Origin of the sequence: Flavobacterium sediminilitoris (genome assembly GCF_023008245.1) — a bacterium.
GTDB classification, from domain to species: Bacteria; Bacteroidota; Bacteroidia; order Flavobacteriales; family Flavobacteriaceae; genus Flavobacterium; species Flavobacterium sediminilitoris.
The window spans coordinates 1960831-2076173 of record NZ_CP090145.1; the positions used below are offsets into that span (position 1 = coordinate 1960831).

At 30.6% G+C, this 115343-nt stretch carries 89 protein-coding genes, 4 tRNA genes and 1 pseudogene (2 of these 94 only partly in view); 55 read left to right on the forward strand and 39 right to left on the reverse strand.

Annotated elements, in window-relative coordinates; all coding sequences use genetic code 11:
• Positions 1–879: the 5' portion of a hypothetical protein gene (locus LXD69_RS08845; protein WP_246914639.1), read on the reverse strand. The gene continues 666 nt to the left of window position 1, outside the view; only the first 879 of its 1545 coding nucleotides appear in the window; it begins with the start codon at positions 877–879; its stop codon lies off the left edge, out of view.
• A 156-nt stretch (positions 880–1035) separates the two neighbouring features.
• Between LXD69_RS08845 and LXD69_RS08850 the strand changes: the two genes are divergently transcribed.
• The 5 genes from LXD69_RS08850 to LXD69_RS08870 all read left to right on the forward strand — a co-directional run bounded on the left by LXD69_RS08850 (position 1036) and on the right by LXD69_RS08870 (position 8209).
• A complete protein-coding gene (locus tag LXD69_RS08850) occupies positions 1036–2202 on the forward strand; it encodes a 2-isopropylmalate synthase (RefSeq protein WP_246914641.1) in 1167 nt (388 codons plus the stop codon).
• 6 nt (positions 2203–2208) lie between these two features.
• Entirely contained in the window at positions 2209–3594 is a 1386-nt protein-coding gene (gene leuC / locus LXD69_RS08855; protein WP_246914643.1) for a 3-isopropylmalate dehydratase large subunit, read from the forward strand.
• Positions 3595–4197 carry a 3-isopropylmalate dehydratase small subunit gene (gene leuD, locus LXD69_RS08860; RefSeq protein WP_246914646.1) on the forward strand — a complete coding sequence of 201 codons (603 nt, stop codon included), beginning with the start codon at positions 3595–3597 and terminating at the stop codon, positions 4195–4197. It abuts the gene before it with no gap.
• Between the two features lie 13 nt (positions 4198–4210).
• Complete coding sequence (gene leuB, locus LXD69_RS08865; protein ID WP_045967617.1) at positions 4211–5332, forward strand: 3-isopropylmalate dehydrogenase; 1122 nt, start codon at positions 4211–4213, stop codon at positions 5330–5332.
• Between the two features lie 93 nt (positions 5333–5425).
• On the forward strand, positions 5426–8209 hold the full coding sequence (locus LXD69_RS08870; protein ID WP_246914648.1) for an outer membrane beta-barrel protein: 2784 nt from the start codon (positions 5426–5428) through the stop codon (positions 8207–8209).
• A gap of 276 nt (positions 8210–8485) precedes the next feature.
• Here LXD69_RS08870 and LXD69_RS08875 read toward each other — a convergent pair whose 3' ends face one another.
• From LXD69_RS08875 to LXD69_RS08895, 5 genes are read right to left on the reverse strand one after another with little or no spacing between them, the layout of a single operon-like run.
• Positions 8486–9298, reverse strand: a complete 813-nt coding sequence (locus LXD69_RS08875; RefSeq protein ID WP_394799728.1) for a TPM domain-containing protein — start codon at positions 9296–9298, stop codon at positions 8486–8488.
• Positions 9298–9735: a TPM domain-containing protein gene (locus LXD69_RS08880; RefSeq protein WP_246914654.1), complete on the reverse strand. Its 438-nt coding sequence runs from the start codon at positions 9733–9735 to the stop codon at positions 9298–9300. The genes LXD69_RS08875 and LXD69_RS08880 overlap by 1 nt, the downstream gene beginning before the upstream one ends.
• Entirely contained in the window at positions 9735–10334 is a 600-nt protein-coding gene (locus tag LXD69_RS08885; RefSeq protein WP_045967620.1) for a LemA family protein, read from the reverse strand. Before LXD69_RS08885 ends, LXD69_RS08880 begins: the two co-directional genes overlap by 1 nt.
• An 11-nt stretch (positions 10335–10345) precedes the next feature.
• Positions 10346–10675, reverse strand: coding sequence for a MerR family transcriptional regulator (locus tag LXD69_RS08890; RefSeq protein WP_045967621.1), 330 nt, complete (start codon positions 10673–10675; stop codon positions 10346–10348).
• Entirely contained in the window at positions 10675–11652 is a 978-nt protein-coding gene (locus LXD69_RS08895) for a M23 family metallopeptidase (RefSeq protein ID WP_045967622.1), read from the reverse strand. Before LXD69_RS08895 ends, LXD69_RS08890 begins: the two co-directional genes overlap by 1 nt.
• A gap of 285 nt (positions 11653–11937) precedes the next feature.
• Here LXD69_RS08895 and alaS point away from each other — a divergent pair, with 285 nt between their 5' ends.
• Positions 11938–14550: an alanine--tRNA ligase gene (gene alaS / locus LXD69_RS08900; RefSeq protein WP_246914657.1), complete on the forward strand. Its 2613-nt coding sequence runs from the start codon at positions 11938–11940 to the stop codon at positions 14548–14550.
• A 255-nt stretch (positions 14551–14805) separates the two neighbouring features.
• Here the strand turns inward: alaS and LXD69_RS08905 are convergent, their stop codons facing one another.
• The 3 genes from LXD69_RS08905 to LXD69_RS08915 form a co-directional block, all read right to left on the reverse strand.
• Positions 14806–15741 carry a ketopantoate reductase family protein gene (locus LXD69_RS08905; RefSeq protein WP_246914660.1) on the reverse strand — a complete coding sequence of 312 codons (936 nt, stop codon included), beginning with the start codon at positions 15739–15741 and terminating at the stop codon, positions 14806–14808.
• A gap of 75 nt (positions 15742–15816) precedes the next feature.
• On the reverse strand, positions 15817–16398 hold the full coding sequence (locus LXD69_RS08910; protein ID WP_045967627.1) for a Crp/Fnr family transcriptional regulator: 582 nt from the start codon (positions 16396–16398) through the stop codon (positions 15817–15819).
• 11 nt (positions 16399–16409) lie between these two features.
• Complete coding sequence (locus LXD69_RS08915; protein WP_045967629.1) at positions 16410–17018, reverse strand: MarC family protein; 609 nt, start codon at positions 17016–17018, stop codon at positions 16410–16412.
• Positions 17019–17202: 184 nt separating this feature from the next.
• Between LXD69_RS08915 and LXD69_RS08920 the strand changes: the two genes are divergently transcribed.
• The 3 genes from LXD69_RS08920 to LXD69_RS08930 all read left to right on the forward strand — a co-directional run bounded on the left by LXD69_RS08920 (position 17203) and on the right by LXD69_RS08930 (position 19649).
• Entirely contained in the window at positions 17203–17961 is a 759-nt protein-coding gene (locus LXD69_RS08920; RefSeq protein ID WP_246914664.1) for a hypothetical protein, read from the forward strand.
• Between the two features lie 88 nt (positions 17962–18049).
• Positions 18050–19006, forward strand: coding sequence for a GSCFA domain-containing protein (locus LXD69_RS08925; RefSeq protein WP_246914667.1), 957 nt, complete (start codon positions 18050–18052; stop codon positions 19004–19006).
• A 13-nt stretch (positions 19007–19019) separates the two neighbouring features.
• The gene (locus LXD69_RS08930) at positions 19020–19649 is read left to right on the forward strand and encodes a DUF4230 domain-containing protein (protein ID WP_246914670.1); all 630 of its coding nucleotides are present in this window, start codon (positions 19020–19022) and stop codon (positions 19647–19649) included.
• Positions 19650–19741: 92 nt separating this feature from the next.
• On the opposite strand, the gene LXD69_RS08935 is transcribed toward LXD69_RS08930, so the two are convergent.
• The 5 genes and pseudogenes from LXD69_RS08935 to LXD69_RS08955 form a co-directional block, all read right to left on the reverse strand.
• A complete protein-coding gene (locus LXD69_RS08935; RefSeq protein WP_246914673.1) occupies positions 19742–20050 on the reverse strand; it encodes a rhodanese-like domain-containing protein in 309 nt (102 codons plus the stop codon).
• A gap of 64 nt (positions 20051–20114) precedes the next feature.
• The gene (locus LXD69_RS08940; RefSeq protein WP_246914676.1) at positions 20115–21872 is read right to left on the reverse strand and encodes an aromatic amino acid hydroxylase; all 1758 of its coding nucleotides are present in this window, start codon (positions 21870–21872) and stop codon (positions 20115–20117) included.
• Between the two features lie 150 nt (positions 21873–22022).
• Positions 22023–23396, reverse strand: coding sequence for an RCC1 domain-containing protein (locus tag LXD69_RS08945; RefSeq protein ID WP_246914679.1), 1374 nt, complete (start codon positions 23394–23396; stop codon positions 22023–22025).
• A 150-nt stretch (positions 23397–23546) separates the two neighbouring features.
• Positions 23547–23917, reverse strand: a pseudogene (locus tag LXD69_RS08950) (IS982 family transposase); the annotation flags it as partial.
• Positions 23918–24497: 580 nt separating this feature from the next.
• The gene (locus LXD69_RS08955; RefSeq protein ID WP_246914682.1) at positions 24498–27752 is read right to left on the reverse strand and encodes a T9SS-dependent choice-of-anchor J family protein; all 3255 of its coding nucleotides are present in this window, start codon (positions 27750–27752) and stop codon (positions 24498–24500) included.
• A gap of 125 nt (positions 27753–27877) precedes the next feature.
• Here LXD69_RS08955 and LXD69_RS08960 point away from each other — a divergent pair, with 125 nt between their 5' ends.
• Entirely contained in the window at positions 27878–28036 is a 159-nt protein-coding gene (locus tag LXD69_RS08960) for a hypothetical protein (RefSeq protein WP_246914685.1), read from the forward strand.
• Between the two features lie 187 nt (positions 28037–28223).
• Here LXD69_RS08960 and LXD69_RS08965 read toward each other — a convergent pair whose 3' ends face one another.
• The 13 genes from LXD69_RS08965 to LXD69_RS09030 form a co-directional block, all read right to left on the reverse strand.
• On the reverse strand, positions 28224–31163 hold the full coding sequence (locus LXD69_RS08965) for an AsmA-like C-terminal region-containing protein (protein WP_246914688.1): 2940 nt from the start codon (positions 31161–31163) through the stop codon (positions 28224–28226).
• Positions 31164–31316: 153 nt separating this feature from the next.
• On the reverse strand, positions 31317–34775 hold the full coding sequence (locus LXD69_RS08970; protein ID WP_246914691.1) for a T9SS type B sorting domain-containing protein: 3459 nt from the start codon (positions 34773–34775) through the stop codon (positions 31317–31319).
• A gap of 106 nt (positions 34776–34881) precedes the next feature.
• Positions 34882–36126 carry a threonine ammonia-lyase IlvA gene (gene ilvA / locus LXD69_RS08975; protein ID WP_246914693.1) on the reverse strand — a complete coding sequence of 415 codons (1245 nt, stop codon included), beginning with the start codon at positions 36124–36126 and terminating at the stop codon, positions 34882–34884.
• Between the two features lie 10 nt (positions 36127–36136).
• On the reverse strand, positions 36137–37618 hold the full coding sequence (ilvC, locus tag LXD69_RS08980; protein WP_246914695.1) for a ketol-acid reductoisomerase: 1482 nt from the start codon (positions 37616–37618) through the stop codon (positions 36137–36139).
• 30 nt (positions 37619–37648) lie between these two features.
• The gene (ilvN, locus tag LXD69_RS08985) at positions 37649–38236 is read right to left on the reverse strand and encodes an acetolactate synthase small subunit (RefSeq protein WP_200894139.1); all 588 of its coding nucleotides are present in this window, start codon (positions 38234–38236) and stop codon (positions 37649–37651) included.
• A gap of 25 nt (positions 38237–38261) precedes the next feature.
• Positions 38262–40010, reverse strand: a complete 1749-nt coding sequence (gene ilvB, locus LXD69_RS08990) for a biosynthetic-type acetolactate synthase large subunit (protein ID WP_246914699.1) — start codon at positions 40008–40010, stop codon at positions 38262–38264.
• Between the two features lie 11 nt (positions 40011–40021).
• Positions 40022–41701, reverse strand: coding sequence for a dihydroxy-acid dehydratase (ilvD, locus tag LXD69_RS08995; RefSeq protein ID WP_246914702.1), 1680 nt, complete (start codon positions 41699–41701; stop codon positions 40022–40024).
• A gap of 3 nt (positions 41702–41704) precedes the next feature.
• Positions 41705–42610, reverse strand: coding sequence for a branched-chain amino acid transaminase (locus tag LXD69_RS09000; RefSeq protein WP_246914705.1), 906 nt, complete (start codon positions 42608–42610; stop codon positions 41705–41707).
• A gap of 562 nt (positions 42611–43172) precedes the next feature.
• Positions 43173–43691: a DUF4136 domain-containing protein gene (locus LXD69_RS09005; RefSeq protein WP_045968355.1), complete on the reverse strand. Its 519-nt coding sequence runs from the start codon at positions 43689–43691 to the stop codon at positions 43173–43175.
• A 63-nt stretch (positions 43692–43754) separates the two neighbouring features.
• Positions 43755–45731 (reverse strand): urocanate hydratase, encoded by a 1977-nt coding sequence (locus tag LXD69_RS09010; RefSeq protein WP_246914708.1) that lies wholly within the window; start codon positions 45729–45731, stop codon positions 43755–43757.
• Positions 45732–45945: 214 nt separating this feature from the next.
• Complete coding sequence (locus LXD69_RS09015; RefSeq protein ID WP_161794128.1) at positions 45946–46122, reverse strand: DUF5522 domain-containing protein; 177 nt, start codon at positions 46120–46122, stop codon at positions 45946–45948.
• 441 nt (positions 46123–46563) lie between these two features.
• Positions 46564–50154 carry a hypothetical protein gene (locus LXD69_RS09025; RefSeq protein ID WP_246914713.1) on the reverse strand — a complete coding sequence of 1197 codons (3591 nt, stop codon included), beginning with the start codon at positions 50152–50154 and terminating at the stop codon, positions 46564–46566.
• Positions 50155–51087: 933 nt separating this feature from the next.
• Positions 51088–52500 (reverse strand): pilus assembly protein, encoded by a 1413-nt coding sequence (locus LXD69_RS09030; RefSeq protein ID WP_052705420.1) that lies wholly within the window; start codon positions 52498–52500, stop codon positions 51088–51090.
• A gap of 299 nt (positions 52501–52799) precedes the next feature.
• Here LXD69_RS09030 and LXD69_RS09035 point away from each other — a divergent pair, with 299 nt between their 5' ends.
• From LXD69_RS09035 to hemL, 4 genes are all read left to right on the forward strand, one after another.
• A complete protein-coding gene (locus tag LXD69_RS09035) occupies positions 52800–54719 on the forward strand; it encodes a T9SS type A sorting domain-containing protein (RefSeq protein WP_246914716.1) in 1920 nt (639 codons plus the stop codon).
• A 68-nt stretch (positions 54720–54787) separates the two neighbouring features.
• Positions 54788–55681 (forward strand): 1-aminocyclopropane-1-carboxylate deaminase/D-cysteine desulfhydrase, encoded by an 894-nt coding sequence (locus LXD69_RS09040; protein WP_246914718.1) that lies wholly within the window; start codon positions 54788–54790, stop codon positions 55679–55681.
• Positions 55678–56544 carry a glucosaminidase domain-containing protein gene (locus tag LXD69_RS09045; RefSeq protein ID WP_246914721.1) on the forward strand — a complete coding sequence of 289 codons (867 nt, stop codon included), beginning with the start codon at positions 55678–55680 and terminating at the stop codon, positions 56542–56544. The genes LXD69_RS09040 and LXD69_RS09045 overlap by 4 nt, the downstream gene beginning before the upstream one ends.
• Positions 56544–57830, forward strand: a complete 1287-nt coding sequence (gene hemL / locus LXD69_RS09050; RefSeq protein WP_246914723.1) for a glutamate-1-semialdehyde 2,1-aminomutase — start codon at positions 56544–56546, stop codon at positions 57828–57830. Before LXD69_RS09045 ends, hemL begins: the two co-directional genes overlap by 1 nt.
• Before the next feature lie 31 nt (positions 57831–57861).
• On the opposite strand, the gene LXD69_RS09055 is transcribed toward hemL, so the two are convergent.
• The 5 genes from LXD69_RS09055 to LXD69_RS09075 form a co-directional block, all read right to left on the reverse strand.
• Positions 57862–60309, reverse strand: a complete 2448-nt coding sequence (locus LXD69_RS09055; RefSeq protein ID WP_246914725.1) for a CAP domain-containing protein — start codon at positions 60307–60309, stop codon at positions 57862–57864.
• Between the two features lie 70 nt (positions 60310–60379).
• Positions 60380–62611, reverse strand: coding sequence for a cation:proton antiporter domain-containing protein (locus LXD69_RS09060; RefSeq protein ID WP_045967645.1), 2232 nt, complete (start codon positions 62609–62611; stop codon positions 60380–60382).
• 150 nt (positions 62612–62761) lie between these two features.
• Complete coding sequence (gene purB / locus LXD69_RS09065; RefSeq protein WP_246914727.1) at positions 62762–64108, reverse strand: adenylosuccinate lyase; 1347 nt, start codon at positions 64106–64108, stop codon at positions 62762–62764.
• Between the two features lie 255 nt (positions 64109–64363).
• Positions 64364–65146 (reverse strand): anti-sigma factor, encoded by a 783-nt coding sequence (locus tag LXD69_RS09070; RefSeq protein ID WP_246914729.1) that lies wholly within the window; start codon positions 65144–65146, stop codon positions 64364–64366.
• Positions 65139–65669, reverse strand: coding sequence for an RNA polymerase sigma factor (locus LXD69_RS09075; protein WP_246914732.1), 531 nt, complete (start codon positions 65667–65669; stop codon positions 65139–65141). The genes LXD69_RS09070 and LXD69_RS09075 overlap by 8 nt, the downstream gene beginning before the upstream one ends.
• A gap of 112 nt (positions 65670–65781) precedes the next feature.
• Here LXD69_RS09075 and LXD69_RS09080 point away from each other — a divergent pair, with 112 nt between their 5' ends.
• The 5 genes from LXD69_RS09080 (at position 65782) to LXD69_RS09100 (ending at position 71383) form a co-directional block, all read left to right on the forward strand.
• The gene (locus tag LXD69_RS09080) at positions 65782–66429 is read left to right on the forward strand and encodes a DUF4331 family protein (protein ID WP_246914734.1); all 648 of its coding nucleotides are present in this window, start codon (positions 65782–65784) and stop codon (positions 66427–66429) included.
• A 28-nt stretch (positions 66430–66457) separates the two neighbouring features.
• Positions 66458–67009, forward strand: coding sequence for a DUF4331 family protein (locus LXD69_RS09085; RefSeq protein WP_045967652.1), 552 nt, complete (start codon positions 66458–66460; stop codon positions 67007–67009).
• Between the two features lie 79 nt (positions 67010–67088).
• The gene (locus LXD69_RS09090; protein ID WP_246914737.1) at positions 67089–68390 is read left to right on the forward strand and encodes a tetratricopeptide repeat protein; all 1302 of its coding nucleotides are present in this window, start codon (positions 67089–67091) and stop codon (positions 68388–68390) included.
• Between the two features lie 70 nt (positions 68391–68460).
• A complete protein-coding gene (locus LXD69_RS09095; RefSeq protein WP_246914739.1) occupies positions 68461–70683 on the forward strand; it encodes a TonB-dependent receptor in 2223 nt (740 codons plus the stop codon).
• 31 nt (positions 70684–70714) lie between these two features.
• A complete protein-coding gene (locus tag LXD69_RS09100) occupies positions 70715–71383 on the forward strand; it encodes a TrmH family RNA methyltransferase (RefSeq protein ID WP_246914741.1) in 669 nt (222 codons plus the stop codon).
• Between the two features lie 36 nt (positions 71384–71419).
• On the opposite strand, the gene LXD69_RS09105 is transcribed toward LXD69_RS09100, so the two are convergent.
• From LXD69_RS09105 to LXD69_RS09115, 3 genes are all read right to left on the reverse strand, one after another.
• Positions 71420–72193, reverse strand: coding sequence for a carboxypeptidase-like regulatory domain-containing protein (locus LXD69_RS09105; protein WP_045967655.1), 774 nt, complete (start codon positions 72191–72193; stop codon positions 71420–71422).
• A gap of 180 nt (positions 72194–72373) precedes the next feature.
• Complete coding sequence (locus LXD69_RS09110) at positions 72374–72703, reverse strand: hypothetical protein (RefSeq protein WP_246914744.1); 330 nt, start codon at positions 72701–72703, stop codon at positions 72374–72376.
• Positions 72704–72779: 76 nt separating this feature from the next.
• Positions 72780–73211 carry a hypothetical protein gene (locus LXD69_RS09115; protein ID WP_246914746.1) on the reverse strand — a complete coding sequence of 144 codons (432 nt, stop codon included), beginning with the start codon at positions 73209–73211 and terminating at the stop codon, positions 72780–72782.
• A gap of 140 nt (positions 73212–73351) precedes the next feature.
• Between LXD69_RS09115 and LXD69_RS09120 the strand changes: the two genes are divergently transcribed.
• From LXD69_RS09120 to LXD69_RS09135, 4 genes are all read left to right on the forward strand, one after another.
• Positions 73352–73717 (forward strand): hypothetical protein, encoded by a 366-nt coding sequence (locus LXD69_RS09120; RefSeq protein ID WP_246914749.1) that lies wholly within the window; start codon positions 73352–73354, stop codon positions 73715–73717.
• Positions 73718–73885: 168 nt separating this feature from the next.
• Entirely contained in the window at positions 73886–74668 is a 783-nt protein-coding gene (locus tag LXD69_RS09125) for an MbnP family protein (RefSeq protein ID WP_246914751.1), read from the forward strand.
• A 57-nt stretch (positions 74669–74725) separates the two neighbouring features.
• Positions 74726–75769: a cytochrome-c peroxidase gene (locus tag LXD69_RS09130; protein WP_045967663.1), complete on the forward strand. Its 1044-nt coding sequence runs from the start codon at positions 74726–74728 to the stop codon at positions 75767–75769.
• A gap of 4 nt (positions 75770–75773) precedes the next feature.
• Positions 75774–76733 (forward strand): transporter, encoded by a 960-nt coding sequence (locus LXD69_RS09135; RefSeq protein WP_246914754.1) that lies wholly within the window; start codon positions 75774–75776, stop codon positions 76731–76733.
• 57 nt (positions 76734–76790) lie between these two features.
• Here LXD69_RS09135 and lysS read toward each other — a convergent pair whose 3' ends face one another.
• The gene (lysS, locus tag LXD69_RS09140; RefSeq protein ID WP_246914756.1) at positions 76791–78488 is read right to left on the reverse strand and encodes a lysine--tRNA ligase; all 1698 of its coding nucleotides are present in this window, start codon (positions 78486–78488) and stop codon (positions 76791–76793) included.
• A 232-nt stretch (positions 78489–78720) separates the two neighbouring features.
• On the opposite strand from lysS, the gene lipB reads away from it, so the two are divergent.
• Positions 78721–79437 (forward strand): lipoyl(octanoyl) transferase LipB, encoded by a 717-nt coding sequence (lipB, locus tag LXD69_RS09145; RefSeq protein WP_235270888.1) that lies wholly within the window; start codon positions 78721–78723, stop codon positions 79435–79437.
• Here lipB and LXD69_RS09150 read toward each other — a convergent pair.
• Entirely contained in the window at positions 79432–80091 is a 660-nt protein-coding gene (locus LXD69_RS09150) for a ribonuclease HII (protein WP_246914758.1), read from the reverse strand. The genes lipB and LXD69_RS09150 overlap by 6 nt on opposite strands.
• 117 nt (positions 80092–80208) lie before the next feature.
• Here LXD69_RS09150 and LXD69_RS09155 point away from each other — a divergent pair, with 117 nt between their 5' ends.
• From LXD69_RS09155 to LXD69_RS09305, 31 genes are all read left to right on the forward strand, one after another.
• A complete protein-coding gene (locus tag LXD69_RS09155) occupies positions 80209–82113 on the forward strand; it encodes a S8 family serine peptidase (protein ID WP_246914761.1) in 1905 nt (634 codons plus the stop codon).
• 447 nt (positions 82114–82560) lie between these two features.
• Positions 82561–85512 (forward strand): SusC/RagA family TonB-linked outer membrane protein, encoded by a 2952-nt coding sequence (locus tag LXD69_RS09160; protein ID WP_246914764.1) that lies wholly within the window; start codon positions 82561–82563, stop codon positions 85510–85512.
• Positions 85513–85527: 15 nt separating this feature from the next.
• Complete coding sequence (locus tag LXD69_RS09165; RefSeq protein ID WP_246914767.1) at positions 85528–86937, forward strand: RagB/SusD family nutrient uptake outer membrane protein; 1410 nt, start codon at positions 85528–85530, stop codon at positions 86935–86937.
• 95 nt (positions 86938–87032) lie between these two features.
• Positions 87033–87863, forward strand: a complete 831-nt coding sequence (locus tag LXD69_RS09170) for a hypothetical protein (protein ID WP_246914770.1) — start codon at positions 87033–87035, stop codon at positions 87861–87863.
• Between the two features lie 105 nt (positions 87864–87968).
• Positions 87969–89900 (forward strand): putative porin, encoded by a 1932-nt coding sequence (locus LXD69_RS09175; RefSeq protein ID WP_246914773.1) that lies wholly within the window; start codon positions 87969–87971, stop codon positions 89898–89900.
• Positions 89901–90068: 168 nt separating this feature from the next.
• Positions 90069–91430 (forward strand): pyridoxal-phosphate dependent enzyme, encoded by a 1362-nt coding sequence (locus LXD69_RS09180; protein WP_246914776.1) that lies wholly within the window; start codon positions 90069–90071, stop codon positions 91428–91430.
• A gap of 103 nt (positions 91431–91533) precedes the next feature.
• Positions 91534–92802, forward strand: coding sequence for a DUF2851 family protein (locus LXD69_RS09185; protein WP_246914779.1), 1269 nt, complete (start codon positions 91534–91536; stop codon positions 92800–92802).
• 34 nt (positions 92803–92836) lie between these two features.
• Positions 92837–93055: a PspC domain-containing protein gene (locus LXD69_RS09190; protein WP_235270890.1), complete on the forward strand. Its 219-nt coding sequence runs from the start codon at positions 92837–92839 to the stop codon at positions 93053–93055.
• Between the two features lie 83 nt (positions 93056–93138).
• Positions 93139–94953 carry a sodium-dependent transporter gene (locus LXD69_RS09195; RefSeq protein WP_246914782.1) on the forward strand — a complete coding sequence of 605 codons (1815 nt, stop codon included), beginning with the start codon at positions 93139–93141 and terminating at the stop codon, positions 94951–94953.
• A gap of 2 nt (positions 94954–94955) precedes the next feature.
• Positions 94956–95114, forward strand: a complete 159-nt coding sequence (locus LXD69_RS09200; protein WP_200894129.1) for a hypothetical protein — start codon at positions 94956–94958, stop codon at positions 95112–95114.
• Positions 95115–95155: 41 nt separating this feature from the next.
• Positions 95156–96025, forward strand: a complete 870-nt coding sequence (locus LXD69_RS09205; RefSeq protein ID WP_246914785.1) for a helix-hairpin-helix domain-containing protein — start codon at positions 95156–95158, stop codon at positions 96023–96025.
• Between the two features lie 37 nt (positions 96026–96062).
• Positions 96063–97235: an acyl-CoA dehydrogenase family protein gene (locus LXD69_RS09210; protein ID WP_246914788.1), complete on the forward strand. Its 1173-nt coding sequence runs from the start codon at positions 96063–96065 to the stop codon at positions 97233–97235.
• 251 nt (positions 97236–97486) lie between these two features.
• On the forward strand, positions 97487–97648 hold the full coding sequence (locus tag LXD69_RS09215) for a hypothetical protein (RefSeq protein WP_246914791.1): 162 nt from the start codon (positions 97487–97489) through the stop codon (positions 97646–97648).
• Positions 97649–97824: 176 nt separating this feature from the next.
• Positions 97825–98019, forward strand: a complete 195-nt coding sequence (gene rpsU / locus LXD69_RS09220; RefSeq protein WP_045967688.1) for a 30S ribosomal protein S21 — start codon at positions 97825–97827, stop codon at positions 98017–98019.
• Between the two features lie 67 nt (positions 98020–98086).
• The gene (locus LXD69_RS09225; RefSeq protein WP_246914793.1) at positions 98087–98980 is read left to right on the forward strand and encodes a tyrosine-type recombinase/integrase; all 894 of its coding nucleotides are present in this window, start codon (positions 98087–98089) and stop codon (positions 98978–98980) included.
• Positions 98981–99017: 37 nt separating this feature from the next.
• Positions 99018–99320, forward strand: a complete 303-nt coding sequence (hpf, locus tag LXD69_RS09230; protein WP_045967692.1) for a ribosome hibernation-promoting factor, HPF/YfiA family — start codon at positions 99018–99020, stop codon at positions 99318–99320.
• Between the two features lie 90 nt (positions 99321–99410).
• Positions 99411–99484, forward strand: a tRNA-Thr gene (locus LXD69_RS09235).
• 32 nt (positions 99485–99516) lie between these two features.
• Positions 99517–99597, forward strand: a tRNA-Tyr gene (locus tag LXD69_RS09240).
• A 34-nt stretch (positions 99598–99631) separates the two neighbouring features.
• Positions 99632–99703, forward strand: a tRNA-Thr gene (locus tag LXD69_RS09245).
• A gap of 61 nt (positions 99704–99764) precedes the next feature.
• The gene (gene tuf / locus LXD69_RS09250; protein WP_045967694.1) at positions 99765–100952 is read left to right on the forward strand and encodes an elongation factor Tu; all 1188 of its coding nucleotides are present in this window, start codon (positions 99765–99767) and stop codon (positions 100950–100952) included.
• A gap of 60 nt (positions 100953–101012) precedes the next feature.
• Positions 101013–101084 (forward strand) — tRNA-Trp (locus LXD69_RS09255).
• Positions 101085–101098: 14 nt separating this feature from the next.
• Complete coding sequence (gene secE / locus LXD69_RS09260; protein ID WP_045967695.1) at positions 101099–101293, forward strand: preprotein translocase subunit SecE; 195 nt, start codon at positions 101099–101101, stop codon at positions 101291–101293.
• Between the two features lie 6 nt (positions 101294–101299).
• Complete coding sequence (gene nusG, locus LXD69_RS09265) at positions 101300–101851, forward strand: transcription termination/antitermination protein NusG (protein ID WP_045967697.1); 552 nt, start codon at positions 101300–101302, stop codon at positions 101849–101851.
• Between the two features lie 68 nt (positions 101852–101919).
• Positions 101920–102357 carry a 50S ribosomal protein L11 gene (rplK, locus tag LXD69_RS09270; RefSeq protein WP_045967699.1) on the forward strand — a complete coding sequence of 146 codons (438 nt, stop codon included), beginning with the start codon at positions 101920–101922 and terminating at the stop codon, positions 102355–102357.
• Positions 102358–102376: 19 nt separating this feature from the next.
• Entirely contained in the window at positions 102377–103066 is a 690-nt protein-coding gene (gene rplA / locus LXD69_RS09275; protein WP_045967701.1) for a 50S ribosomal protein L1, read from the forward strand.
• A 23-nt stretch (positions 103067–103089) separates the two neighbouring features.
• On the forward strand, positions 103090–103587 hold the full coding sequence (rplJ, locus tag LXD69_RS09280; RefSeq protein WP_045967704.1) for a 50S ribosomal protein L10: 498 nt from the start codon (positions 103090–103092) through the stop codon (positions 103585–103587).
• Positions 103588–103642: 55 nt separating this feature from the next.
• Positions 103643–104011: a 50S ribosomal protein L7/L12 gene (gene rplL, locus LXD69_RS09285; protein ID WP_045967706.1), complete on the forward strand. Its 369-nt coding sequence runs from the start codon at positions 103643–103645 to the stop codon at positions 104009–104011.
• Between the two features lie 122 nt (positions 104012–104133).
• Positions 104134–107946: a DNA-directed RNA polymerase subunit beta gene (gene rpoB, locus LXD69_RS09290; RefSeq protein WP_045967708.1), complete on the forward strand. Its 3813-nt coding sequence runs from the start codon at positions 104134–104136 to the stop codon at positions 107944–107946.
• Positions 107947–108014: 68 nt separating this feature from the next.
• Positions 108015–112313, forward strand: a complete 4299-nt coding sequence (gene rpoC / locus LXD69_RS09295; protein WP_045967710.1) for a DNA-directed RNA polymerase subunit beta' — start codon at positions 108015–108017, stop codon at positions 112311–112313.
• Between the two features lie 74 nt (positions 112314–112387).
• Positions 112388–112699 (forward strand): DUF3467 domain-containing protein, encoded by a 312-nt coding sequence (locus LXD69_RS09300; RefSeq protein ID WP_045967712.1) that lies wholly within the window; start codon positions 112388–112390, stop codon positions 112697–112699.
• A 57-nt stretch (positions 112700–112756) separates the two neighbouring features.
• The gene (locus LXD69_RS09305; protein ID WP_246914796.1) at positions 112757–113293 is read left to right on the forward strand and encodes a GNAT family N-acetyltransferase; all 537 of its coding nucleotides are present in this window, start codon (positions 112757–112759) and stop codon (positions 113291–113293) included.
• 422 nt (positions 113294–113715) lie between these two features.
• Here LXD69_RS09305 and LXD69_RS09310 read toward each other — a convergent pair whose 3' ends face one another.
• Complete coding sequence (locus LXD69_RS09310) at positions 113716–113898, reverse strand: hypothetical protein (protein ID WP_045967714.1); 183 nt, start codon at positions 113896–113898, stop codon at positions 113716–113718.
• Positions 113899–114041: 143 nt separating this feature from the next.
• A protein-coding gene (locus tag LXD69_RS09315) for a DEAD/DEAH box helicase (RefSeq protein WP_246914799.1) crosses the window boundary here: on the reverse strand, positions 114042–115343 show its 3' portion. It continues 39 nt past the right edge of the window; 1302 of the gene's 1341 nt are visible here — the last part of the coding sequence; its start codon lies beyond the right edge, outside the window; it ends in the stop codon at positions 114042–114044.

Sequence of the window (115343 nt, forward strand, 5' to 3'; positions counted from 1 at the left end):
AGTTTCTTTAAAAAAAGTTTTGTGTTTTATCAAGTATAAACACTCTAATAAATAATTAATTCCTTTAATATACCAAACCGGATTTAAAGAAATCATTTTAGAATTAGAATAAAATAAATCAATCCATTTTTTAGAGTACTTATAACAAGATAAAAAATCTTGAATTAAAAAACTATGCCATAAATGAGCTTTATAAAGCCAAAGTTTCTCTCTAAAACCTAAATCTGAAATGGTATATTTTGGTAAACTATTATTAAAATAATCAGTTATTAATTTCATTTCAGCATCGCTTTTCGCATAACCACTTTTTAGCATGATACCATATAATTGCAGTGATAAATTAGATAATTTACTAGTAATCACATTCTGTTGACTCAATTCTTTTGCTTGAATGGTTAATTCATCTGCTCTTCCTATTATACTTCTTGTTATATATTGAGATTCAATAACTTTTTCTAATTCAACAATTTCATAGGCAATATTTTTTTCTTCATTTTCAAGTGCCATTATTTTGGCTTTTTCTAAAATTTTTAAACTTTGTTTATATAACCCTTTATGATATAAAATAGTAGCGAAATCAAGTTGTTCCCTTATTAGAATACGGATATTTTGATTTACCGGATTCATTCGTAAACTAATTAATATTTGTTTATATAAATGTGCTTTTAAGTTTGATAATTGAAGTTTAGTGACAATTTTACTCTTTAATATAATAGTTTCGTTGTATTCATCTATTTTATCTAGAAGATTAAATAATAATAAAAATTTCGCATTTTCATTTACATCAAGCCTGTTTGCATAAAGCTTAAATTGTCTTTTTTCTGACCTAGAAAGAGACTTTATTAATATAAAAAGATTGTCTTTAGATCCGTTTGCCATTGTAAAATTTTTAAATGTATATAATTGAAAATCAATAATTTATTTTTTGTTTAGTTGCTTTTAATACCGTAAAAGGAATTTTTAAATAGTCTTCTCAGAAGAAGCAAAGTATAAATTTGTATTCATAAATTAAAATTAAGTTTAATAATTCTTTTTATGGAGAATCAGAAAGTACAAATTTTCGATACTACTTTGCGAGATGGAGAACAAGTTCCAGGTTGTAAATTAAATAAAGAGCAAAAATTGATTATTGCTCAGCATTTAGATGAATTAGGAGTAGATGTTATTGAAGCAGGATTTCCAGTTTCCAGTCCAGGCGATTTTGAATCTGTTCAATCTATTGCTAAAATAGTTAAAAATGCAACAGTTTGTGCACTCACAAGAGCTGTGAAAAACGATATAGAAATAGCAGCAAAAGCATTAAAATACGCTAAAAACCCTAGAATTCATACAGGAATTGGAACTTCAGATTCTCACATGAAGTATAAGTTTAATGCTTCAAAAGAAGAAATTATTGAACGAGCAGTAAATGCGGTAACTTATGCAAAAACATTTGTAGATGATGTAGAATTCTATGCAGAAGATGCTGGAAGAACAGATAATGATTTTTTAGCAGAAGTATGTAGTGAAGTGATTAAAGCAGGAGCTACAGTATTGAATATTCCAGATACAACGGGTTATTGTTTACCAGAAGAATATGGCGCAAAAATGAAATACCTAAGTGAGAATGTTGTAGGCATTGAAAAAGCTATTCTTTCTTGTCATTGTCATAACGATTTAGGATTAGCAACAGCTAATTCTATTGCAGGTGTAATAAATGGAGCAAGGCAAGTTGAATGCACAATTAACGGAATAGGTGAAAGAGCAGGAAATACTTCATTAGAAGAAGTGGTGATGATCCTAAGACAACATCCAACATTAGGACTAGATACTCATATAAACTCAAGACTGTTAAACGAAATAAGTCACTTAGTTTCAGATAGTATGGGAATGATTGTTCAGCCCAATAAAGCTATTGTAGGAGCAAATGCCTTTGCTCATAGTTCAGGAATTCACCAAGATGGCGTGATAAAAAACAGAGAAACCTATGAAATTATCAATCCAGCAGATGTAGGAGTAAATGAATCATCAATTATTTTAACAGCGAGAAGTGGAAGAGCAGCATTAGCTTATAGAGCAAAAAAAATAGGATATGAATTAACTAAGCTTCAGCTAGATGTGGTATACAGAGAGTTTTTAAAAGTAGCGGATAGGAAGAAAGAGGTAATAGATGATGATGTACATTTTATTATTGAAACTAGTAAAATAGGAATTTTAGCATAAATAAAAATGAAAAAGAAAACCTTGTTTGATAAAGTTTGGGATAGTCATGTAGTTAGTGAAGTGCCAAATGGACCACAAATATTATATGTAGATAAACATTTAATTCATGAAGTAACAAGCCCTCAGGCATTTGAGGAGTTAGAAGAGAGAGGAATTCCTGTTTTTCGCCCTAATCAAATCGTTGCTACAGCAGATCACAATGTGCCTACAAAAAATCAACATTTACCCATAAAAGATGAACTGTCTAAGAATCAATTAGAACAATTAACTAAAAATTGCAAGAAAAATAATATTACACTTTATGAATTAGGTCATAAATATCAAGGAATAGTTCATGTTATAGCTCCAGAATTAGGTATAACATTACCTGGAATGACTATGGTTTGCGGAGACAGTCATACATCAACTCATGGAGCTTTTGGAACAATCGCTTTTGGAATAGGTACTAGTCAAGTAGCACAGGTTTTTGCAAGTCAATGTTTATTATTAAATAAGCCTAAAAGCTTACGTGTCAATGTAAATGGAAAATTAGGAAAAGGAGTAACACCAAAAGATGTTATTCTATATATTATATCACAAATCGGGACTAATTCTGGAACAGGATATTTTTGTGAATATGCAGGAAACGTCTTTGAAGAAATGTCAATGGAAGGAAGAATGACAGTTTGTAATATGAGCATCGAAATGGGAGCTCGTGGCGGAATGATTGCTCCTGATGAGGTTACTTTTGACTACATAAGAGGTCGAGAATTTGCACCAAAAGGAATTGAATTAGAAGAAAAAATCTCTTATTGGAAAACATTGCCTACAGATGAAGATGCTATTTTTGATAAAGAATATCACTTTAATGCAGAATCTATAGCTCCAATGATTACGTATGGTACAAATCCAGGAATGGGAATAAAAGTAAATGAAACTATTCCAGATTTAGAAGATGTATCATTTCAAAAAGCGCTAGACTATATGGGATTTAAAAAAGGAGAATCTTTAATAGATAAACCTATTAATTATGTCTTTATAGGAAGTTGTACAAACTCTCGTATTGAAGATTTTAGGATTGCGGCACAATATATTGAGGGAAAGCAAAAAGCAAAGAATGTAAACGCTTTAATAGTTCCTGGTTCACAACAAGTGGCAAAACAAATAGAAGAGGAAGGGTTGAAAACTATTTTTGAAACAGCAGGTTTTGAAATTCGCCAGCCAGGATGTTCAGCATGTTTAGCTATGAATGATGATAAAATTCCAGCAGGAGAATATTGTGTATCTACGTCAAACAGAAATTTTGAAGGAAGGCAAGGACAAGGCTCAAAAACATTACTTTCAAGTCCTTTATTAGCAGCAGCAATTGCTGTAGAAGGAAAAATTATTGATATAACCCAATATTTAAACTAAATGGAAAAGTTTATAAAATTATATTCAACAGCAGTTCCTTTACCAGTTGAAAATATAGATACAGATCAAATAATTCCTGCTCGGTTTCTAAAAGTGACGAATAAAATAGGTTTTGGAAATAACCTTTTTAGAGATTGGAGATATAATGATAATAATCAATCGATAACATCATTTGTTTTGAATAACCCAAAATATTCAGGAAAAATACTAGTAGCAGGAGATAATTTTGGTTGTGGAAGTAGTAGGGAACATGCAGCTTGGGCATTAACAGATTACGGATTTAAAGTAATTGTATCGAGTTATTTTGCAGATATATTTAAAGGAAACGCGTTAAATAATGGATTATTACCTATACAAGTTTCTCCAGAGTTTTTGAAAGATGTTTTGGAAGTAATACAAAATACTCCAGATATTAAATTAGTTGTTGATTTAGAAGCCCAAACTTTAGAAGTTGAAAACACAGCCTTGAAAGAGACATTTGAAATCGATACATATAAAAAACTATGCATGATAAATGGTTATGATGATATTGATTTCTTAATCAGTAATAAAGAAAAGATTGAAACTTTTGAAAAAAATAGAATAGCAACCACAATTATTTAAAAACAGAGAAAATATGAATTTAAAAATAGCAGTTTTATCAGGTGATGGAATAGGACCTGAAGTAACACAAGAATCCATAAAAGTGTTAAAAACAATAGCTGAAATATATGGACATAATTTTGAGTTTCAAGAAGCCTTAGTTGGTGCTATTGCAATAGACGAAACAGAGAATCCATTACCCGAGAAAACGTTAAATCTTTGTAGAGAGAGTGATGCTGTTTTATTTGGAGCCATTGGTGATCCAAAATATGACAATAATCCAGATGCTAAAGTAAGACCAGAACAAGGATTATTGAAATTGCGTAAAGAGTTAGGGTTGTTTGCCAATATTCGTCCAATTAATGCTTATGATTCATTGCTAGATAAATCTCCATTGAAACGAGAAATTATTCAAGGAACAGACATGGTTATTTATAGAGAATTAACAGGTGGAATTTATTTCGGACAGAAAAAAATAAGTGAAGATGGAACAGTTGCTTCCGATTTGTGTGAGTATTCTAAGTTAGAAATAGAAAGAATTACACATTTAGCTTTCAAAGCAGCGCAAACTAGAAAAAAGAAAGTAACACTAATTGATAAAGCTAATGTCTTAGAAACATCAAGATTATGGAGAAGAATTGTTACATCTATTTCAAGAGAATATTCAGATGTAACTTTAGATTTTTTATTTGTAGATAATGCTGCTATGCAAATGATTTTAAATCCAAGTCAGTTTGATGTTATTTTAACTGAAAATATGTTTGGCGATATCATTTCAGATGAAGGAAGTGTAATAGGAGGATCAATAGGTCTTTTAGCATCTGCTTCAGTAGGAAACGGAACTGCTTTGTTTGAACCTATTCATGGATCATACCCACAAGCAACAGGAAAAAATATCGCAAACCCTATTGCTTCCATTTTAAGCGCGTCTATGCTTTTGGAACATTTCGGATTAAATAATGAAGCGAAACAAATTCGAATAGCTGTAGATAAAACATTAAAAAGAAATATTGTTTCAGTAGATATAAACAAAGAAACACCTTCATCAACATCGCAAATAGGAGATGTAATTGTTCAAATGTTGTTAAAACCAGATGAAACTATTAGCGAATCACATTTTGAAAATATCAAATTAGGAAAATCAGTATATATATAAAATAAAAAGTTAAATTTTATGAGTTTTTTCTTATTTTAGGAATAAAGTCTTTATTTCGCAGTTAATTAGATAAATTAACCTAAATATTGTTTTATGCTTAAAATTTGCTATTTCTCATTAGCATTGTTATGTTCTTTTTTTAGTTTTAGTCAAAATTCTTTTTCAGTATCAGGAAAATTATTAGATGAAAGTTTAAAATTACCACTAGAGTCGGCAACAATCTATTTTTCAAGAGTAAGTGATTCAACAGTAGTGGATTATACAATTTCTGATAAAAACGGAAATTTTAATTTTAAATTAAAAGGAATCAATTATCCTGTTTTTTTAAAAATCTCTTATAATGGCTATAAAGAATATAAAAAACAATTTGAAACATTATCAAAGGACCATGATTTAGGAAATCTTTATTTAGAAGAAAACGTATCTTCATTAAATGAAGTTGTAGTACAATCAGAAATTCCACCTATTGTAATAAAAACAGATACATTAGAATTTAACGCTTCATCATTTAAAGTAACACCAGATGCTAATGTTGAAGCGCTTTTAAAACAATTACCAGGTGTAGAAATAGACGAAGAAGGGAAAATTACTGTAAACGGAAAAGAGGTTAATAATATACTTGTAAACGGTAAACCTTTTTTTGGAAAAGATGGTAAAATTGCAACACAAAATCTTCCGGCAGAAATAATAGATAAAGTTCAAGTAACAGATACTAAGACAAAAGAAGAAGAACTATCAGGAACCGCAGCAAGTGAAAATGCAAGTACCATAAATCTTACCATTCAAGAAGATAAAAACAAAGGGATGTTTGGGAAAGCAACAGTTGGTACAGGATCTGATAAAAGATATGAATCTGGATTATTATTCAATTATTTTAAAGATACTCAAAAAATCAGCATTTTAGGTTCATCAAATAATATCAATTCTATTGGGTTTTCAATGGATGAAATTTTTGACAATATGGGAGGTGGACGTAATAGTTCTATTTGGGTAAATGATAATGGAAGTTTTGGTATAAATGGAATGCAGTTTGGAGGCAATACTGGAATTACTAAATCAAATATGATTGGTGTTAATTTTTCAGATGAATGGATGAATAAAAAAATAGATCCAAATGGGAGCTATTATTTTACAAATGCCATTACAGAAAATAAAAACAGAACAAGTAGAACAAACTTGCTTCCTACAGGAAATACAAGTACAAATTCTGAATCAGATTCTAAAACAGATGTAACAGGAAATGCCATTAATCTTGATTTTGAGATTAAGATAGATTCCACAACTACATTATATGTTACGCCTGCATTTTCCAAAAATAAATCAATAAATAAATTTACCAGTAATGCAACATCATTAGACGAATCAAACAATTTGTTGAATGAAAACAATAGTTCAAATGTTAAAGAAGACGAAAGTATAAAGTTTGAAAATAGTTTATATCTATATAAGAAATTTCAAAAAAAGGGAAGAGGAATAAGTCTATCATTTAGAAATCAAAATACTAAGAATGATACTGATTTAAACACACTTACAAATACCATATTTTACCAATCAGGAAATCCAAATGATAATAGAAATCAAAATAGATTTGACATAGATAAACAAGATACATATTCAACAAAAATAGGATATACAGAACCTATTTCAGATTCGTTATCACTTTTATTTGAAACTTCATTTGAAACAGTTAAATTATATAATAGCACAAATACATTCGACTTTGACTCATTCACAAATGAGTATTCTCAGTTTAATGATATATTGTCAAATAATATAGATTCAAGAAATAATACTTTTAACACATCAGTAGGAATACAACTAAAAACAAGTAAGCTTAGAGGGAGTATTCGATTAGGAACTGATTTTTTAAATTACAATAATCAATCGAATTATTTAGGGGTTAAAACAGAAGTTAAAAATAATTATATGTACCCAAGCTTAAACGGATATTTAAGTTATAAATTAGGAAAATCTAAGTCATTTTATAGTTATTATTCGTACGAAGCTACTTTGCCTTCAGCTCGACAATTATTACCTTTTGAAGACTTATCAAATCCTTTAAACACAGTTATAGGAAACGCTTTTTTAAAGCCATCAGAAAATTATAATATTTATATAAACTATAACAATTATGATTATGCTACACGTTCTGGTTTTTATAGTTATTTTGGAGGAAGTTTAAACAAAAATCAAATAGTAAGTTCAACAGTTTATGATAACGATTTTAAAGCAAATACAACTTATCAAAATATAGATCAGACTTATAATTTTTACACAGGATTTAATTTAAATAAATCTTATAAGAAAGAAAAGAGAACCATAAAATATGGTTTAGGAATAGGGATGAACTATAATCTAAATCAAGGATTAACAAATGCAGCATTGTATGAAGCTAGAGGAATACAATTAAATCCAAGAGCTAGCTTTTCATATTCAATAGAAGATCTTATAACCATTTCGCCTACATATAAATACAGTTATAATACTACTTCATTTAAGAACTATGTGATTGATAATTCAAATAACTACAGACATATTTTTAAAATTGAAGCCACAACATATTGGCCAAAAAACATTGTTCTAGGAAATGATTTTGGATATACATATAATTCTAATATAGCAGATGGTTTCCAAAAAGATTTTTATTTATGGAATGCTAGTTTAGGATATAATTTCTTTAAAGATCAATTACTAGCAAAAGTAAAAGTATATGATTTATTAAATCAGAATGTAAATGCAACCCGAACAATTACTCCTACTGCTATTACAGATACAGAAAATACAGTTTTACAACAATATGTAATGTTTTCTTTAACGTATAAACTAGAAAAATTTGGAGGAAAAGATAAGAAGAAAACTCATTTCATGATGGATTAAATAGAATGATTTATTTTATGATTCTCTACATTTTTTTAAATGTTTTGCTGTAGTTTCTAATGGTTAGTTGTTAAGAGATTAAAATCACACAAAGTTCTCTATAAGTATTGGGAACTATTTTGATGATTTTTCTTTTTTGAATATAGAAAGATATTCTTTATATAGAGTGTTTTTGTTTTTTAATGTTAAAATAGGTATTGTGAAAATAAAAAAGATGAACATAATTGTTCATCTTTTTTTAAGTTATATTGTTTTAGTATTATTATAAGATAAGAATTACCAACTTCCGCCAGCTCCTCCACCAGAGAAGCCTCCTCCTCCAAATCCACCACCGAAGCCACCACCACCAAATCCGCCTCCAGATGAACCACCACCAAAACTTCCTCCACCGTTACCGCGACCAAGACTGCTTAATATGATAATGTCCATTAAATCGACACCTCCAGTTCTTCCAGATCCGCCATTGTTACCACGGTTGTTTTTGTTTTTAGAAATCAGTATAATTAGGATAATAAAGAATAAGATAAAAATAAAAATAGGTAAACCACTTCCTTTACTTTTATTTCCTTTTCTCTCTCCTTTATAAGTTCCTTTTATAACATCAAAAATAGCTGTTGTTCCTTTGTCTAAACCATTGTAATAACTACCTGCTTTAAATTCAGGAAGGATTACATTTCTTATTAGCTCTCCATTTATACCAGCAGTTAATTTATGCTCTAATCCATAACCAGGAGAAATCCATATTTTTCGATCATTTTTTGAAAGTAAAATTAGAATTCCATTATCGGTATCAGCTTGGCCAATTCCCCATTCTTGTGCCCATCTAGGTGTTAAAATACCAATATCATCTCCTTTTAAACTTTCAACAGTAATAATAACAATTTGTGTAGTTGTAGAATCAGAATAGGTTACTAATTTGTTTTCTAGTGATTTTTCTTCAGATTCATTTAAAAGATCTGCATAATCGTATATAGAGGTTTGGAAAGTAGGCTTTTTTGGAATATCAAATTGTGAAAATCCTATATAATGTAAAAGTAATGTGGTAAGAACCAACAAAAATTTCATTATTTTAAAAATTAAGTTTGCCATTATCCTTTTGATATTTCATTTGACAGTTCATCAATATCATCAGATTGGTAAGGAAAAAACTCTTTTAAACGTTTTCCCGCTTCTCTAATGCCATTTACTAAACCGTCTTTATTGTTTTTGTTTTTAAAGTTGTCAATTACAATATCTTTAGTAGAGTTCCAAAAATTAGCATCTACAACTTTATTAATTCCTTCATCACCTATTATGGCAAAGTGCTTGTCTGCAACTCCTACGTAAAAAAGAACACCATTTCTATCTTTGGTATTTTGCATGTTAAGAGTAAAAAAAACCTCCTGAGCTCTTTCGAGCGGAGGCTTTTCTGAATGTTCTTCTATATGTACACGAATTTCTCCTGAAGTGTCTTTTTCTGCTTCAACAATAGCTTGAACAATTTCTTGTTCTTCGCTTACTGTTAAGAAATCTTCTGTTTTAGACATTATTTACCAAAATCAAATTCAACATCTACTGGTTTTTCAGCACCTTCAACAGCTTTGAAATATGCTTTCTCTTTAAAGCCAAACCATCCTGCAAAAATATTGTTTGGGAAAACAGTAACATGATTGTTATATGGTTTTACAGCTTCATTAAAACGAGTTCTAGCTGTTAGAATTTGATTTTCTGTACTAGATAGTTCATCTTGTAATTTTAAGAAATTTTGATTCGCTTTTAAATCAGGATATTTTTCAACAGTAACTAATAAACGAGAAAGAGCAGAATTTAATCCACCTTGTGCTTGATTAAAAGCATCTAATTGCTCAGGTGTAATGTTTGTTGGGTCTATTGTAGTTGCTGTTGCTTTAGCTCTAGCATTTACTACTGCTTCTAATGTCGATTTTTCAAAATCAGCAGCTCCTTTTACTGTTTTAACAAGATTTCCAATTAAATCATTTCTTCTTTGATAAGACGTTTCAACATTTCCCCAAGATTCCTGAATGTTTTGGTTTAGTTTTACGGCTGTGTTATTTATTCCTTTGAAGTAGCTATATCCAATTATAACTAATACTCCAATAATTATCCACGGTAAGAATTTTTTCATAATTGTTGTTTTTAAAGTTGATTTTTAATATTTAATAATTGTGTTCTTATTGATTCTAATTTTCTAATAATTTCAAATTTGTCTAAGGTTTTCTTTTGACCTTCTTTAAGGTGTATTTTAGCTCCTTCCAGAGTGAAACCTCTTTCTTTTACTAAGTGAAAAATTAATTGTAAATTTTTCACGTCTTCGGGTGTGAATTTTCTATTTCCTTTTGCATTTTTTTTAGGTTTTAAAATATCAAATTCTTTTTCCCAAAAACGAATTAAAGATGCATTTACATCAAAAGCGACAGCAAGTTCGCCAATACTATAATATAATTTATCAGGTAAATTAATATGCATTAGTCTAAAGATTGATTTTCTTGAGTTGCTAATTTTGAAATAGCTACATATTCTTCGGCTGAAATACTGCCATAATAAAAATTAATAGGATTTACTTTTTCACCATTCTTTATTACTTCATAATGGAGGTGAGGAGCTTCACTTCGCCCTGTGCTTCCTACATAACCTATAATGTCACCACGTTTTACTTTTTGACCAGGACGACAATTGTATTTGCTTAAATGGGCATACAAAGTTACATAACCATATCCGTGATTTATTTCTATATGATTTCCATAGCCAGAAAGTGAATTATCTGCTTTTAATACTACACCATCACCAGTTGCATATATAGGCGTTCCAGAAGGAGAAGTAAAATCCATTCCGTAATGAAATTTTCTAATTTTTGTAAAAGGGTCACTTCTATAACCATAACCAGAAGCCATTCTTTTTAAATCTTCATTTTTTACAGGCTGAATTGCAGGGATTGCAGCTAATAATTTTTCTTTTTGTTTTGCTAAAGTTACAATTTCATCAAGTGATCTAGATTGAATAACTAACTCTTTTGTTAATTGATCTACTCGTTTAGTAGTATTAATTACTAATTCAGAATTGTTATAGCCTTCTAATGATTTATATCTATTTACGCCACCAAATCCTGCCTTGCGTTCTTCCTCACTTATAGGTGTAGTGTTAAAATAAATACGATAAATATTGTTATCGCGCTCTCCTATAGCATTTATACCTTCACTCATTAAATCCATTTTCTTATTCAAAAGTGTATAATTAAGCTTCATGTACTCAAGTTCACTTGTTAATAACTTATCTTTTGGAGTCTCAAAATAAGGAGTGTTTATCAATAGAATTAAACACAAAAAACCAAATAATGCAGACGATAGTAAGAATAAAAAAAGATAACCAAATTTTTTACGACGTTGAGGTTTAATACGTTTATATGCTAAATTTTCAGAATCGTAATAATATTTTACTTTAGACATGTTTTAAAATTACTATTTTTGCACCAAACTGGATGGTGTTTATTGATTATACGGACAAATTTAAAAAATGTTTCATTCAAATCTATTTTTTATCTTTAAAACTTAAATATTTAATTTTTTACAGATGAATCTAATTGATATAGAAATAAATTTGAGACATAATAAATTAAATGAAGTTAATAGAAAAACAACGGAAATAGTTGGAATATATAAGTATAAGTAAAAAAAGTCCATTAGTCTTATCAAGAATTTAAAAAACATATCAGAAAAAAATAAATAGTAATAATGAAATCACAAGACATTAGAAAAGCGTACTTACAATTCTTTGAAAGCAAAGGACATTTAATTGTTCCTTCTGCACCTATTGTGCTAAAAGATGATCCTACCTTGATGTTTAATAACTCAGGAATGGCTCAATTCAAAGAATATTTTTTAGGAAACGGAATCCCTAAAAGTAAGCGTATAGCCGATACACAAAAATGTCTTCGTGTTTCTGGAAAGCATAACGATTTGGAAGACGTAGGTTTTGATACTTATCATCATACTATGTTTGAAATGCTAGGAAATTGGTCTTTTGGAGATTATTTTAAGAAAGAAGCATTAGATTGGGCTTGGGAATTTTTAACCGAAGTTTTAAAGCTAGATAAAGATCGTTTATATGTTTCTGTTTTTGAAGGAAACCCATCAGAAAATGTACCATTTGATCAAGAAGCATTTGATATTTGGAAAAAATATGTGCCAGAAGATCGAATTATCTTAGGGAATAAAAAAGATAATTTCTGGGAAATGGGAGATCAAGGACCATGCGGACCATGTTCTGAAATTCATATCGATTTGCGTTCAAATGAGGAAAGAGCTAAAAAATCGGGTCGTGAGTTAGTAAATGAAGATCATCCTCAAGTTGTGGAAATTTGGAACAATGTATTTATGGAGTTTAACCGTAAAGCAGATGGTTCTTTAGAAAAATTACCAGCACAACACGTAGATACAGGAATGGGATTTGAACGTTTATGTATGGCTATGCAAGGTGTTCAATCAAACTATGATACTGATGTTTTTACACCGCTTATTAGAGAAGTTGAAACCATTACTAATACAAAATATGGTTCAAATGAAAAACAAGATGTAGCTATTCGTGTTATTGTCGATCACGTTCGTGCAGTTGCATTTGCTATTGCTGACGGACAATTACCTTCAAATAATGGAGCTGGTTATGTAATTCGTAGAATTTTACGAAGAGCTATTCGTTATGGTTTTACATTTTTAGACACAAAACAACCTTTTATCTATAAATTAGTGGAAATATTGAGCAATCAAATGGGTGAATTTTTCCCAGAGATTCAATTACAACGCAATTTAGTTAGGAATGTAATCAAAGAAGAAGAAGCATCTTTCTTAAGAACACTAGATCAAGGTTTAATCTTATTGGATAATGTAATCAATACTACTAAAGGGACTGAAGTTTCAGGAAGAAAAGCATTTGAACTATATGATACCTTTGGTTTTCCGATAGATTTAACAGCGCTTATTCTTAGAGAAAAAGGCTATACATTAAATGAAAAAGAATTTGATGTAGAACTTCAAAAGCAAAAAGATCGTTCTAGAGCTGCTTCAAAAGTAAAAACAGGAGACTGGGAAGTGTTATATGATGATGATGTAGAAGAATTTGTTGGATACGATACAACTACAACTAATGTAAAAATAACACGATATAGAAAAGTAGAAAACCAAAAATTAGGAGAAATGTACCAATTGGTTTTCAATTTAACCCCTTTTTATCCTGAAGGAGGAGGGCAAATAGGAGATAGAGGATATATTGAAGGAGCAAATGGAGAAGTAGTATATATTGAGGATACAAAAAAAGAAAACAATGTAATTATTCATTTTACTAAAACATTACCTCGAAAATTAGATGCTATATACAATGCAGTAGTTGATAATAATTTCAGAAAAAATGTATCGAGTAACCATACAGCAACTCATCTATTACATCAGGCATTACGTACCATTTTAGGAACACATGTAGAGCAAAAAGGATCATTAGTAAGTAATAAATATTTACGTTTTGATTTTTCTCATTTTACTAAAGTAACAGCAGAAGAATTAGAAGCTGTTGAAGATTTTGTAAATGCAAGAATTCAAGATCAATTGCCATTAATTGAGCGAAGAAATATTCCATTTCAACAAGCAGTAGATGAAGGAGCAATGGCATTGTTTGGGGAAAAATATGGCGATACGGTAAGAGCAATTAAATTTGGTAAAAGTATGGAGCTTTGTGGAGGTATTCACGTGCAAAATACTTCCGATATTTGGCATTTTATGATAACATCTGAAAGTGCAGTAGCAGCAGGTATAAGAAGAATTGAAGCTATTTCAAATGATTTTGCTAAAAACCATTTAATGGAACAAAACAATTTATTAGGAGAAGTTAAAGAAGTGTTGAAAAATCCGCAAGATGTTTTAAAAGCAGTAGGTTCATTGCAAGATGAAAATACAAAATTAAAAAAACAAGTGGAGCAATTGTTGAAAGATAAAGCAAAAGGCTTAAAAGGAGAATTAGAAGCACAAATTCAAGAAATAAATGGAGTTAAATTCTTAGCTACACAAGTTGATTTAGATGCTAATGGAGCAAAAGATTTAGCTTATGAATTAGGAAATAATGAAATCAATTTATTCTTAGTTTTAGCTACAGCAAATGAAGATAAGCCTATGTTAACTTGCTATATTTCTAAAGAATTAGTAGCAAATAAAGGTTTAAATGCAGGTCAGGTAGTTCGCGAATTAGGAAAATACATTCAAGGAGGAGGAGGAGGACAGCCTTTCTTTGCAACTGCTGGAGGTAAAAATGTAAATGGAATTGCAGAAGCTTTGGAAAAAGCAGTTGATTTTGTGAAATAAGAAATTGTAGCCTATATTCTTAAAAAACTAAAAAACCATTTTGAGCAATCAAAGTGGTTTTTTTATAGCAATAAAATATTATTTTATTGCTATTTTGGTAAGAAAGTTAAAATAACAATGTTTAATTCTTGAATACTAATCATTCTTAGATTTTTCTTTAAACAAATAAGGTAATTAAAAGGTGATTATATCTTTTCTTCTTGTTGATGGAGTTGAGGAAACTTAAATTTATTTGTTAAAATGAATTAGTGAAATTTATAACTTCTCTATAATTTCATTATAAATAGTTTGTGTATGCTGGGTGTTTATATTATATGTTTTACCATAGTTAATAATGGCACCAGCGAACAAATTGAGTTCGTTATTTTCTTTGTTTGTGTTCACATCCAATTGAAGTGAAGTAGGCGTAGAAGGTGGGAATGTTTTAGCTTTTACAAAAGTAGCTGCTATAACATCATTAGCTAAAGGGATGTTTTTCATTTTAGCAATTTTTTCAATTTCTTGCATTATTTCTGTAGCTCTTTGTCTTAATACTTCGTTTTCACAAACATTACCTATAGGTTGATTGTAGCGAGCAGTGACTAATCCGAAACTAGCGATAAACATAAATTTTGTCCAAATGGCTGGGAATGCATCTTCTTGGAAATCGATGATGGCTCCACTGTTTTCTAATATAGAAATTACCCATTGAATGTCTTCATGAGGATAATTGGGGTCTTTGCCTAGTACAATTTTTCCAGTGATTCCTTTGTGTTCAATAATCCCTTTTTCTTTAATATGGGAAGCTACATAAACACAAGCGGGTAAAATGGTGTTGTGAGTTATAATTTTCCGAATACGATCGTAAATATCTGCTCCATTCATCAAGGGAAGTAGAATTGTTTTTTCGTTGATAACCGAAAGTAATTGTTTGCAAACGTTTTCTAAATCATACTCTTTCACACATATTAGAATTAAATCAGGTTTTTTTATTACGCTAATATCCTCAATAATTGCATCAGGTTTTGTAACATTGTTTTTGTGTTCAGGAGAAAGTAATGTTAAGCCTTTCCTTTTTATGACTTGATAAGTTGTTTTTCGAGCTAAAAAAGTAATATGAAAAAGTGAGTTGGTATTTGCTTCATTAATTTTAAAACCGAAATAGCCACCAACGCCTCCAGTACCAATAATAGTAATGTTTTTTATATTCATTAGAATTGTTTTAAAAATTAGTTACAGCAAATATCCAAACAAATATTTTGCAGTCACTTGTCAAATGAAAAGAAATTAAAGTGTAGTAATTTTTTTTCTAATTCTGCTCAATGAAGTATCGGTAATGCCTAAGAAAGAAGCAATTATTTTTAGGGGAACATTTTGAAAAATAGCAGGTTGTTTTTTTAATAAATTAAGATAACGTTCTTCAGCAGTATCTTTTGCCATTTCTAAAACTCTATCATGTAGTTTATAATAATTAACAACAAAAAGCATTCTGCTAAATTCTCTAAATTCAGGAATAGAGTGAAAGTTTTCTTGCACTGTTTCTAAATCGGTTAGCCAAAAAGTACAATCGGTTAAGGTTTCATAATTCTCTTTGGTAGGCTGTTCTTTAAAAAAGGAAAGAAAATCATTAACAAAGCAAGGAGCAGTAAAAAGATTCGTCGTTATTTCATTTCCGTTAGAGTCAAATGTGTAGGAACGAACATAACCTGTTTCTAAGAAATAGGTTTTATTGTTAATTCTATTTTCAGCTAATAAAAGTTCGTTTTTTTTCAGTGAAAACGATTTAAATTTTCTAGTAATTTGATGAACAATATCATCTTCAATTGGAAATAAGGAATGAAAGTATAAGTTTAAAGTTTCTTTGCTCATTATTTATTATCCTATAACATAAAAAAAGCCTTTAGTCCACTTAAAATACTTTGAACAGCATAAGAAGCTAAAATTAATCCCATTATTTTACTAATAACAGTTATTCCATATTCTCCTATTTTCTCCTGTACATAATTAGCCACTAAAAGTAATGACATAGTAATTCCTATGACAACTAAAACCAATAGAGATGTAATAGCTTGTTGTTGTATCGTATAAATATGATTATCAGTCATTAAAACAACAGCCATTATAGCACCAGGCGAAGCAATTGAAGGAATCGCTACAGGGAAAATGGTAACATGTTTATAATCTTTGATTAAATGTTTCTCCGTTTCTGGTTTTCCATCTCCAAAAATCATCGTTAAGGCAAATAAAAATAAGATAACACCACCTGATATTTGAAAAGCATCGAGAGATACTTCCATTCCTTCTAGTATTAATTGCCCAATTAGAATAAAAAAAAGTAAAACAGAAAATGCAATTAAAGAAGCTCTAATGGCTACTTTTTGTTTTTCTCTTTTATCGAAATTTTTTGTAGCTTCTAAATAAACAGGAATAGAACCTAGCGGATCAATTACAGCAATTAAAAAAAGTAGAGTAGTGATTATTTCTGCCATTTTGTGTTTTTAAATACTTGTTTTTTGGGCTGTCAAAAATAAAAATCATTATTCCAAATATAATTATTATTATGTTAAAAATAAGAGGAGCTATAAAGTAATGTAGTAATATGTTCTATTTACAAAGAATAATTTGTTGTAACTATTTATTTTTTACTTTATTTGTAAAAAAATAAACACAAAAATGAAAAAAATTTTAACACTAGTAAGCGCAATTGCGTTGGTTTTTACATCATGTTCAAAAGATGATGATTCTGTAGTAGATGAAGCTGAAAACATTCTTTTAAAAAAAACAATCCTTACTGAAGGAGGAAATACAGAGACTTATGATTGGACTTATGATGGTAATAAACTTGTGAGTAATATTTCTAATGACGGTTCAAAACTCTTATATACTTATACAGGAGATTTATTAACAAAAATAGAAGAGTTTGACGGTGCGTCTTTAGAATTTACTACGAATTATTTTTATAATAATGGGAAATTAGTTTCTATGGAAGAAATTTCAACAGGTAGTTCTCAAAAAGAAAGAACTGACTATACTTACAACTCTGATGGTACAGTTTCTTTTACTAAGTACGCTATAGTGATAGCAACGAATGCAACGAGCACAATTAATAATGGGAAATTATTTTTTGCCAATAATAATGTTATTAAGAGAGAGGAGATTAGTACCTATTCAACTATAACAACAACATATTTGTATGATGATAAGAAAAATCCATTTATGAATGTTGTTGGACTTGATAAGTTGTTTGATGAACCAAGGTCTTCAAAGAATAATGTAGTTAAAGAAACTGAAGTTGTTGAAAATACTTCTGGAGGAACTACCAATACTTATATTACTACAAATGTATATACTTATAATGCGAATGGTTACCCAATAACAGTTGTTGAAACTCAACAATCAGGAGATGTAGCTTCTTATCAATTGCTTTATTAATATTTTAAAGAAAACAAACAGTAAGAAACCCAAGACCAAGTGTTTTGGGTTTCTTTTTTATTGTTATTTTTGATGAAAATTACCTTGTATGCAATTTCGTACTCGAATTCCCATTTTACAAAATAAAACCCAAATCAATTATCAATCAAAGATTATTGCTTTAGGTTCTTGTTTTGTAGAAAACATAGGAAAAAAAATCGATTATTATAAATTTCAAAATACTGTAAATCCTTTTGGCATTATTTTTAATCCAATATCGTTAGAAAAGGTAATCGTAAGAAGTATTCAGAAAGATTATTTTAAAGAAAAAGATATTTTTTTTCATAATGATTTATGGCATTGCTATGAAGTGCATTCTGAACTGTCTAATCCCAATAAAGATTTTTTTTTAAAACAATTAAATGCATTAATTGATGATACTAATGTGCAGCTTAAGCAAGCGACACATTGTATTATTACTCTAGGAACTTCTTGGGTATATCAATATAATGAAACGAAAGAAATTGTTGCCAATTGCCATAAAGTTCCTCAAAAACAATTTTTAAAGCAATTGTTATCTATTGATGAAATAGAAAAAAGTTTGAAAAATATTGTGTTTTTAGTTGCTTCTGTGAATCCGAATTGTAGTTTCATTTTTACCGTTTCACCAGTGCGACATATTAAAGATGGTTTTGTTGAAAACAATGTTAGTAAAGCGCATTTAATTAGTGCAATACATAATTTGCTGAATACTGAACACTTAAAACGAAATACTAACTACTTTCCTTCCTACGAAATTGTGATGGATGAGTTACGTGATTATCGTTTTTATGCTGAAGATATGTTACATCCTAACCAAGTAGCTATCGATTATATTTGGCAACGATTCAAAGAAACAGTAGTTTCAGAAATAGCATTTCTAACTATGGATGAGGTTGAAACAATTCAAAAAGCATTATCACATAGACCTTTCAATCCTAATTCTTCAAGTCATTTGAAGTTTATAGAAAATACACAAAGGAAAATTAGTAATTTGCAAGCGAAATTTTCGTTTATTCAATTTTAAAAAATATCTGTTTATGAGCTTATTTAATCGTTTGTCTGAAATAAGAAAATGGGTTGTACTCATTTTAATAGGGTTAGTATTATTTTTTGGATACAAATATTTTACGAGTACAACAGAGACTTCTTCAATAGAATATGATACAAATCTTATTCAAACACAAATTAAAAACGTAGGTAAACTTGTGGTAACAGAAGGTCATTTTGCTGAGGTATTAACTTATAAAGACCGAAAAGAAACGTATATTCCTGGTTTAACTTTTGATAAAAAGGCTTTAGTAGTAATCAATGCAGATGTAACGGTAGGTTTTGATTTAAGCAAAGTAACATATGATATTGATGCCAAAAATAAAATTTTAACGATTACCAATGTCCCAAAAGAAGAAATAAAAATTAGTCCGGATATAAAATATTACAATACTGAATCAAGTACTTTTAATGAATTTACAGGAGAAGATTATAATAAAATTAATAAAATAGCAAGAGAAAATCTAGCTAAAAAAATTGACAAATCGACTTTGAAAACGAATGCTAAAAATCGTTTGTTGTCTGAATTGGCAAAAATGCTAGTATTAACAAATTCTATGGGTTGGACATTACAATATAAAGGAGATGTTATTGAATCAGAGAGTGATTTAAAATTATAGTTGAAATATTTTCTTGTTTTTATTTCATAAAAAAACCACATACTAGATCTTTTTATCGATTAAAATATGTGGTAAAATTAAAAATTATCGTTCTATAATTTACTTTGTAAACTTTCCCAGCCGCCACCATTAATACAATCAATGCCATGTTTTTTTAAAATGGAAGTGGCTTGACCGCTTCGCATTCCAGATTTACAACAAGCAATAATTGGTTTGTTCCATTCTTTAATCTCGGTTATATGGTCATGTAAAACTTGTAGTGCAATATTTTTAGAGCCATCAATATGTCCGTCAACAAACTCTTCAGTTGTTCTTACATCTAAAATAATGGCATCTTTTGCAATAAACTCTTTTATCTCATTTGATGAGTTTCCTAATCCTAATATATCTAAAATTCCCATAATTAACTATTTAATGCAACAAATATAAATGGTATATGTAAACATATTTGTAACAATAGTTACTTTAAGCTGTTGCTGATTCTAAAAAAAGTTCTAAACCATTATCAATTAAATGACCTATTTCGGGTCTATTTTGTTTCACAATAGCTAAATGATTCACTACTTTATTTAAGAAATCAATATTGTTTTCTTTTTTGGCTAATTCGGCAATTTCTACGCTTAATAACCAGTCATTTTTATGATTTCTAGCTACTATTTCAAATATATTTTCAATAGTTTTTGTAGCATTTTTACCTTCTCTTAAATCTCTTACGTTTTTATATAGATTTTCTAATTCTTGTCTTTCAACTGATGATTTAGATTTTATAGTAGTAGAAGATGGAACGTGTGTAATCATGTCAAAGCTATTTACATCTGCTGGCCCACTAAAAGCAGAAATTACTTCTTTTCCTATAGCCATATCATAAATACCCCATTCTGGTTCAAATAAAATAGTTCCGTTATGAGAAACAGTACAGTTTTTTAATTTTATTAATAAAATTTCACCACGTAAATTGCGTGTACCTGTAATAATTTCACCCGAAACTACAATGTTTCCTTCAAACTCTAAAATTACTTTCTCTGTTTCGTAGATATCATAAGCCCTTAAATCTCTAGGACTCATGTCCTCAATAGCTAGGTTAATACCTTTTAGCATCCCTATTGGGCTACCAAAACCTTCTGCATGATATTCAGTTCCATGACCCACTAATTCTTTTTCTCTATATGAAAGTGCTGTGTTCCCTGTAGTTTGTACATAAACAGGTTTACCTTCATGTTCAATTACATTTGAAAACACACCTGAAATTTGTAACCCTGTGCTTAATTCTACTGTTCCAATAGAATTTGAATCGATTAATTTTTTAATTCCCGATAATCCACCAGTGCGTACTGCCATTTTATTTGCAAATTCTTCTAAAACCAAATTCAAATGTGAAAAACTAGGTGTTACATATAATTGTGGTTGTGGTTTTGTAATATCAAAACTTTGATCTGCGGCTGAAATATCGTAAGGAATCTTTTTTACATTATCTGTCATACACCATGTGCTTTCTCCAATAGAAGAAAGTAGGCCTGCACCATATATTTTAGGATTATCAACTGTTCCTATTAAACCATATTCAACAGTCCACCAATGTAAGTTTCGAATACGAGCCATTTCTGATAATGGTCCTATATTGTTTTGTAAATAATCTACTCGGTCTTCTGCTGCTTTTATATCGGTTTCAGGAGTTCCTTCTGCTTCCTTTAAAATAGAAAGTAATCGAACTGCTTCATACATTTCATAATCATGTGAAGATGAAATAGCTTTAGAACCTATTTCGCCAAAGCGTCGTAAGTATTCTGCATATTCTGGATTAGCAATAATAGGAGCATGTCCAGCACCTTCATGAATAATATCTGGAGCAGGAGTATATTCTATATGTTCGAGTTGACGAATATCAGAAGCAATTACTAATACATTATACGCTTGAAATTCCATAAAGGCATTCGGAGGAATAAAACCATCCACAGCTACAGCAGCCCAACCTATTTCTTTTAAAATACGGTTCATGCCATACATGTTTGGAATGTTTTCTATTTCCAAACCTGTTTTTTGTAAACCTTCCAAATACGATTCATGTGCTACTTTTGAAAGATATTCCACATTTTTACGCATCACATAACGCCACACCGCTTGATTAATAGGTGTATAATCCTTATAATCTTGTGGTTTTATAAATTGTTTTAAATGTTTAGGCAGTTTGTCTATTAAAGGGTTGCTTTCAAAATGGGTTTCCATATTTTACATGAATTATTTGATTGTAAAATTACGAAATTTTAGCTTGATTTTTTCTAATGAAAACGAACATTTTTGTTAAATATGTGATAATTGATTGAGATTTTAAAAATAAGGGATTCTTAATGTGATTCTGGCTTAAGAACTGTTTTTTTATTTCTTTAAAAATTTCTGTTGATATAAATTACCTTCTTTAGTTTGTATCATTAAAACATACATTCCAGTAGGAATAGTAGCAACATTAATTGCTTTTTTGTTTGAATCGATTGTTCCAGTTATCACTTTTTGACCTATTGTATTTATTATTTCATATGAGGATCCTTCGGTTATATTTCCAGACCAATTTAAATGATTTTCAGTAGGATTTGGGTAAATGGAAATGGCATTATTTTCAAAATTTGGAATAGATAAATTAATACAATCAATAATCAATACTGGATTTGCAGTGGAAACAGTTGAACCATTTCCTAACCAGCCTAGGGTATTAAATCCCCAGCCCCATAGAGTGTTGTCTTCTTTAATTGCAAAAGAAATTGAATATCCTGCGGCAATACTTTTCCAATCCATATCAGTGCCTACCTGAACAGGAGAAAAATTATTTGGGATTAATAGTTGTCCTTCTATCCAGCCATAGGAACCCCAATGCCATAAAGTGCCATCTGTTTTTATTCCTAACGAATGATAATTACCAGCTACAATATCTTTCCATTGACTATTTCCTATTTGTGTAGGTATTGGACGATTTGTAATGGTTCCATCTCCTAATCTGCCATTTTCATTATTTCCCCAAGCCCAAAGAGAACCATTACTTTTTAAGGCTAAAGTATGCTGTGAACGTGCTCCAGATACTTTAACCCAATCAGAATCTGAACCTACTTGGGTAAATTCATTAATAAAACCTTGCATTGTAGTTCCAACAGAGCCATAGGAATTGTTGCCTCTTCCCCACAAAGTACCATCGTTTTTGATACCAAATGTCCTAAAATAACCAGCATATATTTTATCCCAATCGGTATCTGTACTGATTTGAACGGGTGTTGTAAATGTGGCTGGATAAATAGAAAAATCAAGTAGTTCATTAGCTTGATTATTTCCCCATCCCCAAAGGGTTCCGTCATCTTTTAAGGCTATTGAATGTAAATTTCCTGCTGAAATAGCCGTCCAATTGTTTTCATTTCCTAGTTGTGTTGGTGCGTTATTGGTAGTGTTAGTGCCATTACCTAATTGACCTAAATCATTATTACCCCAAGTCCATATTGTGCCATTATTTTTTAATCCAGCGGAATGTAAACGTCCATAAGTCAGTATATTCCAATCAGATTGTGTGCTAAATAGAACGGGGCTATCTTCACTTGTTACAGTGCCAATACCTAATTGACCGTAATCATTTTTTCCCCAATTATAAATAGTCCCATCTGAAAGTACTACAGATACGGTATCGTCTGAACAAGTAATGCTTTCTACACAGTTTTGAGCAGTAAGAGCATAAGAAAACAAAAGAAAGGCAAAAAGTAATTTTTGGGACATAGTGTGTTTTTTGATTAAGCAAGATACAGTAAATGTAAAAAATATATATTTTTAAAAGGACTATAATTAGTATATGCTTGAAATGAATTAGAATTCGATTTTTTGAAATGCTATTTATTACGACCTTGTTAAAGAATGATGAGTATATAGTTAACCCGTTGGGCATAATTGAATTATTTGGTTTTTAATATTATTTATAGGTCTATCAAGTATAAATTTGTTGACATATTGAATCAATGTTAAAGTTGTTGTTTTTGCTAAAATTCTGATTTTAAAATCTTGAAGAGTTTTGGTATAATTTTTTCTGATTATGAATTGGTCACATAATTAAGAAAAAATGTTTCAATTCTTTTTTGTGATTTTCTGAAAATATAAGGTTGGCGTTTATTGTTTTTTTTATTAATCCTCATTGGAGTTTCTAATTTTACTTTAACACTCTGAAATAAATCCAATTGATTTTGGCAAGCAACACACTGTTGTTTTGTGTTTTTTAGAAAATGTAAATCATGTACTTCTACTTTGTATAATATTCTTGCTAGAAAACAAATAGCTTGTAAAAATTTTGTTAGTCTTCTCTATTATTTGTAAAAAGCTGACTTGCTTTTGATTGGTATATTTTGCTATATTTTTAATGTTTATTATCAGTTGTGGCATTTTGTTTAAAAAAAATAGAATGCCACGTTTTTTGTGACAAAGTGAAATAATTTTTTAAGATTGTCACAGAAAGTGTGTCAAAACAAAAAAATAAAAAAAAACGACACAAGTTTTTTGAAGAAACTATAAAGGAATTGTATTATAATAAAAAATAACCTGTTGGGTGTAATTAGTTTTTGATAAGCTTTTTTTGTCAGTTAAAGTGAGAAGCATATTAAAAATATTAAATTCATTATAGAGATTCTGGATGCACATCATTTCGAATATGAAGCGTATCGAGAATTTACTCCATTTCATTATATAAAAATCACTCGAACTGAGGTCTTTGATAATTGCACCCAATGAGTTAAAAGTATGAAGAAATAGATTATAGTTGTTTAAAATTAGTCATAGAAAAAGCCTTGTCAATTTAATGACAAGGCTTTTAAATAATTAGAAGAGTTAAGATTATTGTTTAATAACCTTTATTGATTTTACAACATTGTCAACGGTTACATTAATAATGTAAGCACCTGATGTTAAATCAGACATATCTATTTGTGTTGCAGTATTTCCAATTTTTTTAGTTATAACTTCTTGTCCTAATAAATTAAGTACTTGTACAGATGTTATAGCTGAAGTATATGATAGATTTAATACATCTTTAACTGGATTTGGATAAGCTACAAAATTAGCAATATCAAAATTAGCAGTAGATAAAGAAGCGTCAACAGTAAATTTATAATCTTCAACTTCTCCTCGTCCAGACGAGAATGAACAAGCAGTGTCGTCTCCAGGATTAGAATCATTGAAGTCAATCATTACACGCATTCTATAATCACCATCAGCAACTCCAGAAGGAACTGTTATAGTACCTGTGAAAGGACCATTACCATAGCCAGTGGTGCTATAAGCTACTTCAGTTGTGTCAAATATTAAATCGTTATTCCAGTCTATCCATATAGCACAACCAACAGTACCAGATACTATTGCTACGCTAAAATCTACAGTTGCTCCAGGACCCTGACTTACACTCATAGTATTGTACATGTCGTCATAATTTCCTGTTGAAAAACCAGAAGAAGCGTGATCTATATTAACAGCACCATTAGTAGTGGTAAAAGTATCAATATAGGTAGATGAACTTGTCCCTGAAGGAATACAATGTCCTGTGTAGAATGTAAATGGACCACTCCAGCTACTTAAATCACCACCACCACAATCGGCTTGTACATAAAATTCGTAAGAAGTATCAGAAGATAATCCTGATAGTGGATGAGGGTTAGTAGTAGTTCCAGTAATCATAGTTCCAGTCCCTTGAGCAAATCCAGTTGTTCCCCACTCAATGTTCCATGTAGTAGCTGTTCCACCGTCAGTCCAACCTAGATCGGCTGTAGATTCAGTAACATTAGTTGCTGTTAATGCCAATGGCTCAGGACATGATGGAATTGCTTCCCAAACTACATCATCAATTGAAATATAATTATAACTAGAAGAATATTCTACCTTTATAGCAAAATGTTCATCAGCAGATACAGTGTTAAAATTAACAGTTTGCAATGTATGTGTAGTTGTTAAAGGAATAGTGGTAATAGGTGTAAATGTATTAGGGTCATTTGGGTCTCCCATTCTACCTACTGTTGCAATATTAGAAGAGCTTCCTTCTACATAAAATCTTAACTGATGTGTCCCATTTTGCATGTCTGTAAGTAAAGGAGATACTATATAATGTGTAGCTGTTGTAGAACCACTATTTCCAGATCGTAAAGCTCTTGATCCTGTATGAGTATCTGAAGAACTAACATAAGCATATCCACTTGAACCGTTTAAATTAAAAGACCAACATTGTGGAGCGCTACTAGTAGCATAAGACTCAAAACCTTCAGTGAAACTTCCAAAGTAATCACACTCAGTAGCAAAAGTATATGGGCCACTCCAGCTACTTAAATCACCACCACCACAATCAGCTTGTACATAGTAGTCATAAGATGTAGATGGATTTAATCCTGTTTTATTAAATGAATTAGTAACACCCGAATCTGTTGCTGTTCCTGTAGGTGTAGATCCAGAACTAACAACTTCAACATTGTATAATGAAGCAGATCCTGCTTCTACCCAACTTAATATTGCAGCTGTAGTTGTCATAGCAGAAGCTGTTAAAGCAGAAGGTGCAGGACATGAAATTAAAGTAGTGAAAGATAAAGGCCCAAACCAAGCACTTGTATCGCCACCACCACAATCGGCTTGTACATAAAATTCGTAAGAAGTATCAGAAGATAATCCTGATAATGGATGAGGGTTAGTAGTGGTTCCAGTAATCATAGTTCCAGTCCCTTGAGTAAATCCAGTTGTTCCCCACTCAATGTTCCATGTAGTAGCTGTTCCACCGTCAGTCCAACCTAGATCGGCTGTAAATGCAGTAACATTAGTTGCTGTTAATGCCAATGGCTCAGGACATGATGGAATTGCTTCCCAAACTACATCATCAATTGAAATATAATTATAACTAGAAGAATATTCTACTTTTATAGCAAAATATTCATCAGCAGATACAGTGTTAAAATTAACAGTTTGCAATGCGTGCGTAGTTGTTAAAGGAATAGTGGCAATAGGTGTAAATGTATTAGGATCATTTGGGTCTCCCATTCTACCTACTGTTGCAATATTAGAAGAGCTTCCTTCTACATAAAATTTTAAACGATGTGTCCCGTTTTGCATATCTGTAAGCAAAGGAGATACTATATAATGTGTAGCTGTTGTAGAACCACTATTTCCAGATCGTAAAGCTCTTGATCCTGTATGAGTATTTGAAGAACTAACATAAGCATATCCATTTGAACCGTTTAAATTAAAAGACCAACATTGTGGAGCGCTATTAGTAGCATAAGACTCAAAACCTTCAGTGAAACTTCCAAAGTAATCACACTCAGTAGCAAAAGTATACGGGCCACTCCAGTAACTTAAATCACCACCACCACAATCAGCTTGTACATAGTAATCATAAGATGTAGATGAATTTAATCCTGTTTTGTTAAATGAATTAGTAACACCCGAATCTGTTGCTGTTCCTGTAGGTGTAGATCCAGAACTAACAACTTCAACATTGTATAATGAAGCAGATCCTGCTTCTACCCAACTTAATATTGCAGCTGTAGTTGTCATAGCAGAAGCTGTTAAATTTGTTGGTTGAAGGCAAGTAGGAGGAGTATCATTTACAAAATCGTCAACAGCAAGATGGTATTTATCTGTTCCAGTAGCTCTAATAGCAATGTAAATAGTTTGGCCATCATAAGCTGTTAAATCAAACTCTTTTTTTGTCCAGCTATTACTTGCAATTTCACTTGCTTGTAAGGTAATAGAAAAATCAGAATCACTAGTATTTGTAGTGGTAGATAATAATACTTCGTATGGTTCTAAAAATGTAGAACTCAATGATTTAATATAAAATGAAATTCTGTCATTTAAACCTGCTGTTACAGCAATAGCAGGACTAATCAAGTAATCATCATGAGCTGTTGTGTTAAATACGATTCTAGCAACGTTTGTTCCTGAATGCGCACCAGTACCAATATTAGTGATGTTCCATTCATTTGATCCACCTTGGTTAATAACAGACCAGCCTGTAGGTAAATTAGTACTGGTATCAAAGTTTTCGGTAAATTGAGCATAAGATTGACACCATAGCGTCAATAGTATGAAACACATTAAAGTAGTTTTTTTCATTTTAAAAAATAATGTTATTTAGTTAATAAAGCGTAAAAATAACTATTAATATTAATTAATAATGAAATTTTAAAACTAATTTTTTAGGAAATTGATAACGAATCTGATTGTAAAAAGAAAAAAACATGATTTTAGAATTTCAAAATCATTTTGATGTCAAAATCATTGCTGCACAATCGGTAGTTTTTTCAGTAATTATTCGATTATTTTTTTATGATTTTAAATGTAAAGAAAGAGTTTTTATAGATTTATATGTTAATGGAGTAATTAAGTGGTGTTTGTAATTATTTTTTAAACTGGAATATTAAAATTATATTGTACTGATAAATTAGGTAATGGATTTAATATGTTTATAGTGAAACGGGGTAGCTTGTTGTATAGTAATATAAAGGATAACTAAATAAAATAAAAACGTTCTAGAACATAAGCTTTAGAACGTTTTTTAGTGTGTTATATAAAAATTAATCCTCTTTAATAGGGTAAATTAATCTTTTTTTTAGGAACACTATCGCTTTCTTTTTTTAGTGGTAGTGTGTTTTGTTTAATGCTATCGTTTTCTTTTTCCAATGGCAATATATTTTGTTTAATACTATCATTTTGGATTACTGGAACAATAACAGCAGTAGAATCTATTATGACATTAGGTTTTGTTATTCCTATAGAATCAGTAGGAGTTGTAAGTGGTGTTACACCATCTTCATAAATGGTTTCTTCTAAATCTTCCGATTTTTTGCCTAATTGAATTTTAGGATTGTCTTGTGTTCCTGTTACTTTAATAGGAATACCAATAAGTCCAAGAGGAGGTAATCCTAATCTCATTTTTAAATTGAGTTTTCCATCTAAACTAGTCTGTCCTCCAAACCGTAAACGAAAACCAGATACTTTAAATTTGAAACGCTCTACAGTAAGTAAATTGTTCTTAATGGTTGATTTTATATCAACTTCACTTACATCTGGGTCTTTAATGTCGGGATTATTTGTTTTTTGTGAAACAACATTCATTATTTTAAATCCTTTCATTTTTACTTTTTTTACTGAAAGTATTCCATTTCCTTCTAATGAAGGGAAAACAGGTTCCATATTTTTATTAAGTATTCCTTTTATGGTATAGTCTAAAGAGATTATTCCTTCCGCATTTTCAGCAGCAGTAGCTATCTCTCTAAAAAGTTTAATTTCATTGTACGCTCTTTTAATATCAAAATCATTAGCTTTTATAGTATAATCAAAATAAGCTTTTTCTTTTCCTTCATTTCGATAAGTTCCTTTCATTTTTGCAGTCGCACCTACAATTCCAAGTGTACCATTTGAGAGTGTTATTGTTCCTTTTTGTAAAGCAATAAGTCCATTTAAATTAGTTATAACAATGTCGTCATATTGTGTTTTTTGAGCACGAGTTTGAATTACGACATCTAAATTTGTCGGCACCTCAATAACACTAGGAGTTGTAATAACAGTATCATCTTCTGTTTTTTGAGTTGTTGCTGGAATAAATTCGTTAATGTTTAAATATTGAGAAGCTAAATCAAATGTTCCTTTTATGGTTTCCTTTTCGGATAAAATAAAATTAATTACATTTAAAACATAACCATTCATGGTAATATCTGATTGTCCATACTTTCCATTAAAATTAGAAAAGTTCATTTTATCTTGATTGAATGTAAAAAGACCTTTTTCAATAAGAAAGGGTTTTGCTAAATAGTCACTTGTTGTTACAATATTTTCAAGCTCAAGTGTTCCGCTATTTTTTAAGTTTTTAATGTTTCCATTTGTAGCATCACTTTGTTTTCCACTTAGCGAAACATTTGCTTTAATCATTCCGTTTAGATCTAATCCTTTTTGGGAAAAAACTTTATAAATAGGAGCGAGGTTTAAAATTCCATTTGCTTTAATATCGTATTCAATATCATCAAAATTTTTGAAAGAAGCAGACATGTTGAAAGGTTCATTTTCAAAAGTAAAAGTAGCAGGAGTTAATGTAAAAGTCGCATCTTTAAAAGCAACAGTAGGACAATTTAATTGAGCTTGTATATTAATGTTTTCAATAGGTTTTGGATAGTATGCTGTTTGTATGGAACCATTTGTTAAAGCAAATTTTCCTTTAGTTATAGGGAAAGTATGTGCTATTTTGTCATAATTACCTTTTGCTACAATATCACTATCTAGTTTCCCCGCAATTTTAAGGTTAGGAATTTGAAGTGCATTGGAAAGAAAATTTAAATCGAGATTAGATTTTATTTTTGTATCAATTTGCATGCGTTGCCCAAAGCCATCTGATTTTAAAATAGCACTTAGTTTGTTTTCGTTTACATTAAAATACAAAGAATCTAATTGAATTTTTAACTGATTGATGTCTAAGCTAGGTAATTTAGTATCAAGATTTAGGTATATATCTTTAACAGGATAAGGTCCTTTTTGATGTTTAACATAGCCATCTCGTACTTTAATATTGAAATTTGCATTTGGATTTTCATTGGTTGAAGCAATATATTTTCCTTTCAAAGTAAAATAAGCATCTGTTTTACCTTTCATTTGTGTTTGATTCATCCAAGTAACATATTCTGAAGGTAAAGCTGTAAATAAATCTTCTAAATTACTGTTTTCAGTTTTCAGTTTAAAGTCCATTTCATATCCATTCGCTAGAAAGTTGAAAAAACCACTAAATTCTACAGGTAATTTGTTAATAATCAAATCGTTTTTTTCAAAAACAAAAGCCAGTGAGTTTGTGTTAATTCGAGTAATTAAATCGGCTTGTACTTTTTTGTTTTTCAGGTATTCATTTTTGTCATAAGCAAAGCTTAAGCTGTCAATTTTTGCTGTAGTTTTTAAACTAAAGTTAGATTCTAATAAATTTCCTTTTCCTTTATAGTTGAATCCTTTACCTTCAATATGTATTTTAGCAGAGGCATCATCATAAATAAGATGACTTCTATTAATTTGTATGTCTTTAAGTTGAAGTGATGCTGAAGATTCATCGTTCGATTTTATGGTGTCGCTCGATTTATAAATATTATAATTTGCTTCTCCTTTTGTATTTACTTGTATGTTAATGGTAGCTTCGTTTAAATAGATTTCATCAATTTTAGTTTCACTTCCAAAAAGTAAGCTAGGAATATCAATACCAAAACCTATTTCTTTAGCTGCTACAAGTGATTGTTCTTTAAAAGGAGCAGAACCATTTAAATTAAATTCGTTTAAAGTTAAGGTTAAAGAAGGGAAATGTTTAAAAAAAGATAAGTTTGAATCATCAAAATTTAATTCTCCTTCTAAACTTTCGTTTGCTAATGTTTTTACTTTTTCAGTAATAGTATCAGCAAAAATTATAGGTAAAACGATAAGTAATAATAGTGTAATAGCTATTGAAATTCCAGAAATTTTAAGAATTTTAAAAAGTATTTTTTTACCTGTTGCCATAGCGTATAAAAGATTTTGTACAAAGGTATAACTATTCGGTTATATTATGATATATTAAAAACAAGAAGGTTGAAAAAAGAATTTCAACCTTCTTGTTTTGACAAAATAAATGGAGTCATTATTGTTTCGTTGAGGTAACGAAGATGGGAACTTTTATCGTTTTAAAGAAAAGTGAGCTTTAAATTGTTTTTGATTGCCATTTTCTAAATAATCTAAAGAGAACCAGTAATCTGTTGAAGGAAGTTGATGTCCATTATATGTTCCATCCCAACCTTTACTGGTTTCTGAAGTACTTAGTTGTTTGATTAATTTTCCATATCTATCAAAGATATATAGTTTAGCATTTGATTGATTTAAACCTACAATGTTCCATGTGTCGTTATATCCATCTCCATTTGGAGTGAAGAACTTAGGGTAGTCAATTACTAATATTGTTTGAGTTATGTAAGTACAGCCTGCTGTATCTGTAACTGTAATAGTATGTTCTCCCGCACTTACGTTGGTGAAAATATTTGATTCTTGAAAAGCGCCTTCATCTAATTGATATAGGTAAGTTTCAGAATTTCCATTTATAAGTACTGTAATAGTGGTGTTGTCAGAAAAAGCATCTGTTAAAATAGTTGTAAAAGCATCTAATTGATGTGATGAGCTTACTGTTGCAAATACTTCTTCAGAAGAACATAGCGTAGTTGTGTTAGTAACAATAACGGAATATAGTCCGATTGCATTAGCTACATATATTGGCTCATTTGCTCCTGAAATTAATAAACCATCTTTGTACCATTCAAAACTATAACCTGTAGTTGGTAATTCCGTGTCTAATGTGTAAGGTTGATATACTTGAGAGCTATTAGTAATACAAATAGTTCCGTCTTTTAAAATAGGTTCAGGTAACGGATTTGCAACGATAGTTCCACTAAGAGATATAGGTTGACAACCACCAACAGTGCTTATGGTATAATTAAAATTGGTTGTAGGATTTCCGTTAATGGTAACAGTGTTTCCTGTTGTTGTAGCGGTCACTCCAGCAGGTAATCCTGTAACATTTGCGCTTGTTGCGCCACCACCAAAAGTATATTCAATAGAAGCAATATTATCTCCTGAACATATAGTTTGATTGTTGTTTGCCGAGTTTAAAATTAAAGTAGCGTTTGGCTCTATAGTAATGTTTCCATTTAGTGTTGCTGTTCCACAACCACCAACAGTGCTTATGGTATAATTAAAGCTGTTTGCTGAATTTCCGCTAATAGTAACAGCGTTTCCTGTTGTTGTAGCGGTTACTCCAGCAGGTAATCCTGTAACGTTTACACTTGTTGCTCCATTACCAAAAGTATATTCAATAGGATCGATAGTATTACCTACACAAACGGTTTGGTCATTGTTATCAGATAATAAAGTTAATGTTGCATTTGAATTTACAATGATAGTTCCACTAAGAGATATAGGTTGACAACCACCAGCAGTGCTTATGTTATAATTAAAATCGGTTGTAGGATTTCCGCTAATGGTAACAGTGTTTCCTGTTGTTGTAGCGGTCATTCCAGCAGGTAATCCTGTAACATCTACGCTTGTTGCTCCACCACCAAAAGTATATTCAATAGAGGCAATATTATCTCCTGAACATATAGTTTGATTGTTGTTTGCTGAGTTTAAAACTAAAGTAGCATTTGGTTCTATAGTAATATTTCCATTTAGTGTTGTTGTTCCACAACCACCAACAGTGTTTATGGTATAATTAAAGCTGTTTGCTGAATTTCCGCTAATAGTAACAGCGTTTCCTGTTGTTGTAGCGGTTACTCCAGCAGGTAATCCTGTAACGTTTACACTTGTTGCTCCATTACCAAAAGTATATTCAATAGGATCGATAGTATTACCTACACAAACGGTTTGGTCATTGTTATCAGATAATAAAGTTAATGTTGCATTTGGATTTACAACGATAGTTCCACTAAGGGATATAGGTTGACAACCACCAACAGTACTTATGTTATAATTAAAATCGGTTGTAGGATTTCCGCTAATGGTAACAGTGTTTCCTGTTGTTGTAGCAGTCACTCCAGCAGGTAATCCTGTAACATCTACGCTTGTTGCGCCACCACCAAAAGTATATTCAATAGAAGCAATATTATCTCCTGAACATATAGTTTGATTGTTGTTTGCTGAGTTTAAAACTAAAGTAGCGTTTGGCTCTATAGTAATATTTCCATTTAGTGTTGTTGTTCCACAACCACCAACAGTGCTTATGGTATAATTAAAGCTGTTTGTTGAATTTCCGCTAATAGTAACAGTGTTTCCTGTTGTTGTAGCGGTTACTCCAGCAGGTAATCCTGTAACGTTTACACTTGTTGCTCCATTTTCAAAAGTATATTCAATAGGATCGATAGTATTACCTACACAAACGGTTTGGTCATTGTTATCAGATAGTAATGTTAATGTTGCATTTGAATTTACAATGATATTTCCATTTAGTGTTGCTGTTCCACAACCACCAACAGTACTTATGGTATAATTAAAATCGGTTGTAGGATTTCCGTTAATGGTAACAGTGTTTCCCGTTGTTGTAGCGGTCACTCCAGCAGGTAATCCTGTAACATCTACGCTTGTTGCACCACCACCAAAAGTATATTCAATAGAAGCAATATTATCTCCTGAACATATAGTTTGATTGTTGTTTGCCGAGTTTAAGGTTAGTGTACTACCACTAACAGTTAATGTAATATCATCGGAAATAGATGCTCCACATGTATTTGTAGCTGTTAAGGTTACTGTAATTGTGCTTCCTGTAACAGCAGTATTTGGAACAGTATAATTTGTAGGTAGTGTATTTGGACTTGAAAAAACACCAGATGAAGCTGTCCATAATACACTTTCGTGTCCTTGAGCATTTCCTGATAAATTAATGGTTTCTCCTGGACACACAGTAAGCGTTGCATTTCCAGCATCAACAGTAAAAGGAGGAATAGGTGCTGTACAACCATTGTTAACATAGCTAGGAGTTCCTGATGGTGTAAAATTTACAGTAGCTCCATTGTTTTCGGCTGTAGTACCTCCATACGTACCATATATGTTAGTTAAGTTTGCTCGTTGATAAGTTACAGTATCACTGCAACCACCACCAAAATCGATGCTCAAACTTCTTGTTCCTGGATTTGTATTGTAGTTTGCAAAATGACCAGAAGTAGTATTTGTATTATTTTGGAATATCATGTAAATATCAGTTGTTAAAGCTCCAAATGAATTCAAAATAGTATTCAAATTAAAACTAGTAACAATAATTACAGTAGAATTAGGCGGAATTACACCACCATTTGGTTCAAGTATTTGTCCACATCCACCCGCAGCAGCAATGTCTGTGTTTAATTGGGCAACTTTAGAAGCTGTTGTAGCGTTTTGTATAATACCTTTCCATGAGTTAGAAGGCCAGTCAATATCTAAATTATTTGTACTTAGTAGATTATCTCCTGTTTTTATTCGAACCATTTCATTGAATCCTTCATTGCTTCCTGAATCACAGGCATCTACAAGTATGCTTTCAATTTCAAAACATTGGGAGAAGCCTAAATTGGTTATTAATATAAAAACTCCAATTATAATTTTTTTAATTATTGTCATTTGATTTTATCGTTAAAGGAAAACGGACGCAAATTTACAAATTATGTAGGAGTTTTAATATTACTAAATGATTAATATTCTTGTTTCAAATGGCTTCTTTCGCTTTTTAATCTATTAATTGTGCAAATAAATCTTCTTTTTCATTAAGATAATGAAAGTTAAATCCTTTTTCTTTCATTTTAATTTGAATGGGTGAAATATCTGTTTTATTTTTTAGTTCTAAACCTACAATTACAGGTCCTGATTCTCTGCTGTTTTTTTGTTTGAATTGAAAATAAGTGATATCATCATCATCGCCTAAAATATAATTTACAAATTCTTTTAAAGCTCCAGGTCGTTGTGGAAACTGAATCATAAAATAGTGTTTTAGACCTTCGTATAAAAGGGAACGTTCTTTTATTTCAGCAGTACGTTCTATGTCATTATTACTGCCGCTAACAATGCAAACTACATTTTTACCTTTTATTTTGTCTTTGTAAAAATCAAGTGCAGCAATAGTTAATGCTCCAGCAGGTTCCACAACCATAGCTTCTTCATTATATAATTGTAATATAGTGGAGCAAACTTTTCCTTCAGGAACTAAAATAATATCGTCAAGATTTTTTTGACAAATGGTAAAGTTGTTTTGACCTACTTGTTTTACAGCAGCACCATCTACAAATTTATCTATAGATTTTAAGCGTGTGTTTATTCCTTTTTCAATTGAAGTTTTCATAGATGGAGCTCCTGCTGGTTCTACACCTATAATTTTTGTAGTAGGACTTAATTCTTTAAAAACAGTTGAAAGTCCGGAAGCTAATCCACCTCCTCCTATGGGAATAAAAATATAATCAATATGTTCTTTATAATCGTCTAATATTTCAAGACCAACAGTGCCTTGACCTGCAATTACTTTTAAATCATCGAAAGGATGAATGAATGTTTTTTTAAGTGTGAAGGCTTCTTTAATAGCTGTTTCATTAGCATCGTCAAAAGTGTCTCCAAAAAGTTCAATTTCAATATATTCTTTACCGAAAAGTTGTACTTGTTTAATCTTTTGTTTTGGAGTTGTTTTGGGCATAAATATTTTACCTTTTATTTGTAAAAGGTTACAGGAATAGGCAACTCCTTGTGCATGATTACCTGCGCTTGCGCAAACTATTCCTTGTTTTTTTTCTTGTTCGTTTAAGGAGCTTATTTTATTATATGCTCCTCTTATTTTATATGAACGAACTACTTGTAAATCCTCTCGTTTTAAAAGTATATTAGCTTCAAAAGCATCAGATAAATTTCTGTTAGGTTTTAATGGAGTAGGGAATACTACTCCATTAAATTGTGTTTTAGCTATTATTATTTCTTGTAATAATTTCATTTTCTGTAAATTAATTAAGCACAATTTTTTTCATTTCAGTCATGGCTTCACGGAGTTGAGCTCCACAAATTTCAATAGAATGATTTCTAATATTGGCATTAATTTTTACAAGCTCGAAATTGTCTACATTTTGATTTGCTGTATCATTGAAGTTTTTTCCAATAAGATTTGTGTCTATTTTTTTCATAAAGTTGGATAAAAGAGGCTTGCAAGCATGATCAAATAAATAGCAACCATATTCTGCGGTGTCTGATATTACACGATTCATTTCATATAATTTTTTACGAGCAATAGTATTTGCAATTAATGGAACTTCATGTAAAGATTCATAATAAGCCGATTCGTTTTTAATACCAGAAAGTGTCATAGTTTCATAGGCTAGTTCTACACCTGCTTTTACAAATGCAACCATTAATGTTGTTTTGTCAAAATATTCTTGTTCGCTAATTTTTACATCGCTTGCTGTTGTTTTTTCAAAATCAGTTTGTCCGGTTGCTTCTCTCCATGTTAGTAGATTTTTATCGCCTTCAGCCCAATCTTTCATCATGTTTTTCGAAAATTCCCCCGATAAAATATCATCCATGTGTTTGTTGAATAAAGGAGCCATGATTTCTTTTAATTCTTCAGCTAGTTTAAAAGCCTCAATTTTTGCAGGATTTGACAAACGATCCATCATATTTGTAATTCCTCCTATTTTTAACGCTTCTGTAATGGTTTCCCAACCATATTGTACTAGTTTTGAGGCATAACTTGGTTCGATTCCTTTTTCAATCATTTTATTGAAAGATAAAATAGATCCAGTTTGTAATAATCCACAAAGGATGGTTTGTTCTCCCATTAAATCTGATTTTACTTCTGCTACAAATGAAGAAAGCAAAACACCTGCTTTATGTCCTCCTGTAGCTACGCAATATGCTTTTGCAAGTTCTAAACCGTCACCATTTGGATTATTATCAGAGTGTACAGCAATTAATGTAGGTACTCCAAATCCTCGTAAATATTCTGCACGTACTTCTGATGCGGGAGATTTTGGTGCAATCATGATTACAGTGATGTCTTCACGAATTTGTATTCCTTCTTCTACAATGTTGAAGCCATGAGAATAAGATAGACAAGCTCCTTTTTTCATTAGTGGAACTGCTTTATTGATTACTTGTGTATGTTGTTTATCGGGTGCTAAATTTGAAACCAAATCAGCAGTAGGAATCATATCTTCAAATGTACCTACTTCAAAACCATTTTCAGTAGCATTAATAAAGGATGCTCTTTTGTTGTCAATAGCTTCTTGTCTTAGTGCATAAGCAACTTGAAGTCCGCTATCTCGCATGTTTTGGCCTTGTGCTAATCCTTGTGCACCACATCCAATAATTACTATTTTTTTATTTTGAAGCTTTGAAATTCCATTAGAAAATTCTGTACTGTTCATAAAATCGCATTTTCCTAATTCTTGAACTTTTAAACGATGTGGAAGCGAGTTGAAATAATTTGTCATTTTTATTTTTTATTTTAGATGTGCTATCTTTTATAATTCGAAAGTTATTTTTTCACGATGTGTAAAATCAATTCTACTAAGTAGTTTTGAAGGGTCATTTTTTTCAATGTCTAAAACTTTTTTATGAATACCTTCACTTGCTTTGATAATGGCAATTCTTGAACTTCTTACAAATTCAATTAGTTGATATTCTTTTAGTTTTTTAAGTAATTTTTCAATTTCTTCTTGCTGACCGGTTGTTTCAAATACAGTATAATCTTCTCTAATTACAATTGCTCGAGCTCCATATTCTCTTAAAAGACGTTCTACTTTTACTTCTTTCATAGTTATAGAAGTAGGTACTTTGTATAGAGCCATTTGTTGCCAAATAATCTCTTCATTTGTGTTATAATATACTTTAAGAACATCAATTAATTTTTCTAATTGTCGAGCTAGGTTTTTTATTTTTTCTTCTGTTTCTAGAATGACTAATGTGAAGCGATAAATGTTTTTTATTTCACTAGGTGAAGTGTTTAAACTTTCAATATTTATTTTTCTTCTAGCAAATAATATGGAAATCTTAGTGATAAGACCTATATGGTTTTCAGTATATATGGTTAATGTATATTCTTTTTTCATGATTAAATAGTTTATTTTCCTGTTACTATATTTCTTCTTTGGTCATTACTATTTCTGCTACTCCTTTTCCTTGAGGAACCATTGGAAAAACATTATCTTCATGTATTACTGCAATTTCAAGTAGATATGATTCAGGATGGTTTAACATTTCTTTTAAGCTAGTTTTTAATGATTCTCGTTCTGAAATCTGTTTTCCTTTAATACCATAAGCATTGGCAACAGCAACAAAATTTGGACTTTGAATATCTGTAAAAGAGTATCGTTTTTCATGAAATAATTCTTGCCATTGTCTTACCATTCCTAAGAAATTATTGTTTAGAATTACAATTTTAACATTGGCTTTAAATTGCATAATTGTTCCTAGTTCTTGAATGTTCATTTGCGCACCGCCATCGCCCATAATTGCTACAATTTCTCTTTCTGGAGCACCATATTTTGCTCCAATTGCTGCCGGAAGTGCAAATCCCATAGTTCCTAAACCTCCACTTGTAATATTGCTTCGTGATTGCGTTTGTTTTGCATATCGACAAGCAATCATTTGATGTTGTCCTACATCTGTTACAATTACAGCTTTACCATTAGTTAACTCGTTTAAAACATTTAAAACTTCTCCCATGGTTAATTTGCCTGCTTCTGGAGCCAATTCTTTATTCATTAGTTGGTTTATCTCTTTTTCTTTCTTTTCTTCAAATTCTTTAAACCATTCATAATGAGTATTAACATTAATTAATTGAGTTAAAAGCGGTAATGTTTTTTTACAATTTCCCCATATAGCAACCGTAGTTTGTACATTTTTATCAATTTCGGCAGGATCTATATCCAAATGAATAATTTTAGCTTGCTTAGCATATAAGTCTAATCGGCCTGTAACTCGATCATCGAATCGCATTCCAATAGCAATAAGAACATCACATTCGTTAGTTAAATAATTAGGCGCATAATTTCCATGCATTCCTACCATACCAACTCCTAATGGATGATTTGTAGGGATAGCACTCATTCCCATGATTGTCCAAGCACTAGGTAATCCTGCTTTTTCAATGAAAGCAAGTAATTCTTTTTCGGCATTTCCTAAAATTACACCTTGACCAAAAACAACCATTGGTTTTTTAGCTTGGTTTATTATTTTAGCTGCTTGTTCAATGTATTCATTTCTTATAATTGGTTCAGGACGATAGCTTCTTATATGACTACATGATTTATATCCTGTATAATTGAAAAGTTGTAACTGAGCATTTTTGGTTATATCGATTAAAACAGGTCCGGGTCTTCCAGATTTAGCAATGTAAAAAGCTTTAGCTAAAACTTCAGGAATTTCATTTGCATCTGTAACTTGATAGTTCCATTTTGTTATAGGTGTGGTGATATTGATAATATCTGTTTCTTGAAAGGCATCAGTTCCTAATAGGTGAGCAAATACTTGTCCGGTTATACAAACTAAAGGAGTAGAGTCAATTTGTGCATCAGCAAGACCTGTTACAAGGTTTGTTGCACCAGGACCACTCGTTGCAAAAACAACTCCTGTTTTTCCGCTTGCTCTGGCAAATCCTTGTGCAGCATGAATAGCACCTTGTTCATGACGTACTAAAACGTGATTTAAATTTTCTTTAAAATCATAGAGTGCATCATAAATGGGCATAATAGCACCACCTGGATATCCAAAAATTGTTGAGACGTTTTCAGACAATAATGCATCAATTACAGCTAAACTACCACTAATATTATGTGTTTTTATTGTTGTATTTTCTTTTAACTCTTTGTCTAATGTTTCCATGATTTTGTTTTTTAAAATTCATCAGTAATGCAGCCTTTTGAAGCATCGGTTACTAATTTTTGATATTTATATAATACGCCTTTTGTTACTTTAGGTTTTGGCTGCTTAAATTGTTCTCTTCTTTTCTTAAGTTCTTCACCTGTAACAGCTAAGTGAATAGTGTTATTAATAGCGTTAATCTCTATATGATCTCCATCTTTGACCAATGCTATTGTGCCTCCGTCATAAGCTTCAGGTGAAATGTGTCCAACGACAAATCCATGAGTACCACCGCTAAATCTACCATCGGTAATTAATGCTACACTTTTTCCTAAACCTGCGCCAATTATTGCAGAAGTTGGTTTTAGCATTTCAGGCATTCCTGGGCCTCCTTTTGGACCAACATATCGAATAACAATGACATCACCTGCTTTAATTATTTTATTTTCAATGCCTTTGATTAGCTCCTTTTCACCATTAAAAACCTTGGCAGGACCAGAAAATTTTTCACCTTCTTTTCCTGTGATTTTAGCAACAGAACCATTTTTTGCGAGATTGCCATATAAGATTTGAAGATGTCCTGTTTTTTTTATTGGATTTTCAATTGGCTTAATGATATTTTGATCCTCAAAATCAATGTCGATAATGTTTTTTAAATTTTCGGCAACTGTTTTTCCAGTAACAGTTAAGCAATCTCCATGTAACATTTTTTTAGCTAGTAAATATTTCAAAACCATTGGTACACCTCCTTTTTCGTGGAGATTTTGCATTAAGTAATTGCCTCCAGGTTTAAAATCTGCAATTAATGGTGTTTTATTACTGATTCGTTGAAAATCATCTTGGGTTATGGTTATTCCAACACTTTTTGCCATTGCGATTATGTGTAAAACAGCATTAGTGCTTCCTCCAAGTGCAATTAGTGTGGTTATTGCATTTTCAAAAGCTTTAAATGTCATTATGTCTTTTGGGCAGATATTCTTTTCTAATAATAGTTTAATGTAGGATGCGACTTGTTTACATTCTTCGATTTTTTCATGAGAAATTGCAGGATTAGAACTAGAATAGGGGAGACTCATGCCAAGAGCTTCAATAGCAATTGCCATAGTGTTTGCAGTGTACATTCCACCACAAGCTCCAGCTCCTGGGCAAGAATTTTTTATAATTCCTTTAAAATCTTCTTCAGAAATTTTTCCTGCTATTTTTTCTCCTAATGCTTCAAATGCTGATACGATATTTAGATCTTTTCCTTGGTATTTTCCTGGTGCAATTGTACCTCCATATACCATTATAGAAGGGCGATTTAATCTTCCCATTGCTATTATGGAACCTGGCATATTCTTATCGCAACCGGGAATTGCAATTACAGCATCGTAGTAATGGCCGTCTACTACGCTTTCTATACTATCGGCTATTATTTCTCTACTTACAAGTGAGTATCGCATACCGTCTGTTCCGTTTGTAATTCCATCACTTATACCAATAGTGTTAAATATTAATCCAACCATTTCAGAGGAGTTAATTTCCGCTTTTATATAAGTTGCTAAATGATTTAAATGCATATTGCAAGTGTTACCATCATAACCCATTGAAGCAATTCCAATGAAAGGTTGTGTTAATTGTTTATCGGTTAAACCAATGCCATATAGCATAGCTTGAGCAGCAGGTTGAGTAGGATCTTGTGTAACTGTTTTACTATGTTTATTTAGCTCCATGTTTTAATTGGTTTGAGTACTTAATTCATTTTTTAGTACTAAATTTTTATATGCAGTTTGTAATTTTTTCCCTAAACTATCTTTCCATTCTAGTGGAAAATTTTGTTTATTAATTGATTTGATTCCTACAACTTCCGCAGCAGTTCCGCAATAGAAAGCAGCATCTGCATTTTTTAGCGTATGGGGTTTGTATAATCCTTGATTTAATTTTATGCCTAAATCTTGACATAATTCAATGATTGTTGCTCTTGTAATTCCAGGTAAAATATTTCCTAATTGAGGAGTGTATAATTCTCCGTCTTTTTCAAAGAATAGATTTGCTCCTGGTCCTTCTGCAATGAATCCATCAGAATCTAATAATAAGGCTTCATCATATCCATTGTTTTTAGCTTCTGAGGTTGCTAAGATTGAGTTAATGTAATGACCACATACTTTTGCTTCTATTTTTATAGATTTTGGATGCGGTCTACAATATGATGAGATGAAAATATTTAATAAATTATCTCCTAAGTAAGCGCCCCATTCCCATGCGCAAATCATAATGTTAACTCCATTTGGTTTTGTTAAACTCATGTTTGGGTCGCAATAGATAATTGGTCTTATATATGCATCACTAAAATGATTTAATGCTAATAATTCGTATGTTTTTTGAGTTAGTTCTTCTATGTCATAAGGAAAAGGAATTTGAATTAACTCACATGATTTTTTTAGTCTTTCATAATGTTCTCTTGCTTTAAATATTTTTGTTCCTGACGATGTTTTATAGGCACGAATTCCTTCAAAAACGCCATATCCATAATGTAAAGTTTGACCATATAAGTCAGTTGATACTTTTGAGGCATTTTTAAATTTTCCATTATAATATAAAATGGTGTTTTCGTTGTAATATGGGTTTGTATTTGAACTCATTGTTGTATTTTTATTAATGTAAATTTATATTGATGTGTTTTTTATTAATGACTAGTTTGTACGTTTTATACAATATTTAAAAGAGTAATAACATTGTTAAGTTATTCTTTTTAAGTGTTTTAACTTTTTTGTATTATGATGTTTAACAGTGTGTTATTAATTATTTGGTTAGTCTTTTTTAGAATGGCTGACTCGTTTTTTATAAATCATTTAGTGTTTTTTTAGGTTATGAGATAAAAAAAAGCCTTACTGTTTTACGAGAAAGGCTTTTTATAATTTACTTATTAGTTATAGGTAATATAATCCTGACTCGTAGGGTGTTACGAATGACGATAATTACGATAATAATAACTGTTGCTATATGGTTCATTTTTCTAAATAAAAAAAGCCTCCTAAAAAATAGGAGGCTTTGGTGTATATTTATTGCATACTATCTCCTATCCAAATTTTGGAATAATAATAGAGATAATAATGACAATTGTGTTTTTCATAAAATGCTTAACAGGGAACAAATCTAATAATTTTTTTTATATATAGATATGTTTTTTAATAAAATTGAAAATTATTTTGAAACAGGTGGATATTGAGCTAGTATTTTAGATACAAATTGATGAATTCTTTCATCTTTTTTTCGAGTATCTTTTGTTAAATAGCCAGAACCTTCTCCTTGCCAAACCATTTCTTTAGATTTTGCATCAACAATATCAATAAACAGTGTTCCTTCTGGAGTTCTTGAAACTGAAGAATAATTCATACCCCAATATGGATTCCATCCCCATCCAAAACCAACATTGTTGTAAACATCAACACGTTCTCTTTCTTTTGTAAATATACTTAATAGCATATCTGGATTTTCACTTTTAGAAAAACCTTTTGCGTTCATTTCCTCATCTATTGATCGAAGAATTCTTTTCTTATCCAAATCTGATATTTCAGCTTTGTCAATGCTACTTTTTAAATAAGCATAAGTTTTGTAGGTATTAAAATTTGCTTTTTTATCATAATCTGCATTTACTCTAACCGAACTACAAGATGCTAATACAAAGAGTAGCAAAACAGGAATTAAATTAATTGTTTTCATAGTGTATTTTTTATGGTTTAAAGTTTAAAAATTATTTAATAAGCCAATTTTTAACTTATTAAACTAAAATAATGTTTCATCAACTATATTAGGGATGGTAACTTTTAATAAAGGTTGCGTTTCCATAGCTCTTTTAATTGCAAAAATAGCGCCTTCATTTCTTGCCCAACTTCTTCTTGATATTCCGTTGTTTACATCCCAAAAAAGCATCGATTCTAAACGTTTTGATGCTTCTTTACTACCATCAAGAACCATGCCGAAACCACCATTGATAACTTCTCCCCAACCAACACCTCCACCATTGTGAATGGAAACCCATGTAGCTCCTCTGAAACTGTCTCCAATTACATTGTGAATTGCCATATCAGCAGTAAAACGAGAACCATCGTATATGTTTGATGTTTCTCTATATGGTGAATCAGTTCCAGATACATCATGATGATCACGACCTAAGATAACGTGTCCAATTTCTCCTTTTTCAATAGCTTTGTTGAATGCTTCAGCTATTTTAATTCTTCCTTCTGCATCAGCATATAAAATTCTAGCTTGCGATCCTACAACTAATTTATTTTCTTGTGCTCCTTTAATCCATTGAATATTATCTGCCATTTGTTGTTGGATTTCTTCTGGAGAGTTTTTCATCATTTCTTCCAATACATCACAGGCTATTTTATCTGTTTTAGCTAAGTCTTCTGGTTTTCCTGATGCACAAACCCAGCGGAATGGTCCAAAACCATAATCAAAACACATTGGTCCCATAATATCTTGTACATAACTTGGGTATTTAAAGTCAATACCGTTTTCTGCCATAATATCTGCTCCTGCACGAGATGCTTCAAGTAAAAAAGCATTTCCATAGTCAAAGAAATAAGTTCCGTTTGCAGTGTGTTTGTTTATTGCTTCTGCATGGCGTCTTAATGTTTTTTGTACTTCTTCTTTGAATTTTTCAGGATTGTTAGCCATCATTTCGTTTGATTGCTCAAATGTAAATCCTATTGGATAATAACCGCCAGCCCAAGGATTGTGTAATGAAGTTTGATCAGATCCTAAATCTATATGTAAGGATTCTTGGTCAAATCTTTCCCATACATCAACAATGTTTCCTAAATACGCAATTGAAACAGCTTCTTTGTTTTCTAATGCTTTTCTAACTCTAGCGACTAGGAGTGTTATATCTTCTACGATTTCATTAATCCAACCTTGTTCATGTCTGATTTTTGTGATTTTTGGATTTACTTCTGCACAAACGGTAACACAACCTGCAATATTTCCTGCTTTTGGTTGAGCTCCAGACATTCCTCCTAATCCAGAAGTAACGAATAGACTTCCTTTAGGTGATTTTTTAATTTTTCTAAATCCGTTTAATACAGTTATGGTTGTTCCATGTACAATTCCTTGTGGACCAATATACATGTAACTTCCAGCAGTCATTTGTCCGTATTGAGATACACCAAGTGCGTTCATTTTTTCCCAATCATCTGGTTTGGAATAATTAGGAATTACCATTCCATTAGTTACGACAACTCTTGGAGCTTCTTTATGTGATGGAAATAAACCCATTGGATGACCTGAGTACATGGTTAATGTTTGCTCATCTGTCATTTCTGAAAGGTATTTCATGGTTAACCTATATTGTGCCCAATTTTGAAATACAGCTCCGTTTCCTCCATAAGTAATTAATTCATGCGGATGTTGTGCAACTGCATAATCTAGATTATTTTGAATCATTAGCATAATTGCTTTTGCTTGCTCACTATTTCCTGGATATTCTGAAATAGGTCTTGCTTTCATTTCATAATCAGGGCGTAGACGATACATGTAAATGCGACCATATGTATCTAATTCTTCTTTAAATTCAGAAATTAGAGTTTTATGATGTTCGGGTTCAAAGTAACGTAACGCATTTTTTAAAGCTAATTTTTTTTCTTCTTCTGAAAGAATTTCTTTTCGCTTTGGAGCATGATTAATTGCTGGGTCAAACGGTTTTGGATTTGGTAGAGTAGAAGGTATTCCTTCTTGTATTTGTTCTTTAAAGGTCATCTTTTGTTTTCTATTTGGTATTCTTATGCTTGTATTTTGATTTTCGTGAGAGCTGGAAGGATATCTTAAATGTGTAAAATAAAAGATGAAGCATACGGCTCAATCGAAGTGAAATGTAGGACATGTCCTTGAAAAACTAAGGATACCGAATATCTGACCTATGATACGATTTGTATATTTTTATTTTATATTGGAATAGTCGAATGTCCATTTTTTATTTTTTTATTGTTCCCGTTTTTTTGTCATAGCCATAAGGACAGTGACGGCAACCGCTTTTGCAACAATAACCTCTTTTTAGATGATAAGTAGAGGTGAAGCATTTGTAACCTTCTGGCGTATAATAAAAATCTTCGCCTTCTTTTAGATTGTTAGGATCTAATTTATTGTCCATAAAGATAAATCTATATCTAATTCTTTTTTAGATTCTTCAAAAATAAATATTTTTATTCAAGTTTACTTCTTTACTTTGGTAAAATAATAAGTTAAAGACGTTTTTAAATTATAGATTAATGATATTATTTGTTTCGAAATATTTAATCCCTAAGAATTTTAGAGGGATGACTATTTTTCCTTTTGTTATATTATCTCATAAAAAAGATAAGACAAATGAAGTGTTAATACATCATGAAAGAATACATATTAGGCAGCAAGTGGAAATGTTAGTAGTTCTTTTTTTTATATGGTATGGTGTTGAATTTTTTCTGCGTTTTTTGCAATATAAAAATTGGAATTTGGCTTATAGGAATATTTCGTTTGAAAGAGAATCATATTCAAATGAAAATGACCTTAACTATCTAAAGAAAAGGTCATTTTGGATGTTTTTAAAATATATTTAGAAAATTACTTTTTTGTGAATTATATTTCCATTTACTAGTTCTATTTGAAGAATTAATGTTGTATTGTTTTTTTGTAAATTTTGAACGATAACTTCTGAAGTACTTATGTTTTGAATATCGGTTAGTTTCTTACCTAATACATCAAAAATTTGAATAGTCTTGATTTCTTTTTCTGTGGCTTTGATTGTTAAGTTTTCATTTGAAATTACAATTATATTATTTTCATTAGGTGTAACATCTAAATTGCTTAAAGTATTAGTTGTGTATCTTAATATAAAACGATTATCAATATTTCCAGAGTTTGATGTAAAGCTATATGGGTTTAACTTTAAGTCATGAATAATTTCATTTTGTAAATCTTCAATATATATATTGTTGTTAGAATCACTAAATAAACCATCAACAGCATTAATCGCAATTGAATAAGAACCACTTTGAGGAATATACATTCCAAGTTGAACCTGATCATCTATTACAAAAGGAAGTTTTCTACTTTGAATATTTAGTTTTGCAGTTTCTGCAATAGAGTAAATATCAAAATTGTTTTTATCAACTGCAGTTGCATCATAAAGTCTATCGATTTCGTTTGTTGCATTTGTAATATAACCGATCATTGTTCTTGCTGAACTTCCCGTTTGGTCAATAATATCTAGCCATATTCTGTTTTTTTCAATTTGAGTAGAACCCGAAGTTCTGAAGAATTGATTATTGCTATAAGTGTTATGTCTCATAGAGTTATTGAAAAGAACATTTTCAGAAGTTGATGAACTTGTGTGGTTCATTAAAACAAAAAATCCTTGACCAGCAGCAATATATCCATCATAAGTATTAGGGCCTGATGAGCTACCAGCAGCGTTATAAGTAATGTAGTCATTAACAGTATAGTTATATCCAAAGTCTTCATAGAATGGATCAGGAATAGCTAAACTAGGAAGTGTTCCGTGTGTCCAAACTTTTATGAAACCTGCTATGTTTGTGTTTAAAGTTAGAAAATCAATTGCATTAATTGATGATGGATATGGATTTCCTATTAAATTCCAATTGTCATCGTCTTTTGTTACTGGCGTGGTAGTTGGACCAAGGTAATTGATTCCGTTATAACTACTTCTAGCTATAGGAACACTAATATTACCATTGTTTGGAGTTCCTGTGAATGTTCCTGTAAGAGTTTGGAATGTGTTCAGAAAATTACTTGGTGATTTAACAATGTATCCTTTTCCTGTTAACATGTTTTCTCCAGTACTTATCCAATTACCAAAATCACTAGTATATCCAGATGGGATAGTAGGTTCCCATTTGTATTTTGAACTTCCAAGAATGTTAGTTAGTGGGAAATTTGATACTGGTGATGACCAATATACATAATCTAAACGTCTAACATTTGCATTTCTATGCATATTCATTATTCCTGTATTAGCAATATTGTTTATTTGAATTAAACTAGCATTGTCTTGTAATTCTAGATTTCCACCTAGATTTATGTTTACCCAATCGGTAATGGTTATGTTGTTATCTGATGTGACTGTTAAATTGGCATTATTGTGAATTAATAGATTTAATCCTAATCCATTATAACTAGTTCCGTTAATAATAGGATCTGTTGAAGTGCTAGGAATTACTACACAATCTAAATCTGTTGGAACACCTGTTGGAGTCCAGTTATTTGCGTTGTTCCAGTCGCTGTTTACTGAACCAACCCAAACTTTGTTGCTATTGATGGTTATAGTGGTTTCATCTATTTCAGTTAAAGTTGCTCCTCCACAAAGTTGATAAGTTACTTCCGCAGTGTAAGTAGTGGTGCTTGTTGGGCAAACATTGATTTGATCTGTATTTCCTACAATTAATCCAGAAGTTCCAGATCCTTCATACCAAGTTATTGATGTTATAGAATTTCCATCTGGAACAAATCTCCATGCTTCATTTGTTACAGCCCAGTTTGGGTCTAATCCGTTTCTGTTTGGAGCAACTGTTCCAATTGTTCCTGTTTCGTTTTGTATTCCTACAACAGCATTACCATCATTCCATGTTCCGGCACCTAAATTATCTATGTTTTTTTCTTTGATATAGACTTCAATAACATTTGTGTTTTCATACAACACAATCATTCCAGTATATAAACTGCTATTTTCTTCATACATTGGAACATCATTCCATGAAGCTACTAAAGCACGACAACCAGTATTTAAAGTGATTAATTCCCAACCAACTTCTCCTCCTTTTGAAGGGTCTATATCGTGGAATACTCCAAAAATGGAATTTTCAATTAATGAATTATCTCCGCTTACAGGTAGGTTGGCATTAAAAGACCATCCACAAGTATCTCCTGGTAAGTTATTTGTAATGTCAAAAGTTATAACACCATTTGAACCTATTAAACATTGATTATATGTGTTTCCGTAAAAACAAAATTCGAAAGGTAAGTTTATTATTGGTGACCAAATATCATCTGTGTTGACACTAACAGGGTTTTTTAAGCAATTAAATTGATATGGTGGTTGATAGGGTATAGATTCTACAAGGTATGATGTGGTTTCTCCTAAATTCAAGTAAGTAGCTTCAAGATCAATGCATGTTGAGGTTGCTGAACAGCTTATAGGATCAGGGTCACTTCCGCTTAAATTGAGGCCTCCTGATGTTACAGATGGGCAACCTAAAGTTGTTGTTCCTTGACTATCTCCTTGTGTACAGGTAATAGATGTGTTAGGTGTGGTGGCACAAATTCCGAATGTTCCATAAGTATTGTTATAGCCCCATATTCTTACATATATAGTTGCGCCAGATGTTAATCCTGTTCTTGTTATTTTAGACATACTTCCATTTGTACTTCCGTCATCATTACATTCTAATAGTGATAAACTACCGCATGTTCCTGTGTACCATGCCATTCCTGCATCCGTCATGGTTCCTGTTTGCATGTCAACGGTAACATTTCCGCTTGGAGGAACTGTAAAAGAAAACCAGACATCTCCTCCTAAATAAGTAGCACAATTAGGATCTGGAGGTGTTGAAGGAGTTGTAGAGGCAGTTGCAGATGAATTAGAGTATGTGGTATAATTACAAGTTGCATTTATGGTTAATGGAATTGCACCTGTACAATTATCATTTGTTAAGGATGAGGATGTTACACAAATGCTACTTAAAGTCATATTATTGTTACTTCCATTATTGATAACTTTAATGTAGTATATTCCATTGGATAAAGTTGTACTGATGGTTTCGGTTTGAGCTCCATTCGTGGTGGTGGTATTTGCACAGTTTATTTGGCTTAAGCCTGTACATGATGATGTAGAAGATAATAATTGTAAAAATAGATTTTGATTAGTTGCATTAGCTGCAATGGATATGTTTAAAGGGCCTCCAGTGACCGTGAAACTATACCATCCTTCTCTTCTAAAAGTTCCAAATGAACATCCAGAAGCGTTTGGTGCACTTTGGGTGTTATCACTAATTGTACCACTTCCACATGCCCCGTTTATGGTTAGATTAGTGGCGGAAGAACAATTTGTTCCTTGAGAATATAATTTATTAATACCGATAAGACTAAAAAAAAATATTGCTGTGGTTAATAGAAAGTAATTTTTTTTCATTTTTTATTGTTAATTTTTTGTTAAAAAAATGTTAAAGTACGGCTAAGATAGATATATGTTTAACTAAATAAAAAATAATTGTTCGTTTTTTTTAATGTTTTAGATATAATGCATAAAAAAACCTTTAAACGGTAAAAAAATATTCTTTTTTTTATAAAATTAGGTTAATTATTGTTTTTTTTAGAAAAGGTAGAGTTGAATTTTGTTAACTCTAAAATAGAGAGCAGCTATGTGTGTCTTTTTTGGAGATTTTAAAAGTATGTTTCTCTGTTTTAGGATTGTAGTATGTTTCTGTGTATTTAAAATTTACTAACTTTTATTTAATAGCGTTTAAAAGTGATGATAGGTAAGAACCTATTTTTTATTGATTTGTTTTGGTGTTTCTGGTTTGAGATAAATTAAATTATTTTTGAAATATATCCTCTGTTTTGAAAAATTGCACAGTCAAAGATTTGTTGTTTTATGCTTTTAAAGGTTAATAGGTGTTTTTTTATTTTAAAAAAGATGGTGTTACGAGAAGTTTTTTATTCATGAAAGGCTCAAAAAAACATTGTCCAATTATATATATAATTGGACAAGTAATAAAGTGAAGAATTCACGGAAATAGGATGTTAACTTAATTTTTAATCTCTTTAGAAAATAAAATAATTTTCTCTTTCTTTTGTTGAAATATTTTTGAATTTATCAGATTTTAAATTTCATTAGAATTATGATATTATTTGAAAAGAAAAAAATCGACATTAATCTATAAGCCAAGAATTAATACAATACAATGGTTTTTAAATTAGGTGTTTTCTTTTAATTCTAAGTTTAGAATTTAGTGAACCCAATAGTTGTTAAAACTTTTGATTTGAGATAAGTATTGCTTGATTATATCAAGGTACTGAATTTTGACGTTGAAGAATGTCTAGTCGATTTTTTATATTTAAACGTTTATTTAATTTCTGGATTTTTAGATTTTGTAGTACTTTGTTTTAATGGTGTTGGTCCATAAGGAAGTCTTAAGTCTTCATAATAAGAAGTTATATTCCCGCTTGTGTCTTTTGAATTAGCTCTGTTTCCTACAATATGCCAAGAAAAATCAATATTACTTTTTCCGTTATTTAATTCTTTAACGAGGAAGCCATTTTTGCTTTTTTCAGAAACATAAACACCATTACATTCTCCTTCTAGTTGTATGAATACTTTTAAAGGGTGATTTGCATCTATTTTTAATGAGTTTGCTACAATCTTGTCTAATTCAATGTAGCTTTGTCCGTCGGTTAGCTTTCCAGTTCCATAGTCTTCAAATAAAACTTCGGGTGCTTCAGGACAAAACATTACTCTTGGAATATTGTTTTCGTCTGGAATTAATGTGGAAACCACTCCGTTACCTACTATTTTGTAATTTGTTCCTCCTGTTGCTGTAGCATCATTATTGTGATTATATTTTAAGCCTACATAACTATAAGAGATTCCTGCAGCAGATGTTCCTGCTGTAAAATATCCTCCGTATAATATTCTTCTTGAAGTTGCTCCTAATACTGCAATAATTTGTTCGTCCTTGCCTGCTATAGAAGCATAAGCGCTTCCGTTGCTTGTTGCAGCATTATTGTCAGAGTCAAGACTAAAAACTCCTGCGCTATTTCCGTTATGTGCTGCATTGTTAGGGGCTCCATTTCCTGTATTTCCAAAGATTCCATGTCCATTTACAGCTGAACCTGCAACTCCAGCCCCTTTATTAGGATATACTCCATTAATTCCGTTTGCGGCAGCTAGTAAGGTTGTTCCGGTTGTATGAGAATTTCGTGCCCAAACTGAATTGGTTATATTGTCGTTATTTCTAGTAATAAGAGCATCGTTAGTTCCTGCTGCAACAATATCTACTTGTGAGCCAGTGTTTCCAGTGCTGTTGATACCTATGGTACCATTACTAAGAATTCGCATTCTTTCCAAATTATTGGTGTTGAAATGAAGGTTTACAGCATCTGTTGTTCCTAGGAAATTTGTGCCAGCAGTCGTGCCACTATTTCCAGCTAGTGACCAATCTAATCCACCTGGAGATCCTGCCAATGCAATCCATTTTGTACCATCCCAATAGTAAAGACCTGGAGCTACATTGTTTGGTGAAGTTCCTGCTGTGGCTGTATTCCAAACTATTGTTCCGGAAACTAATGCTCCAGTTTGTGGGTTTAGTACCGGTGCAGCAACAGTAGTTGAGGTTAATGCTACTCTTGGAGGTATAAAACCGTGTATAGTAGAACTTATATCTAATGCTCCTGTTGGGGTTGTAGTACCGATTCCTACTTGACTGTGTGCTAGTGATACACTAAAAAAAAATAATCCAATAAGTATTTGTTTTTTCATTGTTAAATATGTTTTTGATATTAAGGTTAGTTATCGTAAATATAAAAATTAAAACTTAATTAATAATTATATTAAAATTGTCATTTTTGTTAAAGTTTTAATTGATAAAGATTAACGTTGTTGAAAGTGTATCATGACTTTAGGTAGGTTTTTGTTTCTTTCTAAAGGGATACTGATAAATAGTTGGTGGAGATAATTAAAAGTGATGTGAGATTTGAAAAATAAAAATAATTTTAATGCGTAGATGATTATTTTTTGTTATTTTTGTAGCGTACTGAAATGAAGTTAAATTATTGAATATGAAAAAAATACTACTAATCTTTGGGGTTGTATATTTGGGTTTGTTAGATCTAAATGCACAAATGTATGTTAGTCCAAACAGTTATGTGTTTGTGAATGATCAATATGTTTATGTCACTCAAGATGTTAATCTTGCAAATAACGGTAATTTCTATTTAAGGAATTCATCACAATTACTTCAAGGAACTTCTGGAAGTGGGACTAATACAGGTTTAGGAAATTTGTCGATTTTTCAAGAAGGAACATCTAATAATTTTGGATATAACTATTGGTGTTCTCCAGTAGGGGTTCCATCTGCATCAACTGGAAATTCAAGTTTTGGAATTACAAGGTTGTTTAGGCCTACTACAATAACAACAAGTGTAGCTCCAACCATTTTACCTGCTGGACAAAGTAATGGGGTTGCGACTAATTCATCACTGTCAATTGCTCAAAAATGGATTTATAAATTTGTACAATCAAATCAATACGGTCAATGGACGTATGTTGGTAATGCAAATACAATTGCTCCTGGTGAAGGATTTACTATGAAAGGTGTTTCTGGTAGTGATAATACAGTTGCAGATGTAACAGAAGGAAAAGAAAATAACCCATCAAATAATCAAAGGTATGATTTTAGAGGATTACCAAATGATGGAACTATTAATATTCCAGTAGGTAACTCTGCTGGACCAAATCCAAATAGAACATTAACAGGAAACCCTTATCCTTCAGCTATAAATTTAAATTTATTTTTGTTGGAAAATAGCGGATATACAGTGGATTATTCAACAGGAGCTGTTACTTCTGGAGGTTCTGCTGTTATTGATGGAAACGCTTATTTTTGGGAACATTCAAAATCAGCCAATTCTCATTTATTAATAAATTATGTAGGAGGTTATGGTACTTATGCTCCTAATAATGTAAATGCGTTTTCGCCAGGAACATATACTGCTCCTACATGGAATACATACAATGAGGATGGAACATTAAATGTAACAGGAGCTTCAAGTGGTAGCACATATAAAAGAATGTTTGCTCCAGTAGGACAAGGTTTTAAAGTACAAGGTGTTGTAGCTTCTGGAAATGCTCAAATGAAAAATATTTACAGAGTTTTTACAAAAGAAAGTGTTGCAAATAACTCGCAATTTGAACGTGTAGTAAATTCAACTGCTTCTGTTCAAAGTGATAAATGGGAAAATGTTCCTAACGTTGCAGGTGTAGACTATACACAGTTTTCAAAAAGAGAAGTGCCTCAGTTTAAGATTCATACAATTATGAATAATCAATATACTAGAGAAACGGCTGTTGCTTTTAATAATAATGCGACTGATGGTTTTGATTTAGTAATGGATGCTGTTACTTCTGAGTCTACTTTGCCAAAAGATGTTTACTTTCCGTTAGATGGAAATAAGCAGTTTGTTATTAATACGTTAGCTTTTGATGAGGATAAAAAAATACCTTTAGCATTTAAAGCAGATGAGGAAACAACATTTACTATTACTGTGTCAGAATTGATTAATTTTGATTTAGCTGATAATATTTATGTTCATGATAAAGTAGCAGATACATATCATGATATTAAAAACAGTACTTTTAGTGCAGATTTACCAGCAGGAGTTAATAAAGATCGTTTTGAAATTACATTTAAAGATGCTAATAATACTTTAGTGAATCCAAGCGAAATTGCTAATACTTTTCAAGTGTATCAAAATAATGATAATAGCAGCTTAACAATATTTAATTCTCTGAATAAAGATGTAGTTTCATTAAATTTATATGATGTAACAGGTAAAAGAGTTATTAGTAAATATAATTTAGGAACTGATGAGCAATATGAAATTTCAACATCTGGATTAAGTGATGGGATATATATAGTTAAATTAGAAACTAAAGACAATCTTAATGTTGATAAAAAAGTTTCTATTTATAAAAAATAAGTAGAAAAATAAAAAAGATAGATACATTGAACCTCGATTTTTATCGGGGTTTTTTGTTATTTTGCAGTGTGAACGAAAAAATTAATTTGCAACTACCCAATAATATCGAACTCTATATTAAGAGAGATGATTTGTTGCATCCTTTAATATCTGGAAATAAGTTTAGAAAATTAAAATACAACATCAAAGAAGCCAAAAAAGAAGAAGCAAAATTATTAATAACATTTGGAGGAGCTTATTCAAACCATATTTTAGCAACTGCAGCAGCAGGTAAGGAATATGGATTGAATACTTTAGGAATTATAAGAGGAGATGAATTACAAAATAAAATAATAGAAAACCCTACATTGTTATATGCTCAAGAAATGGGTATGAATTTTGAATTTATTTCTAGAGAGGCTTTTTCAAAGAAAGAAGATATTTCGTTTTTAAATGAGCTTAAAAGAAAGTATGGAAATAGCTACATCTTGCCAGAAGGAGGAACAAATGAATTAGCAATTAAAGGATGTGAAGAAATTTTAACAAAAGATGATGCGATCTTTGATTATGTATGTTGTGCAGTAGGAACAGGTGGTACAATTTCAGGAATAATAAATTCATCAAGGGACCATCAAAAAATAATAGGTTTTTCTGCTTTAAAAGGAGACTTTTTATCTGATGTAATTTGTAAATTTGTAACCAAGAAAAATTGGAATGTAAATTCAGATTATCACTTTGGAGGATATGGGAAAATAACAGATGAGTTGATTATTTTTTTAAATGATTTTTATGATACAACAAGAATTCCTTTAGATCCAATTTATACAGGTAAAATGGTTTACGGTGTTTTAGAGTTAATAAAACAGAAAGTGTTTCCAGATAATTCTAAGATATTGTTAATTCATACTGGTGGTTTACAAGGGATAATGGGAATTAATCAAATTCGAAAGAAAAAAAATAAAACAATATTAAAATACTTATGATTAAGAAAATAGTTTATGTTTTTATAGTAATCCTAATTACTAGTTGTGGTACTTCGAAGAATAGAAAAGGAAGTAAATCAAGTGGGAAAACATCAGTTGAAAACACTACTCCTAGAAAGAAAACAACTGTTACTACACGAAAAGTAGTGACTCAAAAGCCAGCTAATACATCTAACACTTCAACCGAAGAATTAGAAGCTACTTCAAAAGTTTCTGCAACATATAGTAATGTACAGGATTATATTGTCAGTTTTAAAGAAATTGCAAAACAAAACATGAAAGAATATGGAATTCCAGCGAGTATAACTTTAGCACAAGGAATTTTAGAATCAGGAGCAGGAAACGGTAGATTGTCTAGAGAAGCTAATAATCATTTTGGAATAAAATGTCATAAAGAATGGAATGGACCTTCAATATCACATGATGATGATGCCGCTCAAGAATGTTTTAGAAAATATAGTGATCCAGCAGAATCTTATAGAGATCATTCTTTGTTTTTAACATCAAGAAGTAGATACAGTAGCCTTTTTAATTTAGATAAAAGAGATTACAATGGATGGGCTAAAGGCTTAAAATCGGCAGGTTATGCGACAGATCCTAAATATCCAGCAAAGTTAATTGGAATTATTGAGAGATATGAATTGTATCAATATGATAATGAGATTTTAAACACAGAAAAAGGAGAATTGTTAGAAAGAAGTGAAATAGAATCGAGTACTAAAGATTTTTCTTATACAGTTCAAAAAGGAGATACATTGTATTCATTATCAAAAAAATTCAATATTTCTGTTGATGAATTGAAAAAGAAAAATAGATTAAATGATAATTCATTATCAATAGGTCAGAAATTAAAAATAAAATAATGTTATATAAAAGAAGTAGCGAATTATTTGTTGAAGCAAACAAAGTAATTCCTGGAGGTGTAAATTCTCCTGTAAGAGCTTTTAAAGCAGTTGGAGGAACACCAATATTTATTAAAGAAGCAAAAGGGCCATATTTATATGATGAAGATGGTAATAAATATATAGACTATATTAATTCATGGGGACCAATGATTTTAGGTCATGCTTATGAACCAGTAGTAAATGCAGTAATTGAAAGAGCTAAAAAAGGAACTTCTTTTGGAACCCCTACAGAGTTGGAAACTAAAATTGCTGAATTAGCTGTTTCAATGGTGCCAAATATTGATAAAATTCGTTTTGTTAGTTCAGGAACAGAAGCTTGTATGAGTGCTATTCGATTAGCAAGAGGCTTTACTAAAAAAGAGAAAATAATTAAATTTTCAGGATGCTATCATGGACATTCAGATTCTTTTTTAATTGCAGCAGGAAGTGGAGCTAGTACGTTTGGAATACCAAATAGTCCTGGTGTAACAGAAGGAACCGCAAAAGATACTTTATTAGCAAAATATAACGACATTGAAAATGTAAAAGCGCTATTTGAATCGAATAAAAACGAAATTGCAGCTTTAATTATAGAACCTGTTGCAGGAAATATGGGATGTATTCCTCCTCAGAATGAATTTTTAAGACAATTAAGAGAAGTTTGTACTCAAAACAAATGTTTGTTAATATTTGATGAAGTTATGACTGGATTCCGCTTAGCAAAAGGCGGAGCACAAGAACTTTTTAATGTTGATGCTGATATTGTTTGTTTTGGGAAAGTAATAGGTGGAGGTTTACCTGTTGGTGCTTTTGCTGCAAGAGAGGAAATTATGAATTATCTTTCTCCTTTAGGACCAGTATATCAAGCAGGAACATTATCGGGAAATCCGTTAGCAATGGCTGCGGGATATGAAATGCTAAAGGCGTTAAATAATAATGCTATTATTTTTGATAGATTAGAAGAGAAAACAGCCTATTTAGAAAAAGGAATTCATAAAGTATTAACAGCTAAAAATATTGTTTATACTATAAATAGAGTTGGTTCAATGATTTCTGTACATTTCGATAAAGGAGCAGTTTATGACTTCGAGACTGCTAAAAATGGTGATAATGATACTTTTAAGAAATTTTTTCATGGATTGCTTAGGAAAGGAGTTTATATTGCTCCTTCTGCTTATGAGACTTGGTTCATTACAGACGCTTTAACCTATGAAGATTTAGATTATACAATTAGAGCAATTGATGAAGTTGCAGATGAATTATAATGTTTTAAAAGCCTCATTTTTGAGGCTTTTTTTAATTACATTTTTTACAAAACTCATTTTTAATTGTAATATTCCGTAATAGGTTTTTATTTTCTTTTTGCCAATTGCACCAAGCATTTTTGTTTAATTGATATGCTTTTTTTAGAATATACTCTAATTCTGATTTATTTTTATCATTGTCAATAACAGGATAAGTTTGTGCTAATAAAAGAGCTTCTTCTTTAGTAAAAGTAGGCTTTTTCATTTCTGCTTTTAATAATGTTATTGTTCTATGATAGTTGCTCCAATGATTTAGAAATAACCCAAAATTTACCCTGTCTTTAGTTGATTTGATATTGTTTTTAAAACTATTATACACTTTGGTAAAATAATAATTAATTCCATTGTAATCATTAGTATGATTAGAATAATATAAAGCAACATAGTTGTAATTCGCAGTTAAATCTAAATTAGGCTGAAACAATGAAAAGTTGTTTTCTAATGTTTTAGGTTTAGTTACATTGGCTAATTTAGTAGTTGAAACATCCCAAGTATGAAGTAGATTTTCATTGGTAACACAGTATAAATTCAATAAATTTAGTTGAGTATCTTTATTAAAAGAGTCGAATTGAGTCAACCAATGTTTTAAGAATCGTACGGTTTTAAAGCGATCATATTGATGATTTTTGATAAGTGCAGCACATGCATTTTGAACTAATTTTTGGTTAGTCATTAATTCATTAAATACAATTTCATCAAATATTGCATAGCAAAAATCAACATCATAAAGTTTTGCAAGAGCTAAGTTTGCTCTATTATAATCTTTTTCAAGAATACCTGTACGTAAATTAATTTCATAAAGAAATTGAAGATATAATTTGTTATTAGGATTATTCGTTGTTATTTCTCCATAATAATTAGCTATGAGTTTTGAAACACGTTGTTTGTCTAAATAATCATTCCAAGTTGTCTTATTTGCATTGATGTAGCTTCTAATTTCTTCTTTCGATTTTGTTGCTAATTCGCCTAAGTTCTCCATTTCAAGTTGAATGTAGCAAGTCTCCCAATTTTCTTCAGCAATTATTTTTGAAGGTTTAATAGTTATATCTAAATTTTCTTTGCCATAATTTTCTATTGCAATAGCTCTTTCTTGATGTAATTTTTTATTCAATTCTTCTTTTCCTTCTATAGAACTATAACTATAAATTTGGGTAGAATGAATAGTTTCATTTATAAATGTAAAAGGTTCTTCAATCTTTTCTTCCGAATATTCAATTTCAGAAAATAAGATTGAGTCTTTATTTGCAACTACTTTATTAAAATTCTCGGAAATTAAAGTATCAAATTGAATAACAATTTCATCATCTGAAATTTTATCAATGTTAAAATATTCATCAGTGTTTTTAAATTTTTCAACAATTTCATTTCGCTCAAAAGCAAAAGAATGTTCTTCAGTTCTAATAATTCCTTTATTGCTTAGGGTTGTATTTTTAGGAATTTCTACTATTGGATTTATAGGGAATAGAGATATAGATTTTGATTTAATATCATGTGGAACAATATATTCACAAGCACAATTTGTGAAAATAAAAATAATGTTTAATGTAACGCTTCTTTCTTTTAAATGTTCAGGTACTTTACCTACTTTAGTGATTATTTTGTGTTTGTTTTCAGCGGTGTTGTTAGCTAGCAACTCGTCTCTATAAATAGGTTTTGAAAGTACTCCATCATAAATTGGTGATATGTCAAAATTGTTTTTTGAACCACATTGTAATTGACTTTCTTCAACAAAATCAATTGCTATAGCATCACTAGGGTTTTTAAAAATTTCTTTAAAAGTTTTAATGTCGTGGTAATAAAGTATTACATCATCTCCTTCAATTTGAAGACCATTGCTTATGTGTATTTTATCATTTAAATCAACATTCTTACAATAAATACTTTTTTCAGATAGTCCAAAAGCGTTGTTTGATAATTGATTTGGAATTACAACACCTTTTGCTCCAAATACATTGGTAGCATATAAACGTCTGGTTTTTTTATCGAATGAAAAAGCAATACCTGCTAATTCATAATTTGAATTAATTATGTTTTTATAATGTGGAGGCGATTTTTTCCATTGTATAAAGACTTTCTTTGCTAAAGCAAGAATATCTGTTTTAGAATAGTGTTTTACATCTATAGTAGTATAAAGTACATTTTCTCCAAATACATTAAAATCATTTCCTTGATAATATTTTATACGGTCTTTCGGGAATTTTTTGTCAATAACCTTTTGTTCATGAGATAATATATTTTTCTCATTCATATAAATACTATGATCTTGAGCGGCTTTGAATAATATTGCATCTTCCTTTAATTCGTCTAGTTTTAATATTTTTCTGTGCGAATTAATTTGTTTCAAGACTTCATCACTTAGCTGATTATAATCAATAATTAGTTCTTGTGCTGAAATAGAGGAAAATGTTAGAAAAAGTAATAGGGACAAAATTTTACACATACAAAAGTCTTTTTCTTACAAAATCAAATTCTATGCCAATTGTTAATGAATTGTTAAGATGAGATTTAACTTAACTGAAAAATGCTTTTATTTTCTTTTTGTCTCCAACAACCCAAATAATGTCATTTTTACTTAAAATTAAACTCGATTCAGGATTTAATATTCGTCGACCATTATGTTCAACTCCTACAATCATTCCGTTTGTTTTTTCTCGTAAATTCGATTCACGAATAGTTTTACCAATAAACCATTGATCTCTTAATTCATATTGTTGTAATACTATTTCTGATTCAAGAAGTGTTTCTGTATTTAGCTTGTGTTGCTCTAAATAATCAGCAAATTGTTTTACTTGCTCATCTGTTCCGATTATACTAATCTCATCATTCGGATATAATTTTTCTTCTTTGGAAGGAATATATATATGTAAGCCACCACGTTTTATAAATGCAATATTTACGCCTATATTTTCTCTAATTTTAACTTCTTCTAGTGTTTTTCCTGCTAAATCTGATTCGGCACAAATAGTAAAATTTGCCATGTGACCATCCCAAGGTGATAAATTATTTCGATTTAAATTTTTAGTTGTTACTTCTCTTTGATTAAAATTGGTTATAAATCGATCTTCAATTTTATGATATAATCGATTGATGTTTTTTGGAAAAATCATCATAATTACAATTGAAAAAACAAAGGCTAACAGTGCAATTTCAGGTGAGAAGAAATTGTTTAACATTAATCCAATGAAAAATAAGGCAATGGCAATTCGAATGAAAATTAAAACAATAACAGGGCCGTAATATTTTCTGTTTTTTAATAATTCTTGAACTTCAGCTTTGGCTACTCTTTTTAAAGATAGCGCCCATAAGAAAGGAGCTAAAACTAATAAGGTTAAAAAAGCTGCGATTATATGTCCATACAAAATATCATCTAATAGCGGTAACAAAAAGTTTTTAGACATTAGAATAATAGCAAAAAGAATAACAGAGTATAAGATAACTTGAAATAAGTATTCTTTGATAACAATTTTCCAAGTGCTTACTGTTTTTATAGCTTGTGAATTGGCACTGTATAATTCAATTTTTTTAACCCATTTCTTAGGTAATTTTTTCTCAACAAAAGCGGCTGTTGGAGAAGCATATTTTATCATAAATGGAGTTGTAAAAGCAGTTACAGCTGAAACAGCAACAACAATGGGATACAAAAAATCGCTTGTAACTTTTAAGGAAGTTCCAAGTGTTGCTATAATAAAAGAAAATTCACCTATTTGAGACAAACTCATACCTGTTTGTATGGATTCTTTAAGCGGTTGACCTGAAATAAGAGTTCCAATGGTAGAACTTATTGATTGTCCAAAAATAGTAACGAATGTTAGTATCATAACAGGAAAAGCATATTCAACCAAGGTATCAGGATTAATTAACATTCCAACGGATACAAAGAAAACCGCACCAAATAGATCTTTTACGGGTTTTACTAAATGTTCAATATGTTCAGCTTCATTAGTTTCTGCAATAATAGATCCCATAATGAAAGCGCCTAATGCTGGAGAGAAACCAACTTCAGAGGCAAAAATTACCATTAACAGACAAAGTGCTAATGAGATAATTAATAACATTTCATCAGAAAGTAAATGTTTTAATTTTTTTAATAATGTTGGGATGAAAAAAATACCAGATATAAACCAAATTGATAAAAAGAAGAATAGTTTTAATAAAGATTTAACCAATTCGCTTCCTGAAAATTGTTGACTTACTGCAACAGTAGAGAGCAAAACCATCATTAAAATGGCAACAATATCTTGCACAATCAGAGCTCCAATAACATTTCCTGCAAATTTTTGCGATTTTACGCCTAGTTCATCAAATGCTTTTAGAATAATAGTAGTGGAAGAAATGGAAAGAATGACACCTAAGAAAATACAGTTCATATTGTCCCAGCCCATAAATCGTCCTGCATAATAGCCTAAAACAATCATGGCAAAAATTTGTGTTAATGCAGTAATGGATGCTGTTCCTCCAACTTTTAGTAGCTTTTTAAAACTAAATTCTAAACCTAAACTAAACAATAAAAAAATGATTCCTATTTCTGCCCAAACTTCAATACTGTTAATGTCTTTTACTGTTGGAAAAAAATTAAAATTAGCACTTGCTAAAAATCCAGCAACTAAGTATCCTAAAACTAAAGGTTGTTTTAATTTACGGAAAATTAATACAGAAATTGCTGCTGTGACAAGGATTAAACCTAAATCATTGATTAAGTCTGGTAAATGAACTGCTGTGCTTGCAACTAACGAAAATGGCATTATTTTAACTTTTTTTAAAAGTACTAAATTGGAAGAATCATTACAATCCTTTTTGTAAAAATTAACAGTTTATAGCGTAAAAAAAATCCATTAGTGAATGCTAATGGATTTTATATTTTACAAAAGAATAAGTTTTATTATTTGATGCTATTATATGCCCAAATAATTACTTGGTGTAATTTGTTTCAATTCAGTTTTAATGTCATCAGAAACATTTAAAGTTTCAATAAAAGCACGAATCGATTCTTTATTAATAACTGTGTTTGTTCTAGTTAATTCTTTTAAAGCTTCATAAGGATTTGGGTAACCTTCACGTCTTAAAATAGTTTGAATTGCTTCAGCAACAACTGCCCAATTTTTCTCTAGTTCTTCAGTAAATTTAGCTTCGTTTAATAATAACTTGTTTAATCCTTTCAATGTGGCTTCAAAGGCAATGATAGTATGACCAAAAGGAACACCAACATTACGAAGAACTGTACTATCTGTTAAATCACGTTGTAAACGAGAAATAGGTAATTTAGCTGATAGATGTTCAAAAATAGCATTGGCAATGCCTAAATTTCCTTCACTGTTTTCAAAATCAATAGGATTTACTTTATGTGGCATTGCTGATGAACCAATTTCTCCAGCTTTTATTTTTTGTTTGAAATAATCCATAGAAACATACGTCCAAATATCTCTATCTAAATCAATTATTATTGTATTGATTCTTTTTAAAGCATCAAAAAAAGCAGCGAAATGATCATAATGCTCAATTTGCGTTGTTGGGAAAGAATGATGTAATCCTAGAATATCTTCAACAAATTTGGTTCCAAATTGTTTCCAATCATTGTTTGGATAAGCTACTTTATGTGCATTGTAATTTCCTGTTGCACCACCAAATTTAGCTGCAAAAGGAACATTAAATAATAAACGCATTTGTTCTTCTAAACGTTCTACAAAAACTAAAATTTCTTTTCCTAAACGAGTAGGAGAAGCAGGTTGTCCGTGTGTACGTGCAAGCATTGGAATGTCCATCCATTCAATACTTAAATCCTTTAATTTTTGAATAACAGCAATTAAAGAAGGCATATATACGTTTTCAAAAGCTTCTTTTGTAGAAAGAGGAATAGCCGTATTATTAATATCTTGAGAAGTTAATCCGAAATGAATAAATTCTTTATATTTTTCTAATCCTAAAGCATCAAATTTACTTTTAATAAAGTATTCAACTGCTTTTACATCATGATTAGTTGTTTTTTCAGTTTCTTTAATCCACAATGCATCTTCAGTAGAAAAATCAGTGTACATTTTTCTTAAAGCAGGAAATATAGTTATATCAACACCAGAAAGTTGTGGTAAAGGTAATTCACATAATGCAATAAAGTATTCTACTTCAATTAAAACGCGATACTTTATCAATGCTTCTTCTGAAAAGTAAGGAGCTAAATTCTGGGTTTTGTTTCTATATCGTCCATCAATAGGAGAAATAGCATTTAGTTCTGATAATTGTAACATGATGTTGTTGTGTTGTTGTTTACTCTGAGTTTGTTTCAGAATGGAATTAAAAAATTAAATTCAAATTTTAAAGTTGCAAATATAAGTAGAAGTTTAGAAAGTTAAAAAGTAATGATTGTCTAAAAAGTTATATTATATTTTTATAGAGTGCTTTGGCTATCTAATTATTATGGTTTGTTTATGTGAAGAATAAAAAATAGCCTCAAAATAGTATTTAAATTTTGAGGCATATTCATTCTTACATATTTTAATTTTTTAAACTTTTCCTAAAGTATAAAGTTGTTCAAGTGTAGGATTGACACTTCCGCCAGCTGGTTCTAAAGTAATTCCAAAAGCTTCAGCATCTTCAGCTTTTTCTACTTTGAAAACCTTTGAATTACTAGCTGTAAAGTTGTCTAATAAACCAATACTTTGAGGCGTTAATGGATCTAGTTTTAATCCCCAAACCTGATATACTTTTCCTTCAGGAGGTATTGGTAAACCAGCAGCATCAATATATACTTCTTTAGTTTCTTTGTTGTAATATGCCTTCGCAAAAGCATTTGGAGCTACTTCTTGTCCTGCAAGAGCTACTTGTATGTTATTATTATCTCTTACAATAGCTAATATTTTTTCAGCATCTTGTTTTTGAAACTCTAATTCTACGATAGATTCTTGCATTTTGCTTTTATCTACAGCTAAACTTTCGATAATAGTATTAGATTGATTAAATTTGTATAATTGAATACCAAAACCTAATACAAATACTGCGGCAGCAATCCAACCCATATATTGTGCATAATTTTTTCTAGGTTGTAATTGTATTACTCTATTTTTTTCTAAAAGTTGATTTCTTATTTTCTCATAATTAGTTGCGGAAAGGTGAGGAGCAACACTATGAGATAAATTAATAACAGCATTTTCTATGGCCTTAATTTCTTCTTGAATATCAATATGATTTTTTGCCATTTCTAGAACTTCGTTGTTTTCTTGCTCAGTAAGTGTGCCAAAAACATACAATTCTAAAATTCCAGATTCTATGTATTCTCTACTATTCATTGATAATCGTTCTTAATTCATTCATACAATTTCTATTATTTGTTTTTACTGTACCTAAAGGTATTTCAAGTTCTTCCGATGCTTCTTGCTGTGTATATCCTTGAAAAAACAATAATTCAATGATTTGAATACATTTAGGTTTTAATTTTTTGATAAATTTTTTTATGCCAATTGCATCAATTCTATTTAATGCTTTTGAATTGTCTTCAAGCATATATACGAAATTATCTGCGGAAAGGTTTTTTTGACTGTTATTATATCCTTTTGATCGTAATTTATCAATGCTTGTATTTCTAGCAATATTTAGCATCCAAGTATATAAACGACCTTTAGTTTCATTATAGGAGTCTATATTATTCCAAATTTTAACAAAGACTTCTTGAAGTACGTCTTCAGATTCTTCTTTGTTTTTAATTAGGTTGTAAATAACACCATATAAACTCCTAGAATAGTTGTCATATAATAATGTAAACGAATAATTATCCTTTTTAAGGAGTTCCTTAACTAATAGTTCTTGTTCCATATGTTTGTAAAGTTACCACTAATGTACTAAAAAAAAATATTTTTTCAATTTTTTAAAACCAAACGTTAAAAGTTCTCGTAACTGTAGTTATAAATCATTAAAAATCATTAAAATGAAAAATTCAAAATTATACTTAGGACTTTCACTACTAGGCTTAGTCGGTTCTATTTTAATTGCAGCCGATCATATAGATGCACCAGCAGTTCAAGGTGGAAATGCAGATATAACAGATTTTTATTCTTTTCAAGGAGCTAATACAAATAATTTAGTTTTTGTAGCGAATGTAAAAGGATTATTAAGTCCAACAATGAGTGCTTCATCATCATTTGATGAAAATGTATTAGTTGAATTTAATATTGATAATAATGGAGATAATGTTGAAGACTTAGTTATTCAAGCAATTCCAAGAAATGGAAAAATGTACTTTTTTGGACCAGTGGCACCAGGAACAGCAGGTACTTCAAGTACAATTAAAACGTCAAGTCCTCTTGGAAGTGTTGCTATTACTCCTTACGGATCAACTGCGATAACTTCATTGCAATCTGGAATTAATTTATTTGCAGGTTTAAGGGATGATCCTTTTTTCTTTGATTTTGGACAATATTCAGAGATAATTGCAGGTAATGCTTCTAGTTTTAATGCTACTGGTACGGATACATTTGCAGGAACAAATGTAATGTCTATAGTTGTTGAACTTCCTAAAACAATGCTAGGAGGAACTGGAAGATTGAATACTTGGGTAGAAACAAAAAGAAAATAATAATAACCTCTAAAAAACGAATATAATTATGAAATCAATTCAATATAAAACTTTATTTGCATCTTTAATAGTGGCTTTGTTAGTCGTAGGGTGCAACAATGACGATGATTCATACAATAACGAATCAATAGATTTTAGTGGAACATATACACAACAAGATCAAATGGGTAGACCTGCTATTAATACTGTTTTTGTTAGTTCAACTAGCAAGGATAATTTTAATGTTACTACACCATCTACAATGGGAGCTTCATTTCAATCAGCTTTTCAATCAAAATTATTAGCATTAAATTCAGGATATACAACAAATGCATTAGGACTTGATGCAGCTACTTTTACAACAGTTTTGGCAACAGATGTTTTAAACGTTTCTACAACAGGGACAACTACTTTTTTTGATGGAAACCCAGCAAATACCTTGTCGGGAAGAGCACTTGCAGATGATGTTATTGATGTTGAATTATTGTTAATTTTTGGAGGTCCAAATGGAACAGATAATTCAGGATTAACTTCAGATAATGTAAATGCAAATGATAAAACGTTTTTAGCTTCTTTTCCATATTTAGCTTCACCTTGGTAGAAACTGATTAACCAAACCTAATAAGGAGTGTCTATTGATGCTCCTTATTCTCAAATAAGACGAACTAAATACTAAAATTATGAAAAATACCACAATTAAAGCAACTTCAATAATGTTGATTTTTTTCTTATTCTTGAGTTGTAATTCAGATGAAAAAATTAAAGTAACAAATAAGGAAGATTATCAAGCTTTTCTTATTGTGAAAGAAAATGAAAAAGAAAATAATATAAAAAGAGAAATTGATTTTTGGCAAACAAAATACAATGCAGCACCAAATCAATATACTTATTTAATTTCGTTAGCAAGTTTATATTCTCAATTATTTGAAATAAAAGGAAATATTCAAGATTTATATCGTGCAGAAAAACTTTTATTAGATTGTAATAATAGAGTTAGAGGAGAAAAAGCAAGTATTCATAGATCTATAGCCAAAAATTATATTTCTCAACATCGATTTAAAGAGGCATTAGAGTATTTGAAAAAAGCATATATATTAGGTGAAAATAGACTATCTACAGAGAAGATGCTATTTGATGTTTATATGGAATTAGGAAATTATACTGAAGCTGAGAAAAAGTTAGATGTTATTCAAGATACTAAAGATTTCGATTATTTAATTCGTTTAGCAAAATGGAATGATCATAAAGGAGATTTAGATACAGCTATTAAAATAATGGAACAAGCTAAAAAAATCGCTGAAGAAACTAAGAAAGAAGACATTAAATTATGGATATATTCAAATATAGCAGATTTTTATGGCCATGCTGGGCGTATTAAAGAATCGTATGATTATTATTTAAAAACACTACAAATAGACAATCAAAATGCTTATGCATTAAAAGGAATTGCTTGGATTGTTTTTTCTTATGAAAGAGATACTAAATCAGCAATCGAAATTATCGATCATATTACAGCAAAGCATACTGTTCCTGATTTGTATCTTTTAAGAGCAGAAATGAATGAATTTGCAACAAATTATACAGAACAAAAATTAGATATTGAAGAATACTTTAAGTTGTTAAATAATCATAATTATGGAGATATGTATAATAAATATAATGCATTATTATATTCTGAAGTTTTAGATAATTCTGAAAAAGCAATTGAAATTGCTAAAAAAGAGATTCAAAATAGACCAACACCAGAATCATATGACTTATTAGCTTGGGCTTATTACCAAAATGGAGATTTTGATGAAGCATTGAAGATAGTTAAAAAGCACACTATGAATAAATCTCAGGAACCGCTGATTTTGTTTCACAATGAAATGATTTTAAAAGCTAATGATATGCTAACGAAAGAAAATTCGAATAAAGAAGAATTATTATCTAGTATATATGAATTAGGTCCAAATTTGGAAATTTTAATAATGAGAATATAATATGAAATCGTAAATAAGAAATCTCTTAAGCACATCGAAATTATCAAAAAACAAACAAAACAAATGCCAAATGAAACTCTATTTTTATTTAACGACAACTATTTTATGCTCCATTTTTGGTTATTCTCAGAAATTTAATGGAAAAGTAATAGATGCTTTTGGAAATTCAATTGCAGATGTTTATGTGTATAATGAATCGACAGAAGCACATGCACACACAAATGAATTTGGAAATTTTACCTTTTCAAATGTAACCATTAATGATACTTTTAAACTAACAAAATTAGGATATAAATCAATAAATTTTAATGTTTCTCAATTAGATAAAAAAGTAGTATTAACGATGGAAGAAGAAATATTTAAGCTTTCTGAAATTACACTTTCACCAAATGTTAACATTAATTCCAATATCATGAAAATGGATTTGACTACGAATCCAGTAAACTCATCTCAAGAAATTCTTAAAAAAGTTCCAGGACTATTTATAGGTCAACATGCAGGTGGTGGAAAAGCAGAGCAGTTGTTTTTGAGAGGCTTCGATATAGATCATGGAACAGACATTGCAATTACTGCCGATGGAATTCCTGTAAATATGGTATCTCATGCTCACGGACAAGGTTATGCCGATTTACATTTTGTAATTCCAGAAGTAATTAATAAAATTGATTTTGGAAAAGGGCCTTATACAGCTTCAAAAGGAAACTTTGCAACAGCAGGTTATGTAGATTTTGTTTCAAAAGATAAATTAAATGAAAGTAAAATAAGTTTAGAAGTAGGTCAATTTAATACTATTAGAACAGTTGGGTTATTTGATTTGTTAGGGAATTCCCCAAAATCAAACGCTTATATTGCCACAGAATATATTGTTACAGATGGGCCATTTGAATCTCCTCAAAACTTTAATCGTTTTAATCTTTTTGGAAAATACACAACCATTTTAGAAAATCAAACAAAATTAAGTTTCATAGGATCGCATTTTACAAGTAAATGGGACGCTTCTGGGCAAATTCCAATGCGTTTAGTTAATGATGGAACAATCTCTCGTTTTGGAGCGGTTGATGATACAGAAGGCGGTTTTACATCTAGAACAAATTTGGCTTTTTCAATGGACAAAATGATTGATGAAAATAGTTTTGTGAAAACAAATGCTTATTTCTCAAAATATGATTTTACATTATTTTCAAACTTCACTTTTTTCTTAAATGATCCAGTAAATGGAGATCAAATTAAGCAAAATGAAAATAGAACTCTTTATGGATTTAATACAGAGTATAGTACAAACAAAGTGTTTACCAATTATAACTTAAAAATTCAATCAGGAGTAGGAGTAAAAGTGAATTCAACTAAGGATTCTGAATTGTCGCATACATTAAATAGAAATACAGTTTTAAATTATATACAATATGGAGATATTGAAGAATCAAACTTTTTCGGATATATAAATACTAATTTCCAATTTGAAAAATTTACAATTAATCCAGGATTACGATTAGAGTATTTTAAATTTAATTATCAAGATAAATTAGCATCTACTTATAAAACACTTTCAAATGATAAAGCAAAAATATTACCAAAGCTAAATTTTAGTTATGCTCAAAATGAAAAAATAGTTTATTTCTTAAAAACAGGACTAGGATTTCATTCAAACGACACAAGAGTAGTGCTGCAAGAAGATAAAGAGATATTACCATCTGTTTTTGGAGCCGACTTAGGAACAATTTGGAAACCCAATTCTAATTTAATTATTAATACAGCTATTTGGAGTTTATTTTCAAATCAAGAATTTGTTTATGTAGGAGATGAAGGTATTGTTGAGCCATCAGGAAAATCAAGAAGAATAGGAGCGGATCTTGGAATTCGTTATCAGTTAAATGACTTTGTGTTTTTTGATTTTGATGCTAATTATGCGTTTGCAAGAAGTATTGATGAGCCAAACGGATTTGATTATATTCCATTAGCTCCAAATTTTACTTCTACAGGAGGAATAAGTATTAAAAATTATAAAAAGTTTTCAGGAAATATGCAATATCGATTTTTAGGAGATCGTCCAGCTAATGAAAATAACTCTGTTGTAGCAAATGGTTATTTTATTTCTGATTTATCATTAAATTATCAAATTAATAAATCCATTCAAATAGGTGTAATTGTTAATAATGTTTTTGATACTAAGTGGAATGAAACTCAATTTTTAACAGAATCACAGTTGCAAACCGAATCGCAAAGTGTAGAAGAAATTCATTTTACACCAGGAACACCATTTTTTGCTAAAATAAAAATGACCTATAGTTTTTAAGTTCACTTAGGGTTTTATAAATTTGAACCCCATGAAAAAAGATGTAGCGTTATTAGAATATTTAGAAGGTTTTATTTCAGAGAATAGAAAACAACGGTTTTTAGACATTCTTAAAAATAGAACCAAACACTTTACTGTTGCTGTAGAAGATGTATATCAAATGCATAATACTAGCGCTGTAATGCGTAGTTGTGAAGTTTTTGGAATACAAGAGTTAAATGTTATTGAACAAAAATACAGCAAAACTATTGATAAACAAATTGCTTTAGGAGCAGAGAAATGGGTAGATATTAATGAATTTTCTAGCAATAAATCATGTATTGATGCATTAAGAGGGAAAGGTTATCAAATTATAGCCACAACACCGCATAATGAATCTTGCTTCCTTCATGAGTTTGATATAACAAAACCTTCTGCTTTATTTTTTGGAACAGAAAAAGAAGGATTATCTGAAGACGTAATGAAAAATGCAGATGGATATTTAAAAATTCCAATGGTAGGATTTACTGAAAGTTTAAATATTTCTGTTTCAGCAGCTATAATCATTCAAGATTTGACAAACAGACTTCGAAATTCTAATATTAATTGGAATCTTACAGAAGAAGAAATTATTCAAAAACGATTAGATTGGACTAGGAAAACAATAAAAGACATTGATTTTGTGGAAAGTAGATTTCGTGAAAAAGATAATCTCTTATAAAAAAAACACGAATTATTATTTTCTGTTTTCCAAAAATTATTTGTTTTTCTTTAGAATTTTATATTCTTCATAGCAAGAACTAATAGCTTCAAGAATTTGTAAATCATTAGCCGATTTTATAAAATATTCCGAATAATTACAGTTTTGAAGAATAAGAGGAATATCGTCTTTGTCTATTTCTAAAAGTGCAGCAAGAGTTTCTCTATCAAATTTTGTTGAAAGTAATTCACGTACAGTATCATCTTTTTTCATTTCTCTAAGTTTTCTCATTTGTTTTGGTCTTTTACCAAAAGCATTATAGAGAAAATCAGCAGGATTGAAAATGGCACCTAAAACTTTTGTAACAGCACTTGGCGATTTGTCTCCAGCTTCATAACCCGCATCAAGGCCAGAAATACTGTATCTATAGGTGTTTTCATCAACAGGAATAAGTTTTGTATCAACTTCAACATAACCTGTTAAATTATATTTAGAAATAATCACTTCCTCAAGCGCATACGCTTTTTCTGTAAGTGTAATTTTTGAAGATTTATTTTTTACCCAGTCATTGGTAACTTTTACTTTTAAAGTTTCAAATCCTAAATAAGAGAATAACAAAGTGTCATTTATTTTTGCATTGATTTCAAAATAACCATTTCCATCACTTATAGTTCCACTTACTTTTGTAGTGTTTATAACGTGTACGTTGTTTATTGGTAACTTTGTTTCATTATGAACAACTGTCCCATGAAGAGTTGTTGTCAAAGTATCATTTTGGCTAAATGCCAAATTAGATAGTAATGCAAAAAGTAAAATTGTAAAATATCTCATGCGGTAATTATTGATTCAAAAATACAAATCAAAAATAGATATTTACTTGTTTTTTCTTTTTTTATAAGAAAATTAACGAATAAAATATTTAGTCTCAGATATTAAGTTTTGATTATGGTTCTTTTAGAATTGATTAAGGATTTAAATTCATAAAAAAGTCCTGCATTTGCAGGACTTTTTTTAATGAGTTAACTTTTTGAAAAGTTTTGGATTAGTATTCAATTTTTTTAATTTATCTGGAGTAATTGATGCTTCAATACTCGCTTTTACTGATTTTGATATAACAGCTTTGCGCTCCTCGTTTGTACTTTTTGAAAGTTCATCATGCTTATAATAAAATAACCTATAGAAATCGCTTAATTCAGTATCGCCTAATTCTAGGTATTCAGTAATCTCTTTAGCATCACTTTTAGCTAATAAAGCAATCTCTTCTCTTACTTCTTCTTGTTGAGCAAATGAACTCATAGTGAAAGCAAAGAATAAAACCACAAAAGCAAATATTTTTTTCATTTTTTAAAGGATTTGTAATTATTAACCACCAAATCTATATTATTTTTAGTTCTAATCCAAAAAATATCTTAAATTTTTACTTTTCATCTTTATCGCTTTTTATTCGTTTAGCATGTTTTTTCGCTTTATTTGATCGTTTTTTTTTATTGTTTTCCCATTTTTCCATTTGAGCAGGAGTTAATATGTTTTTTAATTTACTCTTCATTTCAATTTGGTTGTCCAAAGCTTTGTTTTTCATTTCAAATCGCTCATCGCTAGATAATTTTTCTCCTTTTTCTTTACGCATTTTTAATTCATTTCTTTTCGCTTCTCTTTTTTTAGCTTGTTCCAAGAAAATAGGTTTAATCTCTTTTTGCTGCTTTTCTGTTAAGTCTAAATCTAATGTCATTTTTTTTACATGAAGTTCAGCCATTTTTTCAGAATCCATTCTTTCTTTTCTGTTCTCTTTTGATTGAGAAAATGCTAATGTGCTAACTAGTATAACTAGTGTTAGAAATACTTTTTTCATAATTATTATTTTTTAATGATTTAATTATTAGATAGATAATTTTTAAAAAAGTTTAATTGATAATCCATAAAAAAATAAAATTGAAATTAATCAGTTAGTTTTTCTATTCTCGTTTGTATATTTGCATTGTGAGAAAAACAATGTTCATTTTAGCATTATTTATACTGGTGAAACCGGTAATTCCAGTATTGGATTATATTGTTAATTATGAATATATTGCAACTGAACTTTGTGAAAATGTTGCAAAACCAGAACTTAACTGTAATGGTAAGTGTCATTTAACAAAAGAACTCGCAAAAGCTTCAGAATCTGAAAAACCAATTTCATCAGACAAAAAACAAACAACACATCAAGAAATTGAATTGCTGTTTTGTAAAGAAATTGACGAGTTAAATGTTATGTTTAACTTTAGTTTTTTAGATAAAATAAAGCAAACTTTCTATCAAGATTTGTACAAATCGGTTGCTTTATATTCAATATTTCATCCTCCTATTTTTATTTCTTAAAGTTTTACGAAAAGAATAATCCTTTAGAATGTTTAATTAGGCTTGTTCTTAAAAGCGTTATTAAATTAATTCAATTTTTGAGTTAGTTAGGATTCTTATGTCCAAAATTGTTTGAAGAATTTTTTAATCAAACACATCAACTTTAATAAAAAATAAAAATAGATTATAATGAAATTTCAATTTAAAAACATAATAGCTTTATTGTCAGTATTCTTAGTGTTAACTTCATGTTCTAATGATGATGAGGTTGTAAATAAAGAGAGTATAGGAAGTATAAAATTAGAATTTGATCAAATATATAACGATGCAAATTTTGCAGCAAACACACCTTATACAAATTCAAACGGAGAAGTTATTAAAGTTACAAAAGCAAAATATATTGTTAGTAATGTGCAATTAACAAAAGAAGATGGTTCTATCTATACAGTTCCTAAGAGCGAGAGTTATTTTCTTATAGATGAGCTAACACCAGCAACAACTTTAGTTCAAATTCCAAATATTCCAGTAGGAAATTATACAAAAGTAACCTTTGGAATAGGAGTAGATGAAGAGCAATTTAATTTAGGAGCAACAGGACAAGGCAATTTTTTAGAAATAGCGCAAACTGCAGGAATGATGTGGTCTTGGAGTGCAGGATATAAGTTTGTTGCTTTTGAAGGAACTTTTACATCTACAACAGTAATTTCTGATACTCAATTTAAAGTGCATACAGGAAAAACGGGTGATAATTATAATTACACGGCTGTAACATTAGATTTGCCTGATAATGCTTTAGTAAGAGAAAATATTGTTCCTCAAGTACATATTATGACTGATTTATCTCAATTAATTGATGGAACTAATAAAATAAATCTTTCAGAACAAGCAACCATAATGGGAGGGAATAAACTAGCTTTAATTACGGCTAATATTTCAAATATGTTTGAAGTACATCATGTTCACAATGACTAAATAATTATAAAAGCTGTTGGTTCTTATCAACAGCTTTTATTTAAAAATGATAAAAAAATGAAAGCAAAATATATAATATTGCTCTTTTTTCCTATTCTTTTTAGTTGTTCAAGCGAAAGTAATGATGATGAATATCAAAATATACCTATAGCGTTTCAAGTTCCAGATAATTTTCCACCTTTATCTTATGATTTATCCAATAATCCATTGACAGAAAAAGGATTTGAATTAGGAAAGAAACTATTTTATGAAGGTCGTTTGGCTTCAGATGGAATCGTTTCATGTGGATTTTGTCATATTCAAGAAGATGCATTTACGCATCATGGGCATACCTTTAGTCATGGAGTAGGAGATAATATAGGAACTCGAAATACACCACCTATACAGAATTTAGCTTTTCAAAGTGCTTATATGTGGGATGGAGCAACAACACATTTAGATTTACAACCAATAATTCCATTAACTAGTGAAATAGAAATGAATGGGAATTTTGCAGATGCTGTAAGTATGATGAAAGCAGATGCTCAATATCAAAAACTATTTAAACAAGCTTTCCCAGATGGAGAAATTAATTCGGAAAATATGCTAAAAGCTTTGGGGCAATTCATGGTTATGGTAACATCTTCCAATTCTAAATTTGATAAATTCAGAAGAAATGAAGAAGGAGGAGTATTAACAAACGATGAGCTAGAAGGATATAATCTATTTAATCAAAAATGTGCTTCTTGTCATGCAACAGATATGTTTACTGATAATTCATACAGAAATAATGGTTTAGCTATAAATCCAGTTATTAATGATGTAGGAAGGTATAGAGTTACAGAGTTAGAGCAGGATAAATACAAATTTAAAGTGCCAAGTTTAAGAAATATTGAAAAAACAGCACCTTATATGCATGATGGACGCTTTTTTACTTTAGAAGCAGTTTTAAATCATTATAATTCTGGAGTGGTTAATTCTACAACATTAGATGCTTCTTTAAATGAAAATGGAACATTAGGAATTCCATTAACAAATATAGAAAAAACACAACTTATTGCATTTTTAAAAACACTAACAGACTATGAATACTTAACAGATAGTCGCTTTTCAGAATATTAAAAAAATGAAGAAAATAATAATAATTTTTGTACTTATCTTTCAATTTGGTTTTGCTAAAGAGAAAGATACGCTTTCGATAGAAAATCCATTTTTAAAACACCATATTCAGTTTGAAAAATATGATTTTTGCGATGCTTGTGGTTGTTCTGCAAGCGGAGGAAGTATGGGTTTTGCTTCTATGTTAAACACTAATTTTGTAGGGATTCGCTATTTTAATCAATCTTATGAAAGTAATGATGGTTTATATAGTAATTCTCCTTGGTACAAAGAAGATTTTAATACAGTTCAACTTTGGGCAAGAATTCCAGTGATAAAAAACGTGCAAGTTTCAACTTTAATTCCGTATCATTTCCATTCTAGAGAAAGAGCTGTTGGAAGACAAAATATAGATGGTTTAGGAGATATCACAGTTTTAGCGATGTATCAACTTTATGAAACTAAAAAAGATAGTACTTCTTTTGTACATTCTTTGCAAATTGGAACAGGAGTAAAAATACCAACAGGAACGTTTGATGAAACAAACTCAGGAGCAGTAAATCCAAGTTTTCAAGTAGGAACAGGAAGTTGGGATTATCTTTTAGCAACAGAATATGTAATTAAACATAAACAATTTGGGTTAAATTCTATGCTAAATTATGTGATTAAGACGGAAAATGATAAGAATTATCGTTTTGGTAATCAATTAAACTATGCAAGTACGTTGTTTTATTGGTATGAAGCATCAAAATTCGTTATTGCACCACAAATAGGAATTGCAGGAGAAGTATATGCAGATAATTATCAGCATAATCAAAAACTTAGAAATACGGCTGGAGATATTTTATTTAGTAAAATTGGTTTTGAAGTAGGAAAAGATCAATTTTCTTTTGGAGCTAATGCTATGTTGCCTATAAATCAAAATCTTACTGGCGGAAATGTAAAAGCAAATTATCGTTGGAGTGTGAATTTGAATTATAGTTTGTAATATAAAAAAGGAGCTTTTAAAAGCTCCTTTTTTTAAATTTTTGATTAGAGGAATTAATTATTTCCCTAAATATTCAGCAATTTTAGCATCGCCATCTACTTTAATTTTCATTAAACCATGCTTAGTGATTCCTTTGCTTGCAGCATCCCATTTTTTGCCACTTAATTCCGATTTTATTTTTAAATCGCCAATAGCAATTCCTTCATTAGCTTTTAAAATTTCTATGATATGTTTTTCATCTTCTGTTAATTCAGGTCCTTTTTTCTCAGGACGCATTTGAGGAAAGAATAAAACTTCTTGTATTGATGCATTATTAGTTAAAAACATCATTAATCTATCCATTCCAATTCCTAATCCAGATGTTGGAGGCATACCATATTCTAAAGCACGTAGGAAATCTTCATCAATAATTCCATTTGCTTCATCATCACCTTTCTCAGCAAGAGCCATTTGATTTTCAAAACGTTCTCTTTGATCAATAGGGTCGTTTAACTCAGAATAAGCATTTGCGATTTCTTTTCCACAAACCATTAATTCAAAACGCTCAGTTAAATCAGGATTATCTCTGTGTTCTTTACATAATGGAGACATTTCTTTTGGATAATCTGTAATGAATGTTGGTTGGATAAAATTTCCTTCACATTTTTCACCAAAAATTTCATCAATTAATTTTCCTTTACCCATAGTTTCATCTACCTGAATTCCCATAGATTTAGCTGCTTCAAATAATTCAGCTTCGGTTTTTCCAGTAATATCAAAACCTGTAAATTGTTTAATAGCATCAGTCATGGTCACACGAGCATAAGGTGCTTTGAAATTCACATTTTTATCTCCAAAAACTACTTCAGTTGTTCCATTTACTTGTAAAGCACAATGTTCTAATAAATTCTCTGTAAATTCCATCATCCAGTTGTAATCTTTGTAAGCTACATAGATCTCCATTGCTGTGAATTCTGGATTATGTGTTCTATCCATTCCTTCATTACGGAAATTTTTTGAGAATTCATAAACACCATCAAAGCCACCTACAATTAATCTTTTTAGGTATAATTCGTTAGCAATCCTCATGTATAATGGGATGTCTAAACTGTTATGATGTGTTATAAAAGGTCTTGCTGCTGCTCCGCCAGCAATTGATTGTAAAACAGGTGTTTCAACCTCCATATAGCCTGCTTCATTAAAGAAAGAGCGCATAGCGTTAAATAATTTTGTTCGCTTTTTAAATACCTCTTTTACTTGTGGATTTACAACCAAATCTACATAACGCATTCTGTATCTCAATTCTGGATCAACAAAAGCATCAAAAACCTGACCTTCGTCATCTGTTTTTGGTAGAGGTAATGGACGTAATGTTTTGCTTAGAAAAGTTATATTTTCCACGCGAATACATTTTGCTCCTACTTTTGTAGTAAACAATTCTCCTTCAATACCTATAAAATCGCCTAAATCGGTTAGTTTTTTAAAAACCTGATTGTATAACGTTTTGTCCTCACCTTCACAAATAATATCTCTATTTAAATACAATTGGATTCTTCCTTCACTATCTTGTAGTTCAGCAAAAGCAGCTTTACCTTGATCGCGAACACTCATTAATCTTCCAGCAACTACAACCTTTTTATTTTCTTCAAAAGTTTCCTTAATCTGTTTCGAAGTATGATTCACAGGGAATAAGTCCGCAGGATAAGGGTTGATGCCAAGTTCACGTAAAGCTTTAAGCTTTTCTCTTCTAATGATTTCTTGTTCTGAAAGTTGCATATAATTAATATATTAATTGTAATTAAGCGAGCAAAGATAATAGATTTTGTTACAAGATTCAAGTTTAGAGTTTCAATATTAAGGATTTTTGTAGCGAATAGTTTGGATGTTCTTGCTTTCCGTTTTCCTGCCTTGCATTTTATCTTTTTTTTCAAAAAAGGATGCCATTTCTGTCAGGGCTAAAAAGGAAAGTATTCGTATATTTGCAATACTAATTTTCAATACACTCATTGTGATTCAAAATAAAAAAATACAACTGCAAGATCTAGGATATAAAGATTATCAAGAGGTTTGGGATTATCAAGAAGAATTATTTAAAGGAATTATTGATGTAAAAGTTAGAAACCGAAGGGAAGAAGCAAATCTTCAAACTCCTAATTATTTTCTTTTCGTAGAGCATCCACATGTATATACATTAGGAAAAAGTGGGGATTTATCAAACTTATTACTTTCAGAAAAACAATTAGAAGCAAAAGGAGCTACTTTTTATAAGATAAATAGAGGAGGAGATATAACATATCATGGACCAGGTCAAATAGTAGGTTATCCTATTTTGGATTTAGAAAATTTTTTTACTGATATACATAAGTATTTGCGCTTTTTAGAAGAAGCTATAATTTTAACATTAGCGGAATATGATATAATAGGAACTCGAAGTGAAGGAGAAACAGGAGTATGGCTAGATGTAGGAACTCCGTTTGCAAGGAAAATTTGCGCTATGGGAGTTCGCGCAAGTCGTTGGGTAACTATGCATGGATTTGCATTAAATGTTAATGCAGATTTAGGTTTTTTTGATAATATTATTCCGTGTGGTATAAAAGGAAAAGCGGTTACTTCAATGCATGCTGAATTAAATGCTCAAATAGATGAAAATTTAGTAAAAGAGAAAGTTGTAAAGCATTTTTCAGAACTATTTGAAGCGGAATTTAGTAGTTATAAAGGTTTATAAATCTAAAGTTAATTGTTCGGGTAATAATTTAAAACTTATTCTATGATATTTTGTGGGACCATATTTTTTTATGGCTTCACGATGTTCTTTTGTAGGGTATCCTTTGTTTTTTTTCCAATTATACATTGGAAATTCTTCATGAATTTTATCCATATATTCATCTCTATATGTTTTTGCTAAAACAGAAGCAGCTGCAATACTTAAATATTTAGAGTCACCTTTTATTATGCTTTCATTAGGAATTTTTTTTAAAAAATCAATTTCTTCAAGTGTGAATTTTTTACCATGAGTATTCTTTAGGTTTAATTTTGAGAAAATAGCCCTGTTCCCGTCTACAATAATGTATTCTGGAGTCGTTTTTAATTTTAAAATAGATTCTTGCATTGCTTTCATTGAAGCATTCAATATATTTATTTCGTCAATTTCCTCATTATAGATATGTGTAAAAGAAAAAGCTAAAGCTTCTTCTTCTATAATTGGTTTTAATTTAAATCTATTTTTTTCTGATAGCTGCTTGGAATCGTTTAGTAAAACCGATTTGAATTCTATAGGAAGAATTACAGCAGCAGCAGTTACCGGGCCAGCGAGGCAACCTCTCCCAGCTTCATCTGTTCCACATTCAAAAGTAAAAGATGTATGTCGATTGATTAACATTTTTTTTTTGCAAAAATATAATTTTTACGCAACCTTTTTGCGGTTTTAACATCTATAAAGTGTAATATTTGTTGGAGTATATTTATTATTTTATATTTTTGTTGAAAATTATAAGAGATGAAAAAAAATATTACGTTATTGACTTGCTTGCTTTTGAATCTTATATCTTATTCGCAAACACTGAAACAAAGATCTGAGATAGTTTCTAATTATGACTTGGAAAAGTTAGATGATTTAAAAAAAAGACTCACAGAGAGAAATCTTAGAAATAAAGAAATTGTAAGAAATAAAGTTGCAAGATTAGGTATTAAAGAGAGCTTTGTAGATGATAAAGGGAGTTATTATGAGTTGATGTATTTTGATGGAGATTTTCCAATTTATTATATGACACATAATGCTGGTTCTGCTGTTACGGCGAGAGTTGATGCTATTAATACAGGAGGAAGTGAAGGATTGGATTTAAATGGTCAAAATATGATTGTTGGTGTTTGGGATGGAGGTCCTATACGTAGAACTCATTTGGATTTAGGGAGTAATCGAGTAGTTTGGAAAGATAATCAAGTGTTTTCTGTTTCAGATGAAGAAACTTCTCATGCGGTTCACGTGGCAGGGACTATAATTTCTTCTGGTCAAAATAATCCAGCAGCAAAAGGGCTTGCTTATGAGGCTCAGGTATGGGGTAATACGTTTGCTAATGATGAACCAGAAATAATTAGTCAGGTCTCTGAGGGTTTGATACTTTCAAATCATTCTTATGGTATTCCTGCAACAGATGCGCCAACTTATTATCTAGGAGCGTATATTTCACAGTCAAAAGAATGGGATGATATACATTTTAATGCGCCTTATTATCAAGCTGTGCTTTCTGCCGGTAATGATAGAGGAAAAGCAGTGGATACAAAAGGAGGAAGAGACTTGTTGGTAGGAAATAAGAATTCAAAAAACACAATTGTTGTAGCAGCAGTAGGTCAGGTTAATAATTATACCGATGCGAGCTCGGTTGTTATGAGTTCTTTTAGTAGTTGGGGGCCAACAGATGATTATAGGATAAAACCAGATATTTCTGCTAAAGGTGTTAATGTGTTGTCTTTGGATTCGGATTCAGACATTGATTATGGAACTAAGAGCGGAACATCAATGGCTTCTCCAGCTGTTACTGCTGTTTTGACATTGTTTCAACAACATTATAATAATTTGTATCAAAATTTTATGAGAGCCTCAACATTAAAAGCTGTTATGATAAACTCTGCGGATGAAGCAGGTGATTTTGAAGGACCAGATTATAAGTTTGGATGGGGATTGATAAATGCAAAAAAAGGGGTTGAAGTTATAACTAATAAAAATAATGGAGGGGCTATAATTGAAGAGTTGAATTTGTTAAATGGGCAAACTTTTACTAAGGATATAACTTATGATGGTTCATCTCCATTAAGAATTACTGTTGTGTGGACTGATCCATCGGGTTCTATTAATACGGGTGTGGTTGATCAAACGACTTCAAGATTAGTTAATGATTTAGATGTTAGGGTTGTTAAAGGAGCTGAAATTAATTATCCATGGGTTTTAAATAGTTATTTTGTGCAAAGTGGAGCAATAAGAGATGATAATCCTTATGATAATGTGGAATCAGTCGATGTTTTAAATCCTTCTGGTGACTATCAGATAGTTGTTTCTCATAAAGGGAATCTTGTAGGTGGAAGTCAGAATTTTTCTTTGGTTGTTTCTGGTGTAAATCAGGTTTTAAGTACTCCAAAGAATGATATTTCTGTATTAGGGTTTCAGGTATATCCAAACCCATTATTAAATGATGTTTTGAATTTAAAATTAAATTCTAGAAATTTAGATGGGTTAAATCAGGTTTTGATTTTAGATATGCAAGCTAGAGTTGTTAAACAGTTCTTGGACTTTGATATTATAAATAATAATGTACAGTTTAATGTGTCTGATTTAGTTAAAGGGGTCTATTTTGTAGGAATAAATGTTGATGGTAAAATGTATTACGAGAAAATGATTAAAAATTAACTCTTTGGAAGTGAAAAGTTAATCTCTTAAAGTTATGTTAAGGTTTCAAACAAAAAGGACAGTATAAATATTTATACTGTCCTTTTTGTTTGAAACAGTGTTGGGTGTTTTTCAAGTTAATATTTTTGGGTTTGTTGAAGAGGAGTAGTTTTTTAAGAGTATACGTGAAGATGAATGGCTGTTGGAATTAAGTTTGTTTAATTTTTGTGTTAATTTTTTATGTGGATTGGTGTTTTTTGCGCTGTAATAATATGAAAAATTTTATTTTGTAATGTTTATTTGTTAGTTATTTTAAAGGTTGTTCTTCTCTATTTTGTTTATTATCAGCTGGTTGTTTTGTAGAGTTGTGTTAAAAAAGGTATTATTTTTTCAGTATGATGTGTAAAATTTGGATTATTAAAAAAAAATCATCAAATTTGTCTATTAACTAACTCAAAAAAATTAAATATGAGATCAAAATTTAAATGGATTTCTACGCTTATTTTGGCGATTTTTATTCAATTCTCTTTTTCGCAAGAAAAAGAAATAAGAGGTACTGTGTCCGATGAATTAGGTCCGATTCCTGGAGCTAATGTTGTGGTTAAGGGTACTTCAAGAGGGGTTACTGCAGATTTTGATGGTAACTATTCTATTAAGGCTTCACAAGGTGATGTTTTAGTTTTTAGCTTTGTAGGTAAGAAGACTCTTACTGTACAAGTTGGACAATCTTCTCAGTATAATGTAACATTAGAAGATGATGTAATTAAAGGGAACGAAGTTGTTGTTAGTGGTTATTTTTCTGAGACTCGAGGGAAAGTAACGGGATCTATCTCAACTATTAAGGCTGAAACAATTGAAAATGTTCCATTAGGGTCTTTCGATCAAATTTTACAAGGGCAAGCACCTGGTATAACTGTTCAGTCTGGTTCTGGTCAGCCTGGTAGAGCGGCTAAAGTTAGAATTAGAGGTACATCTTCGATAAATGGAGGTAATAATCCTTTATATATTTTAGATGGTGTGCCAATTTCAGCAGGTGATTTTGCATCTTTAAACGCAAATGATTTTGAAAATGTATCTGTTTTAAAAGATGCTTCTTCAACATCTATATACGGTTCTAGAGCTTCTGGGGGTGTAATTGTAATTACTAGTAAAAAAGGTAAATTTAATGAAGATACTCAATTTACGTATCGTTCACAAATTGGATTTACTCAAATCGGGAAGCCAAACTTTGAAATGATGGATTCGTTTCAGTTGTTAAATTTCCAAAGATTAATAGGAAGTGGATTAGGAGCAGGAAAAACAGATGCAGAAATTGCAGAAATTGCAAAAGTTAATACGGATTGGGCTGATGTATTCTTCAGAACAGGAAAAACAACTTCTCATGAATTAAGTGTTAGAGGTGGTTCAGAGAAGACACGTTTTTATAACTCTTTAAGCTATTTTGAACAAGAAGGTATTGCTGAAAGATCTGATTTACAGCGATTTACTTTTAGGTCAAATATGGAGAATAAAGCTTCTGATAAAACAACATTAGGGTATAATATTTCGCTTAATTTTTCAAAGCAAAATGAGATTGATAGTGAAGGTGCTGTTGCTCTTCAAAATCCTTATGCTGCGGCTTATTTAGGTTCTCCTTATCATCCTGTATATAATGCGGATGGTTCTTATGCTGTAGGTCCAGGACGTGTTGGTCCTAATGCTTATGAGAATTTAGTTGAAAATCAGAGATATCGTAATCAGATTAAGGTTGTTGGTTCTGTTTATGGAGAGAGAGAATTAGCTAGAAATTTAAAAGCTAGAGTTGATTTTGGTGTTGATTTTACGAATAATTATACAGTAAGATCAGCTGACCCAGCTACACAATCAGGTATTAGTACTACCCCTGGAAATAGAGGTTTTTATAGACAAGATAATGATTATTTTGCTAAATTTAATACAACTTCAAGGTTAGTTTATTCTAATACTTTTGCTGAAAAGCATGATTTTGAAGCTAGTGTCTTTTTAGAATATATTAAGGAGCATTTTAAATCAGGTGGATTTACTGGTTATGGTATAAATCCTTCACTGGTTGGATATCCTTCAGGTATAACAACTGGTTCAACGGCTAATGGATTAATTCCTGCAACTAGAGGTACTGACGTTGAAAATGGTTTGTTGTCGTATTTTGGAGTTGTTAAGTATGGTTATGATGATAGATATAAATTAGATTTGTCTTTTAGACGTGATGCGTCAAATAGATTTTCTGATGCAAACAAATGGGGAACTTTCTGGTCAGTAGGTTCAAGTTGGAATATTCACCGTGAAGCGTTTATGGAAAATAATAGTTTATTTCAAGAATTACGTTTACGTGTAAGTTATGGTACAACAGGAAATCAACAAGGTATTAATTCATTTCAACAGTTTGCTACTTGGGGAGGAACTGGTTTTGCTTATGGAGGTGCTTCAGGTATAGGTCAAACATCAATTCCAAACCCTCAATTACAATGGGAAGAAGGAACAAAAGCTAATATAGGTGTTGATTTTGCTATTTTTAATAGAAGGTTAACAGGTACTGTTGAGTATTACAATAATACTACAGATAAATTATTTATTCAACAAACTCTTCCTTTAGAATCTGGTTTAGGAGTATTAGATGTTAATGCTGGTAAAATGAGTAATAAAGGTTTTGATGTTAATTTAGAAGGTTTCATAGTTAGAAATGATAACTTGTCTTTTAGTCTTTATGGTAATTTCAATTATAATAAAAATAATATCGAAAGCTTAGGTCAAGTATCTGAGTTTGTTTTAGGAACTTCAATTGTTAGAGAGGGTCTTCCTTTTGGATCTCATTTTGCAGTTGGATGGGCAGGTGTTAATCCAGCAAATGGTGAGCCATTATACTATGATTCAAATGGTAATGTAACTAATAATTTCTCAGATGATAATGCTACAGCTAATTGGGGAACTTATGAGCCTGTTTATTCAGGAGGTTTTGGTCATAGATTAAGTTATAAAGGTTTTGATTTTTCTACACTTTTTACTTTTGCGGGTGATTATTTTAGATACAATAATCAAACATTCTTCCAAGAGAATCCAAATTTTGCTCAGTATAATTTGTCAACAGCAATGTTAAATATGTGGCAAAATCCTGGCGATATTACAGAGATTCAAAGTTATCAATATAATAGAGAGTTTTCTTCAAAAGATATTGAAGATGCATCTTATTTAAGATTTAGAAATGTTCAAGTAGGATATTCTTTTTCTAAGAAAGCTTTATCAGGAATTAAGTATATTGATAATATAAGAATTTATGCTCAAGCACAAAATTTAGCTACATGGACTAAGTTTACTGGGTTTGATCCTGAAGATGATAATAATATTGCACAATATGAATATCCTACACCAAGAATTTATACTTTCGGTGTTGATGTTAAATTTTAAAAAAAATATATAGTTATGAAGAAAATTAAAAATTTATTTCTTTCAGCTGTAATTCTAACTTCATTGTTTTCATGTGAAGATGCATATAGAATTGATCCAGCGGATGAGATTACAGATCAGAATGCCATTGTTAATATGGATGATCTTGGAAGAGCTGTTTTGGGAGTATATTCAAGAGTAGGGACTAGGATTGATGGTGATAATTTTATCGCTTGGTCAGCTTATTTTACTGATGAATGTAAAAAACCTCAAAGTAATAGAGGACAAGGAGTTCAAGTTCATACATGGTCGATTAATAGTGGTACTAATGAAGCAGAAAAGTATTATGGTGATCTTTATGCTTCAATTAATAGAGCAAATACAGTTTTAGAAAAAATTGATGCTGTTCCTGCTACAACTACTGCGGATGTAAATTTGAAGGAGAAATATAAAGCTGAATTAAAAGTAATTAGAGCTATGGCTCATTTTGATTTAATGCGTTTCTTTTCAAAGTCATATGATCCTTCTTCTTTAGCAACAACAATTGTAGATCATGTAATTGTATTTGAAACTCTTCCTAGAAATACAGTTGGAGAAGTTACTGCATTTGTTAATAATGAATTAGCTGATGCTTATGATGTTTTGGAAATGTATGGTAGTAATGCTGATGTAACAAGGGTTACACCTTTAGCAGTTCAAGCTTTAAGAGCAAGAGTTGCTTTGTATACTAAAGATTATGCTTCAGCAGTTACATATTCTCAAGAAGTTATTGATGGAATTCCTCTTGCAGCTAATCCAACAGAATATACAGATATTTGGACAGATGCAAGTAATGCTGAAATTGTATTTAAACTAAAAAGAGTTACTGGAAATAACCAAGTAGGAAGACTTTTTACAGACTCTAATGGGGATGTTTTTTATGAAGTTTCAAATGGATTGTTTCAAACATTTGATGCTAATGATGTAAGATCTTTTACACTTACTCAATCTGGTGGAGCAGATCGTAGAGTTGGTAAATATGTTGGCCCATCTTCAGATTTCGGTTTGGCAGATATTAAAGTATTAAGAGTTGCGGAAATGTATCTTATTAATGCAGAAGCTCATGTTTTAAAAGCTGCTCCTGATTTTGCAGCTGCGGAATTAGCTATTAATACGCTTAGACAAAGTAGAAGAATAACTCCTTCGGCTTTACCAGATGTTGCTTTTTCTGACGAAGCGGATGCAATTGATAAAATTTTACTTGAAAGAAGAAAAGAATTAGCATTTGAAGGGCATAGATTTTTTGACCTTAAAAGATTTAATTTAGGAGTTGATAGACTTGCATCTGATGTTTTATTAAATGATTTTGCAGAAGATTTAGCTCCTGGGGATCACAGATTTACATTGCCAATTCCACAGCAAGCTATTTTCTCAAATGGGACATTGATTCAAAATCCAGGATATTAAAAAAATCCTAATCTATTAACCAATCAAAAATAAACATAGTTAGTAGCCACCAACCAACCAATCACTGGCTACTAACTAAATTAAAAATTTTAATTATGAAAAAAAAAATATTAATATTATTAGTTGTTGCTACATTTGGTGTATTTTACTCTTGTAGCGATGCAGATCCAGAATTGTATAGTGATGGTGCAGTAGCATATTTTACCGCTGGAACGTCAAGTAAATTTCCAGTAAAGGAAGAAGATGTAACAGGATCTTTGAAAAAAGTTAGAGTAGGAGTTACTACAGTTGCTAATGTAGATCGTGAATTTCAAATCGAAGTTTTGCCTGATGACAATCTTAATGATGATGTTAATTATGCATCTCCAAGTCAATATTCAATAGTTTCTTCTTCATTAGTTATACCTGCTGGGTCTTATGTTGGTGATATTGAAATTATTTCTGAGTATGCATCGTTACCTGAAAATGAAGAAATTCTTTTAAAGTTGAAATTAAACTCAGTAGATAGTGGTGTTGTTTTGGAAAGGATGAATACCTATACATTAACTTTATTTCGTTCATGTTTAATTCCTGATTTTCCATTAAGCTATAATGCTGTTCCTTTTGCATTTGGAGTAAATGGGCCTGCTTTTGCTTCAACTTTTGTACCTGTTGAAAATGTAGAGAACACATATTCAGTAGCTTCAGGTTGGGGCCCTAATTTTGTTGCTTGGGCAGCAAATGAGTCTAGCCTTGAAGGGGAATATGTTTATTCAGGGACATTAATTATTAATTGTGATAATTCTGTTGTTTATATAGGAAATGATGCGTGGGCAACAGGAGGGACAGGTAGCTATAATCCAAATACTGGAGTTATAACAGTTTTATTAACACAAGAGTTGTTTACAGATCCGTTTACAGTTACTACTACATTTACTCCAAATTAATTATTTTTAATAAATAGTAAATTTTTATAAAAAAAAGACCTACAGAAATGTAGGTCTTTTTTTATTCACTATTTTCTCATTACATTTGCTCATATTTATAATATAATGAAAAACCTATTTTTTTTATTTTTAATATTATCTTCGTCATTTACTTTTTCACAAAAGAATGTATCAAAAACAGAGAATAATATTATAAAGAAAGATACTCTAAAAGTACTAAAACCTTTGAATATAGCTGATATAGATGAGAAACCATCTATAGAGTTGTATAAAATTTATACTCTTGATAGAGATACTACATTTTTAGATACAACTTTGTCAATTCAAAAAGAATATAAATATAATTTACTAAGAAAAGATATTTTTGGATTAATAGCGTTTGCTAATGAAGGGCATACATATAATACATTAGATTATTCTTTAGTTAAGAAATCAATTCACCCATCAATGGGTTTTTCAGCAAAACATTTTAATTATTTAGAAATAGAAGATATTAAATATTATAATGTTCCAACACCTTTGTCTGATTTGTATTTTAAAACGGTAATGGAGCAAGGGCAATCAGTTGACGCTTTTTTGACAGTAAATACAAAACCTAATTTAAATTTTTCTATTGCTTATAAAGGATTGCGATCAAATGGAAAATATATAAATAACATATCAAGTTCTGGAAATTTCAGATTCACTACGAGTTATTTTACAAAAGATAAACGATATATATTAAATGCCCATTTTACAGGGCAAGACATTTCAAATCAAGAAAATGGAGGAATCAAAGATATAAATCTATTTGAAGAGAGTGAAAATCCATATAATGAAAGGGAAAGAATCGATGTTTATTTTAGAAACGCAACATCACTTTTAAAAGGAAATCGATTTCTTATTGACCATTCATTCAAATTGAATAAAAACAATCCAAATAGTTTAATTTTTACTCATCAATTTAATCACGAGTATAAGTTTTTCAATTATACACAATTAACAGCAGATAAGAGGTTTGGAGATTTTTATTCTGGTTCAATAAATAATAAAACAAGATATAATCATTTATATAATAAATTAGGAGTTGGCTTTACAACTAAAAAGTATGGAGATGTTTCCTTCTTCGTAGAAGATAATACATACAATTATTTTTATAAAAGTATTGTTTTTGATAATATAGGAAATACGTTAGTCCCTAATGCAATTAATGAAAGAATAACTTCTATAGGAGGAAATTATACATATTATGTAAATAAATTAAAGGCCAATTTGTTAATTTCAAATGCAATTACAGATCAATCTGTTTCAAATATTGAAGCAACGCTAAATTATAAATTAAATGAGGATTATCAATTTGTTTTTAAATATCAAAAGTTAAATAGTTTACCAAATCTTAATTACACATTATATCAAAGTAACTATGTAGATTATAATTGGGCAAATAATTTTAAAAATGAAAAGAAAAATCAATTTCATTTCTCAGCATTAACAAAATGGATAAATCTTGAAGCACAATATTCAATTTTAGACGATTATCTATATTTCGATAATATCACAAATAATATTGATACACTTACAGTAAAACCTTTTCAAAATAATAAAACTATAAATTATACGTCTATTAAAGTATCAAAAGAAATTAAATTTTGGAAACTAGCATTAGACAATACTTTTTTATATCAAAATGTAGAAAACTCAGACAAAACGCTAAATGTTCCACAATTTGTAACAAGAAATTCACTTTATTTTTCAGAACATATATTCAAAAAAGCCATGTTTATTCAAACAGGAATTATTTTCAATTATTTTACAGAATATTATGCTAACGACTATAACCCATTATTGGGAGAATTTTATGTCCAAAATGAAAGAAAAATTGGAGGATTTCCTATGTTTGATTTCTTTATAAACGCAAAAGTTCGTCAAACAAGAATATTTCTAAAAGCTGAGCATTTTAATTCAGCTTGGACAGGATACAATTTTTATTCAGCACCAAACTACCCGTACAGAGATTTTATTGTTCGATTTGGATTAGTTTGGAATTTTTTCAAATAAAAAACGAATCAAAAGGAATTTTTGTAATCCATTTTCCTGCTTTTCCTTGTAGTTTTTGGTTTTTATAAACAGAAAAGCTGCCAGTACAATCAGGGTTAAATTATAAACTCTCTCTAATTTTTGTATTCATAATATTCACATTATCTTTGCATTTACAAAATTTAAAAAATGAAATACGCAAAAAATATATTAGAAACTATTGGAAATACACCGTTAGTAAAAATAAATAAACTTACTAAAGAAATCGACGCATTAGTTCTAGCAAAAGTAGAAACCTTTAATCCAGGAAATTCTGTAAAAGACAGAATGGCTGTTAAAATGATTGAAGATGCGGAAGCAGACGGAAGATTAAAACCAGGCGGAACCATAATTGAAGGAACATCAGGAAACACAGGAATGGGATTAGCACTTGCCGCAATTGTGAAAGGATATAAGTTAATTTGTGTTATTTCAGATAAGCAATCAAAAGAAAAAATGGATATTCTTCGTGCTGTTGGAGCAAGAGTAGTAGTATGTCCAACAGATGTTGAACCAACAGATCCACGTTCTTATTACTCGGTTTCAAAACGTTTAGCAACTGAAACTGAAAACGCATGGTATGTAAATCAATACGATAACCCAAGTAATGCAATTGCACATTACGAACAAACTGCACCAGAGATTTGGGAACAAACTGAAGGAAAAATTACACATTTTGTAGTAGGAGTAGGAACAGGTGGAACTATTTCTGGAGTTGCAAAATATCTTAAAGAGAAAAATCCAAACGTGAAAATATGGGGAATAGATACCTATGGTTCAGTATTTAAAAAATATCATGAAACAGGAATTTTTGATGAAAATGAAATTTATTCTTATATAACAGAAGGAATTGGAGAAGATATTTTACCTAAAAACGTTGATTTTTCACTAATTGATGGTTTTACAAAAGTAACAGATAAAGATGCAGCAGTTTATACAAGAAAACTAGCATTAGAAGAAGGGATATTTGTAGGGAACTCAGCAGGAGCAGCTATAAAAGGGTTATTACAGTTAAAAGAACATTTTAAACCAGAAGATGTTGTAGTGGTTTTATTTCACGATTCAGGAAGTAGATATGTCGGAAAAATGTTTAATGATGATTGGATGAGAGAAAGAGGATTCTTAGAAGAAGAAGTAACAAAAGCATTAGATTTAATTAAAGATCATCAAGATAAGCCATTAGTAATTGTACGAACAGAAGAATTAGTATCTCATGCAATTGAAAGACTAAAAAAATATAAAATTTCTCAAATTCCAGTTATAGATACAACAGGTTTTGTAGGAAGCATTGATGAAACAGATTTGTTTAGAAGTTATGTTGAAGATAAAAATATAGCAGATAAACCAATAAAAGATATTATGGGTAAACCATATCCAATTGTTAAAGCTTCAACTTCAATGGAAGAAATTTCTAAATTAATAAATAAAGATAATCAAGCCGTTTTAGTAGAATTAGAAAACGGAAAACATCATATTGTTACTAAACATGATATTATAAGTTCAATAAAATAATTGAGCCATTTAAAAAAACCTGCAAATCATAAACTTGTAGGTTTTTTTATTTTGTATATATTTGTACTTTATTATAAGCCAATTAATTAGTACAAGCCATATTATGAAAGAAGACTTCTTACATTATATTTGGTTACATAAAAAAGTCAATGTAACTCAATTATACACTACGAAAGGAGAAAAAATAGAAATTCTCCATTTTGGACATTATTTACAAACTTCAGGTCCAGATTTTTTTAATTCAAAAATAATTATAGATAATCAGCAATGGGCTGGAAATATTGAAATTCATGTAAAATCATCAGATTGGTATTTACATAATCATCAAAAAGATGAAAATTATGATAATGTAATTTTACATATAGTATGGGAACACGATATCGAAGTTTTTAGAAAAGACAATTCAGAAATCCCTGTTTTAGAATTAAAGGAATGTGTTTCAAAGACTGAAGTTGTTAAATATGAAAATTTAATAAAGACCAAAACATGGATCAATTGTGAAAATCAAATTACAACAATTGATGATTTTATATTCGATAACTGGAAAGAAAGATTATTTTTTGAACGATTAGAGAGAAAATCAAATGAAGTATTGCAGTTACTTAGTGAAACAAAAAACGACTGGGAAGCAGTACTTTTTTGCATGCTAGCAAAAAACTTTGGATTAAATACAAATGGAGAGGCTTTTCTTAAAATTGCAAAATCGATTCCTTTTTCTACAATTAGAAAAGAAAGAATCTCTGTTGAAAACCTAGAGGCATTATTATTTGGGTATTCAAATTTATTAGAAGAAAACTATGAAGACGAATATTATATAAAAATAGTATCAAAGTGGGAATATCTTCAAAATAAATATGCTTTAGAAAAAATATTTTTAGAGCCATTACAGTTTTATAAGCTTCGGCCAGATAATTTTCCAACAATTCGTTTAGCTCAATTAGCCAGTTTATATAGTACAATTGATAATGTTTTTTCAAAATGTATAAATTTAAATGATAAAGATAAATTCTATAGGCTATTCTCATTTGAAACAAATAATTATTGGAAAGATCATTACAATTTTGATAAAAAAAATAGCACAAAAAGAAAGCTGCTGTCAAGAAATTTTATAGATTTAATAATCATAAATACGATAATTCCTTTGAAATTTACTTATGATTATTATATAGGTAAAGACAATATAGAATCAATATTAAGTCTAATAAAACAAATTCAACCAGAAAAAAACGCTATAATAAATAAATTTAATAGTTTTAAAATTAAAGCAAATGATGCTTTTGATTCGCAAAGTTTATTACAATTGAAAAACGAATATTGTAGTAAAAACAAATGTTTACACTGTAGAATAGGACTAAAATTGATTAAAAATTAATATGTATATTTGAAAAGTTTAAATAGAATTTTTAATGTATAAAATACTTCATTTTTTCGAAAAACATGGCTTTTTTGTAGCAACAAGATTAGCCGATAAATTAGGTATCAGAGCAACAAATGTTCGACTTTTTTTTATATACATATCTTTTGTAACCGCAGGCTTAGGTTTCGGGTTTTATTTAACACTAGCGTTTTTATTGAAATTAAAAGATATGATTTATACAAAAAGATCATCTGTGTTTGATTTATAGTAAACAATTATCAAAAAATTAACTTTTCTTTGTTTTTTCGATACTTTTCTTATCTTTGAGAAATTAACAACCAATTATATAGTATGTCAACAAAAGCAGATTCTTGGGGTTCGCGAGTCGGACTCATTCTGGCAATGGCTGGAAATGCTGTAGGACTTGGAAACTTTTTACGTTTTCCAGTTCAAGCAGTTCAAAATGGAGGAGGAGCCTTTATTATTCCATATTTAATATGTTTTTTAGTAATGGGTATTCCATTATTATTTATTGAATGGTCTACAGGAAGATACGGTGGCAAATTTGGAAATCATAGTACGCCATATATTCTAAATACTATGGGTAAAAGCCGAGTTTGGAAGTATATTGGAGTGTTTGGAATCTTTACTAATATTGCTGTTGCAGCCTATTATTGTTATATTGAATCATGGACAATGTCTTATGTGTATCATTCCATTGTAGGAACGTTTAAAGATATGAGTCAAGCGGATGTTGCAGGATTCTTTAACTCTTATGTTGATGTTGCTCATTCTACAACAGGTATTCCTTATGAAGCCGTAATATTTTACATTGTTTGTTTACTTTTAAATACATATATATTATCTAAAGGATTAAGTGGAATTGAAAAAGTAGCCAAAATTGGTATGCCTTTGTTAATAACATTTGGTGTTATTTTAGCAATTAGAGGATTAACATTAGGAACAAGTGGAGCTTCAGATATTTTTCCAGAAGCTAATGCTTGGGATGGTCTTAATTTCTTATGGACGCCACAATTTGATTCATTATCTAATCCAAAAGTTTGGTTAGCAGCAGCGGGTCAAATATTTTTCACACTTTCAGTAGGTATGGGTACAATTCATTGTTATGCTGCATATTTGAAAGAAAAAGATGACGTGGCCTTAAATGCAGTCTCGGCAGGTTTTATGAATGAATTTGTTGAAGTTGTATTAGGTAGTTTAATAGTTGTTCCAATTGCTGCAGGTTATTTAGGGTTGGATTGGGTTATTCAGAACGCAGGTTTTGGAATGGCGTTTCAAACTATGCCATATTTATTTCAACAATGGGGAGATGTTTTATCAATATTTGCAGGAGTCTTTTGGTTTGGTCTATTGTTCTTTGCAGGGATTACCTCTTCGTTAGCAATGGGTACGCCATGGATGGGATTTATGCGAGATGAATTTAATTGGAGTAAAAATAAAGGAGCTTGGTCATTTGGTGCCTTAGCTTTAACAATGGGACTTCCAACAGTTATTTTTTATAATCAAGGATTATTTGATCAATATGACTATTGGGCAGGAACGGTAAGTTTGGTTGTTTTTGCATTCTTAGAAACAATTTTATTTTCTTATATTTTTGGAATTAAGAAAGGTTGGGTAGAAATTAATAAAGGAGCAGATATTAAATTACCAGGTTTCTATAAATATATTATCCTGATTGTTACTCCAGCTTTATTAGGTTGGGTATTAGTGTCAAGTATTCCTGATTGGGTTGATAAAGTAAAAGATTCAGACACTCATAATAAAGAATGGTTTTCAGATGCATATTATGCGGAAAATTTTGAAAGTACTGGAACTAAATCAGCAATTGTTGAGGAAGTAACTCCAACGGAAATAAAATTTACTTTTGAAAATGAGAAGAAAGTTTTTGATAAAGCAACAGAAAAAGTAAAAGTTGAGACATTTAAAGACACAAAAATATATACTTTCGATGCAAGTAAAAATCAAAAAACACTTGTACAAGTAGGAGATGCCATAAATCCAAAAGATAAAATTGCAACAGGAGACTTTACTAATAATACATTTTATAAATTTTTAGGAAGAATGTTATTGTTAATGTTGTTCTTGTTCATTTCAATAGTAGTGTATTTAGCTTATAAAAAACGAGTAAAAGAAGGGAGAGAATAATTATGAATACAACAGCATTAATAACAATGATTTGCGCACAAGGAATTGTGGTTTCATTTGCAGCATTTTTTTTCTATAAAGTTCTAACAATTCCACCAAAACAAGAACCAGATTCTTATAGTGAGAATGATGATGAATTAGTAAGAAAACAAGAAGAATAATATATTAAAGTTTTTCAGGTATAACTATTTTGAAAAAACAGATGGAAAAAATAAAATCCTACTTTCTATTTTCTAGAGAACATAGAAGTGGGATTTTTTCATTATTGATTTTGATTATAATTGTTCAAATAATTTATTATTTGATGAAAACAACTAATTATAGCAATGATAATTTAAATGAAACCGATGAAGAATGGCTCCTTGTTCAAGATGAAATAGACAGTATAAAAAAAAGTATTGTAGATGAAAAATATGAAATAAAACCTTTCAATCCGAATTTTATAACAGATTATAAAGGATATATGTTAGGAATGTCTATCGAAGAAATTGATAGATTACATGAGTATAGAAAATCAGGAAAATTTATTAATTCCTCAAAAGAATTTCAAGAAATTACTAAGATTTCAGATGAACTATTGATGAAGATGCAAGTGAATTTTAAGTTCCCTGATTGGGTAACTTCAAAGAAGAGTAATCCTATTTCATATACTAAACAAAATAAAGAAAAAATTGTTCCAATAGATTTAAATTTAGCAACAAAAGAACAGATAATGAAGATTTATGGTATTGGAGATAAAATTTCGGATATCATATTGAAAGAGAAAATGAAATTAGGAACTTTTGCTACAATTGATCAGTTGCAATTTATTTGGGGAATTACACCTGAAGTTTTTGAAGAATGTAAAACAGCATTTTTTGTGTCGCCCAATCAAAATTTAAATAAAATTAAAATAAATGAAGCTTCAATAAAAGAATTGGCAAAATTTCCATATTTTAATTATGCTTTTGCAAAAGAGATTGTTACTTATAGAAGTATGAATGGTGTTTTAAGTTCTATTGAAGATTTGGCAAAAATTAACAACTGTCCCTTAGAAAAATTAAAAATAATCGCCTTATATTTGGAATTCTAAAAAAATAGCTCATTTTAAAGAAATCAAATATAAATTCATGGATTCAATATATTTTACAGAAGAACATCAATTATTTAGATCAAGCTTACGCGATTTTTTGCATAAAGAAGTTGTGCCTCATATCGAAAAATGGGAAAAAACAGGAACAATCGAACGTTTTATTTGGAAAAAGTTTGGAGAAATGGGTTTTTTCGGGATACGATATCCTGAAGCATATGGAGGTTTAGGGTTGGATTTATTTTATACTGTTATCTTTTTAGAAGAACTCCAAAAAATAAAATCTGCTGGTTTTGCTGCGGCTATGTGGGCACATTCTTACTTAGCAATGACGCATTTAAATGCAGAAGGAGATGAACGAATTAAGCAAGACTATTTAGCTCCAAGTATTTCAGGTGATAAAATAGGTGCTTTATGTATTACAGAACCTTTTGGAGGTAGTGATGTTGCAGGAATGCGTACAATTGCCGTGAAAAAAGGAGATAAGTATGTTATTAATGGTTCTAAAACATTTATAACTAATGGTGTTTATGCTGATTACCTAGTTGTTGCAGCAAAGACCAGCCCTGATTTGGGAAATAAAGGAATTAGTATCTTTTTAGTAGATAGTAATACAGAAGGAGTATCTGCTACTAAACTAGATAAATTAGGATGGAGAGCTTCTGATACAGCAGAAATAGCATTTGATAATGTTGAAATTCCTATCGAAAATTTAATGGGTGAAGAAGGAAAAGGCTTTCCGTATATTATGCAGCATTTTGCTCTAGAACGTCTTATAATGGCTATTAATGCGCATGCAAGAGCAGAATATGCTATTGAATATACTATTGAATATATGTCTCAACGTGAGGCTTTTGGGAAAACAATTAATAAATTTCAAGCATTACGTCATACAATAGTGGAACATGCAACTGATGTTGAGCATTGTAAAATATTTAATTATGCTGCTGTAGCAAGATTGGATAAGGGTGAATATGTAGTAAAGGAGGCAACTATGGCCAAGTTAAAATCAACAAAAGTTGCTGATGAAACTATTTATAGCTGTTTGCAGATGTTAGGTGGTTATGGATATATGGAAGAATATCCGTTAGCACGCTTATTTAGAGATAGTCGTTTAGGACCTATTGGTGGTGGGACTTCAGAAATTCTTAAAGAAATCCTGTCAAAGATGATTATTGATAATCAAAATTATAAACCAGCCGTTAAATCATAGCTTTGTAAGCTTGTAAATACTACATTTTAGTTATATGGAAAAGAATTTTAAGTATAAACGCTTTTAAAAATTTATATTGATAAGTAAAGTGAGTATAGGGAAAATGGATGGTTTTTAGAAATTTGTTTATATTTGTAATTAATTGAGAAAGAAATATATGAGAGTGTGTTCTTTCCGATAAAAAAGACATAAGCTGTGAGTATCTTTAAAAGATTTATAGTGAAGTTTGTTTATCTTAAAAATGTTTAATTATGAAAAAAGTATCAAAACTAGGAGTTATTCTTACTAGAAGTGAGCAGAAAATGATTTTAGGTAGACGAGGACTTTTTTGTTGTGAATGGTGTGATGATGGAAGTTGTAATGGATGGGTTGATAGTCCTAGAACTCCTTGCCCAATAGCAGCTAGCTGCTAGTCTTAAAAAAAATAAAGAATAAAAAGAGATTGTATAAATCTCTTTTTTGTTTTAGATAATTGAGTGCAATTATATTTTATTTAAACAACTTAAGTTGAGTATGTTTTAAATAAATTTAGGTATTATGAAAATAATTTTTTACTTTTGCAGTCTAAATGAAAGGGGGTGCCTAAACTATGTTAATTATACCGATTAAAGACGGAGAAAATATCGATAAAGCGTTAAAGCGTTATAAAAGAAAATTCGACAAAACTGGAACTGTTCGTCAATTGAGATCACGTCAAGCTTTCCATAAGCCATCAATTGTTAAAAGAGCTCAAGTTCAAAAAGCTGCATATATTCAAAGATTGAAAGATTCATTAGAATCATAAATTTTTACAGCTATAAAATATTTAACCGTTGGAAATAAAGTGTAACTTTGTTTCTAACGGTTTTTTTATGAATAAAAATTTAGAAGCATATCAAAATTATCTTGAAAAGGAGAAAAAGTATTCTGCTCTTACTTTAAAAGCTTATGTAGGAGATGTTAATGTGTTTGTGAATTATTTGAATTTGTATCACAATGAAATCCAATTAGAAGAGGTTAATTATTCGGTAATAAGGAGTTGGATGGTTTTGTTAGTGGAATCAGGTCTTTCAAATAAATCTGTAAATAGAAAAATATCATCTTTAAAATCATTTTATAAATTTTTATTAAAAATAAAAGAAATAAAAATTAATCCTTTGTTGAAGCATAAATCCTTGAAAATACCTAAAAAAATTCAAATTCCGTTTTCGGAAAAAGAAATTCAAAATGTGTTTCAAGTAAATCAATTTTCAGATGATTTTGAAGGAATACGTAATCAGTTGATTCTTGAATTGTTTTATGCTACAGGGATTAGGCGAATAGAGTTGATAAATTTAAAAATTCAAAATGTAGATTTTTCTAATAAAGTTATTAAAGTTTTAGGGAAAAGAAATAAAGAAAGAATTGTGCCTTTGCTTCAGTGTACTGAGGAAGTATTGAAGAAATATATTCAGGTGAGAAATTGTGAAAAAAAAATGTTATCGAATGATGTGTTAATTTTGTCTAAAAAAGGGAATAAAGTTAGCGAATCGTTTGTCTATCGTTTAATAAATGATTACTTTAGTACTGTGTCTCTGAAAGTAAAAAAGAGTCCACATGTTCTTAGGCATTCATTTGCAACTCATTTGCTAAATAATGGGGCCGATTTAAATTCAGTAAAAGAATTATTAGGGCATGCTAGTTTGTCTTCTACTCAAGTATATACTCATAGTAGTTTGACAGAGTTAAAAAAAGTATATCAAGAAGCGCATCCTAGAAATCAATAATAATTCATTTGTCTAACCTAAATAAATCATTTAAAGTATGAAAGTAAATGTTCAGGCTGTTAATTTTAATATTGACAAAAAATTAGTCAATTTTATTCAAGAAAAATTAGATAAATTAGAAAAGTATTGTGATAAAGTAGTATCGTCTGATGTTTTTTTGAAATTGGAAAATACAAGTGATAAAGAAAATAAAACAATTGAAGTAAAAATTAATGTTCCGGGAGATGAATTTATGGTGAAAAAAACTTGTAAAAGCTTTGAAGAAGCGGTAGATATTTCTGTTGAGTCTTTAGAGAGGGTTTTGGTTAAGTATAAAGAAAAAATGAGAACGTATGTTTAAAATAAAAAAAAGTGAAAAAAATTTTTGATTGAAAAATAAATTATATACATTTGCAGTCCGTTAGAAATAGCGGACTTTTTTATTATAGTTGCCGGTGTAGCTCAGCTGGCTAGAGCAGCTGATTTGTAATCAGCAGGTCGTGGGTTCGAGTCCCTCCATCGGCTCAAATTGTAAGTGACTGATAATAAAATGGTTCGGGGAGATACTCAAGCGGCCAACGAGGGCAGACTGTAAATCTGCTGTGAAAACTTCGCAGGTTCGAATCCTGCTCTCCCCACGAAGAAAAACAATCCTGCTATTGTAGGTCATTGGCCGGTGTAGCTCAGGGGTAGAGTGCTTCCTTGGTAAGGAAGAGGTCACGGGTTCAAATCCCGTCATTGGCTCTCAGGTTGTTTTTTATTATATTGAACACTAATTAAATAACTAAGATTAAATTATTAAGTCATGGCAAAGGAAACATTCGATCGTTCGAAACCGCACTTAAATATCGGTACAATCGGACACGTAGATCACGGTAAAACAACTTTGACTGCAGCTATCACTAAAGTATTAGCTGATGCAGGTTTATCAGAAGCAAAATCTTTCGATCAGATTGATAATGCTCCAGAAGAAAAAGAAAGAGGTATTACAATTAATACTTCACACGTAGAGTATTCAACAGCTAACCGTCACTATGCTCACGTTGACTGTCCTGGTCACGCGGATTATGTGAAAAACATGGTTACTGGTGCTGCTCAAATGGACGGTGCTATCTTAGTGGTTGCTGCTACTGATGGTCCTATGCCACAAACTCGTGAGCACATCCTTTTAGGTCGCCAAGTTGGTGTTCCAAGAATGGTTGTTTTCATGAATAAAGTTGATATGGTTGATGATGCTGAGTTGTTAGAGCTTGTTGAAATGGAAATTAGAGATTTATTATCTTTCTATCAATATGATGGAGATAATGGACCAGTTATCCAAGGATCTGCTTTAGGAGCTTTAAATGGTGAACCAAAATGGGTTGAAACAGTTATGTCTTTGATGGAAGCTGTTGATAACTGGATTGAATTGCCTGCTCGTGATGTTGATAAGCCTTTCTTAATGCCTATTGAAGATGTATTTACAATTACAGGTCGTGGAACTGTTGCTACAGGTCGTATCGAAACTGGTATTGCAAATACAGGTGATCCTGTTGAGATCGTTGGTATGGGTGCTGAGAAATTAACTTCTACTATTACTGGTATTGAAATGTTCCGTCAAATCTTAGATAGAGGTGAGGCTGGAGATAATGCAGGTATCTTATTAAGAGGTATTGCTAAAGAAGATATCAAAAGAGGAATGGTAATTGTTAAGCCAGGATCTGTTAAGCCACATGCTCATTTTAAAGCAGAGGTTTATATCTTGAAAAAAGAAGAAGGTGGACGTCATACTCCATTCCATAATAACTATCGTCCACAGTTCTATGTTAGAACAACTGACGTAACTGGTACTATTACTTTACCAGCAGGTGTAGAGATGGTAATGCCAGGTGATAACTTAACTATTGAAGTTCAATTGTTGAATGCTATCGCATTAAGTATCGGTTTACGTTTTGCTATCCGTGAAGGTGGTAGAACAGTAGGAGCTGGTCAGGTAACTGAAATTTTAGACTAATTATAGTTTATAATAAATAAAAATACCAGTTCAATTTTTAAAAATTGAACTGGTTAATAAACGGGCGTAGTACAAGGGCTAGTATAGTGGTCTCCAAAACCATTGATGGGGGTTCGAATCCCTCCGCCCGTGCAAATTATTAAGTAATGACAAAATTCGTTAATTATATTTCGGAAGCATTTCAGGAATTAAAAGCTAATGTTACTTGGCCTGAGTGGGCAGAAGTACAGCGCTTAACTATAATAGTGGCACTTTTTTCAGTTATTTTTGCGCTTTTGACTTATGGTGTAGATCAATTATTTGTAAAAGCTTTAGAAGGTTTTTTTAACATACTAAAATAATTAGTTATGGCAGATAATAATGTTAAGAAGTGGTATGTAGTAAGAGCTGTAAGTGGTCAAGAAAATAAAGTTAAAGCTTATATAGAAACTGAAACTGTAAGATTAGGTATGGAAGACTATGTGTCTCAGGTACTTGTTCCTACTGAAAAAGTTGTTCAGGTTAGAGATGGAAAAAAAATAGCTAAGGAAAGAGTTTATTTCCCTGGCTATATTATGATTGAAGCTAATCTTACTGGAGAAGTTCCTCATATTATTAAGTCTATACCTGGTGTAATTGGATTCTTAGGTGAAACTAAAGGAGGAGAGCCGGTACCATTGAGGCTTTCAGAAGTAAATAGAATGTTAGGAAAAGTGGATGAGTTATCAGTTAAAATTGATAATGTAGCAATTCCTTTCTCTATTGGAGAAACAATTAAGGTTGTTGATGGGCCATTTAATGGCTTTAATGGAACAATTGAAAAGGTTAATGATGAAAAGCGTAAACTTGAAGTTATGGTTAAGATTTTCGGTAGAAAAACACCATTAGAATTAAGTTTTATGCAAGTTGAAAAAGTATAATATTTAAGTTACATATATAATCACATCAATCGCTTCCAATTGATAGATGTGCTAAATTTTTTTAAAAAATGGCAAAAGAAGTTAGTAAAGTAGTTAAACTACAAGTTAAGGGAGGTGCTGCGAATCCATCGCCACCGGTTGGACCTGCTTTGGGGGCTGCTGGGGTTAACATCATGGAGTTCTGTAAGCAATTTAATGCTAGAACTCAAGATAAGCCTGGCAAAGTTTTACCAGTACAAATTACTGTGTACAAAGACAAGTCTTTTGACTTTGTTGTAAAAACGCCACCAGCTGCAATTCAAATTCTAGAAGCAGCTAAAGCTAAATCAGGTTCAGGAGAACCAAATCGTAAGAAAGTAGCAAATGTTACTTGGGATCAAATCAGAACTATTGCTGAAGATAAAATGCCAGACTTAAATGCTTTTACTATTGAAAAAGCAATGAGTATGGTTGCAGGTACAGCTAGATCTATGGGTATAACAGTATCAGGAGACGCTCCTTTTTAATCGTTAAAGAGAATTAGACATGGCAAAATTGACAAAAAAGCAAAAAGAGGCTGCTTCAAAAATTGATAAGAACAAACAATATTCTTTAAAAGATGCATCAGCATTAATTAAAGTTGTTTCTTCTGCAAAATTTGATGAGTCTGTTGATATCGCAGTTCGCCTTGGAGTAGATCCTAGAAAAGCGAATCAAATGGTAAGAGGAGTTGTAACATTGCCTCACGGAACAGGAAAAGATGTTCGTGTGTTAGCATTAGTTACTCCAGATAAAGAAGCTGAAGCTAAAGCAGCAGGTGCAGACCACGTTGGTTTAGATGATTATTTACAAAAAATTAAAGATGGTTGGACTGATATTGATGTTATCATCACTATGCCAGCTGTTATGGGTAAATTAGGTCCATTAGGACGTGTTTTAGGACCAAGAGGTTTAATGCCAAACCCTAAAACAGGTACTGTAACTATGGATGTTGCTAAAGCTGTTCAAGAAGTTAAAGCTGGTAAAATCGACTTTAAAGTTGATAAAACGGGTATTGTTCATGCAGGAATTGGAAAAGTGTCTTTTGATGCTGATAAAATTTATGATAATGCTCACGAAATTATTCAAACATTAATAAAATTAAAACCAACTGCAGCTAAAGGTACTTATATTAAGTCTATACACTTATCAAGTACAATGAGTCCTGCTATTGCTTTAGATCCTAAGGCAGTATAATTTGGTAGTTAAAAATTTTTAGTATGACTAGAGAAGAAAAATCAATCGCTATTGAAGATTTAACTGCAAAGTTAGCGGGTGTGAATGTTATTTATTTAGCAGACACTTCAGGACTAGATGCAGAAACTACTTCAAACTTAAGGAGAGCTTGTTTTAAAGCAGGAATAAAATTAGAAGTTGTAAAAAATACTTTGCTTGAAAAAGCAATGGAAGCTTCTGATACTGATTTCGGAGATTTACCTAGTGTTTTAAAAGGAAATACTTCAATGATGATTTCAGATGTAGCTAGTGCTCCAGCTAAAATCATTAAAGAGTTCCGTAAAAAAGGTAAAAAGCCAGTTTTAAAAGGGGCATATATAACTGAAGATGTTTACATTGGTGATGAAAACTTAGAAAACCTTGCAGCTATCAAATCTAGAGCTGAAGTTATTGGTGAAATCATTGGATTATTACAATCTCCAGCACAAAGAGTTATTGCTGCACTTCAAAACCAAGAAGGTAAAGAAGAAGGAGCTGAATAAAAGAACGCACTATAATACATTATATTTTTACAAAACATTTTAAAAGATAGAAAAAATGGCAGATTTGAAACAATTCGCAGAGCAATTAGTTAACTTAACAGTTAAAGAAGTTAACGAATTAGCAACAATATTAAAAGATGAGTATGGTATAGAGCCAGCTGCTGCTGCAGTTGTGGTTTCTGGTGGTGGTGAAGGTGCTGCTGCTGCTGAACAAACAGAATTTACAGTTGTATTGAAAGAAGCTGGTGCTTCTAAATTAGCTGTAGTTAAAGCTGTTAAAGAATTAACTGGTTTAGGTCTTAAAGAGGCTAAAGATATGGTAGACGGTGCTCCAACTAATGTTAAAGAAGGAGTTTCTAAAGATGAGGCTGAAGGTCTTAAGAAAGCTTTAGAAGAAGCTGGTGCTGTAGTTGAGCTTAAATAAGTTAAACTTAGTTTACAAAGCAGGTTTAGGTCTTGGGATTGTCTCTCAAAGACCTAAACCATTTTGCGTATATTATCGTTTATACGTTTTTAATTTTTTTCTAAATAAAAATTTGTCCATTGATGATTGCTAATCAGACTGAAAGATTAAATTTTGCTTCTACTAAAAACATACCTAATTATCCAGATTTTCTGGACATTCAGGTAAAGTCTTTTAAGGATTTTTTCCAATTGGAAACTAAATCTGATGAAAGAGGCAACGAAGGTCTCTATAATACCTTCATGGAAAATTTCCCAATTACGGATACGAGAAATCAATTCGTTTTAGAGTTTCTTGATTATTTTATAGACCCACCAAGATATACAATTGAAGAATGTATTGATAGAGGACTAACATATAGTGTGCCTTTAAAAGCAAGACTTAAGCTGTATTGTACTGACCCAGAACATGAAGATTTTGAAACTATTGTTCAAGATGTGTATTTAGGAACTATTCCTTATATGACACCTAGTGGAACATTTGTTATTAATGGTGCTGAACGTGTTGTTGTTTCTCAATTACATAGATCACCAGGTGTTTTCTTTGGTCAATCTTTCCATGCTAATGGTACTAAACTATATTCTGCCAGAATTATTCCTTTTAAAGGTTCTTGGATAGAATTTGCTACAGATATCAATAGTGTTATGTACGCTTATATTGATAGAAAGAAAAAACTACCTGTTACAACTTTATTTAGAGCTATTGGATTTGAAAGAGATAAAGATATCTTAGAAATTTTTGATTTAGCTGAAGAAATTAAAGTTTCTAAAACAGGAATTAAGAAATATATCGGAAGAAGACTTGCTGCACGTGTTTTAAATACTTGGCATGAAGATTTCGTAGATGAAGATACAGGAGAAGTAGTATCAATTGAACGTAATGAAATTATTTTAGACCGTGATACTATTTTAGATAAAGATAATGTTGAAGAAATTATCGATGCAGATGTAAAATTAATCCTTTTACATAAAGAAGATAATAATGCTGCTGATTATACTATCATTCATAATACATTACAAAAGGATCCAACAAATTCTGAAAAAGAAGCTGTTGAGCATATTTATAGACAATTACGTAACGCAGAACCGCCTGATGAAGAGACGGCTCGCGGTATTATAGATAAATTATTCTTCTCTGATCAACGTTATAACTTAGGTGAAGTTGGTCGTTATAGAATGAACAAAAAATTAGGTTTGGATATCCCAATGGAAAAACAAGTTTTGACCAAAGAGGATATTATTACAATTGTAAAATATTTGATTGAATTAATCAACTCAAAAGCTGAGATTGATGATATTGATCACTTATCAAACCGTCGTGTAAGAACAGTTGGTGAACAATTGTCTTCACAATTTGGAGTTGGTCTTGCTCGTATGGCAAGAACAATCCGTGAAAGAATGAATGTTAGAGATAATGAAGTATTTACACCAATCGATTTGATTAATGCTAAAACTTTATCGTCAGTAATTAATTCATTTTTTGGAACCAACCAGTTATCTCAGTTCATGGATCAAACTAATCCACTAGCAGAGATTACACACAAACGTCGTTTATCTGCACTTGGACCTGGAGGTTTATCTAGAGAAAGAGCTGGTTTCGAGGTTCGTGACGTTCACTATACGCATTATGGACGTTTATGTCCAATTGAAACACCAGAGGGACCAAACATTGGATTGATTTCATCTTTAGGTGTTTATGCTAAAGTAAATGGAATGGGATTCATTGAGACTCCTTACCGTAAGGTTACAGATGGAGTAGTAGATTTAGAATCAATTCCAACTTATTTAAGCGCTGAAGAAGAAGAAGGAAAAATGATTGCACAAGCAAACATTGAGATGGATGACAAAGGTAAAATTACTGCGGAAAACGTTATTGCACGTGAGGAAGGTGACTTCCCTGTTGTAGAGCCAACTGCAATTCATTATACTGATGTTGCTCCAAACCAAATTGCTTCTATTTCAGCTTCATTAATTCCTTTCTTAGAGCATGATGATGCGAACCGTGCATTGATGGGATCAAACATGATGCGTCAAGCAGTTCCTTTATTACGTCCAGAAGCACCTATTGTAGGTACAGGATTAGAAAGACAAGTTGCATCTGATTCAAGAGTATTAATTAATGCTGAAGGAGAAGGAGTTGTTGCTTATGTTGATTCTAATAAAATTACAATTAAGTACGACAGAACAGATGACGAAAGATTAGTAAGTTTTGATGAAGATGAGAAAACATATCAGTTAATCAAATTCAGAAAAACTAATCAAAGTACTTGTATAAACTTAAAACCAATTGTAAGAAAAGGGGATAGAGTTTCTAAAGGTCAAGTTCTTTGTGAAGGATACGCAACACAAAATGGAGAATTAGCAATTGGAAGAAATTTAAAAGTAGCCTTCATGCCTTGGAAAGGGTATAACTTTGAGGATGCGATTGTAATTTCTGAAAAAGTAGTTCGTGACGATATTTTTACTTCTATACATATTGATGATTATTCATTAGAGGTTAGAGATACAAAATTAGGAAACGAAGAGTTAACTAATGATATTCCTAACGTTTCAGAAGAAGCAACAAAAGATTTAGATGAAAATGGAATGATTAGAATTGGAGCAGAGGTAAAACCTGGTGATATTCTAATAGGGAAAATTACTCCAAAAGGAGAATCTGACCCAACTCCAGAAGAGAAATTATTACGTGCTATCTTTGGTGATAAAGCAGGAGATGTAAAAGATGCTTCATTGAAAGCTTCTCCATCATTACATGGAGTTGTTTTAGATAAGAAATTATTTGCTAAAGCTGTAAAAGATAAGCGTAAGCGTTCTAAAGATAAAGAAGATATTGATAAACTTGATATAGAATTTGAAGTTAAATTCAATGACTTAAAAGACAAGTTAATCGAAAAATTATTTTTAATCATTGATGGTAAAACATCGCAAGGTGTTATAAATGATTTAGGTGAAGAAGTATTACCAAAAGGGAAAAAATTCACTAAGAAAATGTTACAAGTTGTTGATGATTTTGCTCATTTAACAAAAGGACAATGGACAACAGATGATTTAACTAATAAATTAGTAAATGATTTAATTCATAACTATAAAATTAAGTTAAACGATTTACAAGGATGGTTGAGAAGAGAAAAATTCACAATCACAGTTGGAGATGAACTACCTTCTGGAATTTTAAAACTTGCTAAAGTTTACATTGCTAAAAAACGTAAACTTAAAGTAGGAGATAAAATGGCAGGTCGTCACGGTAACAAAGGTATTGTTGCTAGAATTGTTCGTCATGAAGATATGCCTTTCCTTGAAGATGGAACTCCTGTTGATATTGTATTGAATCCACTTGGTGTACCTTCTCGTATGAATATTGGTCAAATTTATGAGACCGTATTAGGTTGGGCAGGTATGAATTTAGGTAGAAAGTTTGCAACACCAATTTTTGATGGGGCTACTTTAGACCAAATTAATGAATTGACAGACGAAGCTGGTGTTCCAAGATTTGGGCACACTCATTTATATGATGGTGGTACTGGAGAACGTTTCCATCAAGCAGCAACCGTAGGTGTAATCTATATGTTAAAATTAGGACACATGGTTGATGATAAAATGCACGCACGTTCTATTGGTCCATACTCTTTAATTACACAACAACCATTAGGAGGTAAAGCTCAATTTGGAGGTCAGCGTTTTGGAGAGATGGAGGTTTGGGCTCTTGAAGCTTATGGAGCATCGAGTACCTTAAGAGAAATCTTGACGGTTAAATCGGATGACGTAATTGGTAGAGCAAAAACTTACGAGTCAATCGTAAAAGGAGAAACAATGCCAGAACCTGGATTACCTGAATCGTTCAATGTATTAATGCATGAACTTAAAGGTCTTGGTTTAGACATCAGATTAGAAGAATAATTTTACGGGAGTAATGTAAAACTTACTCCCTTTATAGCGTTTTTTATAAAATCGATAGTATTCATATCATGACAAGATTAAAAGATAAAAACACCGTTAAAAGATTTAACAGAATTACGATAGGATTAGCTTCACCAGAATCTATCTTGGCAGAGTCAAGAGGAGAGGTTTTAAAGCCTGAAACTATAAACTATCGTACTCACAAACCAGAAAGAGATGGTCTTTTCTGTGAACGTATTTTCGGTCCAGTAAAAGATTACGAATGTGCTTGTGGAAAGTATAAAAGAATACGTTACAAGGGCATTGTTTGTGATCGTTGTGGTGTTGAAGTTACAGAGAAAAAAGTTCGTAGAGATAGAGTAGGACATATTAATCTTGTTGTACCTATTGCTCATATATGGTATTTCCGTTCGTTACCAAATAAAATTGGTTACATTCTTGGTTTACCTTCTAAGAAATTAGATATGATAATTTACTACGAAAGATATGTAGTAATTCAACCAGGTATTGCACAAGGTTTAGAAGGAGAAACTTTAAATAAATTAGATTTCTTAACAGAAGAAGAGTATTTAAACATATTAGATACGCTTCCAATGGAAAATCAATATTTAGATGATACAGATCCAAATAAATTCATCGCTAAAATGGGCGCAGAATGTATTATGGACTTATTGTCACGTATTGATTTAGATACTTTGTCATTCCAATTGCGTCACGCCGCAAATAATGAAACTTCAAAACAACGTAAAACAGAAGCGTTAAAACGTTTAAATGTAGTTGAATCTTTCCGTGAAGCAAATAAAAATAGAGAAAATCTTCCTGAATGGATGATTTTAAAAGTAATTCCTGTTATTCCACCTGAATTACGTCCATTAGTACCACTTGATGGAGGTCGTTTCGCAACTTCAGATTTGAATGATTTATACAGAAGAGTTATCATCCGTAATAATCGTTTAAAAAGATTAATGGAAATTAAAGCTCCAGAAGTTATCTTACGTAATGAGAAACGTATGCTTCAAGAAGCAGTAGACTCATTATTTGATAATACAAGAAAAGCTTCTGCGGTTAAAACAGAATCTAATAGACCATTAAAATCTTTATCAGATTCGTTAAAAGGTAAACAAGGACGTTTCCGTCAAAACTTATTAGGTAAACGTGTAGATTATTCTGCTCGTTCGGTAATCGTTGTTGGACCTGAATTAAGATTATTTGAATGTGGTATCCCTAAGGATATGGCAGCAGAATTATACAAACCATTCGTTATTCGTAAATTAATCGAAAGAGGAATTGTTAAAACAGTAAAATCTGCAAAGAAAATTATAGATAAAAAAGAACCAGTAGTATGGGATATTCTTGAAAATGTAATTAAAGGACATCCAGTATTATTGAATCGTGCTCCTACTCTTCACCGTTTAGGTATTCAAGCATTCCAACCTAAATTAATTGAAGGGAAAGCAATCCAGTTACACCCATTAGTATGTACGGCTTTTAATGCCGATTTCGATGGTGACCAGATGGCAGTTCACTTACCTTTAGGACCAGAGGCAATTCTTGAAGCACAATTATTAATGTTAGCGTCACATAATATCCTTAACCCTGCTAATGGGGCTCCTATTACGGTACCTTCTCAGGACATGGTTCTTGGATTGTATTATATGACTAAAGAACGTTTATCTACTCCAGAAAAGAAAATTCTAGGAGAAGGATTAACTTTCTACTCTGCTGAAGAAGTTAATATTGCAATTAATGAAGGTAAAGTTGAATTAAATGCTCGTATTAAAGTAAGAGCTAAAGACTTTAATGAAGAAGGAGAATTGGTTAACAAAATTATTCAAACTACCGCTGGTAGAGTCTTGTTTAATGAAGTTGTGCCAGAAGCTGCCGGATTCATTAATGAGGTATTGACTAAAAAATCACTTCGTGATATTATTGGTAGAATTTTAGGAGTTACAGATGTTCCAACAACAGCTGCGTTCTTAGATAATATGAAGAATATGGGATATAAATTTGCCTTCCAAGGTGGTTTATCATTCTCATTAGGAGATATTAGAATTCCAGATCAAAAAGGAAAATTGATCGCTGATGCACGTGTTCAAGTAGATGCAATTTCATTGAATTATAACATGGGTCTTATTACAAATAATGAGCGTTATAACCAAGTTATTGATATATGGACTTCTGCAAATGCTGAACTTACAGAATTGGCAATGAAAAATATTAGAGAAGATCAACAAGGATTTAACTCTGTATTTATGATGCTTGATTCTGGAGCAAGGGGATCTAAAGAGCAAATCCGTCAGTTAACTGGTATGCGTGGTTTGATGGCAAAACCTAAAAAATCAACTGCTGGTGGTGGTGAAATTATTGAAAACCCTATTCTTTCTAACTTTAAAGAAGGACTTTCAATTCTTGAATACTTTATCTCTACTCACGGTGCTCGTAAAGGTCTTGCGGATACGGCTCTTAAAACTGCCGATGCAGGATACTTAACAAGAAGATTACATGATGTATCTCAAGATGTTATTGTAAATTCTGTTGATTGTGGTACTTTAAGAGGTATTGAAGTTTCTGCTTTGAAGAAAAACGAAGAAATTGTTGAAACATTAGGAGAAAGAATTCTAGGACGTGTAACACTTCAAGATATTGTAGATCCTTTAACTTCTGAAGTATTAGTTCATGCAGGTGAGCAAATTACTGAATCTATTGTTAAGAAAATTGATGCTTCTCCTATCGAAAAAGTTGAAGTTCGTTCTCCTTTAACATGTGAAGCAGAAAAAGGTATTTGTGCTAAATGTTATGGTAGAAACCTAGCGACTGGAAAAATGACTCAGAAAGGTGAAGCTGTTGGTGTAATTGCTGCTCAATCAATTGGTGAGCCAGGTACACAGTTAACACTTCGTACTTTCCACGTTGGAGGGGTTGCTGGAGGTTTATCAGAAGAGTCTAGTATTGTTACTAAATTTAAAGGACGTTTAGAAATAGAAGATTTAAAAACTGTAAAAGGAGAAGATTCAGAAGGTAATACAGCTGATATCGTGATCTCTCGTTCAACAGAGTTAAAATTAATTGACGAGAAAACAGGAATTATTCTAAATACTCACAATATTCCTTACGGTTCTAACATCTTTGTTAAAGATGGTGAAATCGTAGATAAAGGATCATTGATATGTAAATGGGATCCATATAATGGAGTTATTATTTCTGAATTTACAGGTAAAGTTGAATATGAAGATATTAAGCAAGGTGAAACTTTCTTAGTTGAAATAGATGAGCAAACAGGTTTCCAAGAAAAAGTAGTTTCTGAAGCACGTAATAAAAAATTAATTCCAACTTTACATATTTATGGAAAAGACGGAGAATTAATTCGTTCTTATAACTTACCAGTTGGAGCTCACCTTATGGTTGATGAAGGAGAAAAAATTAAAGCAGGAAAAATTCTTGTGAAGATTCCTCGTCGTTCTTCTAAATCAAGTGATATTACAGGAGGTTTACCAAGAATTACAGAGTTGTTAGAAGCTCGTAATCCTTCTAATCCTGCAGTTGTATCTGAGATTGATGGTGTTGTTACATTCGGTAAAATTAAAAGAGGTAACCGTGAGTTGGCAATTGAATCTAAATTTGGTGAAGTAAAGAAATATTTAGTTAAACTTTCTAATCAAATTTTAGTTCAAGAAAATGACTACGTTAAAGCGGGAACTCCTTTATCTGATGGAGCAATTACTCCAGAAGATATTTTAAGAATTAAAGGACCATCTGCTGTTCAACAGTATTTGGTAAATGAAATTCAAGAAGTATATCGTTTACAAGGGGTAAAAATTAATGATAAGCACTTTGAAGTAGTAATTCGTCAAATGATGCGTAAAGTTAGAATCGTTGATCCAGGAGATACTCTATTCTTAGAGGATCAATTAGCTCATACAAGAGACTTTATCGTTGAAAATGATAAACTATATGGAATGAAAGTAATAGAATCTGCTGGAGATTCTGTAAACTTAAAAGAAGGACAAATTGTTACACCTCGTCAATTACGTGATGAAAATTCATTACTTAAAAGAGATGATAGAAATTTAGTGGAAGCTAGAGATGTTGTTACTGCAACTGCTACTCCAGTACTTCAGGGTATTACAAGAGCATCGTTACAAACGAAATCATTTATTTCTGCTGCATCGTTCCAAGAGACTACTAAAGTATTAAATGAAGCTGCTGTTGCAGGGAAAATAGATACATTAGAAGGCTTAAAAGAAAATGTTATTGTAGGACATAGAATCCCTGCTGGAACAGGTATGAGAGAATATGACAATACAATAGTTGGATCTAAAGAAGAATACAACGAATTGATGGCTGCTAAAGAAGAATTTAATTACTAGTCATTGAAAGTTGTTTTATACATAACTAAAAACCTAACAGATATTTCTGTTAGGTTTTTTTAAATCATTAAATTATGGAAAATAATAATAACCAACAAGGACAAATTAATATTGAATTAGATGAAAAAATAGCTGAAGGAATTTATTCTAATTTAGCTATTATTAATCATTCAAATAGTGAATTTGTTTTAGATTTTATTGCAATAATGCCAGGTGTGCCAAAAGCAAAAGTAAAATCGAGAATAGTATTAACTCCACAACATGCAAAAAGACTATTAAAAGCATTAGGTGAAAATATACAAAGATTTGAAGTTGCACACGGGAAAATTGAAGAAGGCGAACAACCACATATTCCTTTAAATTTTGGACCAACTGGACAAGCTTAATTCTATTAAAATTTTTATAGATACGTTTTTTTTAGAATTATTGAAGGTTAAATAAAAATGCATATTGTAAATTTACAGTATGCATTTTTTATTATTATGATTAGAGAAATTAAAAGAGACGAATTAAACAAAGTAAAAGAGTTAGCTTATGCTATTTGGCCAATAGCTTATAAGGATATCTTAAGTGAAGAACAATTGTATTATATGCTTGATGCATTTTATTCTATAGAGGTGCTACAAGAGCAAATAGAAATTAAAAAGCATGTTTTTTATCTTGTAGAAGATGAATTAGAAAAGCCGCTAGGGTTTGTGTCTTATGAATTAAATAGCATGCTTAATAAAGCAAAAATTCATAAAATTTACGTGCTACCAGAAACACAAGGTACAGGAATTGGAAAGAAATTGTACGAACTAGTAAAAGAAAAAGCTTTAGAAGCTAATCAAGAAGCTATTTTTCTTAATGTGAATAAGTATAATAATGCTAAATCATTTTATGAAAAATTAGGTTTCTCTATTGTAAAAGATGAAGTTATAGATATAGGAAATAATTATATAATGGACGACTATGTTATGGAAATAAAAATTATATCTTAAACTAAGATTTTTTACTATCGTCGAATATTTCCATTAACATTATTCAAATTAGATCTATTTTTGTTTAAATATTAACATTAAATATTATAATTATGGCTTTAAGTAAAGATTATGAGTACACACAAGCAGATTTAGACAATCATGCAAATCAATTAAATCCAAATAATGACGAGTATCAAGGATAATATTGAGATTTACTAACTTTTTAACATCTCATAGTAAACTTATTATGAGATGTTTTTTAATTTAATTATGGTATCCGATAAAATATTTAGTATTTTAAAATTTTGACAATATGATGATAAATGGGTGAGATTGAAAGCATATACCAAAAATGAATTAGTAGGATTACTAAACAAAAGTTATAATAAAGTATAATTAGAAAGAAAGCCATCAAGTGTGAATTTGATGGCTTTTGATTTTTAACCCCAACAGTTGTTACAATTTTCTTTAACAGGGATTCCAAAAATAAAATATCGGCATTTTAATTTGTGTTTTCCCCAACCCCAAAATCTTCTTCCTTCCTTAACTCTTTTAAAATAATCTTTTTCAATTAATAGAAAAATTTTATCCTCTGACTCTTTAATAGTTACTTCTCTTTTCATTTTTTTATTTTACGTTAAACTATTTGTTTTTTACTCTTGGTAAAGATCAGTTTTAAAATTAAATACTTATAAGGTTCTTAAACCCTTTCTATTAGGTGTTTTTCCCTTTTTAATTTTAGGATAAATATTAGTTTTATTACGATTTATTTTTTCTTTTTAACTGGTGTTTTGGCTTTTATGAGAACTTCATTTTTATTTTGTAATAAATGATTGGCCAACATTTTTTCAATCAATTCATCTTTAGTTAAATGATGGAAAACTGTTTTAATTTTATCTTTTAAAACAGGAGAAATTTCATTATTTGGTTTCGTTTTGAAAATTTGTTTAGCCCATAAAAAAACATTATTATCCTCAATGCTTTGATTATCTGGCTTTTTAAATTCGGTAAAAGTAATTCCTAATTCTTTTTGAAAATCAGCTAGTTCAATAATTTCTTCTTTTTGTAAAATAGTCAACGATAAACCATTTGCTCCAGCTCTAGCTGTTCTTCCACTTCTATGTACATATGCTTCATAAACATCTGGTAAATGATAATTAACTACATATGAAACTTCTTTTACATCTATTCCTCTTGCAGCTAAATCAGTAGCAACTAAAATGTTAATATGTCCTTCACGAAATTGTTCCATTATGCGATCACGAATAGGTTGTGTTAAACTACCATGTAATGCACCTGAAGAGAAACGGTTAATTGCTAAATTTTTAGCTAGTTTATTAACGGCTGCTTTTGTTTTGCAAAAAATAATGCCACGTTGCCCTTCTCTTGAAGTTAGGAAATGCATTAGAATATTTAATTTTTCAATAGGATCTACTACTAGATATTGATGATCAATACTATTATTTCCTACAGTTTTCATATCAGCACTTACTTGCGTAACGTGTTTAGACATGTAGTTTTGAATTAATTGCTTAATTGTACCTGGCATTGTTGCAGAAAATAATAATGTTCTTCTGCTTTTTGGTAGTGCTACTATAATTTCGTCTAAACCATCTTTTAAAGCGGTTATCATTTCATCAGCTTCATCTAATACTAAATATTTTGCTTCTTTAATATTTATAGCATTTCGTTTAATTAAATCAATTAAACGACCTGGTGTAGCAATCACAATATGTGTAGGCTTTGATAAGCGTTCAATTTGTGGCTTAATAGGAATTCCTCCACAAGTTGCAGCAATAGAAACTTCGGGTAAATATTTAGCAAATGTTTCCATGTTACTAAATATTTGATGTCCTAATTCTCTTGTTGGGACTAAAATTACCACTTGAATATTTTGATTATCCGATTTTATTAATTGTAATAGGGGTAATCCAAAAGCAGCCGTTTTTCCAGTACCTGTTTTTGCCAAGCCAACAAAATCATCTGCTTTATTTAATAAAATGGGAATTGTTTTTTCTTGAATCTCTGTTGGTGTAGCGATTTCTAAATCGGCTAAGCTTTTTAGTAT

Coding starts and splice junctions, on each gene's coding strand:
- leuC (WP_246914643.1), top strand. CDS start 2,209: ATGAAAAAGAAAACCTTGTTTGATAAAGTTTGGGATAGTCATGTAGTT.
- LXD69_RS09090 (WP_246914737.1), top strand. CDS start 67,089: ATGAAAAATACCACAATTAAAGCAACTTCAATAATGTTGATTTTTTTC.
- LXD69_RS09010 (WP_246914708.1), bottom strand. CDS start 45,731: ATGACCTTTAAAGAACAAATACAAGAAGGAATACCTTCTACTCTACCA.
- LXD69_RS09135 (WP_246914754.1), top strand. CDS start 75,774: ATGAAGAAAATAATAATAATTTTTGTACTTATCTTTCAATTTGGTTTT.
- secE (WP_045967695.1), top strand. CDS start 101,099: ATGACAAAATTCGTTAATTATATTTCGGAAGCATTTCAGGAATTAAAA.
- LXD69_RS09035 (WP_246914716.1), top strand. CDS start 52,800: ATGAAAAAAATACTACTAATCTTTGGGGTTGTATATTTGGGTTTGTTA.
- LXD69_RS09305 (WP_246914796.1), top strand. CDS start 112,757: ATGCATATTGTAAATTTACAGTATGCATTTTTTATTATTATGATTAGA.
- LXD69_RS08850 (WP_246914641.1), top strand. CDS start 1,036: ATGGAGAATCAGAAAGTACAAATTTTCGATACTACTTTGCGAGATGGA.
- LXD69_RS08955 (WP_246914682.1), bottom strand. CDS start 27,752: ATGAAAAAAACTACTTTAATGTGTTTCATACTATTGACGCTATGGTGT.
- LXD69_RS08870 (WP_246914648.1), top strand. CDS start 5,426: ATGCTTAAAATTTGCTATTTCTCATTAGCATTGTTATGTTCTTTTTTT.
- rpoC (WP_045967710.1), top strand. CDS start 108,015: ATGACAAGATTAAAAGATAAAAACACCGTTAAAAGATTTAACAGAATT.
- ilvB (WP_246914699.1), bottom strand. CDS start 40,010: ATGGAAACATTAGACAAAGAGTTAAAAGAAAATACAACAATAAAAACA.
- LXD69_RS09085 (WP_045967652.1), top strand. CDS start 66,458: ATGAAATCAATTCAATATAAAACTTTATTTGCATCTTTAATAGTGGCT.
- ilvA (WP_246914693.1), bottom strand. CDS start 36,126: ATGAAATTATTACAAGAAATAATAATAGCTAAAACACAATTTAATGGA.
- LXD69_RS09005 (WP_045968355.1), bottom strand. CDS start 43,691: ATGAAAACAATTAATTTAATTCCTGTTTTGCTACTCTTTGTATTAGCA.
- LXD69_RS09300 (WP_045967712.1), top strand. CDS start 112,388: ATGGAAAATAATAATAACCAACAAGGACAAATTAATATTGAATTAGAT.
- LXD69_RS08940 (WP_246914676.1), bottom strand. CDS start 21,872: ATGGAAACCCATTTTGAAAGCAACCCTTTAATAGACAAACTGCCTAAA.
- LXD69_RS08970 (WP_246914691.1), bottom strand. CDS start 34,775: ATGACAATAATTAAAAAAATTATAATTGGAGTTTTTATATTAATAACC.
- LXD69_RS09180 (WP_246914776.1), top strand. CDS start 90,069: ATGAAATACGCAAAAAATATATTAGAAACTATTGGAAATACACCGTTA.
- hemL (WP_246914723.1), top strand. CDS start 56,544: ATGTTATATAAAAGAAGTAGCGAATTATTTGTTGAAGCAAACAAAGTA.
- hpf (WP_045967692.1), top strand. CDS start 99,018: ATGAAAGTAAATGTTCAGGCTGTTAATTTTAATATTGACAAAAAATTA.
- LXD69_RS09095 (WP_246914739.1), top strand. CDS start 68,461: ATGAAACTCTATTTTTATTTAACGACAACTATTTTATGCTCCATTTTT.
- LXD69_RS09200 (WP_200894129.1), top strand. CDS start 94,956: ATGAATACAACAGCATTAATAACAATGATTTGCGCACAAGGAATTGTG.
- LXD69_RS08965 (WP_246914688.1), bottom strand. CDS start 31,163: ATGGCAACAGGTAAAAAAATACTTTTTAAAATTCTTAAAATTTCTGGA.
- rplL (WP_045967706.1), top strand. CDS start 103,643: ATGGCAGATTTGAAACAATTCGCAGAGCAATTAGTTAACTTAACAGTT.
- LXD69_RS08935 (WP_246914673.1), bottom strand. CDS start 20,050: ATGGGAATTTTAGATATATTAGGATTAGGAAACTCATCAAATGAGATA.
- LXD69_RS08905 (WP_246914660.1), bottom strand. CDS start 15,741: ATGAATATAAAAAACATTACTATTATTGGTACTGGAGGCGTTGGTGGC.
- rplJ (WP_045967704.1), top strand. CDS start 103,090: ATGACTAGAGAAGAAAAATCAATCGCTATTGAAGATTTAACTGCAAAG.
- LXD69_RS08920 (WP_246914664.1), top strand. CDS start 17,203: ATGAAAAAAATTTTAACACTAGTAAGCGCAATTGCGTTGGTTTTTACA.
- nusG (WP_045967697.1), top strand. CDS start 101,300: ATGGCAGATAATAATGTTAAGAAGTGGTATGTAGTAAGAGCTGTAAGT.
- LXD69_RS09075 (WP_246914732.1), bottom strand. CDS start 65,669: ATGGAACAAGAACTATTAGTTAAGGAACTCCTTAAAAAGGATAATTAT.
- LXD69_RS09125 (WP_246914751.1), top strand. CDS start 73,886: ATGAAATTTCAATTTAAAAACATAATAGCTTTATTGTCAGTATTCTTA.
- ilvD (WP_246914702.1), bottom strand. CDS start 41,701: ATGGAGCTAAATAAACATAGTAAAACAGTTACACAAGATCCTACTCAA.
- LXD69_RS09080 (WP_246914734.1), top strand. CDS start 65,782: ATGAAAAATTCAAAATTATACTTAGGACTTTCACTACTAGGCTTAGTC.
- LXD69_RS09165 (WP_246914767.1), top strand. CDS start 85,528: ATGAAGAAAATTAAAAATTTATTTCTTTCAGCTGTAATTCTAACTTCA.
- LXD69_RS08895 (WP_045967622.1), bottom strand. CDS start 11,652: ATGTCTAAAGTAAAATATTATTACGATTCTGAAAATTTAGCATATAAA.
- LXD69_RS09100 (WP_246914741.1), top strand. CDS start 70,715: ATGAAAAAAGATGTAGCGTTATTAGAATATTTAGAAGGTTTTATTTCA.
- leuB (WP_045967617.1), top strand. CDS start 4,211: ATGAATTTAAAAATAGCAGTTTTATCAGGTGATGGAATAGGACCTGAA.
- LXD69_RS09045 (WP_246914721.1), top strand. CDS start 55,678: ATGATTAAGAAAATAGTTTATGTTTTTATAGTAATCCTAATTACTAGT.
- LXD69_RS09120 (WP_246914749.1), top strand. CDS start 73,352: ATGTTCATTTTAGCATTATTTATACTGGTGAAACCGGTAATTCCAGTA.
- LXD69_RS09110 (WP_246914744.1), bottom strand. CDS start 72,703: ATGAAAAAAATATTTGCTTTTGTGGTTTTATTCTTTGCTTTCACTATG.
- leuD (WP_246914646.1), top strand. CDS start 3,595: ATGGAAAAGTTTATAAAATTATATTCAACAGCAGTTCCTTTACCAGTT.
- lysS (WP_246914756.1), bottom strand. CDS start 78,488: ATGCAACTTTCAGAACAAGAAATCATTAGAAGAGAAAAGCTTAAAGCT.
- rplA (WP_045967701.1), top strand. CDS start 102,377: ATGGCAAAATTGACAAAAAAGCAAAAAGAGGCTGCTTCAAAAATTGAT.
- rplK (WP_045967699.1), top strand. CDS start 101,920: ATGGCAAAAGAAGTTAGTAAAGTAGTTAAACTACAAGTTAAGGGAGGT.
- LXD69_RS09175 (WP_246914773.1), top strand. CDS start 87,969: ATGAAAAACCTATTTTTTTTATTTTTAATATTATCTTCGTCATTTACT.
- LXD69_RS09025 (WP_246914713.1), bottom strand. CDS start 50,154: ATGAAAAAAAATTACTTTCTATTAACCACAGCAATATTTTTTTTTAGT.
- LXD69_RS09030 (WP_052705420.1), bottom strand. CDS start 52,500: ATGAAAAAACAAATACTTATTGGATTATTTTTTTTTAGTGTATCACTA.
- LXD69_RS09160 (WP_246914764.1), top strand. CDS start 82,561: ATGAGATCAAAATTTAAATGGATTTCTACGCTTATTTTGGCGATTTTT.
- LXD69_RS09155 (WP_246914761.1), top strand. CDS start 80,209: ATGAAAAAAAATATTACGTTATTGACTTGCTTGCTTTTGAATCTTATA.
- LXD69_RS08890 (WP_045967621.1), bottom strand. CDS start 10,675: ATGCATATTAATTTACCTGATAAATTATATTATAGTATTGGCGAACTT.
- rpsU (WP_045967688.1), top strand. CDS start 97,825: ATGTTAATTATACCGATTAAAGACGGAGAAAATATCGATAAAGCGTTA.
- LXD69_RS09225 (WP_246914793.1), top strand. CDS start 98,087: ATGAATAAAAATTTAGAAGCATATCAAAATTATCTTGAAAAGGAGAAA.
- ilvN (WP_200894139.1), bottom strand. CDS start 38,236: ATGAAAAAAGAATATACATTAACCATATATACTGAAAACCATATAGGT.
- LXD69_RS08885 (WP_045967620.1), bottom strand. CDS start 10,334: ATGAAAAAATTCTTACCGTGGATAATTATTGGAGTATTAGTTATAATT.
- LXD69_RS08880 (WP_246914654.1), bottom strand. CDS start 9,735: ATGTCTAAAACAGAAGATTTCTTAACAGTAAGCGAAGAACAAGAAATT.
- LXD69_RS09015 (WP_161794128.1), bottom strand. CDS start 46,122: ATGGACAATAAATTAGATCCTAACAATCTAAAAGAAGGCGAAGATTTT.
- LXD69_RS09185 (WP_246914779.1), top strand. CDS start 91,534: ATGAAAGAAGACTTCTTACATTATATTTGGTTACATAAAAAAGTCAAT.
- LXD69_RS09170 (WP_246914770.1), top strand. CDS start 87,033: ATGAAAAAAAAAATATTAATATTATTAGTTGTTGCTACATTTGGTGTA.
- LXD69_RS09215 (WP_246914791.1), top strand. CDS start 97,487: ATGAAAAAAGTATCAAAACTAGGAGTTATTCTTACTAGAAGTGAGCAG.
- purB (WP_246914727.1), bottom strand. CDS start 64,108: ATGTTACAATTATCAGAACTAAATGCTATTTCTCCTATTGATGGACGA.
- LXD69_RS09150 (WP_246914758.1), bottom strand. CDS start 80,091: ATGTTAATCAATCGACATACATCTTTTACTTTTGAATGTGGAACAGAT.
- LXD69_RS09055 (WP_246914725.1), bottom strand. CDS start 60,309: ATGTGTAAAATTTTGTCCCTATTACTTTTTCTAACATTTTCCTCTATT.
- LXD69_RS09205 (WP_246914785.1), top strand. CDS start 95,156: ATGGAAAAAATAAAATCCTACTTTCTATTTTCTAGAGAACATAGAAGT.
- LXD69_RS09105 (WP_045967655.1), bottom strand. CDS start 72,193: ATGAGATATTTTACAATTTTACTTTTTGCATTACTATCTAATTTGGCA.
- LXD69_RS08875 (WP_394799728.1), bottom strand. CDS start 9,298: ATGGCAAACTTAATTTTTAAAATAATGAAATTTTTGTTGGTTCTTACC.
- LXD69_RS08925 (WP_246914667.1), top strand. CDS start 18,050: ATGCAATTTCGTACTCGAATTCCCATTTTACAAAATAAAACCCAAATC.
- LXD69_RS09000 (WP_246914705.1), bottom strand. CDS start 42,610: ATGAGTTCAAATACAAACCCATATTACAACGAAAACACCATTTTATAT.
- ilvC (WP_246914695.1), bottom strand. CDS start 37,618: ATGACAAATTATTTCAACTCGCTTCCACATCGTTTAAAAGTTCAAGAA.
- tuf (WP_045967694.1), top strand. CDS start 99,765: ATGGCAAAGGAAACATTCGATCGTTCGAAACCGCACTTAAATATCGGT.
- LXD69_RS09310 (WP_045967714.1), bottom strand. CDS start 113,898: ATGAAAAGAGAAGTAACTATTAAAGAGTCAGAGGATAAAATTTTTCTA.
- alaS (WP_246914657.1), top strand. CDS start 11,938: ATGAAATCACAAGACATTAGAAAAGCGTACTTACAATTCTTTGAAAGC.
- LXD69_RS09210 (WP_246914788.1), top strand. CDS start 96,063: ATGGATTCAATATATTTTACAGAAGAACATCAATTATTTAGATCAAGC.
- LXD69_RS08910 (WP_045967627.1), bottom strand. CDS start 16,398: ATGAGCAAAGAAACTTTAAACTTATACTTTCATTCCTTATTTCCAATT.
- LXD69_RS09195 (WP_246914782.1), top strand. CDS start 93,139: ATGTCAACAAAAGCAGATTCTTGGGGTTCGCGAGTCGGACTCATTCTG.
- LXD69_RS08930 (WP_246914670.1), top strand. CDS start 19,020: ATGAGCTTATTTAATCGTTTGTCTGAAATAAGAAAATGGGTTGTACTC.
- LXD69_RS08915 (WP_045967629.1), bottom strand. CDS start 17,018: ATGGCAGAAATAATCACTACTCTACTTTTTTTAATTGCTGTAATTGAT.
- LXD69_RS09190 (WP_235270890.1), top strand. CDS start 92,837: ATGTATAAAATACTTCATTTTTTCGAAAAACATGGCTTTTTTGTAGCA.
- LXD69_RS08960 (WP_246914685.1), top strand. CDS start 27,878: ATGATTTTAGAATTTCAAAATCATTTTGATGTCAAAATCATTGCTGCA.
- LXD69_RS08945 (WP_246914679.1), bottom strand. CDS start 23,396: ATGTCCCAAAAATTACTTTTTGCCTTTCTTTTGTTTTCTTATGCTCTT.
- LXD69_RS09115 (WP_246914746.1), bottom strand. CDS start 73,211: ATGAAAAAAGTATTTCTAACACTAGTTATACTAGTTAGCACATTAGCA.
- LXD69_RS09130 (WP_045967663.1), top strand. CDS start 74,726: ATGAAAGCAAAATATATAATATTGCTCTTTTTTCCTATTCTTTTTAGT.
- LXD69_RS09060 (WP_045967645.1), bottom strand. CDS start 62,611: ATGCCATTTTCGTTAGTTGCAAGCACAGCAGTTCATTTACCAGACTTA.
- LXD69_RS09070 (WP_246914729.1), bottom strand. CDS start 65,146: ATGAATAGTAGAGAATACATAGAATCTGGAATTTTAGAATTGTATGTT.
- rpoB (WP_045967708.1), top strand. CDS start 104,134: ATGATTGCTAATCAGACTGAAAGATTAAATTTTGCTTCTACTAAAAAC.